Here is a 99,094-nt window from a genome sequence, read left to right as displayed (position 1 = left end):
CCGCGTCGACGGCGGAGAGATCGATCTTGACAGGGCGCTGCGGGAGGTCCTCCGGCCCGGCAAGCTCCGCATGAGCAAGGGTCAGGCGATGAAGATTCGCCTCAGCCTCGAAGAGTTCGGTGTCGAAAGCGAGCCGCTGCTGGAGCGACTCGACTCTGGCGCCGAGAACGTCCGGTTTTTTCGTAAGTGGCAGCCGCCCCGAACGGCTTGATTGCTTGTTGTGGAGGACGTGGGGCCAGCTCGCTGGAGCTGCGGAACCTCAACCACGATCGCCTTCAGTGCTGCAGTAGGGCTTCGGCGTTTTGCTTGATCAGAAGGCTGCGCGGTAAGTGCAGTGAGCTGTGCCCGTCAGGGGCGGTCTTCCTGGGACCGCCCCTCGATCGTGTGCAGCTGGCCCGGTGGGCGGACATCTGTGCGAGGTGTCCGCCCACCGGGTTGTCCGCCTACTCGTCTGCCTCGAAGGCAGAGTTCAGCCTGTAGGTACGGGGCTTGGCGGTCACTTGTTCAGCGATGCCCTGTGCGACCAGCCTGTCCAGAGCGTTGGCGATGGCTCCGGAGCTTTTGTCGATCCTTCGGCTGATGGCGGTTGCGGTGAAGGCCTGTCCGGGGTGGGCGCGCAGGTGGTCGGTGACCAGCTGGCGCAGGGAGCCGGGGGCGAGTCGCTTCTTTCCGCCCGCGACGGTGGTCAGGATCGGACGCTGCGGTTCGAGCGTGGTGGGTGGCCCCTCTACGGTCTCCGGCGAGGGTGTCTCGCTCGGTGACGTCGTCTTGGCAGTCACGTTGGCGGGGTGGTTCTCCGGCATGGGGACCGCCGGGTCGTCGCTCGGCGCTGTCCCCGCCGGGGGTTCGTTGGCCGTGTCGGGGTCAGTGAGCGTCGTGGCGGCACTGGCGGGTGCGGGCGGGGCGGGGTGCCAACGGTCGGGAGTTCGGTGGCCGTTGACGGTTTCGCCGGGGTCGCGGCGGGTGAGGCCGTCTTGTTCGAGGGTGACGAGGGCCTTTCCTGCGGTCGAGCGGCCGATGGCGGCGGCCGCTGCGAGGGCGGCGACGGTTTCGCCGGGGTGGGTTTTCAGTGCGGTCCAGACGGCGGCGCGTGCGCCGGTCAGGGTCGCGGGATCGGCGGGTGTAGGCGTCTGGTTCATGGACATGGTGGGGCCTCCCATGAGTGGTGCGGATGCGTGATGGGGGTCCCCGGCCGGGGTGCGACGGGGTGGTCGCGGGTGCCCGTGGCGCGTGCGCTGCGCTGGTTCCGCGGGCGGACCACCATGGACGCTCTGTACGGGCGGTAAGTCAAGCGGGTCGGTGCTCCCGACCAGGAACGATGTCGGGTGCGGGTGCGGGTGCGGGTGCGGGTGCGGGTGCGTCGTGGTCGCGGGCGTGGTGGGCGTCCAGGCGCATGCGGAGATCACGAGCCCGAGGTTGGCCGAGGTGCAGGTGCTGGCGCAGTGCGCGGATGCTGAGGGGGCGTCCGGTGTGAGCCAGGTGCGCCGTGTCCAGGTCCAGTGCGCGGGAGAACAGGTCGGAGTCCGTGGGCCGGGGCGGTTCCGGTTCGGGTGCGGGGGCGGCTGGGCGCGGGTGCGGATCAGCCGCGGGTGCAGATGGGCGGGTGCGCGGTACGGCGCCGCGAGGTGCGCGCGTGGCGTGGTCCGCGAGGGCGCGGCGGTAGGCGGCGACCGTTTCGGTGAGCAGGATGAGGAGCACTGGTGGGACTGCGTGCAGGAGCACGCCGGCCGGGTCCGCGTGGCGGGGCCAGCCGACGTGGCCGTCGGGCCAGAGCGAGGTCCAGGTGTTCATCAGGGTGGCGGTGCACCCGGTGAACCATCGAAGTGCGGTGGACCAGCCGGGCGGGTGCAGTCCCCAGGTGGTGAGCCGGGCGTCGGCGAGGAGCACCGCGGCCAGCGCGAGCGCGACCATGGGGTCCAGGAGCAGTGCGATTGGCCAGGGAACGCCGTGGTCGGTGGCGAAGAGGGTGACGTTCACCGCGGTGAACAGCAGGGCGAGGACGGCGACGGCGGCAAGGGAGCGGGTGAGGAAGACGAGGACGCCGTCGGTGTCCGGGCCGCCGGGGGCGCTCACGGGCTGGCCGCCCGCTGCCTGTTGGCGCTTTCGGCGCTGGGGCGGGTGGCGTCCTGGTAGCGGCTGCCGGACAGGCGGTAGGGCTCTTCGCGGACGGTGGTGCCGGGGCGGGGTGCGTGGAGCATGCGGCCCGCGCCGGTGTAGATGCCGACGTGGGTGATGTGCCGGGGGTCGGTGCCGAAGAACACCAGGTCGCCCGGGAGGAGTGGCGCGCCCGGTGGGACGCGGGGTCCGGCGTTGTACTGGTCCTGGGCGACTCGGGGCAGGTGGACGCCGGCGGCGGCGTAGGCGGCTTTGGTGAGGCCGGAGCAGTCGAAGCCGCCCTCGGTGGGGCCGTCGCCGCCCCAGCGGTAGGGGGTGCCGAGTTGGGCGCGCGCGAACGCGACGGCTTTGCTCGCGGCGCCGGTCGGTGCCGGTTCGGCGGCTGAGTATCGGCGGGCGGTGGCGAGGACGTGGTCGACGTAGGTGTCGGAGTGGTTGTAGTGCCAGATGGAGCGGTGCAGGTTGCGTCCGTTCCGGGCACCGTTGGCGCACAGCAGGCGGGCGGCGGCGTGGACGGCGTCGACCGGGTCCCATGGGGTGGGCGGGTTGCGGCCGCCTGGCGGGACCGGGTGGGCGTAGGCGGCGAAGGTCGCCGGGAGGAACTGCATCGGTCCGACGGCGCCGGCGCTGGAGGTCATGGTGGGGTGGCGGCCGTGGTCGCTCTCGACCTTGCCGATGGCCGCGAGCACGGTCCAGGGCAGCCCGGGGCATTCGGGGGCGGCCTGCTGGTAGAGGGTGAGCATGCGCGCCGGGATGTCGGTGAGTGCGTGCCGGCTGGGAGCGGCCGAGGGGGATGCGCCGGTGAGGAGGCCGGCGAGGGCGGCGGTGCAGGCGAGGATGAGGACGAGCAGGCCGACCGCGATGCCGGCTGCCGCTGCTGCGGGGGATCCCATGACAGTCGGGTCAGCCCGGGTGGCCGGTGGGCGGCAGGGGTGGGACGGGCTGCCAGGGGAAGGCGGTTCGGCCCGCCGGGGCGAGTGTGGGGGTGAGGGCGTCGTCGGTGAGGGCCGGGGTGAGGTCGGGCCAGGTGTGGGCGAGTCGGGATAGGAGTTGGCGTCGGCCGCCGGTGGTGAGGGGGAGCCAGACGGGTCCTGCGGGGCCGGCGTCGGGGAGGTAGTCGGCGCAGGCTGTGGCGACGGGGAGGCCGAGGCGTGTGGCGGTGTCGGCGAGGCGGGCGCGCAGGGAGGCCTCGCGGCGGGCCGTCGAGGTGTGGATGAGGAGTGCGCTGCGGGTTCCGGTGGTGGTGGCCAGGGCGGCGTAGCCGGGGAGTTTGGCTTCGACGCGGGCCAGTGGTTCGGTGCCGGTGTCGTACTCGAGGAAGAACGGCACGGGGGCATCGCTGTCGCCGTCGCGGTAGTGGCCATAGGCGTCGGGCCGGATCCAGTCGCCCCACAGGCGCGCGGCTGAGCGTTCGGACAGCCATACGGGCAAGGCGTGTCCGGGCGGGCGGGCGGTGGCGAGGGCGGTCAGGAGGGTGTTGACGCCGAGGGTGTGGCCGAGGGTGGGGGAGAACGCGATGCGGGCGCAGGCGTCCTTGCGCCAGTCGAGGGCTTTGACGTCGCTGCCGCGGGAGGCGGCGAGGATCTCGGCGCCGGCGCGGCCGAGGGTGTAGTGCTCGGGGGCGGAACCGCTGTGCCGAAGGGGCCGGAAGGCGTCGAGGAGACCGAGGAAGTACAGGGTGCGCAGGCGCCGGTTCGCGGAGCGGTGGCTGGTGAAGGCGAGGGCGGCGATGTGGTGGGAGGTCAGGACGGTGTGCTCGTGGCACATCTCGGCCAGCCACAGGTCGCGTGCGGTGAGCCGGGCGGACAGGGCGGCCAGGTCGATGCGGGAGCGGGCGGGCAGGGCGGGGCGGCGGCGCCGGGTTGCGGCGCGTGGGGTGTAGGCCAGGTTGTCGGCTGTCACGAAGTCCTCACATGGGCAGGTGTGTGGAGTGGCTGGTGGTGCCGCCGACGCGGGCGGCGGCTGCGGCGCGCAGCGCGGTGGCGCGGCCGGGCACTGACGGGGGAAGGGGGCGGGTGGTGAGGGTGAAGGCGGCGGTTTCGGCGCCGCCGGCGAGAAGGTGTGCTGCTGCCTGGTAGGGGCCGAGGTGGGCGAGGTCGTGGGCCGCCAGGGTGGGCAGCGTGTGGCGCTCCAGGGCGCCGGCGTCTTCCGGGGATGCGTTGAAGAAGATCTTGTTGCGGGCGTTGGCGGAGATGCCTTCGCGCAGGTCGCGAGGGAGCTGGGCGAGGTGCTGGTGCGCCAGGTGGAGGGAGAGCCGGTAGCCGCGGGCCTCGGCGAGCATGTCCTCCAGTGGATACGGCAGGGTGAGGAAGTTGTGGCATTCGTCGACGTAGAGGGAGGCGTCGATGCGCTGCTGTTCGGGGGTGCGGGTGCGGGCGGAGGCGGCCTGCCAGGTTTTCGCGACGATGAACGAGCCCAGCAGCCGGGCCGTTTCCTCGCCGAGGGCGCCTTTGGGCAGGCGGGCCAGGAGGATGCCGCCGTCCAGGATGTCGGCGAGGTGGAAGGTGGACTCGCTGGAGGCGATGGCCTGCCGGGCGAAGGAGCGCAGCAGGAAGGCGCGGAGTTTGTTCATCACGGGGCCGACGACGGCGGCCCGGGATGGATCGGACAGTGACTCGTACCAGGTCCAGAAGCCGCGCAGGACGGGGTCCTTGACGGTGGGGACCATGCGCAGCCGGTAGGCGGGCTCGCCGAGGAGGCGGGGGACGTCCGCGAGTGTGACGATGCGGTTCGTGCGCTCCGCGTGGCGGAGCAGGGTCAGGCAGGCGGCGCGCATCACGTCGTCGGTGCGGGGACCCCAGAAGGCGGTGAAGATCCGCCGGAAGATGCCGGTGATGTTGTCGACGACGACGTCGATGTCCTGCCCTTCCAGGACGTTGAGGCAGGGCGGGGTGTGGTGGTCGTCCGGGTCGATCAGCACGAGGCGGTCGGCGCACGCGGCGGGGAGGCGGTGGAGGAGGTCGGTGACGAGGTCGCCCTTGGGGTCGATGACGATGGCGCCGCGGCCGGCGCGGACGTCGTCCAGGACGAGGTTGCCGATCAGGGTGGACTTGCCGGAGCCGGTGGCGCCCATCAGGTGCAGGTGATGCCGGGCGTCGGGGACGGCGAGGCCCACGGGTCGGCGGCTGCCGGTGTCGGCATGGCCGAGCGGTTTCACCCCCGGGCCGGGCTGAAGGATCGGGGGCGGGGGAAGGACGGAGCGGGCTCCCGCGCGGGCGAGGCCCGGGGCGTCCGGGTCGGTGGGCAGGTGGGCGAGCGCGGCGAGTTCGGGTACGGACAGCAGGTCGCCGCGACGAGGGAACCCGCGTCCGGCCAGGCGGGCGGCGGGGCGGTGCAGGCGGCGGCGGGCAAGCCAGTTCCGGGCCGCGTACAGGGCGAACGCGGATGCCAGCGCGTGGGCCCGGCCCCGCACCCGGTCCGTGGATCCTTCGGTCTCGGGGGCGACGGCGGTGCCGTAGCGGATGACGGTCTCCCACTGTGGGCCGGAGAGTTTGCCCACGCTCTGGCGGACCTCGGCTCCGTGCGCCGGATCGAGCACCGGGGCGGGACCGCGCTGCGGGCTATGGGTGAGCAGGTCGAACAGGGCGCCGAACCGGCCCGGCGCGGCACCGGATTTGAGGCGGCGAGCGGATCGCTTGGCCTTCCGCAGGCGGGAGCCGGTGGCGGGACGGACGAGGAGCTGCACGACAGCGGTCTCGGTCTCGCTCATACCGGTGGCGGCCTGCAGCAGGGCCCGCAGCGGATCGGCGTCGTGGTCGGTGCGCAGCGGCAGCACCTCGGGCCGGGCCAGACGCAGCACACCGCCGGTGCACTCGTGTCCGGCGGGAAGCGGCGGCTCGGCCGGGGCGAGGGTGGTGTGGGCGCCGGGCCAGGCGGCTTCGACCGCGCGGCGCACGAGGGCGGTGGGGACACTGCCGGGCAGCCACAACCGGACCGTCATCCCGGCGGAGGTCCACACGTACTCGAATCCCAGGTGCGGCTGCCCGGAGCCGAGGCGCCGCCACCAAGGGCGCAGCAGCCCGGCGAGCTGCGCCCACAGCACTTCGCCGCCCGCCGTGGGAACGGAGGGCGGGGCGAGGATCGTCACGCACTGCGCGCCGGCGGCGAACGCCCGGTTGCGGCGCATCCGCAGGCCGGCGCGTCCGAGCAGTAGCCCGCCGCCGGTCAGGGCGGCACCTGGGGCCAGAAGCGGCCAGGTCTGCAGCAGGAAACCGGCGGCGCTGCCTGTCAGGTCGGCCAGTACGTCCGCGGGGTTGGTGAGGTAGCGGGCGAGCGGTCCGCCGGGCTGCTCGCCGTTCACCGGGTGCTCCCAGTCGGCGTTGGGGGCGCGTACGGGTCCGGTGGATCCTCGGCGCCGGCGTGGTCAGTGGCGAGTTCGGCAGGGTCGGTGGTGACGAGCCGGTGTTCCTCGGGCGAGGCGACCGGGGTGAAGGCGATCTTCGTGCGTCCGGAAAGGAGCAGGGCGCAGCCGCGCGGCGCGGTCAGCAGGAACTGCTTCTCGCCGCGGGAGAGGTGGAAGGCTTCGGCGACCTGGTCCAGGGCCTGCGGGGCCTGCCGCATGAGGATCTGGGTGGCGGAGTTCGCGATGATGGCGCGTCCGAGGTCCCCGGCCAGCACGTCTTCGGCGTCCTGGGTGACGACGGCGAGACCGGCCCAGTGCTTGCGGGCCGCCTTCGCCATCCGGAACAGGAACCTGGCCCCGTGGCTCTCCCGCATCAGCAGCCAGGCCTCGTCCACCACGACCAGGCGCCGTCGGCGGTCGGCGCGGCTGTCGGTGACCCGGCGCCAGACGGCGTCCAGGGTGAGCAGCATCCCGGCGGTCCTGACCTCTTCCGGCAGGTCTCGGAGCGCGAAGACGACCAGGTGACCGACGGGGCGGGTCGTGGTGGGGCCGTCGAAGAGCTGCTTGTGAGTGCCGGTGGTGAAGGGCTCCAGGCGGGCCGCCAGCGCCGGCCCCTCGGCGGACTCGTCCTCGGACAGGGCCGCGGCCAGGTCGGCGAGCAGCGGGGCGGGGCGGGGCCAGGTCCGCGGGTCCGCCGTGATCCCGGCCGTCCGGTAGGCAGCGAGCACTGCGCGGTCCAGTGCGGCGCGCTCGGCCGGGGAGAAGTCGCCGCCGACCAGCACCGCCAGGAATGTGTGCAGGAACAACGCGCGCCGGGTCAGCGCATCCCCGGACTCCTCGGTGGGCAGGTCGAAGGGGTTGAGCCGCACGTGGGCGCCGCCGAGGCGGATGACCGTGCCGCCGACCGACTCGGCCAGACGTACGTACTCGTCCTCCGGGTCGATCACCGCCACGTCGGTGCCGGTGTAGAGCTGCCGCAGCATCTCCAGCTTTGTCAGATACGACTTGCCGGATCCCGAGCGGGCCAAGGTGACGGAGTTGTAGTTGTCCTGCGCGAACCGGTCCCACAGCAGCAGCGAGGAGCTGGCGTTGTTCACCCCGTACAGCACCCCGCCCGGAGCGGCCGCCTGCTCGGCGGGCAGGTCGGGGGAGGAGAACGGGAAGCACGCGGCCAGCGCGGTCGTGTCGAACGTCCGCCGCACTCGCAGCGTGTCCAGCCCGAATGGCGTGGTCGCCAACCATCCCGCAAGTGACCGGTAGGTGGCAGGAACGCTCGTGACCAGCAAGGACTCGGCGATCGCCCGCACGGCGGCGACCTCCTCGGCGAGCTGCTCCTCACTGTCGGCGTGGACGGTCAGGTACAGGCCGACGCGGAAGAGCCGGCCCTCGCCGCGGGCGACCCGGTAGGCGAGATCGGCGGCGTCGGCGGCCGCGGCCTCGGTGTCCGGGTCGTCGAGACGGCCCCGGTCGTAGCCGGCCCGGCGGGTGGACTCCAGCCGGGCTCGCTGCTTGCGCAGCGACGCAGCCGCGACCGGATTCGGGACCGGCTCGATGTGCAGGGCCACATCCAGCCGCCCTGGGTACGTCAGCAGCGGGTCCAGCCAGCCGGGCATGACCTCGGCCGGATACCCCGTGACGATGAGGGTGGTCGCCAGGTGACCGCCCACGGCCACGAACCGGGAGTGGACCTCCACGGCCTCCGGACCGGCACCGGTCAGCAACTCTCCTGCGGACACGACGTCACGGTTTTGGGAACGGGCCTGCCCGCGCAGGCGACGGGTGAACGTCATCGGGCTCCTCCCACGGTCGGCGATCGCGTGGCACCGGCGGCGTCGGTGGCGGTGATCGCCCGCACGACGCCGGCACCGTCGAGCGCCGTGACCGGGATCTCGGCGGCGCCGAGGGCCCGGGCGGCCTCGGCCAGCCGCTGCCGGGCACGGGGGCCGGCGCCGCCCGAGCGGCCAGGGCCGGGCATTGCCGGCTCACGGGCGACGAGCAGCACCTGCCGGGTGAGCAGGTCCCGCTTACCGGCCAGGGCGTGCAGGAAGCCGGCGTGCGCGAGCGCAGCCTGCTCCAGGGCGGGGTGCGGCAATGACCCGGCACTGGCAGAAAGGGCCGTGACCAGCGGATCCACATCCAGTCGATGGGCTCGGACCAGAATCTGTACGGGGCCGGTCAGCGAGTTCAGCCACCGGGCGAAGGAACCGGTCAGGGCCTGCTGCTCGGCCCCGGTGCGCAGGTCGAAGTTGACGGTCCCGCACACCGCCAGGGCCGCCTGCCCTTCCCGCCCGAGATCGAGCACCCCACCGTCCGACACCTCCCGGCACGGCAAGACCAGCGGTACAGGGGGCGCTCCGGCCGCGGAAGCCCAGGACGGCGGAAGCACGGCGGGCAGAGCCGGCACGCCTTCGGGAGCGTGGACCTGCCGCTTCGGCATCCGCCGGAAGGCGACCGCCGCGAGGAGGAAGCGGTCCATGCTCACGCCGTCGCGGCGCCCGAGCACGACGGCCGCGACCACCACGGCGACCGGCGCGACCAAGGCGACGTAGGCGAGTGGGGAGATCCACGACCGGCCCGCCACGTATCCGAGCCACAGCACCAGGGCGGCGACGGCCAGGATCGCGGCCTGCCGGGCGGTCAGCGGGCCAAGGACCTGGTCCTCGCGCTCGATGTCGGCCGGGATACGCGCAGCGGTCAGGCCCTCGTCATCCGCCTGGGACATGGCTCACCTCTCACGATCGCGACGGACGGGCGGCGTCTCCAACGGCAGCCGCAACTGGGCGGGACGCGGCGACCGTGCCGGTACGCGCCGTACGGGAATGGGGAGAACGGTCTGCCGGTGCCGCACCCGCGGCCCTTGCGGCTGCGGGCGCTCGACCCGTTGTACGGGCGGGCTGGAGCCGCCGCTTGAGGACGGCCCCGGCCCTGACGAAGGGCTGCCCGCGCCGCCCGACTCGGTTGGTCGGGGCCGAGGAGCGGGACCGGAGGGACCAGTTCCGGCCCCTGGATTCGCCGGACCGCCCTGTGGACCGCCTCCGCCTCCGAGAGGCGGAGAGTACCCGCCACCCGGGTCGGGACAGCCGCCTGGAGGCCGACCGCCCGGGGACGGCGGAGGCCCAGGCCGCGTTGCCGGTCCGGGTGACGGCCCCGGCCGGCCACCCGCCTGCGGGCGGCCGAGGCGCCCGGCGCCGCGGAACGCGCCGCGCATCACGTAGGCGATCGCGAGCGAGCGCAGCATGCGCAGCGGCATCGGCGTGCCCGGCAGACTGACCGGGGTGGAGCGGAAGACGACTCGCGCGGTCCAGCCGGGGATCTTCCACAGAATCCAGAACAAGCACAGCCCGGCCAGCAGGTTTCCCAGCCTCGACGTACGGGGCAAGCCCAAGCCGTCCATCGTGTTGCCGGGCGCGAAGAACAACCGCAGGCCCACGATGAACGTCGTGGACTGCGCCAACTGCATCGCAAGGCACCCGAGGAACGCCCGCCACCACAACCTCGCCACCCCATCGGCGGCCGGAAGGCTGTAACAGGCCAGCGCAGGCGGCGCGGCGACCGCGAGCACGTAGATCAGCGCGACCCGCAGCACGTAACCGATCAGCACCCCGAACATCAAGACGAGCAACAGCAACTGAAGCACCAGCAGATACGTCTGATCCCCGGTGACGAAGCGCCTCGTGACGGCATTCGCCAACTGCTGGGCGACACCCTTGCTGTCCACGCCCCGGCCCATGATGGCCACCGACCCCGCGTTCGCCAGCGCGATGGACTTGCTCATCACCATCAGCGAACCCGCCGACCCGACCATGCCGAGGAGCAGCCGCGGAGCGATCTGCTTGAGCGCGTACCGGGTCTGCACGCTCTCGTACCCCATGACCGTCACACCACCGGCCAGCACGAACAGCACATACGCCGCGCCCGTGGCCCCGAGCGCCGCAGTCCATAACTTCACCAACTCCGCATTGGCCGCCACATCCGGCGTGGACAACACCGTGCTGCCCAGCGCCTCCAGGACCGGCTTCTGCGCCTGCTCGATCAGCACACCGAGGAACGCGGTCAGCGCCTTGGCGATCAAGCCGGGGATGTTGAGGAACCCCAGCCATCCCGACGACCCGTCGCCGTCCGAGTCGGCCGGCGGCAGCACGCCCCCGCCCGGCTGCTCACCGACCGCCGGCCCCGGATCGACCGGCGGCGGCTCGGCAGGGCTGGGCTCCGGGACGGGCCGCGGCCCCGGGCTCGGAGCGGGCACCGGATCAGCCGGAGCCGCCACCCGCGACGACACCACGGCCGAAGCCGCACCCGCCCCGGCGGGAACGAGCAGTACCGCCAACAGCACCACCCCGCCCCACCCGACCGTGCGGGACCGGGCTCGCGGGCCGGTCATCCGGCGCCCACGATCGACTGGACGACCGCGGAGATGATCGGCGCCATCGCGGTGATGCCATAGCCGAGGGCGGCCGACCGCAGCGCGCGCTTGGCCGCCTCGACCTCGCCGGGATCGCCACCGGCCATCACATAGCGCAGGCCGCCCACCGTCAGGAACAGCGTGGCCGTGCCACCGGCGATTCCCATGATCCAGTTGCGGCAGTTGTTGATCACCTGCGGGAAGGTGGCCACCGCCCACGCCGGACACGCCGGCACGAGCACGAAGAGGGCAAAGCAGCAGCCGATGGCCACGGCCCGCAACACGTGGCGGACCAAGGGACGCGACAGACAGCGGCGAACAGGCACCTGGGCACCTCCGAAGCCGGGCCGAACCAGGCCGCGACACCACGAGGCGGCCCGCACCACGAGACGGACATGAGCTGAAGGGCTCCGGTCCCGGGCCGGCCCGCCACAACGCGTCACCTCCTCAGGGCGGCAGCGCGCGGTGGCGCCAGGCGGCTCGGGTGTCAGCACGAGACGACGTGCCCGGGCCCGGAGCACCTTCAGCGAGAAGCACCTCGAGCAGCGCCCGAGGTGCCCTCATCCGGTTAAGGAGAATCCGGACGGCGCACGCGACACCGCGGACGCTCCCGGCCACTCACAGGAGACGGTTGCGCAGCGCATTCAGCAAACGCCGCTCGGCATCAGCGCGCCTGCGATACAGCTGACGGGCGCTGACGCCCGCCTCTTGCGCACACACCGGCATGCGCACTCCGTCCAGGCGGGTGCGGGCGATCAACTCCACCTCGTCCTCGTCGAGCACACCGGCATCCACCGCCCGCCGAAGCTTGGCGTAGGCATGGGCGATCCCACCCGTCGGCGGCAGGCACGGCGTACCTTCCGTCGACTCCTCCAGCGGCACCACGGGGCTCCGGCGCGACTGACGCGCGGCATACACCAGCCGGTGCGCCACCCGGTCACCGGCGCGCACCAGCTGCAGCGCGATCTGCGGGTCGTCCACCTCCACGACGGCAAGCTCACCGGCGACAGCCACCAGCACCTCCTGCTCCAGCTCCGCCCAGTCGACCTCCGGCAACCGCGGCAGCCGAGACAAAGACCTCCGCAACCCCGGCACGATCAACCCGACCGCCACCGTCGACCACGGCTCCCCATCCCGACGCGCCCGCCGCACAACCTCCCCCCACACCCGCGCCCGAACCTGCGGCGGCGTACTCGGGTGCGCCAGCCGCGCCCGGGCCTGATCCACGGGCAGATCCAGCGCGTCGGACCGGTCGGTGAACAGGTGGGCAGGCAGGCGCACGGGCCAGGGAGCGGAAGCCAACTTCAGGAAGGCGGCATCCACATCCTCCAGCGGAGACGGGGAAGTCATACGAACGGAACGGACAGTGCGGCGCATTGCGGCTCCTCGCCGTCGGCGTCGAATCGGACGCCGCCATCGCGCCAAACACCCCTGCCACCCACCGCCCATCCCGAGGGCACCTACCGACCGCCCCCCTGCCAGCCACCGACCATGGCCGCCGGCCCTCGGCTGTCGGACCCGCCACCTACCTGCAGCATCGGTATGGCTAATCTGATCCCGATTTGGCCAGAAAAAACTCGCAGATTTATGGGTCGTGTCCCCCGCCGTGGTGTAGCCGATCACGCAATGGCGCTTCCGCTTCGGAGCGGTCCGATGCGTGCTGCCGCAGGCCGTCTGACGATCGCCGCTGGTCCCGGCTCACAGAGCCCCAACAGGGCCTTTTTCCGGGGAAATTCGGGCCGCGACCTGGGAATTCCGCCAGCTTGATCGGCTACACCACGAGAAGGGACGCCATCGATTTATGTGCGGCCGACTCGTATCCGAGCTGTCCGAGACCTGTTGCCCCCAGAGCACATACAGCGCTGACCAAGGCTGCGTCGCATGCGCCTGCCCGTCCGGCCAGGTGCAGTCGGATCCCGCCCACTGAGCTTCCCCCGTTGTGCGGGAGGTCCTGATCAGCTGATCACCTCCCGCACAACAGGTGTGGTGCGATCACCCGTGCGAGTGGCTTTCTGGCAAGGCAAAGCGGCGGGTCCCCAAAAATCGGGAACCCGCCGTTTTCGTTCGGCCCGTCAGGAGAGGAGGGCGTTGAGCCTGCTGAACAGCTGCTCGGCGCGCGAGGCGGTTGCAGGATCGATCTTGGAAAGTAGGGTTGCTTGCTCGCGCAGCAGGTAGGCGGCGGGCTTGTAATGGTTGAACTTGCCGTTCGCGATGCCGTTCTTCTTAAAGAACGCTTCGATCTGACGGACGATCCGCGGGTCCCTGACGTTAAGGTCCGGCGTTGTGATCGGTTGGGGCAGTTGCTGGCTGTAGGACGCGTTCACAAGTTCGAGGTAAAAGCTTTGATCGAAGAGGTCCTCGATGTCAGCGTCGGCGGACCCCGTGAACTCGCTCACCTGGACCAGGCCGTTCTTGCTGAGTTGGCCATTGTCGCGAAGCCGATGGATGGCCCCGACGTCCTTCGTGCTCGAGTCGATGAGGACCGCGACGTTGAGCTTGTTCGCGCCTAGGAGCGTGACGAACGTGGACAGCTTGCCGGCCCCGCCGATGGGCGTCTTCACCCAGCGCGGGTCAAGGCCGGTCGAGCCCTGGGACTCCAGCAGGTCGGTCAGGACGTCCAGATAGATCAGGTCGCTGGGTCCCTCTAGCAGGAGGGTGTCCTCGCCGATGAACAGGGTCTGAGTCATCTCGATACCCATGGCAGTGAGCAACGGAAACGCGGTGTCCTCGTCCGCTTTGAAGATCTCCCCAGAAACCTTCGTGCCGACCTTGTCCTGGTCGATGACGGTGCGAACGCGGTGGAACTGATCGGATGAGACCATGAACGGTGAGTGCGTGGTGTAGAGGATTTGATGATCGGGTGCCAGCCGCTCGTCGATGAGTCGCAGCAGATCCTCCTGGGCGCGGCCGTGGAGGGATAGGCCGGGTTCGTCGAGCAGCAGGACCAGGTTGTTGTCCTCGGCCTCCTCCAACTCGTCGAAGAAGGCGAGGAACGAGAAGAACCAGACGAAGCCGCGGGAGCGATCGTCGAAGGGGACCGAAGCGCGGTGCCGCAAGTTCTTGACCCGGACCTGCAGGATCGGCGCCTCGTTCAACGGTGGTTGCGCTCCCTCCTCAGGAGGCAACACTTCCAGCTCGACCGCCAGCTCCTGGTTCTGGGACCAGTAATCGAACACCTCGTCGGAGATGACGTTGCCCGTGTTCTCGAGTTCGCGGATCAGACGTTCGTGCCGATCGGTGTGCAGGAAGTCGTCAAGGGAGACGTTTGCCATCTTCAGGAGGCTCAGAAGCGCTTGCTCACCCCGCTTCAAGGTGTTCCCGTCCCTGCGCCGGATGAGATCCGGGATCGACACCTTGCCGGGCATGATGTCGTAGTCCGCGAAGTAGACGAACTTCGGCATGCGCGGCCAGGCGTACTCGTCGATCAAGTAGCAGTCCAGGCTGTGGTCGCGCCACCCGCGGATCCGGTTGGCGAGTTCCCGGGCTGCGGCCGGGGCATCCTCAAGAGAGTCGAGTGCCTCAAGGAGGTCCTTCACAGTGTCCGCGCCGTTCAGAATATCCGCCTGGGTAGCGCTCAGGTCGAGCGGACTGCGCAGGTGTTCGACAACCAACGCCTCGTCCTTGTCGAAGGCGATAGTGCGGCCGGCCGCTCGGTAGCCGATCGTGACGGTGAATTCGGGACTCCGCAGGACACCCTTGCCCAGATCGTCTTCGATCTCGGCGACCTCGTCCTCGTCGAGGCGGAAGGTGGCCGTGACCACCGGGATCCGCTCCCCCTCGGGGAGCCTCCGGCGCTCTCGGGTTAGCCGTGCGGGGAAGTCGATGACCTCATCCAACTGAGCCGACTCTTCGACGGGGTTCAGTCGGTAAAGCGCTTGCAGGATCGTGGTCTTGCCCGACTCGTTCTTGCCGACCAAGGCGGTGACGTCGGGTTCGATGTCGAACCGCTGCGAGTCCTCCACCGATCGATACTTCGTTATTTGAGCATTGGTGAGCTTCATGCGCGGACGAGATCCCCCTCTGGAAGGAGGCCTCGGGCAGGTGGGGACGATGACCGGGCCCCCGCGAAGGGGGGCCACATGCTGAAGATGTGGCCTGGACGCCATTCAGGACGAACCTCGGGCGCTCGTCGTCCCGGGCATGCCCGGGGCTGTGTTGAGCTGTGGCAGAAGCGTAGTCCTGAGCACTGACACTGGGGCCCGCCTTTCCGTTCGACCGCGTGCTCCTGGGGCCCGGTGCGTGTACTCCCACCGAGTCCTAAGCTGGCGACGATGTCGTTCAACATCCCGGCGGACGACGCCCGCAGCGAACGCATACGGACAGGCCACCGACCCGCGAGGCGAGATGGTATGGATCTCCCGCGCTCTATCGGGCCGCACCCACGACCTGACCGCGGCCCGCACCCGTCACATCGTGGCCACCTGCTTCCGCCTCGACTTCCCAGCTCTGGCCGACCTCGGCGCCGGCGGCACCTCCGGCAAGCCGACCCGACGCCCGCCCCGCAAGGAGCTCACCCCCGGCAAGATCGCTGAACCGGGCGCACGCCCGGCTCCGGTATCCCGCCGTACGCGGCATGGCCACCCCTCAGGCGCTGGCGCATCTTCCGTCACGCCCGCTGCAGCCCCAACCGCCTGTCGTGAGCAGTCAAAGTCATCCTCACCCTGGAGAAGCAACGCTGAAAGAGCTCATTGCCTGACAGGTGGGGGATGCGTCCGGTAAATCTGTTCGGGTGAACGCCGACGAGCCCCCCGAGGTCAATTGCCAGACCGTCCCCGAGGACGGCCAGAACGCCGCTCCCTTGGGCGGGAAGGTTAAGAACTTCCTCAAGAGGAACTGGCCGAAGGTGGTAGTCGTCGGCGGCGCGGTCGTCGTTGTCGTGGTCGCTTTGGCCCTCCAGCCCGACGAGGAACAGAGCGTCACTGGGTACGCCGAGGGTGCTGAGGGCACTGACTCGGCTGCCGACTCTGCGGTCGTGGACGAGCGACGGAAACCCCCCGTCAAACACGAGGTGGCCGGGCACACGAGGACGCTCGCTGACGGGCGGGTCATTCCTGTGTCGGGTTATGAGCGGGGCGGCTCCTTTGAGGACGACAACCCTAGCGAAGCCGCAGTCTAATCTGGGCGAGGGGCACCACGGCGTCTCATTCCTGTGCAGCGTCGGCGGACGCCCTGCAAAACATCTCTACAATTGAATCTGGCCCGGTTCGCGGGGCTGCTGATGGTGGGGCTCAGCAGTTGAAGAGCAGGTGTCGCAGACCCGGGTGGAATTCTCCTTATTGGGTGTCAGCACGATGACGGGCTCGCCGCAGCGCGCACGCGATGACCGCACCCCGTACCCCCCGCCGCGCCTCCATTCCCCGTCAGCGGATCCCTGCCAGCATCTGGCTTCCCAAGGGCCTCCAGTCTGCCCCGGTCACGGGGCAGCAGAACCCTTCCGCGGCGTTGCCGTTGTGGGCTCTGGACCGAATTCGCACGGAGTTCTGCATCCACCCTCACCGGCCCGAAGTCCCGCAGCGTCGGCTGCTGCATGCTGCCCTGGGTGACACTGCTCCCGGCATGGACGCCCGCGCCTGCTGCACCCAGATGCCCGCTAAATCCGCCTCCGCGTCGGCGAGGGGAGCGAAATTGGTCTTGCTTGCGGAACTCCTTACGCCAAGCCGCGACTTCCACGGTGCCGGCGTGACGGTGGACGACGACGCGGGTTGGCCGGGCTTCTTCCACCGGGCGCACCGCCTCCTGCGTGGCGGTGGCCTGCTGCTGACCGCATCCCGTCAGCACCACGGCAGCGGACGCCTCGCCGACCCCTGCGGTGCTCTGATCGCCTGCGCCCGCACGGCGGGCTTCACGTACCTGCAGCACATCATCGTCGTCCACGCGGCCATGGCCGGCGACTACCTGACCCCCGGCCCGGATGCTCCCGCCTCGGCCCCCGACGACTCGCAGGCCGTGCACCGTCTCCTCCACACCGACCTGCTCGTCTTCCACGCGCCTGAGATCCGCGACTGACCCGGCAGCGAAGGAGTACGCCCGTGCCCGACTCGGTATGGCTGACCGCGCAGACCTGCGCCCGCGTTCAGCGCTCCGGCCGGTACCTACCCGACACCGCCGCGCACCCCGCCAAGATGCTCCCCGCCATCGCCGCCCACGCCGTCACCCACTACACCCGCCCCGGTGACCTCGTCCTGGACCCGATGTGCGGCACCGGCACGACCCTCGTCGAAGCCGCCCACCTGGGTCGCATCGCCGTCGGCGTGGAGTACGAGCCTCGCTGGGCCCGTATCGCCCTTGGCAACCTCCAGCACGCCACCCGCCAAGGGGCCCCCGGCATGGGCCGGGTCTTCCAGGGCGACGCCCGCGATCTGCTCCGCCTCCTCCCCGCGGAGCAGCACGGCCAGGTCGCTCTTGTCGTCACATCACCGCCGTACGGGAACTCCGTCCACGGACAGGTCCGGTCCACCCGTGAAACCGGCCGCCCCAAGATCCAGAAGTTCGACCACCGCTACGGCACCGACCGGGCCAATCTCGCTCACGTTGGCACCGACCGACTCCTGGACGCCTTCACCGCCATCCTCACCCAGTGCCGCCACGCCCTCCGCCCCGGCGGCACCGCCGTGATCACCGCTCGACCCTGGCGCGAACGCGGCGAGCTCGTCGATCTTCCCACGGCCGTCCTGGCTGCCGGGGAAGCCGCAGGCCTCATCCCCACCGAACGCTGCGTCGCCCTTCTCGCCGGCATCCGCGACGGGCGCCTGATTACCCGCCCGTCCTTCTTCCAACTGAAGAACCTCCGCGACGCCCGCGCCCAGGGGCTGCCGCTTCACCTCATCGCCCACGAAGACACCCTGATCTTTCGCCGTCCCAACGCCGGCACCCACTGCACAGCAAAGACCGTCGGGGCAGCTACGCGGCGCTGCAAGGCCCGGTCGGCCACTACCTCAACTGCCGCAGCCTGCCGCACCCGCACGTGCGCCCAGGATGCCGGCCAATGAGGGTCCGCGATCCGCTGGCAGCGGTCCGCTCTCCGCTTTGCTTGATGCGTGCCGAGCAGCCGCAGATGCCCAAGCGTCACGCTCCGCAATCCGGTGCGTGGCGCCGCAACCCGAACGGAAGTGAGCGGCATCCCACCATGTCCGCCGTGGGGCGGCGCGCCGGGCCGCGCCCTTGACGACGTGCCCGAGCCGGAGCGTCCATGGAGCTCGGCCACCCGCATTCCCGGGAAATCGTCAGACCCAGGCCTGGGAGTGCAAGTGACCGTGGAGTACGTCGTCGTCGGTGGGGAGGAATCTCAGGCTCTGGCGCAGCGTCAAGCCGACGCCATCCGGGAGGTGCTGGAGTGGCTGTACGCCCATCGCGGCGCTACGGCCGGCACCGACAGGGCCTGAGCTCCTTCCCCAACTTGTGGAGGGACAACGCATGCCGGAACGCACCCCAAGTGAACCACCTTGGGCTACGTCGCTGCCCGACCGGCCCTGGTCCGCCGCAGCGGGTCTGGAGACCGCTGCTGTACCCGTCAGCGTGCCGGTGGCATGGCTGGGCCGTACGTCCACAGAGGACGCCCAGGACCCCACGTTGTCCCTCCCGCGCCAGCTTCGTAACGCGCGAGCCGCGCTTCCGCCGGGATGGGTGATCGTCGCTCACTTCTACGATGTGGAGTCCGGTCGGAAGGACCTGGACCAAAGGGGCCGTTCCCTGGCGCATCAGCAGTTCGCCATCCCCATCCCGCGTGATGGGGGCATCGCTGATCTCCTCGACGAATCCGAGCGCCCAGACCGCCGTTTTGCGGCCGTTATCTGCGAATCCATCGAACGCGTCGCCCGGCGCACATACTTCGGCACCAAGATCGAGTACGAGTTGGAGCAGGCAGGGGTGGCCCTCTGCGCCGCGGACGAGCCCATCGTCACCGGTCCGAGAGCCAAACGGGCCACCCCCACCCTCACCCGACGCGTCAAGCAGGCCGTTTCCGAGTGGTATGTGCTGCAGATGTTGGAGCTGTCCTGGGACGGCTTCATTGAGCACACACAGCAGGGTTGGAACACAGGGAAGCCGCCCTACGGCTACCTGGCGGAAAAAGTCCCACACCCGGTTCCGGCCCGTCGTGCCGAAGGCCGGACCAAGCACCGGCTCGTTCCGGACCCTGCCCGGGCTGCGGCGGTCACCGAGATCTTTCATCTTCGCGCGCTGGACAAGCTCGGCTATGACGGCATTGCGGATCGCCTCAACCTCGACCTGGTCGCATATCCGCCTCCAGAGCCCACCCGTACAGATGCCGCTCTCGGCCGATGGAGCGGGTCCGCGGTGTGCGAGATCCTCAAAAATCCGAAGTACACCGGCTATCAGGTGTGGAATCGACGAGCGACGAAGAAGGGCGGCCGCAACAACCACTCCTCGGAGTGGGTGTGGTCGCCCCTTCCGACCCACGAGCCCCTCGTGACCCGCGAGTTGTTCGACGCCGTCTGTGTCATGCGGACCGCGCGCCAGGGCTCGCGTTCGGGCGCGGGCAGGAACAGCCACCCGGCGACACGCCGGTCCTATGTGCTGCGATCCTATGTGCGATGCGATCTGTGCGGTCGGCGGATGTTCGGCAAGAGCCGTCACGAGATCCCGTACTACGCCTGCCAGCCCGACCCGAACGAGCACCGAAACCAACCCTGGTTTCCCGCCCACCCGAAGAGCCTATGGATCCGTGAAGAGATCCTTCTCACAGCTGTCGCCCGCTTCTTTGCCACCCGAGTCTTCGGTCCTGACCGCCGAGCCCACCTTCGTACAGCCTTGGAAGCCTCCCGGCGCACCGACGGCCCGGCCGAGCGGATCGCGAGGGAGCGCACCGCCTTGGAGCAGGGCATCGCCACCATCGAGGACCGCCAGGGCCGACTGATCCGGGCACTGGCCGACGCCGGCGCAGCGGCAGGTGGGGGTGGGCAGCCCAGTGAGGAGCCGGACCCGGAGACGGAGCGGGCCTACCGGGACGGCATCCGCAAGGAGCATGCGGCCCTGGGTGCGCAACGGAGAGCGCTGGCCGAGCAGCTCGCCCGGCTTGACGTGCCCGAGCCCGCGGCGCAGCCCGACTACTCCGCACTGGTGGACATGCTTCCGCTTCTTGACGTGGACCTGGCGCTGCTTCCCGAAGAGAAGCAGCGGCGTCTCTATGAAGCCTTCGGGCTGGAGATGCGCTACAACCGGCCGGAGAAGACGCTCACCCTGCAGGTGGCGATCCCGGCGCACCTGGTTGACGAACTGGCGTCCATCACCCGCGAGCTGGACAGCGGGAACAAAAAATCGGGTACCCCTGCCAAGGCAGCGGTACCCGATCATGGCACCCAGATTCCGAAATCGGGACATAATGTCCAGCTTCGGTCCCATGTTCTGGGTGCCCCCGGCAGGATTCGAACCTGCGCACACGGCTCCGGAGGCCGTTGCTCTATCCCCTGAGCTACGGGGGCGTGTCGGCCGCTGTGGCGGCGACGGGTGAAACCTTACCAGCCCAGGAGGGGTGCCCGTGTACACGGTTTCCGGCGGCGGCTGTTGTGGCGCGAGGGACAGAGAAGGGGACCAGAGAAGGGGCAGGGAAGGGGGAGGGAACCGGTGAGCAGGGTCCGCACAGCCCACCCCACCGCCCGCGTCGCCCGCGCCCCCGCCCCCGTCCCCCGGTCGGGGAGGGAATGGGGAAAACGCGGACGCATCCGATCCGGCGCGCCTAGCATCTTCCTGTGCCGGGCGAGTCCGGCCGGGTGCTTGTCGTCGACGACAACAAGGTCATCCGGCAGCTGATCAGGGTCAACCTCGAGCTGGAGGGCTTCGAGGTCGTGACCGCGGCCGATGGTGCCGAGTGCCTGGACGTCGTGCAGCAGGTGCGCCCCGACGTCGTGACCCTCGACGTCGTCATGCCCCGCCTGGACGGCATAAGGACCGCCGCCCGTCTCCGCACCGACCCCCGCACCCATGACGTGCGGATCGTCGTGGTCAGCGCCTGCACCCCGGCCGAGGTCGAGCGTGCCGTCGCCGCCGGGGCCGACGCCTTCCTCGGCAAGCCCTTCGAGCCCGGCGAGCTGCTGAGCGTCGTGCGCCGGCTCGTCGAGAACGCCCCCCGCAGGGGCGCTCCCGCGGCCGCCCCGGGCACCGCGTGACCAGGGATGACCAAAGGGTGAAACCCGTTCGCGCCGCCACCCCCCTCCTCGCCTACCCTTGCGCTCATGACCCCCGCTGAGCTCTCCCGCACCGTGCTCGCCACGGTCCGTCGCGCCGTCGAGGCCGACGAGCTCAGCCTGGCGGGCCCGGTGCCCGAGCGGGTCGTCGTGCGCCGCCCCCCGCGTCCCGGCTGCGGGGACTACGCCACCAACGTGGCCCTGCAACTGGCCCCCCTGACCGGCGTCGCCCCCCTCACCGTCGCCGACGTCATCAGCCGCCGGCTGGCCGCCGCCCCCGGCATCGCCCGGGTGGACGTCGCCGCCCCCGGCTTCCTCAACATCACCCTCCAGGGGGATTCGCACGGCGCCCTCGTCGATCTCGTACGGGCCCAGGGCAGCCGGTACGGCATCGGCGAGCACCCCGTGGCACTCGCGCCCCCGCCCACCGGCGAGCCCCGCGCCGACGCCTACGCCGCCGCCCTGCGCCGTCTCCACGCCGCCACCGGCGTCGAGCCGCCCGCCCGCCGCCCCCACCCCGTACGGCAGACCCGGGACGAGCTGCTGCGCACCCTCGGCGCCGACGCCACCGCCTGGGCCCTGCTGCGCCCGCCCGCCGAGGACGCCCCCCGCACCGACCCCGCGGCGCACCTGCCGCAGCGCGAGGCCAACCCCCTGTTCCTGGTCCGCTACGCCCACGCCCGCAGCCGGGCCCTGCTGCGCGGCGCCCGCGACCTGGGCCTGGCACCCGGCCCCGCCGCGGGTTCCCCGGAGCCCGCGGAGGCCGAACTGCTGGGCCTGATCGCCGACTTCCCCCGCACCGTGGAGGCCGCCGCCCGGCACGGCGCGCCCGACCGGGTGGCGCGGCTGCTGGAGCACACGGCCGACGCCTCCCTCCGTTGCCACGACGCGTGCCCGGCGCTGCCCAAGGGCGAGGAGAAACCCTCGGCCGTTCACGGGGCCCGCCTGGCGCTCGCCGACGCCGCCGGGACCGTGCTCGCCAACGGCCTGACCCTGCTCGGCATCAGCGCCCCCCGCCACCTGTGAGAGTGAAGAGCACGAGACGATGAGCCGTTCCGCACACCCCGCCGGACCCCGTCACGCCGACGTCCTCCCCGAGGGCCACTACGCGGCGCCGCCCGCCGACCTCAACGCCCTCGACCCCCGGGTCTGGGCCCGCACCGTCACCCGGGACGCCGAGGGCGTCGCCACCGTGGGCGGTCTGGACGTGCGCGCCCTCGCCGAGGAGTTCGGCACCCCCGCCTACATCCTGGACGAGGCCGACTTCCGGGCCCGCTGCCGTGCCTGGCGCGAGGCCTTCGGGGAGGACGCCGACGTCTTCTACGCGGGCAAGGCGTTCCTGTCCCGCGCCGTGGTGCGCTGGCTGTACGAGGAGGGCCTCAACCTCGACGTGTGCTCCGGCGGCGAGCTGGCCGTGGCGCTGTCCGCGGGGATGCCGGCCGAGCGGATCGCGCTGCACGGCAACAACAAGACGGGCGCGGAGATCCGCCAGGCGGTCGAGGCCGGGGTGGGGCGGATCGTGCTCGACTCCTTCCAGGAGATCGTCCGGGTGGCGGAGGCCGCCCGGCAGGCGGGCCGCCGGCAGCGGGTTCAGGTCCGCGTCACCGTCGGCGTCGAGGCGCACACCCACGAGTTCATCGCCACCGCGCACGAGGACCAGAAGTTCGGCTTCTCCCTCACCGGCGGGGACGCGGCCGAGGCGGTGCGCCGTGTGCTGCGCCTGGACTCGCTGGAACTGGTCGGCATCCACTCGCACATCGGCTCGCAGATCTTCGACACCTCCGGCTTCGAGGTGGCGGCGCACCGGGTGATCGGCCTGCTGCGGCAGATCCGCGACGAGCACGGGGTGGAGCTGCCCGAGATCGACCTCGGCGGCGGCCTCGGCATCGCCTACACCCCGGACGACGACCCGCGCGAGCCGCAGGAGATCGCCAAGTCGCTGGGGGAGATCGTCACCCGCGAGTGCCGGGGGGCGGAGCTGACCGTGCCGCGGCTGTCGGTCGAGCCGGGCCGGGCGATCGTGGGCCCGACGGCGTTCACCCTGTACGAGGTGGGAACGATCAAGCCCTTGGAGGGGCTGCGGACGTATGTGAGCGTGGACGGCGGGATGTCGGACAACATCCGCACCGCGCTCTACGACGCCGAGTACAGCGTGGCGCTGGTGTCGCGCTCCAGCGACGCCGAGCCGATGCTGACCCGGGTCGTCGGCAAGCACTGCGAGTCGGGCGACATCGTGGTGCGCGACGCCTTCCTCCCCGCCGATCTGGCGCCCGGCGACCTGCTGGCGGTGCCGGCGACGGGGGCGTACTGCCGCTCGATGGCCAGCAACTACAACCACGCCCTGCGCCCGCCGGTGGTCGCCGTCAAGGACGGTGAGGCCCGGGTGATCGTCCGGCGCGAGACGGAGGACGACCTCCTGCGTCTCGACGTCGGCTGACCGGGGGATCTCACATGTAAGAAGACTGGTCTCGCGATCCGGACAGTGCGGGGAAACTCCCGTCCGGTGCGTGAGACTGGGACGGTCCAAAGGCTCGGTAGGAGCCGAAACGCGAAGCGAGGTCGGATGATGCGTACGCGTCCGCTGAAGGTGGCGCTGCTGGGCTGTGGTGTGGTGGGCTCAGAGGTCGCGCGCATCATGACGACGCACGCCGACGACCTCGCCGCGCGGATCGGCGCGCCGGTGGAGCTCGCCGGCATCGCCGTACGGCGGCCCAACCGGGTGCGCGCGGGCGTGCCCGTGGAGCTGCTCACCACGGACGCGACCGCCCTGGTCAAACGCGGGGACATCGACGTGGTCGTCGAGGTGATCGGCGGCGTCGAGCCCGCCCGCTCGCTGATCACCACCGCCTTCGAGCACGGCGCCAGCGTGGTGTCCGCCAACAAGGCGCTGCTGGCCGCGGACGGCGCCGCGCTGCACGCCGCCGCCGTCGAGCACGGGGTGGACCTCTACTACGAGGCCGCGGTCGCCGGCGCCATCCCGCTGATCCGCCCGCTGCGCGAGTCGCTGGCCGGCGACAAGGTCAACCGGGTGCTGGGCATCGTCAACGGCACGACCAACTTCATCCTCGACAAGATGGACACCACCGGCGCCGGCTACTCCGAGGCGCTGGACGAGGCCACCGCCCTTGGGTACGCGGAGGCGGACCCGACGGCCGACGTGGAGGGCTTCGACGCCGCCGCCAAGGCCGCGATCCTGGCGGGCATCGCCTTCCACACCCGGGTGACCATCGGCGACGTCCACCGTGAGGGGATCACCGAGGTCACCGCGGCCGACATCGCCTCGGCCCGGCGGATGGGCTGCACGGTCAAGCTGCTGGCGATCTGCGAGCGCGGCGCCGACGGGCGTTCGGTCTCCGCCCGCGTCCACCCGGCGATGATCCCGCTGACGCATCCGCTGGCCAGTGTGCGCGAGGCGTACAACGCGGTCTTCGTGGAGGCCGCGGCGGCCGGCAGGCTGATGTTCTACGGCCCCGGCGCGGGCGGCTCGCCGACGGCCTCGGCGGTGCTGGGCGACCTGGTGGCGACGTGCCGCAACAAGCTGGCGAACAGCACGGGACCGGGGGAGTCCGCGTACGCGCGGCTCACCGTGAGCCCGATGGGCGACGTCGTGACCCGCTACCACATCAGCCTGGACGTGGCGGACAAACCGGGCGTCCTGGCGCAGGTCGCCACGGTTTTCGCGGAGCACCAGGTGTCGATCGACACGGTGCGGCAGCAGGGGCGGAACCCGGGCGGCGGCGACCAGGCCGCCGCCGAGCAGGGGGACGGCGCGGGAGCGGAGGGCGGGGAGGCCTCGCTGGTGGTCGTCACCCACCGGGCTCCCGACTCGGCGCTGTCGGCGACCGTCGAGGCGCTGCGGGGGCTCGACACCGTCCGGGGCGTGGCCAGCATCATGCGTGTGGAAGGGGAGTGACCAGCATGAACGCAGTGTCCGCCGGCCGGGTTCCGGCCACCCACCAGTGGCGCGGCCTCATCGAGGAGTACCGGGACCGGCTCCCGGTCGGCGCGGCGACCCCGGTGGTCACGCTGCTGGAGGGGGGCACCCCGCTCGTCCCCGCCCAGGTGCTGTCCGAGCGCACGGGGTGCGAGGTGTTCCTGAAGGTGGAGGGCGCCAACCCCACCGGCTCCTTCAAGGACCGCGGCATGACGATGGCGATCTCCAAGGCCAAGGAGGCGGGCGCGCAGGCGGTCATCTGCGCCTCCACCGGCAACACCTCCGCCTCGGCCGCCGCCTACGCGGTGCGGGCCGGGATGGTGTGCGCCGTCCTGGTGCCGCAGGGCAAGATCGCGCTGGGCAAGATGGGCCAGGCGCTGGTGCACGGGGCGCGGATCCTGCAGGTCGACGGCAACTTCGACGACTGCCTGGAGCTCGCCCGCGGCCTGTCCGACAAGTACCCGGTGGCGCTGGTCAATTCGGTGAACCCGGACCGTATCGAGGGTCAGAAGACCGCCGCCTTCGAGATCGTGGACGCGCTCGGCGACGCGCCGGACGTCCATGTGCTGCCGGTCGGCAACGCCGGGAACATCACCGCGTACTGGAGGGGCTACCGCGAATACGCGGCGGACGGCGTGTCGACGCGCCGTCCGCGCATGTGGGGCTTCCAGGCCTCCGGCGCCGCGCCGATCGTGCTGGGCCGGCCGGTGCGCAGTCCGCAGACGATCGCCACCGCGATCCGGATCGGCAACCCGGCCTCCTGGCAGTACGCCGAGGAGGCCCGGGACGAATCCGGCGGCCTGATCGACTCGGTGACCGACCGTCAGATCCTCTCGGCGTACCGGCTGCTCGCCGCGCAGGAGGGCGTCTTCGTCGAGCCGGCCTCCGCCGCGAGCGTCGCCGGGCTGCTGAAGGCCGCCGAGCAGGGCGAGGTCGACCCGGGACAGCGGATCGTCTGCACGGTCACGGGCAACGGCCTCAAGGACCCCGACTGGGCGGTGGCCGGCGCACCGCCGCCCATCACCGTTCCGGTGGACGCCGACGCGGCCGCGGAGCGGCTCGGGCTGCGCTGACCTCGGGGTGGCGGGGTGGGCGCGGCCCGTGCCGCGCCCGCCCCCCCGTGCGACGGCAGGGGCGCACGGTTCACGCGCGACACGCATCACGCGCTGTTTGTGCGCCCTATGTCGCAGGAGAACCTTCCTTCGATAGGCTGACCTCACACCGGCGCCGCCGCACGCCGTTTTGGCCCATGCCATGGGCGTCCCCGTCGCGGGATCCCCTTGGTACGGTCCCCAAGTCCTCGCCGCCGTACGGCAAGCATGCCGCGGCGCCGCGAGGCAGAAACGCCCTTGAAGCAAGGAGAGTCGTCGAACGATGGCCGGACCAGCCTTCCGCGCCGCCGCCGTCCGAGTGCGCGTCCCCGCGACGAGCGCCAACCTCGGACCGGGCTTCGACGCCTTCGGCCTGGCGCTCGGACTCTACGACGACGTCGTGGTGCGGGTGGCCGATTCCGGTCTGCACGTCGACATCGCCGGCGAAGGCGCCGACTCCCTCTCCCGCGACGAGAACCACCTGGTCGTACGGTCCCTGCGGACCGCCTTCGACGCGCTCGGCGGACAGCCGCGCGGCCTGGAGGTGGTGTGCGCCAACCGCATCCCGCACGGCCGCGGCCTCGGCTCCTCCTCCGCCGCCATCTGCGCCGGCATCATGGCCGCCCGCGCCGTGACGATAGGCGGGCAGGACAGGCTCGACGACGCCGCGCTGCTGGAGCTGGCCAACGAGATCGAGGGCCACCCGGACAATGTCGCCGCCTGTCTGCTCGGCGGCTTCACACTGGCCTGGACTGAGGGCGGGGCGGCCCACGCGGTCCGGATGGATCCCTGCGCGTCAGTCGTTCCGGTGGTCTTCGTACCCGACCGTCCGGTGCTGACCGAGACCGCGCGGGGCCTGCTGCCGCGCAGCGTCCCGCATGTGGACGCCGCGGCCAACGCGGGTCGCGCCGCACTTCTCGTCGAGGCCCTCACCCGGCGCCCCGACCTGCTGCTCCCCGCCACCGAGGACCGGTTGCACCAGGAGTATCGGGCGACCGCGATGCCGGAGAGCACGGCACTGGTCAACCGGCTGCGCGGCGAGGGCGTGCCCGCCGTCATCTCGGGTGCGGGGCCCACGGTGCTGGCGCTCGCGGACGAGGGTACCGCCGACAAGGTCTCCCGGCTGGCGGGTGAGGGGTGGGCGGCGAACCGTCTGGCCCTCGACGCGGCAGGGGCGAGTGTGCTGCCGCTGGCTGTGGGGCAGTGACACGATTGCAGGTCGTAGAGAGGGGGAATGTTTGTTGGATCCGGTAGTGTTAATCTCATTGCTGCACCCGTGGACTCAGGCGCCCGTTTGTTGTTCCTGTTGTCCCGGTGCCCTGTGTCCCGCATCGGGACCGCCCATTCTTCCGGGAGCCTCCCACACCGCATAGGCAGCCTGCCTGGCAGTGTCGAGCACGCTCCGGAGACGGCGCGGGTGACATTTCACCCGAGAGTGAACTCTCACCTCGCCGGTAACTGTGTTTTTGTTCCACATCATCTCCTCCGCCGTCAGGCGGACCACCGCCCCGGGTCCGGCGCAAGCGCTAAGGACCGGATCCGGACAGCACGACCGGTCGCCGAGCCAGACAGGCCGACGTCCGCTCCAGGGAAGGACCCTTCGTGAGCGACACCACCGATCTGATGGGCGTACGCGCAGACAGCCCTGTCGCCGCGTCCGATGCTGCCGCGCCTGCCACCGGTGCTGCCACCGCCCCCGCCGCGCGGCGCCGCCGCACGGGTACCGGACTCGAGGGCATGGTCCTGGCCGAGCTGCAGCAGCTCGCGTCCGGTCTGGGCATCAAGGGCACCGCGCGGATGCGCAAGAGCCAGCTCATCGAGACCATCAAGGCCGCGCAGTCCGGCGGCGGCGCCAAGGCCTCCGCCGACGGCGCGCCCGTTGCCGAGAAGCCGAAGCGCCGCGCCACCTCCCGCGCCCGTACGGGTGAATCGGCCGAGGCCGGGAACCAGGGCGGCGAGCAGCAGCCGAAGCAGATCGAGATCCCCGGCCAGCCGGCCGGCGAGAAGGCCGCACCCGCGGTCAAGGCCAAGGCGGAGCCCGCCAAGGCCGAGCAGTCCGCCGACGGCCGCGCCGACGGTCGTGGCGAGGCCCGCGCCGAGGCCGCCGTGGACACCGCCGAGGGCAAGTCCGGCGAGGGCAGGGGCGGCGACGACCGCCGCGAGAGCCGCCGCGACCGTCAGCGGGACCGTCAGCGCGACCGCCGCAAGGGCGGCGAGGACGGCGGCCAGCAGCGTCAGCAGCAGGGCGGGGGCCAGGGCCAGCAGCAGGGCGGTGGCGCCCAGGGCGGCGGCCAGCAGGACGACGACGAGTTCGACGGCGGCGGCCGCCGCCGCCGGGGCCGCTACCGCGACCGCCGCGGCCGCGGCGGCAACCGCCGCGACGACTTCGCGGGCGAGCCGCAGGTCGGCGAGGACGACGTCCTGATCCCGGTCGCCGGCATCCTGGACATCCTGGACAACTACGCGTTCATCCGGACCTCCGGTTACCTGCCGGGCCCGAACGACGTGTACGTCTCGCTCGCCCAGGTGCGCAAGAACGGCCTGCGCAAGGGCGACCACGTCACGGGCGCCGTGCGCCAGCCCAAGGACGGCGAGCGCCGCGAGAAGTTCAACGCGCTGGTGCGCCTGGACTCCGTCAACGGCATGGCCCCGGAGAGCGGCCGCGGCCGCCCGGAGTTCAACAAGCTCACCCCGCTGTACCCGCAGGAGCGGCTGCGGCTGGAGAACGAGCCCGGCCAGCTGATCACCCGGATCATCGACCTGGTCGCCCCGATCGGAAAGGGCCAGCGCGGCCTGATCGTGGCCCCGCCGAAGACCGGCAAGACGATCATCATGCAGGCCATCGCCAACGCGATCACCCGCAACAACCCCGAGTGCCACCTGATGGTCGTCCTCGTCGACGAGCGTCCGGAAGAGGTCACCGACATGCAGCGGTCGGTCAAGGGCGAGGTCATCTCCTCGACCTTCGACCGCCCCGCCGAGGACCACACCACCGTCGCCGAGCTCGCCATCGAGCGGGCCAAGCGGCTGGTGGAGCTGGGCCACGACGTCGTCGTCCTGCTCGACTCCATCACCCGTCTGGGCCGCGCGTACAACCTCGCGGCGCCCGCCTCCGGCCGCATCCTGTCCGGTGGTGTCGACTCGACCGCGCTCTACCCGCCGAAGCGCTTCTTCGGCGCCGCGCGCAACATCGAGGACGGCGGCTCGCTGACCATCCTGGCCACCGCGCTGGTCGAGACCGGCTCGCGCATGGACGAGGTGATCTTCGAGGAGTTCAAGGGCACCGGCAACATGGAGCTCAAGCTCGACCGCAAGCTCGCCGACAAGCGGATCTTCCCCGCGGTGGACGTCGACCCGTCCGGTACCCGCAAGGAGGAGATCCTGCTGGCTCCGGACGAGCTGAACATCGTCTGGAAGCTGCGCCGGGTGCTGCACGCGCTCGACTCGCAGCAGGCGATCGAGCTGCTGCTGGACAAGATGAAGCAGACCAAGTCCAACGCCGAGTTCCTGATGCAGATCGCCAAGACCACCCCGGGTGGCAACAACGACTGACGCTCCGGCGTCGGCCCGGTGAAGGAGGCCGGCCCCGTCACTTCGGTGACGGGGCCGGCCTTCGGTCGTTGATCGCCCCCGGCCGTCCTTGGCCTCCGGCTGTTCGCTGCCCGCGGCCGTCGGCTGTCTCCGGCGCCTTGGCCTGCGGCCGTCCGCTGTTGGCGTCACCCCCGGCCGCCTCCGGCTGTCTGCCGGCACTGGTCGTCGGCTGTCCGCGGCCGCTGCCTCCGGCGCCTCGGCCTGCGGCCATCCGCTACAGCCCTCGCCCCAGGCTGCCCCCGGCCGTCCTTGGCCTCCGGCAGTTCGCTGCCTCCGGTTCCCCGGCCTCCGGCCGTCCGCCGCCCCCTCGCCCACGGCCGCCCGCGGTCTCCCCGGCACCGACCGGATGGCTCTCACCTGCGGCGTATCCGGCGCGTCCGCGGGCGGGGCGGCCCCCGGCGCGCTGTCATTGCCCTGTGCGCGGATCCCTCCCATGGCTGATCAGATGCGGAACGGGGTATTCCTGCGACAAGGAGCAGATCAGGACAGAGGAGCCGATGCCCGAGCACGCGGAGGACGGACGAGCCCACCGGGGACGCCCGCGCAGCCCACGCCGCCGGGCCCTGCGGATCACCGCCTGGGTCGTGGCGTCGTTCCTGGTGCTGACCACCACCGCCGCCGGGTGCCTGTACCTCAAGCTCAACGGCAACATCCGGGGCATCGACATCAACGCCCTTCTCGGGCGCGACCGCCCGGCCGACGTCGACAACGGCTCGATGGACATCCTCGTCCTCGGCTCCGACTCCCGCTCGGGCGGCAACCAGAGGGCCGGCGGCGGCCAGGACGACGGGACCGCCCGCTCCGACACCGCGATGATCGTCCACGTCTACCAGGGGCACCAGCGGGCGAGCGTGGTCAGCATCCCCCGCGACACCCTCGTCGACCGGCCCGCCTGCGCCCGGCCCGGCGGCGGCACCGCCCCCGCCCGGCAGGGCGAGATGTTCAACGAGGCGTATGCGATCGGCGGCCCCGCCTGCGCGGTCAAGACGGCCGAGACGATGACCGGCATCCGCATGGACCACTACATCGAGATCGACTTCGTCGGCTTCCAGCACCTCATCGACGCCCTCGGCGGGGTCACCGTCACCACCAGCCAGGCCATCGACGACAGCCGCAGCCATCTGCACCTGCCGGCCGGCACCCACCACCTGGACGGCAAGCAGGCCCTCGGCCTGGTCCGCACCCGCCACGGGGTCGGGGACGGCAGCGACCTGGGCCGGATAAGGCTGCAGCAGGCCTTTCTGAAGGCCCTGGTGGACCGGGTCGACGGGATCGGGCTGCTGAGCTCGCCGACCCGGCTCTACGAGATCGCCGACACCGCCACCGGCGCCATCACCACCGACTCGGAGCTGGCGTCGGTCAAGAAGCTGGTCTCCCTCGGGGAGAGCCTGAAGGGCCTGGGCTCGCAGGACATCGGCATGGTCACCATGCCGGTGCGCTACGACCCCGCCGACCCCAACCGCGTCCTGCCGATCACCGACCAGGCGGAGCGGATCTGGGCCGCCCTGCGGGCCGACAAGCCGATTCCCGCCTCCGCCACCAAGGGCTCGGCCGGTGACGACGTCGACACGGGCGGTGTGGTGCGCAGCGCCGTGCGGCAGCCCGCCGAGCGCGCGGAATAGATCACCACGGCCCCCGGTTTGGGCAGATGCGGCCAGTGCTGGCAGACTGGTCCGTCGGCCCCGGTTCACGTGACGCAAGCCCGCTGCACGACCCGGGACCCTCCCGAACACTAGGAGAATCCCTTGAAGCGCGAAATCCACCCGGAGTACGTGGAGACGCAGGTCAGCTGCACCTGCGGCAACTCCTTCACCACCCGTAGCACCGTCACCGGCGGCGTCATCCGCGCCGACGTGTGCTCCGCGTGCCACCCGTTCTACACGGGCAAGCAGAAGATCCTCGACACCGGTGGCCGCGTGGCCCGCTTCGAGGCCCGCTTCGGCAAGGCGGCCGGGTCCGCCAAGAAGTAGCGACCCGAGAGCGCCGGTCCGCGGCCGCCCGGATATCCTCCGGCGGCCGGACCGGCGCTTTGTCGTCCCAGGCTGGTACACCGGCGTTCACCCCTTTCAAAAGCAGGGATCCTGATGTTCGAGGCGGTCGAGGAACTGATCGGCGAGTACGCCGACCTCGAGAAGAAGCTTGCCGACCCGGCGGTCTTCGCCGACCAGGCCAACGCACGCAGGCTCAACAAGCGCTACGCCGAACTGACCCCCATCATCGGCACCTACCGCGGCTGGAAGCAGGCCGGCGAGGACATCGAGACCGCCCGGGAACTGGCCGCGGACGACCCCGAGTTCGCCTCCGAGGTCAAGGACCTGGAGCGGCACCGCGAGGAGCTCACCGACAAGCTGCGGCTGCTGCTCGTCCCGCGCGACCCCAGCGACGACAAGGACGTGATCCTCGAGGTCAAGGCCGGCGAGGGCGGCGAGGAGTCGGCGCTGTTCGCGGGCGACCTGCTGCGGATGTACCTGCGCTACGCCGAGCGCCTGGGCTGGAAGACCGAGATCATCGACGCCAACGCCTCCGACCTCGGCGGTTACAAGGACGTCCAGGTCGCGGTGAAGACCAAGGGCACCGCGGAACCCGGCCAGGGCGTCTGGGCCCGGCTGAAGTACGAGGGCGGCGTGCACCGCGTCCAGCGCGTGCCGGCCACCGAGTCGCAGGGCCGCATCCACACCTCCGCCGCCGGCGTGCTGGTCACCCCGGAGGCCGAGGAGGTCGAGGTCGAGATCGGCCCCAACGACCTGCGCATCGACGTCTACCGCTCCTCCGGCCCCGGCGGCCAGTCGGTCAACACCACCGACTCCGCTGTCCGCATCACCCACCTGCCCACCGGCATCGTCGTCTCCTGCCAGAACGAGAAGAGCCAGCTGCAGAACAAGGAGCAGGCGATGCGCATCCTGCGCTCCCGGCTGCTGGCCGCCGCGCAGGAGGAGGCCGAGCGCGAGGCCTCCGACGCCCGCCGCAGCCAGGTGCGCACCGTGGACCGCAGCGAGCGCATCCGCACGTACAACTTCCCGGAGAACCGCATCTCCGACCACCGCGTCGGCTTCAAGGCGTACAACTTGGACCAGGTCCTCGACGGAGACCTGGACGCGGTGATCCAGGCCTGCGTCGACGCCGATTCGGCGGCCAAGCTGGCGGCCGCGGGCGACGGAAGCTGAACCGGAGGCGGAGAACGTGAACCTGCTGCTCGCCGAGGTCGCCCAGGCGACCCAGCGGCTGGCCGACGCCGGCGTCCCCTCGCCGCGGTTCGACGCGGAGGAGCTCGCGGCGTATGTGCACGGGGTGAAGCGGGGTGCGCTGCACACCGTCGCCGACGCCGACTTCGACGCGCGCTACTGGGAGGCCGTGGCCCGCCGCGAGGCCCGTGAGCCGCTGCAGCACATTACGGGCCGCGCGTTCTTCCGCTATCTGGAACTCCAGGTCGGCCCCGGGGTGTTCGTGCCCCGCCCGGAGACCGAGTCGGTCGTCGGGTGGGCCATAGACGCCGTGCGCGCCATGGACGTCGCCGAGCCGCTCATCGTCGACCTGTGCACCGGGTCGGGCGCCATCGCGCTCGCCCTGGCGCAGGAGGTGCCGCGCAGCCGGGTGCACGCGGTGGAGCTGTCCGACGAGGCGCTGGTGTGGGCCCGCAAGAACGTCGAGGGCAGCAAGGTCGACCTGCGGCAGGGGGACGCCCTGGAGGCCTTCCAGGACCTCAACGGCCAGGTGGACCTGGTGATCTCCAATCCGCCCTACATCCCGCTCACCGAATGGGAGTACGTGGCGCCGGAGGCCCGCGACCACGACCCCGAGATGGCGCTGTTCTCCGGTGAGGACGGCCTGGACACCATCCGCGGCATCGAGCGCACCGCGCACCGGCTGCTGCGGCCCGGCGGGGTCGTCGTCATCGAGCACGCCGACACCCAGGGCGGCCAGGTGCCCTGGATCTTCACCGAGGAGGCCGGCTGGGCGGACGCCGCCGACCACCCCGACCTCAACAACCGCCCCCGGTTCACCACCGCCCGCAAGGCGACGCCGTGACAACGGCGCCACACGTCATGGAGGTCTGCTGATGGCACGGCGTTACGACTGCTCGGACGTGACGGACCGGGCTGCCGGACTGCGCGAGGCCGCGTCCGCCGTACGCCGCGGCGAGCTCGTGGTGCTGCCCACCGACACCGTCTACGGGATCGGCGCGGACGCGTTCAACGCCGAGGCCGTCGGCGACCTGCTGGAGGCCAAGGGCCGGGGCCGGGGTATGCCCTCGCCCGTGCTGGTCGGCTCCCCGAACACCCTGCACGGCCTGGTCACCGACTTCAGCGAGCACGCCTGGGAGCTGGTCGACGCCTTCTGGCCGGGTGCGCTCACCCTCGTCGCCCGGCACCAGCCGTCGCTGCAGTGGGACCTGGGGGACACCCGGGGCACCGTCGCCGTCCGCATGCCGCTGCACCCGGTCGCCATCGAACTGCTGACCGAGACCGGTCCGATGGCGGTCTCCAGCGCCAACCTGACCGGCCACCCCTCGCCGCAGGACTGCGACGCGGCGCAGGAGATGCTGGGCGACTCCGTCGCGATCTACCTCGACGGCGGTCCGACGCCCGCGGCCGTGCCGTCCTCCATCGTGGACGTCACCGGCAAGGTGCCCGTCCTGCTGCGGGCGGGCGCGATCAGCGCGGAGCAGCTCCGCGAGGTCGTACCCGACCTGGAGGCCGGCAATTGACACCGCCCATACCCGGGCAGTGGGATCACGGTGAGCGCCCGTTCCGCATCCTCCACGTCTGCACCGGCAACGTCTGCCGCTCGCCGATGGCCGAGCGGCTGACCCGGCACGAGCTGGCGCTGCGCCTCGGTGACGGCGCCGCGGGCATCGTGGTGGAGAGCGCCGGCACCTGGGGGCACGAGGGCGCGCCCATGGAGGCGCACGCCGCGACGGTGCTCGCGGAGTACGCCGCCGACCCGACGGGGTTCCTCGGGCGTGAACTCCTCGACGACCATGTGATCGACGCCGACCTCGTGCTGACCGCGACCCGCGACCACCGCGCCCAGGTGATCTCCATGGGGCACGCGGCGGGGCTGCGCACCTTCACGCTCAAGGAATTCACCCGGCTGGTGAAGGCGATAGACCCGGCGACGCTGCCGGAGGGCAGTGTGACCGAGCGGGCGCGCTCCCTGGTGCGCGCCGCCGCGGCGTTGCGCGGGTGGCTGCTGGCGCCCACCGCCGACGCGGACGAGGTGCACGACCCCTACGGCGCCCCGCTGACGTTCTTCCGCAGCATCGGCGAGGAGATCCACGACGCGCTGGACCCCGTCCTGACCGCGCTCACCGGGGTCCCGGCGCCGACCGCCTGACGCCGACCGCCCGACGCACACCGCACACCGCCCGACGCACACCGCGCGGCGGCTCGGGCGGAAGGTCCGGCCGTGCCGCGGCGGCATCCCGTCGCACCCGTCTCCTGTCGTACCCGCACCCCGTCCCACCCCTCCTCCGTCGCACCCCTCCTCCGTCGCACACGGCCGCGACCGCGCGTCCGGAACCCGAGCGGCCGCCCGCGGAGTGCGCCCGGCGGCCCCCGGTGGAGCACAACGCGACGCGAAATGCCGGCAAGGGTGCGACAGTGGCAGGTGAGAGCCTTCCCCGCCGCCCCCGGAGCGCCGCCATGCCCACCGCGGAAGCGTCTTCACCTCGAATAGTCACCCCCGCGCTCCCGGCCGCGGGCCCCGGCTTCGACGAGCTGCGCGCCCACGACCCCGAGCTCGCCGACATCCTCCTCGGCGAGGCCCAGCGGCAGGCGTCCTGCCTGCAGTTGATCGCGGGCGAGAACTTCACGTCCCCGGCCGTCCTGGCGGCCCTCGGGTCGCCGCTCGCCAACAAGTACGCCGAGGGCTACCCCGGCCACCGGCACCACGCCGGGTGCGAGCTGGTGGACCTGGCCGAGCGGCTGGCCGTGGAACGGGCCACACGGCTGTTCGGAGCCGCGCACGCGAACGTGCAGCCCTACTCCGGCTCCTCGGCCGTACTGGCCGCCTACGCGGCCCTCCTGGTGCCAGGGGACACCGTCCTGGCGATGTCGCTGGCGCACGGCGGCCACCTCACCCACGGGTCCGAGTCGAACTTCTCCGGCCGCTGGTTCCACATCGCCGGATACGGGGTGACGCGGAGCGAGACCTTCGAGGAGGGCGGCCTGATCGACTACGAGCAGCTGCGGGAGCTGGCGTACCGGCACCGCCCGAAGGCGATCGTCTGCGGCGGGATCGCCTACCCCCGCCACATCGACTACGCCGCGTTCCGGGAGATCGCGGACGAGGTCGGCGCCTATCTGATCGTGGACGCCGCGCACACGCTCGGCCTGGTCGCCGGGGGCGCCGCCCCCAACCCCGTGCCCTACGCGGACGTCGTGTGCGCCACCACGCACAAGACCCTGCGCGGCCCCCGCGGCGGGATGATCCTGTGCGGCGCCGGCCTGGCCCGGCGCATCGACCGGGCGGTGTTCCCCTTCTCGCAGGGGGGTCCGCACATGCACGCCGTCGCGGCGAAGGCGGTGGCGCTCGGCGAGGCGGCGCGGCCGGAGTTCGCGCTCTACGCGCACCAGGTCGTCGCCAACGCCCGCGCCCTCGCCGACGCGCTCGCCGGGCACGGGCTGCGCATCGCCACCGGCGGCACGGACACCCACCTGATCGCCGCCGACGTGTCGGCCCTCGGCGTGACCGGGATGCACGCCCGCGGGCTGTGCGCGGCCGCCGGGATCGTGCTCGACAAGTACACGCTGCCCTACGACACGGAGCCCTGCGCGGCCGGTTCGGGCATCCGCCTGGGGACCGCGTCGGTGACCACCCAGGGGATGCGCGAGGAGCAGATGCCGCAGGTCGCGGACCTGATCGTGCGGGCGCTGCGGGAGGAGCGGGGGCTGGCCGCCGAGGTCGCGGAGCTGGTCGGGGCATTCCCGCCGTACCCCGGCTGAGACGCGCCTCACAGGGGCCGGACCGCTCATCGCGGCGGGCGTGTGCAACCCTGGGGACCCGCTGTGAGTCTTCACCTGTGTTCACAGTCGCCACCCGGACGCGAATAGGGTGTGCCCGTGCGCGAGTACCTTCTGACCCTGTGCGTGGCAGCAGCCGTGACCTACCTCCTCACGGGGCCGGTGCGGAAGTTCGCCATCGCGGCAGGCGCCATGCCCGAGATCCGTGACCGTGACGTCCACCGCGAACCCACGCCACGCCTCGGCGGCATCGCCATGTTCGGCGGCCTGTGCGCGGGTCTGCTGGTGGCGGCCCACCTGACCAACCTCAAGAGCGTCTTCGAGCTCTCCAACGAGCCGCGGGCGCTGCTGTCGGGCGCCGGACTGATCTGGCTGCTGGGTGTGCTGGACGACAAGTGGGGCGTGGACGCACTGATCAAGCTGGGCGCGCAGATGATCGCGGCCGGCGTGATGGTGCTGCAGGGCCTGACCGTCCTGTGGCTGCCGATCCCGGGCAAGGGCATCGTCGCGCTCACACCGGTGCAGTCGACGCTGCTGACCGTGGCACTGGTTGTGATCACGATCAACGCGGTGAACTTCGTCGACGGACTCGACGGACTCGCGTCCGGGATGGTGTGCATCGCCGCGATCGCGTTCTTCATGTACGCGTACCGGATCTGGTACGGCTACGGCATCGAGGCCGCCGCCCCGGCGACGCTGTTCAGCGCCATCCTCATCGGGATGTGCGTGGGCTTCCTGCCGCACAACCTGCACCCCGCGCGGATCTTCATGGGCGACTCGGGCTCGATGCTGATCGGCCTGGTGCTGGCCTCCGGCGCCATCTCGATCACCGGTCAGACCGATCCGGACGCCATCACCAACCTCACCGGCTCGACCCGGGACACCACGCACTTCATGGTGCCGGTCTACATGCCGCTGCTGCTGCCGCTGACGCTCATCGCGATCCCCGCGGCCGACCTGGTGCTGGCCATCGTGCGCCGGACGTGGAACGGGCAGTCGCCGTTCGCCGCCGACCGCGGCCATCTCCACCACCGACTGCTGGACATCGGGCACTCGCACAGCCGGGCCGTGTGGATCATGTACTTCTGGTCCGCGCTGATCTCCTTCGGCGCGGTCGCCTTCTCGGTCAACTCCTCGAGCCTGTGGATCGTGCTGAGCATCGTGGTGCTGAGCGCGATGGGGCTGATCGCCCTGCTGCTGCCGCGCTTCCAGCCGCGGGCGCCGCGCTGGGCGGAGTCGTTCGTTCCGCCGCGCTACCGCCGCAACCGGGCGGAGGCCGCGCACGCGGCCCACAGCGCCGCCGCGGCCGCCATCGCCGCCGGGGAGGCGCCCGGCGTCAACGGAGCGACCGCGCTCAGTGCCCGCTCGCTGGTGGAAGCCGGCCGGGGGTCGGACCGCCGGTCGTAGCCTCGGCCGCCCGATAGCACACTCGACTCGCGGAGTCAGGTTGACGCTGCGATGATTACTCCGTCCGTGTGACAGGGCACACACGAACCGGGTAAAGGACTCATCAAATAGTTTGTGATACCGTTCACGAGAACCCGGAGTCAAGCCGAAAGACCCTAGAGCGATGGTCTTCCGGCATGAGGCATGCCCCCGCAGCCGGGCTACCCTCGTCCTCGACGATCCCTGTACCCGACCTCGCCGGAGGAGCTGCCGCCATGCAGTCCAACGACGTCCGAACGCTCCTGCTCTGCGCCGTGCCCGCGGCCGCGGCGGGGGTGGCAGCGGCCGCTGTCTCCGGTGTGCTCGCGGGCGGCAAGGGGGCGATCGGAGCGGGCTTCGGCGCGCTGGTGGTGATCGTCTTCATGGGAATCGGCCTGACGGTGCTTCAGCGCACCGCCCGCTCCTACCCCTCGCTGTTCCAGGCGATGGGCCTGATGCTCTACACCGTGCAGCTGCTGCTGCTCGCCATCGTGCTGGCCGTCTTCAAGCACACGACGCTGTTCGACACCCAGGTGTTCGCCTTCACACTGCTCGGCACGACCCTGGTGTGGATCGCGGCCCAGGCCCGTGCTCACATGAAGACCAAGATGCTGTACGTGGAGCCCGGATCCGCCGGAACTTCACCGTGAAAGGCAGGGCCGGTGCAAGCGGCGTTCCGCTCGTTTGCTATCGTCCGGTCTCAACTGCGGCAGAGCTGGCGCGGGTGGCAGTCATGCCTTCGCAACAGCCCCTCGGCCAAGCGCCCACCCGCCGCCCCCACATCCGCAAGACCAGTCCAGTGCCGTTCCGTGGCCGTGTGCCGCGCCGACACGTAGAGGTTGCCGTACCTATGCGCCACGCTGAAGGAGCTCTCGGTGAGTGATGTAACGACGCTCGCCTTCGAGACGAACTGCCACATCTTCGACGGGTGCGGCTTCCCGGCCCCCGGCCTGCACTCCTTCCTCTTCAAGCCGCTGATCGGCGACGGGGACAGCAGCGTCTACTTCAACAAGACGATGCTGCTGGCGCTGATCGGCAGCATCGTGATCGTCGGCTTCTTCTGGGCTGCCTTCGCCAAGCCGAAGATCGTCCCCGGCAAGCTGCAGATGGTCGCCGAGGCCGGCTACGACTTCGTCCGGCGCGGCATCGTCTACGAGACGATCGGCAAGCGGGACGGCGAGAAGTACGTGCCCTTCATGGTCGCGCTGTTCTTCTTCGTCTGGATCATGAACCTGTGGTCGATCGTGCCGATCGCCCAGTTCCCCGTGACGGCGATCATCAGCTACCCGGCCGCGCTCGCCGCGATCGTGTACGTCACCTGGATCTCGCTGACCTTCAAGAAGCACGGCTTCGTCGGCGGCTGGAAGAACATCACCGGCTACGACAAGTCCCTCGGCGCGGTGCTGCCGATGGTCGTCGGCCTGGAGTTCCTCTCCAACGTCATCGTGCGGCCCTTCACGCACGCCGTGCGACTGTTCGCGAACATGTTCGCCGGGCACGTCCTGCTGCTGCTGTTCACCATCGCCAGCTGGTACCTGCTCAACGGCATCGGCATCGCCTACGCCGGCGTCTCGTTCGTGATGGTCATCGTCATGACCGCCTTCGAGCTCTTCATCCAGGCCGTCCAGGCGTACGTCTTCGTGCTCCTGGCCTGCTCCTACATCCAGGGCGCGCTCGCCGAGCACCACTGAGCAGCCTGACCGCTCCGCACCCCCCGATTGTCCGGTGGCCAACCCCCACCGGTCCGTGAAAGAGAAGGAAGAACCGGCATGTCCGTTCTGCAGACCCTCGCTGCTGGTGTCGAAATCAAGGGCAACCTCGGCTCCATCGGCTACGGCCTCGCGGCCATCGGCCCCGGCGTCGGCATCGGCATCATCTTCGGCAACGGCACGCAGGCGCTCGCCCGCCAGCCCGAGGCCGCCGGCCTGATCCGTGCCAACCAGATCCTCGGCTTCGCCTTCTGTGAGGCGCTCGCCCTGATCGGTCTGGTCATGCCGTTCGTCTACCCGACCTCCTGAGTCCGGGCTGACGAGACCAACCCCTTTCGACGGAAGGCACTGATGTGAACGCCCTGGCACAGCTGGCGGCCGAGGAGGCGGAGAACCCCCTCATCCCGCCGATCCCAGAGCTCGTCATCGGTCTCATCGCCTTCGCCATCGTCTTCTTCTTCCTCGCCAAGAAGCTGCTCCCGAACATCAACAAGGTTCTGGACGAGCGCCGCGAGGCCATCGAGGGCGGCATGGAGAAGGCCGAGGCCGCACAGGCCGAGGCTCAGCGGACCCTCGAGGAGTACAAGCACTCGCTCTCCGAGGCCCGCCACGAGGCCGCGCGTCTGCGCCAGGAGGCGCAGGAGCAGGGCGCCGCGCTCATCGCCGAGATGCGCGCGGAAGGCCAGCGGCAGCGTGAGGAGATCATCGCCGCCGGTCACGCCCAGATCGAGGCCGACCGGCGGTCCGCCGCGCACGCCCTGCGCCAGGACGTCGGCAAGCTCGCCACCGACCTGGCCGGCAAGATCGTCGGCGAGTCCCTCGAGGACTCCGCCCGGCAGAGCCGCGTGATCGACCGCTTCCTCGACGAGCTCGAGGAGAAGGCCGAGGCCGCGCGATGAACGGAGCGAGCCGCGAGGCACTGGCCACCGCGCGCGAGCGTCTCGACGCGCTGGCGGACAACACGTCCGTCGACGCGGCGAAGCTCGCCGAGGAGCTGGCCGCCGTCACGGGGCTGCTCGACCGCGAGGGTTCGCTGCGCCGCGCCTTGACCGACCCGGCCCAGCCGGGTGAGGCCAAGGCGGGCCTTGCGCAGGCGGTCCTCGGCGGGCAGATCGGCGGCGAGACGTCCGACCTGGTCTCGGGCATGGTCCGCAGCCGCTGGTCGCAGCCGCGTGATCTGACCGACGCGCTGGAGGAGCTGTCCTACAGCGCCGACCTGATCGCCGCGGAGCGGGCGGGCCGCCTCGACGACGTCGAGGACGAGCTGTTCCGCTTCGGCCGGATCGTCTCCGGCAGCAGCGAGCTGCGGGCGGCGCTGACCGACCGCGCCGCGGGGTCCCGGGCCAAGGCGACCCTGCTGCACTCGCTGCTGGGCGGCCGCGCCGACCAGGTCACGGAGCGGATCGTGGTCCGTCTCGTGACCTACCCGCGAGGCCGTAGCCTTGAGGCAGGGATCGACGCCCTGTCCAAGCTGGCGGCGGCGCGCCGCAACCGCACGGTCGCGGTCGTCGTCTCGGCGGTACCGCTGGACGACCGGCAGAAGCAGCGCCTCGGCGCCGCGCTGGCCAAGATCTACGGCCGGCAGGTGCACCTGAACCTGGACGTCGACCCCGCGGTCGCGGGCGGCATCTCGGTCCGGGTCGGCGACGAGGTCATCGACGGGACCATCGCGGACCGCCTCGAAGAGGCGAGTCGGCGGATGGCCGGCTGAACCAGCCACCAACTCAAAGAGCAGTATCAGCGGCCCGAGTTGGGCCGTAGCGAATACTTCGGGCCCAACAAGGAGAGCAGGGAACCCAGATGGCGGAGCTCACGATCCGGCCGGAGGAGATCCGGGACGCGCTGGAGAACTTCGTCCAGTCGTACAAGCCGGACGCGGCCTCGCGCGAGGAGGTCGGAACGGTCAGCCTGGCCGGCGACGGTATCGCCAAGGTCGAGGGTCTGCCCTCGGTCATGGCGAACGAGCTGCTGAAGTTCGAGGACGGCACCCTCGGTCTCGCCCTCAACCTCGAGGAGCGCGAGATCGGTGCGATCGTCCTCGGCGAGTTCAGCGGCATCGAGGAGGGCCAGCCGGTGCAGCGCACCGGTGAGGTGCTCTCGGTCGCGGTCGGCGAGGGATACCTGGGTCGCGTCGTCGACCCGCTCGGCAACCCGATCGACGGCCTCGGCGAGATCGAGACCGACGGCCGCCGCGCCCTGGAGCTCCAGGCTCCCGGCGTCATGGCCCGTAAGTCCGTGCACGAGCCGATGCAGACCGGCCTCAAGGCCGTCGACGCGATGACCCCGATCGGCCGCGGTCAGCGCCAGCTGATCATCGGCGACCGCCAGACCGGCAAGACCGCCCTGGCGATCGACACGATCATCAACCAGCGCGACAACTGGCGCTCCGGCGACCCCAAGAAGCAGGTCCGCTGCATCTACGTCGCCATCGGCCAGAAGGGCTCCACCATCGCCGGCGTGCGCGCCGCGCTGGAGGAGGCCGGCGCCCTGGAGTACACCACGATCGTGGCGGCCCCGGCGTCCGACCCGGCCGGCTTCAAGTACCTCGCCCCGTACACCGGCTCGGCCATCGGCCAGCACTGGATGTACGACGGCAAGCACGTCCTGATCGTCTTCGACGACCTGTCCAAGCAGGCCGACGCCTACCGCGCCGTCTCCCTCCTGCTGCGCCGCCCGCCGGGCCGTGAGGCCTACCCGGGTGACGTCTTCTACCTGCACTCCCGCCTGCTGGAGCGCTGCGCCAAGCTCTCCGACGAGCTGGGCGCCGGCTCGATGACCGGTCTGCCGGTCGTCGAGACCAAGGCCAACGACGTCTCGGCGTTCATCCCGACCAACGTCATCTCCATCACCGACGGCCAGTGCTTCCTGGAGTCCGACCTGTTCAACGCGGGCCAGCGCCCGGCGCTGAACGTCGGTATCTCGGTCTCCCGAGTCGGTGGCTCGGCGCAGATCAAGGCCATGAAGTCGGTCGCCGGCCGCCTGCGCGTGGACCTCGCCCAGTACCGCGAGCTCGAGGCGTTCGCCGCCTTCGGTTCCGACCTCGACGCGGCCTCCAAGGCGCAGCTGGAGCGCGGCAAGCGCATGGTCGAGCTCCTCAAGCAGGGCCAGTACGCGCCGTTCCCGATCGAGGACCAGGTCGTCTCCATCTGGGCCGGCACCACCGGCAAGCTGGACGACGTTCCGGTCGAGGACATCCGCCGCTTCGAGCGCGAGCTGCTGGACTACCTGCGCCGCGAGCGCAAGGACCTGCTGCTGGGCATCGCCGAGACCGGCAAGCTCGGCGACGACACCGTCGAGGCCCTGACCGACGCGGTCGCGGACTTCAAGAAGCAGTTCGAGACCTCGGACGGCAAGCTGCTGGGTGAGGGCTGAGCATGGGCGCCCAGCTTCGGGTATACAAGCGCCGCATCAAGTCCGTCACCGCGACCAAGAAGATCACGAAGGCGATGGAGATGATCTCCGCGTCCCGGATCGTCAAGGCCCAGCGCCAGGTCGCCGCCTCGTCCCCGTACGCCGACGAGCTCACCCGCGCGGTGGCCGCGGTCGCGACCGGTTCGAACACGAACCACCCGCTGACCACGGAGGCCGAGAACGCGACCCGAGCCGCGGTGCTGCTCGTCACGAGCGACCGCGGTCTGGCCGGCGGCTACTCGTCCAACGCGATCAAGGCTGCCGACCGGCTCACCGAGCGGCTGCGCGCGGAGGGCAAGGAGGTCGTGCACTACGTCGTCGGCCGCAAGGGCGTGGCGTACTACGGCTTCCGTGAGCGCCCCGTCGCGGACTCGTGGACCGGGTTCACCGACAAGCCGACCTACGCGGACGCCAAGTCGGTCGCCGACCCGCTGATCGAGGTGGTCCTGAAGGACATCGCGGACGGCGGCGTGGATGAGCTGCACATCGTCTTCACGGAGTTCGTGTCGATGCTGACGCAGGCGCCGGTGGAGAAGCGGCTGCTGCCGCTCTCGCTCGCCGACGCCACCGGCGGCGAGGCCCGCAAGGAGGGGGAGATCCTCCCCCTGTACGACTTCGAGCCGTCGGCTGAGGGCGTCCTGGACGCGCTGCTGCCGCGGTACGTCGAGAGCCGCATCTACAACGCGCTGCTGCAGGGCGCCGCTTCCGAGCACGCCGCCCGCCGCCGCGCGATGAAGTCGGCGACCGACAACGCCGAGGAGCTCATCAGGACGCTCACGCGGCTTGCCAACCAGGCCCGCCAGGCCGAAATCACCCAGGAAATCAGCGAGATCGTCGGTGGCTCCAGCGCCCTGGCCGACGCGTCTGCGGGGAGTGACTAAATTCATGACTGCCACTGTTGAGACGACCCCTGAAGTTGGGGGTGCCACGGGCCGCGTCGCCCGGGTCATCGGCCCGGTCGTCGACGTGGAGTTCCCCGTCGACGCGATGCCGGAGATCTACAACGCCCTCACCGTCGAGGTCTCCGACCCGGCCGAGGCCGGCAAGAAGAAGACGCTGACCCTCGAGGTCGCCCAGCACCTGGGCGACGGCCTGGTCCGCGCCATCTCCATGCAGCCCACCGACGGCCTGGTCCGCCAGGCCCCGGTGACCGACACCGGCGACGGCATCACCGTCCCGGTCGGCGACTTCACCAAGGGCAAGGTGTTCAACACCCTCGGCGAGGTGCTGAACGTCCCCGAGGAGAACGCGAACGTCGGTGAGCGCTGGGCGATCCACCGCAAGGCCCCGAAGTTCGAGGACCTCGAGTCCAAGACCGAGATGTTCGAGACCGGCCTGAAGGTCGTCGACCTGCTGACCCCGTACGTCAAGGGCGGCAAGATCGGTCTGTTCGGTGGCGCCGGCGTCGGCAAGACCGTCCTCATCCAGGAAATGATCATGCGTGTGGCGAAGCTGCACGAGGGCGTTTCCGTGTTCGCCGGCGTCGGCGAGCGCACCCGTGAGGGCAACGACCTGATCCAGGAGATGGAGGAGTCCGGCGTTCTGGACAAGACCGCCCTGGTCTTCGGCCAGATGGACGAGCCCCCGGGCACCCGTCTGCGCGTGGCGCTCGCCGGTCTGACCATGGCGGAGTACTTCCGCGATGTGCAGAAGCAGGACGTGCTGTTCTTCATCGACAACATCTTCCGCTTCACCCAGGCCGGTTCCGAGGTCTCCACGCTGCTCGGCCGCATGCCCTCCGCGGTGGGTTACCAGCCGAACCTCGCGGACGAGATGGGCCTCCTCCAGGAGCGCATCACCTCGACCCGCGGTCACTCGATCACCTCGATGCAGGCGATCTACGTCCCCGCGGACGACCTGACCGACCCGGCGCCGGCGACCACCTTCGCCCACCTGGACGCGACGACCGTTCTGTCCCGTCCGATCTCGGAGAAGGGCATCTACCCGGCGGTGGACCCGCTGGACTCGACGTCCCGCATCCTGGACCCCCGCTACATCGCGGAGGACCACTACGCGTGCGCCATGCGCGTCAAGGGGATCCTGCAGAAGTACAAGGACCTCCAGGACATCATCGCGATCCTCGGTATCGACGAGCTCGGCGAGGAGGACAAGCTCACCGTCCACCGCGCCCGCCGCATCGAGCGCTTCCTGTCGCAGAACACCCACGCGGCGAAGCAGTTCACCGGCATCGACGGCTCCGACGTCCCGCTGGACGAGTCGATCGCCGCCTTCAACGCCATCGCCGACGGTAAGTACGACCACTTCCCTGAGCAGGCGTTCTTCATGTGCGGTGGCATCGAGGACCTCGAGCGCAACGCCCGCGAGCTCGGCGTCAGCTGACGCCCGTCGCCCGACGGCTCACCGTGGCAGGGGGGCGGACCCTGTGTCCGCCCCCTTGCCGCACCCCCGTTATCCTTTGTTTTATGCACCCGCCGGACGGCGGTGGGTGCCGACCCGAGGAGCCATCTTGGCTGAGCTGCACGTCGAGCTGGTCGCAGCGGACCGCAGTGTCTGGTCCGGCGAGGCCACTCTTGTCGTCGCACGCACCGAGTCCGGCGACATCGGCGTCATGCCGAACCACGAGCCGCTGCTGGGCGTTCTCCGGTCCGGTCCGGTGACGATCCGCACCAGCGAGGGCGGCACCGTCGTCGCGGCGGTGCACGGCGGCTTCGTCTCCTTCGCCGACAACAAGCTCTCGGTGCTGGCGGAGATCGCCGAGCTCGCCGAGGAGATCGACGTCCAGCGTGCGGAGCGGGCTCTGGAGCGCGCGAAGGCCGAGGCCGACGCCGCCGGTGAGCGCCGGGCCGAGGTCCGGCTGATCGCCGCGACCAGCGGGTCGCGCTGAGCAGCCGGCCCACTGGGCCATGAGCCGCGGGAGGCCCGGGAGGGTGTCCCGCGGCTGCAGTATTCCTATTCGTGACACGGAGCGAGGAGGTCGGTGGGCGTGATCCTCGCTTTTCAGGTGTGCGGAGCCCTGGTGGCCGTGGCGCTGCTGGGGCTGTTCGTCTTCGGACTGCGGCGCCGGCTCATCCAGCGGCCCGGCGGCACGTTCGACTGCAGCCTGCGGATGCCGCCCCCCGGCACCGGCGAACCCTCCGGCAAGGGCTGGGCGTACGGCGTGGCCCGCTACAGCGGTGACCGGATCGAGTGGTTCCGGGTCTTCTCCTATGCGCCCCGGCCGCGCCGGGTGCTGGAGCGCTCCGCCATCGAGGTGCTGCACCGCCGCCTCCCGCAGGGCCAGGAGGAGCTGGCGCTCCTGTCCGACGCCGTGATCCTGGTCTGCGAGCACCGCGGCACCCAGCTGGAACTCGCCATGAGCGACGACGCCCTCACCGGCTTCCTCGCATGGCTCGAGGCCGCCCCTCCCGGCCAGCGCGTCAACGTGGCCTGATCTTCCGTTTGCCCTTTGCGCTGGGTGGGGGTCCCCCCGGACGGAGTCTGGGGGAGCCTGAACGTGGCCTGATCTTCCGTTTGGCCTTCGCGCTGGGTGGCGGTCCCCCCGGACGGAGTCCGAGGAGAGCCGACGCCGCCTGAGGCCTCGCCCGCTTCCGCCGGCCCTACGGCCGGCCCATCAGACCCAACTCCTGCGCCAGTACCGCGGCCTGCACGCGGCTGCGCAGCTCCAGTTTGGCCAGCATGCGGCTGACGTGGGTCTTCGCCGTGGCCTCTGCCATCTCCAGCCGCGCCGCGATCTCCGCGTTGGACAAGCCCTGGCCCACGCAGGCCAGCACCTCCCGCTCCCGCGGCGTCAGCGTTCCCAGCGCCGCGTGATCGGAGGCGGGACGAGGCCGGGGGCGGGCGAACTCGCCGATCAGCCGGCGGGTCACGGCGGGCGCGATCATCCCCTCGCCGCGGGCCACCAGCCGGACGCCCTCGATCAGCCGGTCCGCCTCGGTGTCCTTGAGCAGGAAACCGGCGGCGCCCGCGCGCAGCGCCCCGAAGACGTACTCGTCCAGGTCGAAGGTGGTGAGGACGAGGACGTCGGCCAGCCCCTGCCCGACGATCTCCCGGGTCGCGGACACCGCGTCCATCCGCGGCATCTGCAGGTCCATGAGGATCACGTCGGGCCGCAGCTCGAGGGCGGCGCGGATCGCGGCCTCGCCGTCCGCCGCCTCGCCCACCACCTCGATGTCGGGCACCGACCTCAGGATGAGCACCAGCCCGGCCCGTACCGCGGACTGGTCCTCGGCGACCACCACCCGGATCATGCGCTCCCCTTCATGGGCAGTACCGTCGCCGATCTGCGGCACGGTGGCACGGCCGGCGCCCGGCACGGCCTCGCGGCCGCGTACATCGGCTTCTCGGCGGGCTACGGACACTCCGTGATCCGCTGGGCCGACGCCCACTTCGCGCACCGCTTCGCCGGCGGTCCCGAGCCGAGCCCGTCACCCGTGTACGGCAGGGCGCGGGCCGTGCACGAGTGGCGGCTCCTCGGCCGTACGGCGGTGTCCGCCGTGGTCGCCGTCGTCCTGCTGCAACTGGCGATCCGGCTCGCCGGCGACACGCGCCGGACCGGGGCCCTGCAGGCCTGGCAGGTGCGGATGGCCTGGATCACCGGGATCCACGCGGTCATCGCCGCGAGCTACACGCTGTGGCCCAAGCGGGAGCCGGCCGCGCGGCCGCGCGCCTGAGCGGGCGGGGTCAGCGGTTCTCGCCGGGCACCCACAGCACGTCGCCGACCTCCTTGTTGGCCGTACGGGCCAGGATGAACAGCAGGTCGGAGAGCCGGTTGAGATAGGTGGCGGTGAGGGGGTTCATCGTCTCGCCGTGTTCCCCGAGCGCGGCCCATGTGGAGCGCTCGGCGCGGCGCACCACCGTGCACGCCTGGTGGAGCAGCGCGGCGCCGGGGGTGCCGCCGGGCAGGATGAAGCTGCGCAGCTTCTCCAGTTCCTCCAGGAAGCGGTCGCAGTCAGCCTCCAGCCGGTCCACATAGGACTGCTCCACGCGCAGCGGCGGGTACGTGGGGTCCGGGACGACGGGCGTCGCGAGGTCGGCGCCGACGTCGAAGAGGTCGTTCTGGACCCGGACGAGGACGGCCGCGACCTCCTGCGGGAGCGCGCCGAGCGCCAGCGCCACGCCGATGACCGCGTTCGCCTCATTGGCGTCCGCGTAGGCCGCGATGCGGCTGTCGGTCTTGGCCGTGCGGCTCATGTCGCCGAGGGCGGTCGTGCCGTCGTCCCCGGTCCGCGTGTAGATGCGCGTCAGATTGACCATGTGTCGAGCGTAGTCAGCGCATTCTCCGGGCGCGCCCCGTGGCGGGCGCGCCGCCGGCCCGCCGCATGTCCGCCGCGGCGAGCGGTGGCGGTCTTAGCGGGGCGGTCCCGGTCAAACTGGACGCGCTGCGGCACCAACTGGGCGCCGGGGGTCTCAACTGTGCGACGAACGACACAGGGTGACCCGCCTAACTTCCTGCTGCGCTCCGCTGTGAACCGACGTTAAGGTCCCGGCAACAGCATCGAGAAGATTGGTGTGTGCCGTGGCGAAGAAGCTCGCCGTCATCGGAGCCGGCCTGATGGGCTCCGGCATCGCGCAGGTGTCCGCACAGGCGGGTTACGACGTCGTCCTGCGTGACATCACGGACGAGGCGCTGGCCCGGGGCAAGAGCGGGATCGAGGCCTCCTTCGGGAAGTTCGTCGCCAAGGGCAAGCTCAGCGCCGAGGACGCGGCTGCCGCGCTCGCCCGCATCACCACCACCACCGACCTGGACGCCGCCGCCGACGCCGACATCGTCGTCGAGGCCGCCTTCGAGAAGATCGAGGTCAAGCAGGAGATCTTCCGCGCGCTCGACAAGATCGCCAAGGCGGACGCGGTGCTCGCCTCCAACACCTCCGCCATCCCGATCACCAAGATCGCGGCGGTCACGGAGCGCCCGGAGAGCGTGGTCGGCACCCACTTCTTCTCGCCGGTGCCGCTCATGCAGCTGTGCGAACTGGTCCGCGGCTACAAGACCGGTGACGACACGCTGGCGCGCGCCAAGGCCTTCGCCGAGGAGATCGGCAAGACGACCATCGTCGTCAACCGGGACGTGGCCGGCTTCGTCACCACACGGCTGATCGCGGCGCTGGTCGTGGAGGCCGCCAAGCTCTACGAGTCGGGCGTCGCCTCGGCCGAGGACATCGACGTCGCCTGCAAGCTCGGCTTCGGCCACGCGATGGGCCCGCTGGCGACCGCCGACCTCACAGGCGTCGACATCCTGCTGCACGCCGCCGACAACATCTACACCGAGTCCCAGGACGAGAAGTTCGCCGCGCCGGAGCTCATGCGGCGCATGGTGGACGCCGGCGCGCTCGGCCGCAAGAGCGGCGAGGGCTTCTACCGCTACTGACGGGGCGTCGCTCCAGGGGCCCTGCCCTGCACGGACCGGCCCGGTCCGGCGCGGACCGTCGGCGGGCAGGGCCCCTCGGACCCCTGCTGTCACTCGCGGGGGTGAATTCGGTATCGGTTCGCTCACAGACGGCAACCTCTTCGTACGACGAACCGTCAGTTACATAGAGCCATGGCACTACCATCCATTCACTTCACGGGGAGGCGGCATGCACATCAGGGGCGATCACGCCGAGCTGGTCGTCGGGGGCCGCCTCGACGTCCGCACCGCGGCGGACGCCCGCAAGGTCCTGCACAGCGCGGTGGACGGCGGCCGCGGCGACCTCGTGCTCGACCTGACCGGACTCGACTCGTGGGACGCGACGGGCCTGGGAGTCATCATGGGGGCGCACCGCCGCTGCGGCCGGGCGGACCGGCGCCTCGTCCTGCGGGGGGTGCCCGCGCAGATGCAGCGGCTGCTGGTCGCCACGAGGCTGCACCGCATCCTGGTCATCGAGGGGGGAATCGCGGCGGAAGCGCTGCCGCGCACCTAGCCTTCGAGAGTCCCGCCCGGCCCTCGGCGGCGGGCACGGCGCCTGGCTGCGGTGCCGAATCGTCCGAGCGGCCCGCTCCGAGGACGACTCTCCGATGTGCGCTGCAACGCGTCCGGGGCGCCTTGCAGCGGAGTTCGGGAACCGCGGGCCCCGCGGGTGGCCAGCAGTCCCTGGCCGTACCGCCTGGTGAGGCCGGGGCGCGCCGCCGGGGAGGCAAGCCCGGACAGATACGGACGCAAGGGCGGCAGGGCAGCCCTGGGCTTCGCACCTACCGGGGGAAGGTTTAGGGTTCGGTTCCGGCGTGCCGCAACCCCGTACGCCGAGGAGGGGAGCCGGACCGGTCCGACGGCGCAACCGCGGTCCCGGTGGGGCCCCGCTGCGACGCACCTGGGGGCGGAGATCAATGGACCCACACGGACCCGACATGACCGGTGACGAGTACGGCGCTCGACAGGACTCCACGAGCTTCCCCGAAGCGGCGCCCTCCGGCGGCCCCGAGGACCGCACCGCGCCGATCCCGCGCGTCGGCCGGCCGGCGCGCGATCCGCTCGCCCTCGAGATCGCGGCGGGCACGGCGGACGGCGACGCGCCACGCGTCGTCGAACTCGTCGTGGGCGACTGCAGGCTGACCCTCAACTCCGTCGACGGCAGCGAGGTCAGCGCCCTCGCTCCCGGCGACCTGCCCGCGCCCGTACGGCGCACGGCCTGGGCGCGCGCCGCGCTGACCGCCGCCGGACGGCCGGCGGTGCCGCCGGGCCCCCGCGCCCCCGAGCTCCCGCTGCTGGAGCGCCAGGAGGAGCGCGAGCGCCTGGTGCGACTGCTCACCCGGGGCCGCTCGGTGCGCGTCACCGGGCCCTCCGGCGCCGGCCGCAGCGTGCTGCTCGACGCGGTCGCCGAGGCTTGCGCGGACCTCGCCCCCGACGGCGTGATCCGGCTCTCCGGCTACCGGCGGACTTCCGGCGATCTGCTGCAGGAGATGTTCGCCACCGTCTACGACGCCGAGGACTACCGACCCGACCGCCGCCGTCTGCTGGAGCTGCTGCGCGACGTCGGCGCTGTCGTCGTCCTGGACGACCTGGAGTTCGGCGGCGCCGCTCTGGAGGAACTGCTCGCTGCGGCGCCCGAGTGCGCCTTCCTGATGTCGGCCACGCCCGACGTGCCGGCCCCGGCCGCCGACTCCGCGGTCGAGGAGGTCTTCCTGCCGGGACTGACCCGGGTCGCCTGCCTGGAGTTGCTGGAACTCGCCGTCGGCCGCCCGCCGACGGAGGAGGAGACGGCCTGGGCGGCCGACCTGTGGTTCGAGTCGGAGGGCCTGCCGCTGCGCTTCGTCCAGGCCGGTGCGCTGCTGCGGCAGCGCGACGCCCTCGGCGCGGAGTTGTCTGCGGCCGACGAGTCGGTGTGGGGCGACGCGGAAGCCGTGGACGGGTTCGCCGCCGGCGCTTCCTCCGACGACGCCGGGCCGGGCGCGTCGGCCGCGCATCTGCCGCTGCCCTCACTCGCCGAGAGCGCCGCCCCCGCCGCCTTGCTCGCCTCCCGCCTCGGCGCCTCCGCCCAGGAGGCACTGCGCTTCGCCGTGGCCCTGGGCGGCGAGTTGCCGCACCAGGCGCACCTGCCGGCGCTCGTCGGCGACACTCGCGGCGACTCCGCTCTCGGCGAGATCGTGGCCGTCGGACTCGCCGCTCCGGTCGCCGGGCACCACCGCCTCGCGGCGGGCGTGGCCCGGCAACTGGCCCTCGCGGACGGACTGGCCGCCGAGGCCGCCGCCGAGGGTTCCCCGCAGGCGCTGGCCGCCGCCCAGCACTACGCCTGGTGGGCCGGGCACCCCTCGGTGACCCCGCGACGCGTCGCCGCCGAGGCGGAGGCGATCCTGGCCGCCCTGGGGGCCGCCCGCGACGGCGGGCACACCAGCGCCGCGGTGCTCCTGGCCCGTACGGTCGCGCCGGTCCTCGCCGCCGCCATGCACTGGAGCGCGTGGGAACGCGCGCTGCGCCTCGGCCAGGAGGCCGCCCGGCACGCCGGGGAGGTGGCGGAGGAGGCGTACTTCCTCCACGAACTCGGCGTGCTGGCGCTGTGCCAGGGGAATCTGGACCGCGCCCGCAGCGAACTGGAGGCCTCCATAGCCCTGCGCGGCGCCCTCGCGGACCGCCAGGGCAGCACGGTGGGGCGCCGCACCCTCGCGCTCGCCGTGGACCGGGAGGGCGGTCTCATAGCCGGCTCGGGAGCCGGGGGCGCCGGGGCCGCGGCGGCGGGCGTCGACCTGTCCGAGGCGCCTACGACGATCATCGCCAAGAGCCTGCCCGGGGCGGTCGCCTCCCCGAGCCGGGTCGCCCTCACCGGCTCCCGGCGCCGCAATCTCGTCGCCGCGGGCGCGGGCACCCTCCTGGCGGCCGTGCTCGGCACCGTCGTGGCCCTCGGCACGACGGCCTCCGGCGGCGGCCAGAACACCCCGATGAACGTGAAGCCGGTCGAGTCCGCCCAGGAGGACGACCCGGACGAGGGTCTCCCGTCCGAGGAGACACCGAGCGCCGGCTCCGGCAGGCGGACCGAACCCCCCGCGAGCGGAAGCGGCACCGCGACGCCTGGCGCACCGTCCGGTGGAACCACCCCCGGCGACACCACGCGTCCCGGCGGCGCGGGATCGGTGTCCGGCGGCGCCACCGCCGGCACAGGCGACGGCGGCACAGGCGACGGCGGCACAGGCGACGGCGGCACAGGCGACGGCGGCAGCGGCACAGGGGGCGGTTCGTCGACCGGCGGCACGGGAGGCGGTTCGTCGACCGGCGGCTCCGGCGCAGGCTCCTCGACCGGCGGTTCCGGCGGTGGTTCGCACGGCGGGTCGGGCGGCACGTCGGGCGGCACCACCGGCGGGGGAGGCACCACCTCCGGCGGCGACTCCGGGGGGACGGGCACCCCGACCGGCGGCGGCACGTCCGGATCACCGACGACCACTCCGAGCGACCCGACCAGCCCCCCGCCCACCACGGGCGAGCCCGGTGGCGACGGCGGCGCGGAGGACGGAGGTACGACCGAGGGCGGCGCGGACGGCGGCGGCACCACCGGAGCGAGTGCTCCCGTGAGTTCCGCCACCGGCACCGAGCTGCCCGGCGGCACCACCGGCACGATCGCGTGAGCGCGCCAGGCCCGGCATGGCCGGCACCGCGCCGGCCACCGGGCCGCGCCGTACACCCTCGGGTCGTTCTCGGCCCGCCGAGCACGACCGGCCGGTGATCCTCGGGAAGGCCACAGCCGACTCCGCCGGCTGTCTCACCGTGGGCATGCCCAGCGGGTTCCAGCTCGCCGGCCGGCGCAGGTGCTCGGGCGGTGCAGGAGCTGAAGCCCGCGTCGGCCGCGCCGTGTTGTCCCCGCCGCCGGTCCCCTGGAGTCGTCCGAGGAGCCGCCGGGGGACTGGCCGGGGCGGCCACGCCGTCACCGCCCGCGCGGATCACGGGAGCGCCGGCCCTGGCCGCAGCGGTGGTCGGCGTCGCGGTGCGCCTGCCGGAGCACGGCGCGTCGAAGGCTCCTTCAGAAGAGGCGGAGCTTGTCGTCCTCGATGCCGCGCAGCGCGTCGTAGTCGAGGACGACGCAGTCGATGCCGCGGTCCGTGGCGAGGACCCGCGCCTGCGGCTTGATCTCCTGTGCCGCGAAAACACCCTTCACGGGTGCCAGCAAGGGGTCGCGGTTGAGGAGTTCGAGATAGCGGGTGAGCTGCTCGACGCCGTCGATCTCGCCGCGGCGCTTGATCTCGACCGCGACGGTCGCGCCGGACGCGTCCCGGCACAGGATGTCCACTGGGCCGATGGCGGTCGGGTACTCGCGGCGGACGAGACTCCAGCCCTCGCCGAGCACCTCCATGCGGTCGGCCAGCAGCTCCTGCAGGTGGGCCTCGACACCGTCCTTGATCAGCCCGGGGTCGACACCGAGCTCGTGCGTGGAGTCGTGCAGCACGTCCTCGATGGTGATGATCAGCTGCTCGCCGGCCTTGTTGGTGACCGTCCAGACCCCGTCCTCGCTCTCCTTGAGCGTGCAGGGGGGCGACATCCAGTTCAGCGGCTTGTAGGCACGGTCGTCGGCATGGACGGAGACACTGCCGTCGGCCTTGACCAGGAGCAGCCTGGTCGCCGACGGCAGATGGGCGGAGAGCCGGCCCGCGTAGTCCACGGAGCAGCGGGCGATGACGAGACGCATGGTCGGCTACGTTACTCGCTACCGGGCGCGGTCGGAAAATGGCCTGTAGTGAGTGCTCCCGCCTAGTGCCACGGGACCTCTCCGCCTACGGTTGTGCCTGGAGGCCGTCATGCGGGAGAACGCCGGGCGGCTTCTGCCCGTAGTCCGTCTGACTCCTCGGACAGGGGGGTCACGAGAGGAGTACTCATGTCGCTCGACGTCTCACCGGCCCTCCTCGAACAGGCCGAGCGAGGCGAGGTCGACGAACGGGAGTTCGTCGACTGCGTCCGGACCTCCCTGCCTTACGCATGGGACATGATCAGCTCTCTGGCGGCACAACTCAAGGTGGACGGCGGTCCGTTCGCCGACAACCAGGTGCCCCCGCCGGACGAGAACGCGCGTGGCCAGCTGCTCCGCGCCCTGGCGAGTGACGCGATACGGGGGGCCCTGCAGCGCCACTTCGGGGTCCGGCTGGCGTTCCAGAACTGCCACCGGGTCGCGGTGTTCCCGCTGGACCCGGCGGTCGACGAGCGGTACGCCACCTTCACCTCCGTCCGCGCGCAGCTGCTGAACCAGTCCCCGGAACTCCGGGACTGCTGAACCGGGCGCGGTGCTCCCGCCATTGGTCGCAATAGGTCGCACCACTGCTCTTTGAGGTTTCAATCAGGCCAATTGCGGGAGCACTTCACCGCCGAGCCGTGCCACGTTCTCCTCGGTGGCGGCGAGATCACCGGAGCCCTCCACGAGGAGGGCGAAGCGGCGGATGCCCGTCCGCTCGGCGGTGGCGGTGAGACGGTCGGCGCACAGCGCCGGCGGGCCCACGGGGTGGAGCCCGCAGAGGAGTTCGGTGTAGGCGAGGGGGTCGCGCATCGTCCGCGGCCGGCCGTCGACCGTACGGTGTGCGGCCAGGCCCTGCTGGAGCCAGCCGGGCATCGCCTTGGTGAGGGTCTCCACGGCGTCCGCGCGGCGGTCCGCGATCTGTACGACGCCCGCGGAGACGTGTTCCGCCGCGGCCACCGATTCGGGTGAAAGCCCTGCGTCGCGGGCCTCCGCCTGCCACATTGCGACCATGGCGGCTTTGTCCTCGTCCCCGCAGTGCATGCCCAGCAGCATGGGCAGACCCCTGCGCGCCGCGAGACGGACGCTGCCCGGCGAGGTGCAGGCGACGACGACCGGCGGACCACCGGGCGCCTCGAACGCGTCGGGACGCGGGACGACCTCGACCTCTCGGAAGGCGAATCGTTCCCCCGAGGCCCCCACCCGGGGCTCGCGCAGCCACCGCAGCAGCAGATCCAGCGACTCGGGGAAGCCGCTCTCGAAAGCGGCGAGTCCGGCGCCGAAGACCTCCAGATCCACCCAGGGGCCGCCGCGGCCCACGCCCAGCGTGAACCGGCCGCCCGAGGTGATGTGCAGCAGCGCCGCCTGCTCGCCGACCGCCACCGGGTGCGCGGTCGGCAGGACGCTCACGGCCGTGCCGACCCCGATCCGGCGCGTCCTGCCCAGCAGCAGCGCGGCGAGCGTCACGGCCGACGGGCACACGCCGTACGGCACGAAGTGGTGCTCCGCCAGCCACACGGTGTCCAGCCCCGCCCGCTCCGCCGCCTCGGCCGACCGCACCGCGCGGTGCAGCGCCTCCTCCGGTCCCTGCCCAGGGAACTGGGCGGCGAGGACGAAAGTACCGACACGCATCGTGCTTCACACCTTCCTCGGTGGCCGACACGGCTCCCCTAGCGGCATTAACGTCTGACACGTGCCAAAGGCACGGCACGGCCACCTCGATTTCATGATTTTTCAGGCGGCGGCCGGATGGGAGGGTTGCCCGACCGGGTATTCGGCGCGGCGGACGGTGCGCGTAGGCTGGGTGGCGGCCGAGTCCCCCGACCGCGTGAGGTGTGTGCCCGTGTCCCCGCGCCGAAACCGCCCGCGAGGCGCCGCCGGCCGACCCGAGGAGCGACCCGAGGCCGGACCGGCCCGGGGCCCGGAGCGCGTGGAGACCTGGCAGGGCCAGCAGTGGACGGTCCGCCAGCTGTCCGGGAGCACGGGCGGCAAGTTCTACCGCTGCCCCGGCTGCGACCAGGAGATCCCGCCGGGGGTCGGCCACTTGGTGGCCTGGCCGGAGTACGGCGGCGTGGAGGACCGGCGCCACTGGCACACCGCCTGCTGGAACGCGAGGGACCGCCGGGGCGCACGACTCCAGCGGTCCCGCAACGCCCCCCGGTACTGAGCGGGGGGCAGGAGGCCCGGTGTCCGGGCCGGGTCAGACGTCGCGCTTGGCGAGCGCCGCGTAGGCCGCGCCCAGGGCGGCGGCCGTGACGATCGCCAGGAGCACCAACTGGCGCACGCCGTCGGCGTCGCCGTCGCCCAGCATCGGCATCTGGTGGAGCGACGCGATGGCGTTGGGGGAGGAGTACTCGATCAGTTTCTCCTGCACCGTCCGGAGGTTCTCCGACTGCATGAAGATCGCGATGATCAGCGGCAGCAGGACCAGGCCCATCATCGTGGTGATCGCGCCCGCGGAGTGCCGCAGCAGCGCGCCCACGGCCAGGGAGAGCAGACCGAGCAGGGCCACGTACAGGCCGACGCCGACGGTGGCGCCGAGCCACTGGCCGCCCTCGGCGGCGCTGAGGCCGTCCTCGACGACGAGCCGCGCGCTCACGAAGTCCGGTTCCCCCACCGGCTTGCCGCCGAAGGCGGCGTCGTTCATCAGCGCGGTGAGCGCGCAGGCCACGGTGGTGACGGTGAACGTCAGCGCGAAGAAGACGATCGCCTTCGCGGTGAGCACCCGGCCGCGCCGGGGGCACACGGTGAGGGTCGTGCGGATCATGCCCGTGCCGTACTCCGAGCTGATCACCAGCACCCCGAGCGTCATGACGCAGAGCTGGCCGAGGAGCACCCCGAACAGGCCGAAGGCGAGCACCGGTTCGGTGACGCGCTCGGGCGAGGACAGGCCGACGACGAGCAGGTTGATGCCGAGGATCAGCACCAGCATGACGCCGAGCGTCCAGAGGGTGGAGCGCACCGTACGGATCTTGGTCCACTCGGACTTCAGCGCGTGGCCGAGGTGGGTGCCGGCCGTCGGGAGGGTGGAGGAGAACTGCGGGGCCGGGAGGGGGACGGGGGCGGTCATCGGGCGTCCTCGGCGGGCTGGGTCGGCTGGGTCGGCTGCGCGCCGGGCGGGGCGGACGGCGCGGCCGGCGGCGGGGGAAAGGCCGGCGCGGCCGGCGGCACGGGCCGGGCGGGGGGAGCCGGCAGCTGCGCGTAGGGGGTGAAGGACGCCGCGGCCGGCGCCGCCCCGGGGCCCGGCTGCACCGGCGGGGCGTACGGCTGCTGCGGATACCCGTGGCCGTGCCCGTACGGCGACTGCTGCGGATACCCGTGCCCGTACGGCGACTGCTGCGGGACGGGATGCGGCCACGGTCCCTGCGGCGGCGCGCCCCACCCGCCCGGCGCAGGCGCGGTGGCGGGCTGCCGCAGGCCCTGCCGCGGGTCGGCCGAGGAGCGGTAGTCCACCGCGCCGTTGGTCAGGCGCATGTAGGCCTCCTCGAGCGAGGCCTGGTGCGGGGAGAGCTCCCACAGCCGTACCCCGGCCTCGTGGGCGAGGTCGCTGATCCGCGGCAGCTCCAGACCGGTCACGCGCAGGGCGCCGTCCTGCTCCTGCTGCACCTGCGCGCCCGCTTCGGTGAGCGCCTTCGTCAGCTTCTCGCGGTCCGCGGCGACCTCCGGGGTGCGCACCATCGCGAAGCCGGCGGAGTGGTGGGCGATGAAGTCCTTGACGCTCATGTCGGCCAGCAGCTGCCCGCGGCCGATCACGATCAGGTGGTCGGCGGTCAGCGCCATCTCGCTCATCAGGTGCGAGGAGACGAAGACGGTACGGCCCTCCGCGGCCAGTCCGCGCATCAGATGCCGTACCCAGTGGATGCCCTCCGGGTCCAGTCCGTTGACCGGCTCGTCGAACAGCAGCACCTCGGGGTCGCCCAGCAGCGCCGCCGCGATGCCGAGGCGCTGCCCCATGCCGAGCGAGAAGCCCCGCGAGCGCCGGTGCGCGACCTCCCGCAGGCCCACCGCCGCCAGCACCTCGTCCACCCGGCGGTCCGGTATCCCGGACAGCTGCGCCAGGCACAGCAGGTGCTGGCGCGCGCTGCGTCCGCCGTGCACGGCCTTGGCGTCCAGCAGCGCACCCACCCGGCGGGCGGCGTTGGGCAGGTGCCGGTACGGCAGCCCGCCGACGGTCACCCGCCCCGCCGTCGGGGTGTCCAGGCCCAGGATCATCCGCATCGTGGTCGACTTGCCGGAGCCGTTGGGCCCCAGGAAGCCGGTCACGGCGCCGGGCCGCACCTGGAAGGACAGGTTGGCGACGGCGGTCTTGCTGCCGTAGGTCTTGGTGAGGCCGCTTGCCTCGATCATGCTTCGCCCCCCAGGCGGACGGTCCGCGTCGCCCCCGAGAGGTGAGGAGGCCCGCAGGGGCGGGGTCGGTTCCCGCCCCTGCGGGCCCGGATCACCAGGCGGCGGTCAGGCGTCCCGCTTCTTCAGCAGCACGTAGCCGCCGATCAGCGCGGCGACCACCCACAGCGCCATGATGCCGAGGCCGCTCCACGGGCCGTACGGCGCGGGGTCGTTCGGCGGGATCGTCGCCCGCATGATCGTGCTGCCGGCCTGGTCCGGGAAGTACCGGGCCACGCTCTTGGCTCCCGGCACGGCCGAGAGGATGCCGGAGACCAGGAAGAAGAAGGGGATGAGGATGCCCAGCGAGACCAGCGGGCTGCGCAGCATCGCCGCGACGCCGACCGCGAAGAGCACCATCAGCGTCATGTAGAGGCCGGCCCCGAAGACCGCGCGCAGCACTCCCGGATCGCTGATCGAGGTGGCGAGGTCACCGCCGAGGATGGCCTGCCCGACGAAGAAGGAGACGAAGCTGACGATCAGCCCGAGGACGAAGGTGATGCCGGCCGCGACGGCGACCTTGGAGAAGTAGAAGGCCGCGCGCTGCGGCACCGCCGAGAGCGAGGCCCGGATCATGCCCGTGCTGTACTCGCTGGAGATGATCAGCACGCCGAAGGTGATCAGCGCGAGCTGGCCGAGGAAGAGACCGGACAGGCTCTGGGCCGTGGGGTCGAACTGGGCGCGGGCGCCCTCTTCGATGGTGTCCCACTGGGTGCGGAAGAGCAGGCAGAACAGACCGCTGATGACGATGGTGGAGACGGCGGCCGACGCCAGCGTCCACACGGTCGACCGGACGGTCCTGACCTTGGTCCACTCCGACTGCAGAACAGCGGTGGTCGCTGCCATGTCAGGCTTCCTTTCCGGCGCGCGTGTTCCAGGCGGCACCCCACTGGGGCGCGGGGGCGGCGGCCTCGCCGCTCTCCGCTGCGGGGCCGCCGGCGTGGTACTCCACCGATTGCGCGGTGAGTTGCATGAATGCCTGCTCCAAAGAGGCCTGCTGGGAGCTGAGCTCGTGCAGCACCAGCTGGTGGCTGGCGGCGAGTTCGCCGATCGTGGCCGGCTCCACGTCCTCGATCTCGAAGGCGCCTTCGCCGTCGAGCACCGGGGTGATCGACGCGGCCGCCAGCGCGTCCTTCAGCTTCTCCGGCTCGGGCGTGCGGACGCGCACATAGGAGCGGGAGTTCGCGGTGATGAAGTCCGCCATCGTCGTGTCCGCCATCAGCTTCCCGCGGCCGATCACGATCAGGTGGTCCGCTGTCAGCGCCATCTCGCTCATGAGATGGCTGGAGACGAAGACCGTCCGGCCCTGGGCGGCCAGTCCCTTCATCAGGTTGCGGATCCAGTGGATGCCCTCCGGGTCCAGTCCGTTGACCGGCTCGTCGAACATCAGGATCTCGGGGTCGCCGAGCAGCGCCACGGCGATGCCGAGGCGCTGTCCCATACCGAGGGAGAAGCCCTTGGAGCGCTTCTTGGCGACGGGTGCGAGACCGACGACCTCCAGCACCTCGTCGACCCGGCGGCGCGGGATGCGGTTGGACTGGGCCAGGCACAGCAGATGGTTGTACGCCGTGCGGCCGCCGTGCACGGCCTTGGCCTCCAGCAACGCCCCGATGTGCTTGAGCGGTTCGTGGAGTTCGCGGTAGTGCTTCCCGTCGATGCGGATGCTGCCGCTGGTCGGCCTGTCCAGGTCCAGCATCATGCGCATCGTCGTGGACTTCCCCGCCCCGTTGGGACCGAGGAAGCCGGTGACCACCCCCGGCCGCACCGTGAAGGTGAGGTCGTCCACCGCGGTCTTGTCGCCGTACCGCTTGGTCAGCCCCTGCAACTCGATCATGCGGTATACACTATGCGGCCGCGAGGGGCCATGCACCCGGAATTCAGGCACCCGTTTGTGTTCCCGGAATCATCGAGCCCCTCGCCGAGGAGGCGGGGGGCTCGATCCGTTCCGGCGCCGTCCGGAGCGTCAGCGCTGGGCCGGGACGCTGCGCGAGACGGGCTCGTCGTCGGAGGGGGCGCCGGCCGCGGCGACCGCCGCGCCGGTCAGCGTGGCCAGCATCTCGCGGACGTTGGTCAGCTGGGCGTTGATGCTGTCGCGGCGGTTGGTGAGCGCCGCCAGCTCGCGCTCGGACTCGCTGCGGATACGGTCCGCCTTGGCGTTCGCGTCGGCCACGATGTCCTCGGCCTGGCGCTGCGCGGTCTCCACCGTCTGGCGGGCGCGGCGCTCGGCGTCGGTGCGCAGCTTCTCGGCCTCCAGGCGGAGCTGCTCGGCGCGGTGCTCGATCTCGGCGAGGCGCTTCTCGGCCTTGGCCTGACGGGACGCCAGGTCGCGCTCGGACTGCTCGCGGCGCTTGGCCAGGTTGGTCTCGAAGTCGGCGGCGGCCTGGGCCGCCTTGGCGCGGGTCTCCTCGAAGAGGGCGTCCGCCTCCTCGCGCTTGGCCTGCGCGTCCTTCTGCGCGTCGGTGCGCAGCTGACCGGCCTCACCCTTGGCCTTCTCGACGATGCGCTCGCCCTCGTCCTCGGCCTTCGCCTTGCGCTCGGCGGCGTAGGACTCCGCGTCGTTGCGCACCTGGGCGGCGGCGGACTCGGCCAGCTCCCTGTGCTGCTCGGCGGCACGGCGGGCCTCGTCGCGCAGGTCCTTCGCCTCCTCCTCGGCGAGGCGAAGGATCTTCTCGACGCGGGCGCCGAGACCGGCGTAGGACGGTTCGGCGTCGTTGACCTGCGCCTGCGCGTTCTGCGTCTCGAGGTGGAGCTCCTCGATGCGCTTCTCCAGCGCGTTGATCCGGGCCAGTGCGCTGTCACGGTCGGCGACCAGCTTGGTGATGCGGTCGTCCACCTGCCCGCGGTCGTATCCACGCCGCACGAGCTCGAAGCCGAAGGGGGAGGAAGTGTCGCTCATGAGGATCCTGTCAACTCAGACCGGGTGGGGTGATGGGGGGAATCCTAGGGGCCCAGGCGGCGTGCCTCACAGTCACTGTCCAGTAACTGTGCACAATGACCGCTCAATCGAGTGGCGCATCGTCGGACCGCTTGCTCCCTGTCCGTGTCGTACCGGCTGCTGCACCAGCAGTGACCGCGTTCTTGCCGTTCGGTGTGGCGTTCTGACCGTTGCCCTTACCTCCGTCGTTCGGTTGCTGGAATGACTCCAGCGCCTCGAGGACATCCTGCACCCGGGTGATCTCGGCGTTGATGTCCTGGCGGCGCCGGCTGAGCACCTCGAGTTCCTTCTTGCCCTCGGCCACGATGCGCTCGGCCTCGGCGCGGGCCTCGCCGCGCACCCGCTCCGCCTCGCGCTCGGCCTCGTTCTTCTTCTGCTCGGCCCCCTTGAGCAGTTCCTCGGCCTTCTTCACCGCGGCGATGCGGACCTTGCTGGCCTCGGCGCTCGCGGTGGACCGCGTCTCCTCGGCCTTGGCCTCGGCGTCCGCGACCAGTTCGCGGGCCTTGGCCTCCGCCTTCTCCAGCTGCTCCGTGGCGGCCGCGACCAGCTTGTCCACCCGCTCGCCCGCCGACTTCATCGTGGCGGCCGACTCGGTACGTGCCCGCTCGTGGAGCTCCTCGACCTCGGCCTCGACGCGCTGCCGCAGCTCCTGGGCGCGCTCGCGGATGGCGGTCGCGTCCCTGCGCGCCTCTCCCAGCAGGGTGTCGGCGTCCGTACGGGCGCGCTCCACCATGGTGTTGCTCTCCGCCGTGCCCTCGGCGACGATCCGCTCGGCCTCCGTGCGGGCGGCGCCGACCATGGTGTCGGCCTGCTCCTCCGCGGCGGCGCCGATCTTCAGCGCCTCGCCCTGCGCCCGGGAGACGAGTTCGTCCGCCTGCTCCGCGGCCTCGGCGCGGCGCTTGTTGGCGTCCTCGCGCGCCTCGTCGCGGATCCGGTCGGACTCCGCCCGGGCCGCCTCGGCGTCCCGTTCGGCGGACTCCAGGGAGTCCTTGGCGAGGATGCCCAGCCGCTCCGCCTCCGCGCGGGCCTTGGTGATCAGCTGGTCGGCCTGCTGGGCCGCGTCCGTGCGGCGCCTGTTGGCCTCGTCGCGCGCCTCGTCCAGGATGCGGCGGCCCTCCGCCTCGGCGGCGACCAGCGATTCCTCGGCCGCGCGGCGGCGCTCCTCGGCGTCGCGCTCCGCGGCGTCGAGGGCGTCCTTGGCCAGGATGCCCAGCCGCTCGGCGTCGCGCTGCGCCTTGGCCACGGTCTCCTCGGCCCGTGCGTCGGCGTCGGCGCGCAGCCGGTCCGCCTCCTCGATGGCCTCGGTGAGCAGTCGGTCGGCCTGCTCCGCGGCCTCCGCACGCTGCCGGTCGGCGTCCGCACGGGTCTCCGCCCGCAGCCGGTCGGCCTCCTCGATCGCCTCGCCGACCGTGCGGTCGGCCAGCCGGCGGGCCTCGGCGGCCTCCTCCTGCGCCTCGCGGCGCATCCGCTGGGCGTCCTCGGTGGCGCGCTCGCGCTCGGCGTTGGCGTCCGCGTGCAGCCGGTCCGCGGCCTCCTGGGCCTCGGACCGCAGGCGCTCCGCGGCGTGCTCGGCCGCCGAGCGCAGGCCCGCGATCTCCTCCTCGGCCTGCTCGTGCAGCCCGTGCACCGAGTCCCGCACCTGCTGGGCGGTCTGCTCGGCCGCGCCGACCAGCTCGGCCGCGTGCCGCTCGGCCTCGCCGACCAGCCGCTCCGCCTCGGCGCCGGCCTCCTCCACCCGCTTGCGAGCGGCCGCCAGCAGCTCCTCGCCCTCGCGGCCGGCCTGCGCGCGCTCCTGCTCGGCCTCGCCGCGCGCCGCGCTCAGCAGCTCCTCGGCCTCCCGGCGGCGCCGCGCGGCCTCCTCCTGGGCGGCGGACAGCGCCTCGGCCGCCTCGGCCCGCAGCCGTGCCGCCGTCTCCTGCGCCTCGGCCCGCAGCCGGTCGGCGGTCTCCTGGGCCTCGGTGCGCAGCTGCTCCGCCTCGGCGGCGGCCTCGCCCCGCAGCCGCACGGCGAGCTGCTCGGCCTCGGCCCGGGTCTTGGACGCGTCGGCGGCGGCCTCGTCGCGCAGCCGCGCCGTCTCCTGCTCGGCCTGCTCCTGCAGCCCGCGGACCCGCTCGGCGACCTCCGTGCGCAGCGCGGCCGCCTCCTCGGCGGTCTCGCGGCGCAGCCGCTCCGCCTCCGCGCGGGCCTCGCGCAGCGCCTCCTCGGCGGCGGTGATGCGGCGTTCGGCCTCCTCGCGCAGCCGGACCAGATCGGCCTCGGCCTCCTCGCGCAGCCGCTGGGCGGCCCGCTCGGCCTCCTCACGCAGCGTCCGGCCGGCGCCCTCGGCGTCCTCCCGTACCTGCTCCGCCTGCTGCTCGGCCTCGGTGCGGATCTGCTCGGCCTCACCCCTGGCGCGCTCCAGCAGCTCGTCTGCCTGCTTGCGCAGGCTCGCGGCGCGCTCGATCGCCTCGGTGCGGGCCTTCTCCGAGTCGGCGGTGGCCTTCTGGCGGTGCTCCGCGGCGTCGGCCTTCGCCTTGGTCAGCAGCTCCTCGGCGGACCGGGCCGCCCCCTCGATCTGCTGCACCGCCTCGCGCCGCGCCTCGCCGCGGATGCGCTCGCCCTCGGCGACCGCCTCGGCGCGCAGCTGCTCGGCCTCGCCGCGCAGCCTGCGGGCCTCCTCCTGAAGCTCGACCGTCTTGGCGCGGTACTCCTTGGTGTCGTCCTTGGCGGTGCCGAGCAGCTCCTCGGCGGACTCCTCGGCCTGGCTGCGCAGCCGGTCCGCCTCGGTCTCCGCCTCGCGGCGGATGCGCTCGGCCTCCTCGCTCGCGGCGCGGGTGGTGGCGCGGGCGTCCTCGGTGGCCTTGGTGAGGACCTCCTCGGCGGTACGGGCCGCCTTGGCGAGAGCGGCCGCCGCGTCCTCGGCCGCCTCGGACCTCGCGGTCTCCTGCGCCTGGTCGCGCAGCCGCTCCGCCTCGGCCTTGGCGTCGGCGAGGATCTGCTCGGCCTCGGCCTTGGCGGCCTCCGCCTCCTTGGTCGCCTCGGCGACCAGCCGCGCGACCTCCGCCTTGGCCGTACGGGTGCGCTGCTCGTTGTCGGCGTCGACCGTGGCCAGCCGCTTGGCGGCGCTCGCCGCGGCCTCCTCGCGGAGCCGGTCGGCCTCGCTCTGCGCCTCGCGCAGCTTCTCCTCGGCCGCGCGCAGCTTCTCCTCGGCGGAACGCGAGAGTTCGCCGGCCTGGGCGCGCGCCTGGTCGGCGTCGCTCTGGGTGGAGGCACGCAGCTGCTCGGCCTGGGCGGTGGCCTCCTGGGCCTGGGTGGCCGCGGCGTTCAGCAGCCGCTCGGCGTCCGCGCGGGCCCGGCGCAGCAGTTGCTCGGCCTCGGCCCGGGCGGCCGCCGCATCGGCCTCCAGCCGGTCCCGGGCGCCCTCGGCGATCCGCTGGGCCTCGGCGCGGGCGGCGGCCAGCGCGGCCTCCGACTCGGCGCGGGTCTCCTCCATGAGCCGGCGGGCCTGCGACTCGGCGCGGGCGCGCAACTGCTCGGCCCAGGCCACGTTCTCGTTGACGTGGCTCTCGACGTTGCTGCGGCGCTCGGCCAGCTCCTCGTCCAGCCGGCGGCGCCTGGCGACGGCCTCGGCGTGCCACTCGGCCTCCACGCGGGCCTGGTGCTCGGCCTGCTCCTGCAGCAGCCGCTGGGTGGCCGCGCGGGCCTCGCGCAGCTCCCGCTCGGCGTCGGCGCGCAACTGGTCCGCCTGGATCTGGGCGTTGCGCAGCAACTGGTCGGCCTGGTGGCCGAGGTTGTCGTAGGCAGGGCGGCTCGCGAGGTTGCGGCGCGCCTCGTGCAACTTGGCGCGCAGCACCTCGACCTGGTAGCCGAGGTCTTCGGCATGCTGGACGACCTTGTCCCGCTCCTTGCGAAGCCGCTCCATCTCGGCCTCGAACTGCGAGAGGTGGTCGTCCTCAACCTCGTAGCGGTCGTAGCCCCGCACTGCGCGGTCCCATCCGTCTCCTGGTGTACCCACCCGCCAACCGAGTGAGATTCCCCGGGGCCCCGTTCACCGCGGAGCCTTCGGAGAATTGTGTCCGATCCCACGCCGAGGCGCGGGCAGGTACCCCAGCCCACCCCGGGGTCGCCAGGCCACTCTACCGGGGCGAGTCGCCTCCGGTCAGTGGTCTTCGGCCGAGGTGACCAGCTCGGTGAGCACTCCGTGGCAGTCCTTGGGATGCAGGAAGGTGATCCGCGACCCCATGGAGCCCCTGCGCGGGCTGTCGTACAGGACCCGCACCCCCTTGTCGCGGACGGCCGCCGCTTCCGCGTCGACGTCCTCGGTTCCGAAGGCGATGTGATGCACCCCCTCGCCGTTCTTGGCCAGCCACTTGGCGACGGGGGAGTCGTCGCGGACGGGCTCCAGCAGCTGGAGGTAGGAGGCTCCGCCGTCGGAGGTCTCGTTGATCTTGAGCATCGCCTCGCGCACGCCCTGCTCCTCGTTGACCTCGGTGTGGAACACCTCGAAGCCGTAGGTGGCACGGTAGAACTCGACGGTCGTGTCGAGATCGAAGCAGGCGATGCCGATGTGGTCGATTCGCGTCAGCATGACTCCAGTGGACGCCCGGTCCATGTGGTCACGCAACGTGCGCGCGATCACACTGTCCGCCGGGTGACCGCCGGCTCCACCCCTCAGTACATTGACAGCACCCTTGAGAACCGTCGTTAACCTTCCCTCCGTGCAAAGGGGCCGCGTCATGACCAGCCAGGCACGAACGTCCGTGATCGTCGCAGGTGCGCGCACCCCCATGGGGCGGCTGCTCGGCTCGCTGCGCTCCTTCTCCGCCGCGGAACTGGGCGCCGCCGCCATCAAGGCCGCCCTGGACCGGGCCGGCGTCGACGGCGAGCAGGTGCAGTACGTGATCATGGGGCAGGTACTCCAGGCGGGTGCCGGGCAGATCCCCGCCCGCCAGGCCGCGGTCAAGGCCGGCATCCCGATGGACGTGCCGGCGCTGACGATCAACAAGGTCTGCCTGTCCGGGCTGGACGCCATCGCGCTGGCCGACCAATTGATCCGGGCGGGTGAGTTCGACGTCGTCGTCGCCGGCGGCCAGGAGTCGATGACCAACGCCCCGCACCTGCTGCCCAAGTCCCGCGAGGGCTTCAAGTACGGCGCCATCCAGATGCTGGACGCCATGGCGCACGACGGCCTCACCGACGCCTTCGAGGACATCGCCATGGGCGAGTCGACCGAGAAGCACAACACACGCCTGGGCATCGGGCGTGCCGAGCAGGACGAGATCGCCGCGCTGTCCCACCAGCGGGCGGCCGCCGCGCAGAAGAACGGCCTGTTCGAGGCCGAGATCACCCCGGTGCAGATCCCGCAGCGCAAGGGCGAGCCGGTGCTCTTCGCCCAGGACGAGGGCATCCGCCCCGAGACCACGGCCGAGTCGCTGGCCAGGCTGCGCCCCGCCTTCAGCAAGGAGGGCACGATCACCGCGGGCACCTCCTCGCAGATCTCCGACGGCGCCGCCGCGGTCGTCGTGATGAGCAGGGCCAAGGCCGAGGAACTGGGCCTGGAGTGGATCGCCGAGATCGGCGCCCACGGCAACGTGGCGGGCCCGGACAACTCGCTGCAGTCGCAGCCGTCCAACGCGATCGCGCACGCCCTCAAGAAGGAGGGGCTGTCCGTGGGCGACCTGGACCTCATCGAGATCAACGAGGCCTTCGCGGCGGTCTCCGTGCAGTCCATGAAGGACCTGGGCGTGACACCTGAAAAGGTGAACGTCAACGGCGGCGCCATCGCCCTCGGTCACCCGATCGGCATGTCGGGCGCCCGCATCGTCCTGCACCTCGCCCTGGAGCTCAGGCGGCGCGGCGGCGGCGTGGGCGCGGCGGCCCTCTGCGGCGGCGGCGGTCAGGGCGACGCCCTGATCATCCGCGTACCGGGCGAGTAGCGGAGCGCCGGAGCGTAACGGCAGGAACCGGCAGGAAACGGCGAGGGGGCCGAAGGGGAGCGGTCGTTGCCCCGAAGGACGGGGCCCTTCCCGGCTACCGCCGGGAGGGCCCCCGGCGACGACTGAGCGAACCGGAGGCGAACCGAGCCCCTGAGGGGCAACAGGCAGCAAGGAGCGCAGCGATGGACGTCCCCACCCTGGTGGAGCAGGCACGGCAGGGCCGCCCGAGGGCGGTGGCCCGGCTGATCTCGCTGGTGGAGGGGGCGTCCCCGCAGCTGCGCGAGGTGATGGCCGCGCTCGCGCCGCTGACCGGCGGCGCGTACGTGGTCGGCCTGACCGGCTCGCCGGGCGTCGGCAAGTCCACGTCGACCTCCGCGCTGGTCTCGGCGTACCGCAGGGCCGGCAAGCGGGTCGGGGTGCTGGCCGTGGACCCCTCCTCGCCGTTCAGCGGCGGCGCCCTGCTCGGTGACCGGGTGCGGATGAGCGACCACGCGTCCGACCCCGGTGTCTACATCCGCTCGATGGCCACCCGCGGCCACCTGGGCGGACTGGCCTGGGCCGCGCCGCAGGCGATCCGCGTGCTCGACGCGGCGGGCTGCGACGTGGTCCTGGTGGAGACCGTCGGCGTCGGCCAGTCCGAGGTGGAGATCGCCGCCCAGGCCGACACCTCCGTGGTGCTGCTCGCCCCGGGGATGGGCGACGGCATCCAGGCGGCCAAGGCGGGCATCCTCGAGATCGGCGACGTGTACGTCGTCAACAAGGCCGACCGGGACGGCGCCGACGCGACCGCCCGCGAGCTCAACCACATGCTGGGGCTGGGGGAAGCCCGGCTGCCGGGCGACTGGCGCCCCCCGATCGTCAAGACCGTCGCGGCCCGCGGTGAGGGCGTCGACGAGGTGGTCGAGGCCCTGGAGAAGCACCGTGCCTGGATGGAGGAGCACGGCGTCCTCGCGGAGCGCCGGCTGCGCCGTGCGGCCCTGGAGGTCGAGCACATCGCCGTCACCGCGCTGCGCGAGCGCATCGGCGACCTCCACGGCGACCGCCGGCTGGGCGCGCTGGCCGAGCGCATCGTCGCCGGCGAACTCGACCCGTACGCGGCGGCCGACGAGCTCGTCGCGAGCCTCACCGAACAGGCCTGAGGCTCCGCGGCGCGGATGTCCGCCGTTCGCGGGCGCGGCCCGCGTGGGGGACCGGCCCCGCGCGCGGGCGGCGCGCAGGCCCGTGCCGAGGGGGGCGGGGCGCCGGCGCGAGCCGATCGGCCGCCGCGGGGTCAGATCTTGCCGCGCACCGCGCGCAGGCGCTCGGCGACCGGGGCGAGGGCCGCGCGCAGGGCCGCCAGGTCCTCTTCGGGGAGCAGGTCGATGAAGTGCTCGCGGACGGCGGCGACGTGGTGCGGGGCGACCTTGCTCATGGTCTCCCAGCCGTCCTCGGTGAGGACGGCGAACAGCCCGCGCCGGTCGGACTCGCAGTTCTCGCGGCGGACCAGGCCCGCCCTCTCCATGCGGCTGATCTGGTGGGACAGCCGGCTCTTGGACTGCAGGGTGGCGCGGGCCAGGTCGCTCATCCGCATGCGGCGCTCGGGCGACTCCGAGAGGTTCACCAGGATCTCGTAGTCGTTGAACGTCAGGCCGAACGGCTGCAGGTCCCGTTCGAGCTGGTAGGTCAGCAGCTTGCTGACCTCCAGGTGGATGCGCCAGGTGCGCTGCTCGTCGGCGGACAGCCACGGGGTGCCGGTCGGTGTCTCCATGCTGAAATCATACCCAGGAAGTTGAAATACGGATCAATCGAGTCGCGGCGCGTGCCGGTGCGGTCACAGACCGAAGCGGCGCTGGAGGTCCCCGAGCTGCCCCGGAAGTCTCGGCGCGCCCTGCCCCGCGCCGGGGACGCCCCCGCCGCCGCCCGGTACGCCGGCCTCGTGCGGGACCGCGCCCGTGGCCTGCTCGGGCATCAGGACCTCGCTCGACTGGAGCAGCACCTGCCCCGCGCCGACGAACTCGAACTGGTGCTCCTCGCCCGAGGTTCCGCCGACGCCGGTCAGCGCCCGCAGTCCGCCCAGGACGCCGCGCAGGTACCCGTGGTCGTAATGGTGGCAGGGGGAGGGGCAGTCCGCCCAACCCACCAGGGCCTGGGGGTCGACGCGGACCGGGGGCTCGACGAAGTGCACGGCGCCGTTGGAGGCCGCCACGAACTTCCCCGTGCCGATCAGGGTGAGGAAGCCCGGGATGATGGACTGCTTGAGCGACAGACCGGGCTGGAAGGCCAGCAGGTTGCCCGACCGGATGGTCAGGTTGCCGTCCTTTAGGTCGTAGGAGTTCACGTCGAACGCCCGGTCGGCGAGGATCATCTTGCCCTGGCCCTCGGCGACCACCCAGTCGGCGGCGTGCAGCGGGGAGTGGAAGTTGCTGCGGACCAGCCCGTCGAGGGGGCCGTGTCCGATGCCGTGGAAGGCGATCTGCCCGTAGTAGGCGATCATCTTCCCCTTCTGCAGGAACCACTGGCCCTTCAGGTCGACGCTGAAGGCGTAGGGGTTGACGTTGTCGTCGGCCGGCAGGGTGTACGGGTCGTGGACGACCGGTCCGGTGCTCACAGCTTCTCCTCACTCGCCTGGACGTAGACCGTGCCCTGACCCGACAGCTCCAGTTGGAAGGCCTCGCCGGAGCCGCGGCCCACCATGTCCCGCCAGCCGAGCGCCGTGGACAGCTTGTTGCGTACGTCGCCGCGGTGGGCGACGTACGCCTGGGGGTCGACGTGCACCGGTCGCTGCGGGGTGATCGGCAGCTCGATGACGCCGCCGTGCGCCATCACCGCGACCGCGCCGTGCCCTTGCAGGGTCGTGGTGAACAGCCCCTGGCCGGTGACCTGCCCGCGGATGACGCCCATGACGCCGCCCTGGGACCCCATGAACATCGTGCCCTGGCGCAGCGAGCCGTCGAAGGCCAGCAGCCGGTCCGCCTCGACGTACAGGGTGTCGCCGGTCAGGTCGACGCAGTGGACGTCATGGCCGCCGTGGCCGAACATCACTGAACCGTGGCCCTCGACGGTCATCAGGGGAGCGGCCTCGCCCGCGAGCCTGCGGCCGATCATCGAGCCGATTCCGCCCCGGCCGCCCTGCACATTGGGGGTGAAGGCGACCTGGCCGCGGTAGGCCAGCATGGCGCCGCGCTGGCTGAACAGCCGCTGGCCCGGCACCACCTGGGCCTCGACCATCTTCGAGTTGATGCGGGTGAACGGCATCAGACCTGCCCCCCGGTGGTGTTGCGCTCGCTCGGCTGCACATAGACCAGGCCGTCGCCCTCGAAGCGGATCTGGAAGGACTCGCCGCCGGACTCGCCGATCACCGTCCGCCAGCTGACGCCGGTCTGGAAGTGCTGCTGGAGGTTGCCGGTGTGCGCCACATAGGCGCCGGGGTCCACCTGCAGCGGCATCCCCGGGGCGACCCGGAGCACCACCGCCGGGCCGTCGGAGATGATCGCGGCCTGGCCGACGCCCTCCACCGTGGTGGTGAACAGGCCGTTGCCCTGCGAGGCGCCGCGCAGTCCGGTGAAGGTGGTGCCGGTGCGCAGCGCCGCCTCGGTGGCGAGCAGGTTGCCGGCCTCGACGTACAGCTTCTCGCCGTTCAGCCGCACGAGGTTGATCTCGCTGGCGCGGTCGGCGAAGTAGCAGGTGCCCTGGCCGCGTACCTCCATGACCTCCATGGACTCTCCGGTCAGCCGCCGGGTGACCATGCCGCGCAGTCCCTCGCCGCCCCCGGTCATCTTCTTGAAGCTCATCTGGCCCTCGTACGCGACCATCGAGCCGTTCCTCGCCTTGACGGCGTCGCCGGCCATGTCCACGGCGAGCACTTTGCTGCCCTGCAATCGAAACTGAGCCACGGGTCAGACCGTATCCGTCCGGGAGGAACCCGTCACGAGGTCGCACATGATGTCCTCCGGTTCCCTGCGGCGCTCCACCGGCGTTCCTCCTCCAAAGGCGGCTGCTTCGTCCGTCGGCGAAGAGGACGCGCCGGCGCCCTTCGGCGGTTCACCCTCTTCCGGCCGCCCTTCCCCCGGGGCCCCGGGGGAAGGGCGGCAGGCGGGCCGGGTCATAATGGGGGAAAGCGCTTGTGATCACATTCACAACGTCCTGGTCGCAGCGTGCCGCGTCCGCCGCAGCCCTGTCCCGATAGCGAGGTCCCGTGGACATCAAGACCGCCTCCGCCCTCAACCGGCTCCGCCTGGTCTCCGCCCCCGAGGCGGTGTCCTTCCTGATCCTGCTGGTCTGCTCGGTGCTCAAGCGCACCACGGACTTCAACGCCGTCCGGGTCATGGGGGCGATCCACGGCATCCTCTTCGTCCTCTACGTCCTGTTCTGGCTGGACGCCTGGAACCGCGCCAAGTGGCCGCTCGGCCGCGCCGCGCTGTACTTCGTGCTCTCCGTCCTGCCGACCGGCGGCTTCTTCGCCGAGCGCAGGCTGCGCCGCGAGGCGGAGGACAGCGTCATCGCCGCCCGCGCGCGCAAGGAGCTCAAGGAAGGCATGGTCGAGGCATGATCGTCGCCTTCTCCGTCACCCCGCTCGGCGTCGGCGAGGACGTCGGCTCCTATGTGGCCGACGCCGTCCGGGTGGTCCGCGAGTCCGGGCTGCCCCACCGCACCGACGCGATGTTCACCTCTGTCGAAGGCGCCGACTGGGACGAGGTCATGGACGTCGTCAAGCGCGCCGTGGCCGCCGTCGAGGCCCGGGCGCCGCGCGTCTCGGTGGTCCTCAAGGCCGATATCCGGCCCGGCGTCACCGACGGGCTCACCTCCAAGGTGGAGACCGTCGAGCGCTACCTGGCGCAGTAACCCATCGCACCCCGCCCGGGTGCGCGCTCCGCCGGTCAGTCGCCGGCGAGCGCGCTGCCCAGCGGGGTGCGCTCGTACAGCACCTGGTGGCCGTAGCGGCGCGAGGTGAGCAGGCCCGCCTCCCGCAGCACCGCCAGGTGCGCGGACACCGACGACAGGGCGAGACCGTGCCGGTGGGCGAGCGCGGTCGTGGTCGCGGGCTCGCCCAGGCCGCCGAGGAGAGCGGCGCGGTTGGCGCCGAGCAGACGCGCCAGGGCGTCGGAGGCGGCCTGCGGCGCCTGCCACAGGCCCCCGATGCCGCGCGCGGGATACGCGACGGTGCCCTGCCAGGGCGGGTCGAAGCCCGCCGCGACATCCGGCCAGACGAAGACGCTGGGCGCCAGGACCAGGCCGTCGCCACCCAGGTCGCGGTCGTGCTCCCGTGGCCTGTGCAGGGTGAGAGTGTCGTTCGCCCAGCTCAACGACGCGACGCCCGGGTCGCCGTCGGGGCCGAGAGGGGCCCAGGACGGGCTGCCCCCGTCAAATCGCTTGCCAGGAAACCGCGGGGCGTCGATATTCGCGCTGTGCTCTCTCGAATCCGCAGCCGCCGTCCACACACCACCACGCCTGCAGAGGACCACAACCGTGAGCTACACCGTCCGCGCGTTCACCCCCACTGACGAGACCTCCTGGCTCCACTGCCGGGTACTGGCCTTCCTGCGCACCGCGTACTTCGACGACGTCTCACGCGCCAAGCCCACGACGGCGGCGCCCGGCCTGGACCTGGTCGCCGCCGACGCAGCCGGCCGCGTCGTCGGGATCATGGACACCAGTGTCGAGGGAGACGTGGCGACGATCGACACCGTCGCCGTTCATCCGGACCACCAGCGCCGCGGCCTGGGCCGTGAACTCCTGGAGCAGACCCGCGACCGGGCACACGAGCTCGGCGCGGCCACCCTGGACGCCTGGACCCGGGACGACCCGGACACCTTGAGCTGGTACCGAGCGATGGGTTTCACGGAGAGCGATCACTACCTGCACGTCTACGCCAACCACTACCGCGACCCCGCGGAGCCCGGCCGAGCTGTCGCCGAGGCCCGGCCCGGGCTGCGAGCTCTCATGGTTTTCGCGCACGCCGGGCTCGCCGATGAGGAACGAATGCGACGGCAGTTCACCCGCGTCCACGTCTGCCGCCGCTTCGCCATGTCGCTCTGACCTGGTCCGCTTGCCGCCTTCCCGCCGGAAGGCGGCGAGCACGAGGCGGAGCGACCCGTACGTCGTGACGGCGGTGGCGGGTGGCACGGGGACGGCGGTGTGTGTGCTGCTGGTGCCGGCACGGGTGCGGCGGACCGCCTCCGGCGCGGTGTGAGCCGCCCGGCGCCGAGCGTGCGCCCGGGGCGCCGCGGACCGAAGGGGGTTGCGCGGCGCCACACGGCTCCGGGACCGGCACGCGGCGGCGGTGGGGACCCCCGGGCGAGCGGGTGCGCGGCCGGGGCGGTGCGGGCGCGGTACGGCTGGTGTGCGGCAGGGCGCGCACGGGCGGTGGGCCGGGGGCGGGTGCGCGGTGCGAGGCGGCCCCCTGGCCTCGTCGTGAGCGTCCCTGCGCCCGTGGGGCGACGCCCCTCGCCCGCCCGTAGTCGCAGACCGCCTTCACCGGTACGCCTCCGCCCGACCGTGCCGGCCGGCGGTGACTGCGCGTGGTGCGGTCGCGTGAGCGCACGCCCGCCGCGGTGCGGTGGGGCACCCCGCCGTGACGGCTCCTCGCATGGCAGCCCTCCCCAGGATGGCGGCTTACCAGGAGCGGGGTCCACTTGCCGGTGGCCGGCACACCTGTGGCCCTTCGGTGCCCGGAGCCCCGCGGTCGTGCCGTGGCGCCGGTGGGCAGTCCCGTCTTGCTCCGCAAGACGCGGCTGCCCAGCATATGACCGACGGGTAGGCTCGGGCCTGTGCCCAAGCCGCTGAGCCTGCCCTTCGACCCCATCGCCCGTGCCGACGAGATCTGGACCCGGCGCTGGGGGCGCGTGCCCTCGATGGTCGCGATCACGTCGATCATGCGTGCCCAGCAGATCCTGCTCGCCCAGGTGGACTCGGTCGTCAAGCCCTACGGTCTGACCTTCGCCCGCTACGAGGCCCTGGTGCTGCTGGCCTTCAGCAAGGAGGGCGAGCTGCCGATGTCCAAGATCGGCGAACGGCTCATGGTGCACCCCACCTCGGTCACCAACACCGTCGACCGCCTGGTGGCCGCCGGATTCGTCGCCAAGCGGCCCAACCCGAACGACGGCCGCGGCACACTCGCCTCCATCACCGCCAAGGGCCGGGAGGTGTGCGAGGCCGCCACCGAGGAGCTCATGGGGATGAAGTTCGGGCTCGGCGCGTACGACGACGAGGACTGCGCGGAGATCTTCGAGCTGCTGCGACCGCTGCGCATAGCCGCGGGGGACTTCCAGGAGTGACCCGCGCCACGGCACGCGGGGCCGGGGCAGGAGCCCCGACCGCACCGGTTACGCTCGTCCGCATGAAGCAGAGTGTTCTGACCCGGTACCGCGCCCTCGCCTATGTGACGGGTGTGCTGCTGGTGCTGCTGACCATCGGCGTCATCGCCAAGTACGTGCTGGAGATCGACGGCGCCGCGGGCTTCACCAAGGTCGTCAGCATCGCCCACGGCTGGCTGTACGTCGTGTACCTGGTCTTCGCCTTCGACCTGGGCTCCAAGGCGAAGTGGCCGCTCGGCAAGCTGGCCTGGGTGCTGCTGGCCGGGACGATCCCCACCGCCGCGTTCTTCGTCGAGCGCAAGGTGAGCCGCGAGGTCGCCCCGCTGGTGGTCCCCTCGGGTGAACCCGTCAAGGTCTGAGCCCCTTGACCTGCGCCTTTCTCCCTTCCCCCCGGGGGAGGGAGATTCGCCGTCGACAAGTACTAGGACGTCCAAGTATTTTTGCCCTGTAGGGGCCGTCCTCGTGCTGCGGGGGTGCGCCCGGTCGGCGAGAGAGGCGGAGACAGGGCATGGACGCTGCAGCCATCGAGGAGGGGCGCAGCCGCTGGCAGGCGCGCTATGACGCCGCCCGCAAGCGCGTGGCCGACTTCAGCACGCTGTCCGGCGACCCGGTCGAGCCGGTCTACGGCCCGCCCGCGGGTGCCGGCGTGCCCGGCTTCGAGCGCATCGGCTGGCCGGGTGAGTATCCCTTCACGCGCGGTCTGCACCCGACCGGTTACCGGGGCCGTACGTGGACGATCCGCCAGTTCGCGGGCTTCGGCAACGCCGAGCAGACCAACGAGCGCTACAAGATGATCCTGGAGGCGGGCGGCGGCGGCCTGTCCGTCGCCTTCGACATGCCCACCCTGATGGGCCGCGACTCCGACGACCCCCGCTCGCTCGGCGAGGTCGGCCACTGCGGTGTCGCCATCGACTCGGCCGCCGACATGGAGGTCCTCTTCAAGGACATCCCGCTCGGCGAGGTCACCACCTCCATGACGATCTCCGGACCCGCGGTGCCGGTCTTCTGCATGTACCTGGTGGCCGCCGAGCGCCAGGGCGTCGACCCCTCGGTGCTCAACGGCACCCTGCAGACCGACATCTTCAAGGAGTACATCGCGCAGAAGGAGTGGCTCTTCGCCCCGGAGCCGCACCTGCGCCTGATCGGCGACCTGATGGAGCACTGCGCGGCGGGCATCCCCGCGTACAAGCCGCTGTCGGTCTCCGGTTACCACATCCGCGAGGCCGGCTCCACGGCCGCGCAGGAGCTCGCCTACACCCTCGCCGACGGCTTCGGCTACGTGGAGCTGGGGCTGTCGCGCGGGCTGGACGTCGACACCTTCGCACCGGGGCTGTCCTTCTTCTTCGACGCGCACCTCGACTTCTTCGAGGAGATCGCCAAGTTCCGCGCGGCGCGCCGGATCTGGGCCCGCTGGATGCGCGACGTCTACGGCGCGAAGACCGACAAGGCGCAGTGGCTGCGCTTCCACACCCAGACCGCGGGCGTCTCGCTGACCGCCCAGCAGCCGTACAACAACGTCGTGCGCACCGCTGTGGAGGCCCTGGCCGCGGTGCTCGGCGGCACCAACTCGCTGCACACCAACGCGCTGGACGAGACATTGGCGCTGCCCAGCGCCCAGGCGGCGGAGATCGCGTTGCGGACGCAGCAGGTGCTGATGGAGGAGACGGGTGTCGCCAACGTGGCCGACCCGCTGGGCGGCTCCTGGTACGTCGAGGCGCTGACCGACCGCATCGAGGCGGACGCGGAGAAGATCTTCGACAAGATCAAGGAGCTCGGCGCCCGCGCGGTCCCGGACGGCAGGCACCCGGTCGGCCCGATGACCTCCGGCATCCTGCGCGGCATCGAGGACGGCTACTTCACCGGCCAGATCGCCGAGGCCGCCTTCGAGTACCAGCGCGCCTTGGAGAAGGGCGACAAGAAGGTCGTCGGCGTCAACTGCCACACGGGGTCAGTGACGGGTGACCTGGAGATCCTCCGGGTCAGCCACGAGGTCGAGCGCGAGCAGGTGCGCGTGCTCGCCGGCCGCAGGGCCGAGCGCGACGACGCGGCCGTCCGCAAGGCGCTGGACGCGATGCTGACGGCCGCCCGGGACGGCGGCAACATGATCGAGCCGATGCTGGAGGCGGTCCGCGCCGAGGCCACCCTCGGCGAGATCTGCGGCGCCCTGCGCGAGGAGTGGGGCAGCTACACCGAGCCCGCACGCTTCTGACGACGGACGCGGGGCCCGGGGGAATCAGGTGCTGTTCCCACCGGGCCCCGCGGTGCGCCGGGGGTGCCCTCCGGGCACCCCCGGGTCAGAACTGCTCGACGAAGTAAGGCTGCAGGGTCATCCAGCCGTTGCCGCGGGCGCCGTAGCGGGTGCCGTTGTCGCTCCGCGCCAGCGTGTACCAGGAGTCGACGTAGTCCGGGTCGTCGGTCCACCAGTCGTCCGGGACGGCGTCCAGGACGGCGTTCACCAGCGGGACGTAGACGCCCTGGTCGGCGATGGTCAGCAGGACCCCGGCGATGGCCTTGGCCAGTTCGCGGTAGTTGGTGCTGCCGTCGTCCTCCATCATCACGGCGTCGGCGAGGTCGTACTTGTACAGCGACCAGTTGACCAGGATCTGGTTCGGGCTGTAGGTCGTTCCGTCGTTGTCCAGGTACGGCATGTCGACGGGATCGACCCGCACGAGGCCGTCCTGGCCGAAGCCCGTGACGAGGGTGTAGATCTCCGCGTCCCCCTTGACCCACGGCTCCTCGTCGTCGGAGAGCCGGACCTGGGTGACGCGCGTGGTCCAGAAGCCGGCCGCGGCGGCAGCCATCGACGACGGGGCAGCGGAGCGCGGGGCGGACGGAGCGGAGGAGGCCAGGCCCTGGCGGTCGAGCTCTCCGCGGAGCACGTCCAGACCCGCGGCCAGCGCCTTGGAGCCGTCGATGTCGACGACGTACACCGGACGGGTGGGCGCGGTACGCGCGTCGAGGCGGTGGGCCCGGCCCAGGCTGTCGTAGGCGGTGACGGCGCTTGCGTCCTCGTCGGAAGCGGCCGCGGCCACCCACGGGGTGACGCCGGAGGCCAGCGCGCCGCGCATCGATTCGTCGCCGAGGCGCAGCCGCAGCAGGGAGCCGACGTCGGCGCCCAGGCCCTTGGCGGCGGCGATCCGCCGGTCGGCGTCGGCGAGCACCGGCCGCAGCCCGGGGCCGGCGAGGTCGGTGACGGCCACCTCGTCCGAGGCGAGCGCCGCGTCGCGGACGCGGGCGCTCCAGGATGCGTCGGAAAGGGAGCCGGCGATGGCGCGCGCCGCCTGGTCCTCGGCCACGGTGACGGCGGAGGACGGGGCATGGGCGCGCGGGGCGGCGGGCGCCGGGAGCGCGGTGGCGCTCTGGGCGGCCGTCAGGCAGATCAACGAGGCGGCGACGGTGGCGATGACGCCGCGCCGGGCGGGGTGAGGGTGTCTCACGGGGATCGATCCTCCTGGGGGCGAGCGTTCAACCGGTGCGCATACAGGGTGGAACGAGGGGAAGACCGGGCAACGGCCATGCGTGGCCGCCGGGTTGTCTATGCGAGTAGATGACCCGTCGGTAAGCATGACGGTGACATGCCATGCGGGCAAGGGGTGGAGCGGCTTTCCCCGGTGAGGACCGGGCGGACGCCCGGCGACCCCTGGGTCGGCGCGCCCGCCCTGGGACTAGGTAGGCGCGCCCGCCCCGAGGCCGCCCAGCAGCAGGCCGGTGAAGCGCGCCGCCCAGTCGCCGTCCACCGGTTCGCAACTGACGAGCGCGCGGTGCACCACGGCCCCCGCGATGACGTCGAAGACCAGGTCGACCTGCGGTGCGGGGTCGCCGTCGTCCGGCGGGATCTCCCCGCGCGCCTGGGCCCGCCGGCGGCCCTCGGCGACCAGCCGCTTCTGCCGGTCGACGACCGCCTGCCGGATCCTGCGCCGCAGCGCCTCGTCGCGGGTGGCCTCGGCGACCACCGCCATGAGCGCCGTCCTGGCGGCGGGCTGCTCCAGCAGGGCCGCGAACCGCAGGACCATGCCCTCGACGTCGGAGCGCAGGCTGCCGCGGTCGGGCAGGTCGAGTTCGTCGAAGAGCACGGCGACAGCGTCCACGACGAGTTCGCTCTTGTTCGCCCAGCGCCGGTAGAGGGTGGTCTTGGCGACGCCCGCGCGGGCCGCGACGTCGCCCATGGTGAGCCGGCCCCAGCCGAGCTCGACCAGCGACTGCCGCGCGGCGTCCAGGATCGCCCGGTCGGCCTCCGCACTGCGGGGGCGGCCGGTCCTTCTGCCCGTGGGGCGCGCGCACATGGCTGGGCACCCTATCCCCGTTGCGCCGGGCGCGACCCCCCGGTTACGCTACGCGTCGTATCGAAACTCGTGGGCCACCGAGCGCGGAAGAGGGCAGGCCTCGCGCCGGGGGCCGCGTCAGCGTTCCGCACCGTAGGTGGTGCTTTCGGGGGGCGATTCCCCGGGAACCGCGACGAGGGGGGAGGATTGGTCTCATGCAGCCACGGAACATGTCCATGAGCGGCGTGGTCGACCTCGCCGCGGTGAAGGCGGCCGCGGAGGCCAAGGCGAAGGCCGACCAGGCCCGCGCGGAAGCCGCCCGCCACGGGGGAGCGCCCGCCAGCCCCGTCGCCCTGGTGACCGAGGTCACCGAGGCCACCTTCGAGAACGATGTCCTGCAGCGTTCCGCCGAGGTCCCGGTCGTCGTCCACTTCTGGACCGACCGCGCGGACGCGAGCGTGCAGTTGCAGGAGACGCTGGAGCGGCTCGCCGGCTCCTACGCGGGCCGGGTCGTCGTAGCGAAGATCGACGTCTACGCGAACCAGCTGCTGGTGCAGCAGTTCGGGGTGCAGGGCATTCCGGCGGTGTTCGCGGTGCTGGCCGGCCAGGCCATGCCGCTCTTCCAGGGCGCCGCTCCCGAGGAGCAGATCCGCGAGGTGCTGGACCAGCTGGTCGCCGTGGCGGAGCAGCGGTTCGGCATCACGGGTGTGCCGGTCGAGGAGGGCGCGGAGGCGCCGGTCGCCGAGGAGCGGCCGCCCACCCCGCGCGAGATCGCGCTGTCTGCGGCGCACGACGCGCTGGACCGGGGCGACCTCGGCGGTGCGATCCAGGCGTACCGCAACGTCCTGTCGGACGATCCGGCCAACGCCGAGGCCAAGCTGGGCCTGGCGCAGGCCGAGTTGCTGCGCCGGGTGGAGGGCGTCGACGGGCAGGCCGTCCGCAAGGCCGCGGCCGACGCCCCGGCGGACGTGGCGGCGCAGCTTGCCGTGGCCGACCTCGACCTGGTCGGCGGGCATGTCGAGGACGCCTTCGGCCGCCTCGTGGACACCGTGCGGCGCACCGCGGGCGAGGACCGGGACACCGCTCGGCTGCGGCTGCTGGAGCTGTTCGAGGTGATCGGGGCAGACGACCCGCGGGTGGCGGCCGCGCGCGCGGCCCTCGCGCGCGTGTTGTTCTGACAAGGTCGCGTAAGCTGACCGCGCCTCGAAAGCCGTTTCGAGCCGATTGAACGACCGGCCGCGCTTTACCAAATCTTGATGAAGCGCGGCCGCTGTTACTTGCGGTAAGTGCGGGATGGGGGTCTGTCCCGGTCTGGCATTCAATGGGCGAATTTCACAGCCCTATCGCAACTACGCAGGGTGACGGCCATGGTCTAGACCATGCCGTCCGGGTGATCGTGCCGTTACCCGCTAGTAACGACGCCCCTTGTGCAGCGGCCCCGAATGCACCACGATCGGCCAAGCCCGGTCCGCCGTCGAGCAGTCGGCATCCAGTCGTCCGATCGTGAGCGGGTCCCCACCGGGCCGGGACGCCGAAGCTGTGCCAGCAGTGGCCGCGGCCCGGGGACAGGGGGGTCTCTGCCAGCCGGCAGGGCCTGTCCAGCAGGTTGCGCGAGAGCGTGGCCGTTGTGGTTGTCGCTCGGGGGTGATCGCCGATGTCTCGGACAGTGTCGTCCGCTCTTTCCCGCGTGACGGCCGCCGATACGGCGCTCTCCTTCCCGAGGACGTAGCACTTCTCCCATCCCGCCGCTATCCCCACGATTCCGGCCGGAGATGTACGTCCGAGAAGGAGGAAAGTCATGGAGTCGCTCATCCGCGGCGGTACCAGATGGAGGCGGTTCGCCGTCGTCATGGTGCCCAGCGTCGCGGCCGCCGCGGCGATAGGCGTGGCCCTGGGACAGGGTGCGCTCGCCGCGTCGTTCAGCGTGTCGGGCCAGCAGTTCAAGGTCAAGGCCGAGGACCTGGACGGCCACGGCTTCGTCCAGTACGGAGCCCTCGACATCCAGCACGGCGGCAAGCCGATCCCGGTCGCGGTGTCCGCGTTCGACAGGGCCACGATCACCGGTCTGTGCCAGTCCGTGGTCGTGCCGACGCCGATCGGCGACGTCACGCTGAAGCTCGGTGCCGGCAACGGCGGCAAGAAGGTCGAGGCGAAGAACCTCTACATCGACCTCGACCAGCTGAACGCCGACGCGGAGTTCAAGGACATCAACATCGGTGTCGCGGCCGGTGACACCACATACGGCCCCGGGGTCGCGGCCGGTGACAAGGAGAGGACCGATCTCGGTTCCTTCGCGCAGGAGGCCCGATCGGCCCACCTCACCGGTGTGGAGCAGACCGCGTGGGCCACCAGCGCGGGCACCTTCAAGCTCAGCGGGCTGAGCATGTCGGTGAAGATGGGCTCGGGCAAGAAGTACGAGTGCTTCTAGCCTGACCGGAGGGGGTGGGGGGCACGGGATGCCCCTCACCTTTCCTCCTCCTCGACTCTTTTCAGAACGCCAGTCCCAGGGAGCTGTTTTCCATGAGCGCCGAGACATACGGACTGAGGGGCCGGTTCGGCTCGTGGCGGTACCGCTTCCGCGTATGGCGCGGGCAGCGGCCGTTCTGGGCGGGCCTGCTGACGCTGCTGGCCGGACTGCCCATCGCGTACTTCCCGTACGCCCATCTCTCACTCGGCGCGCTGAGCCTGACCATGGCCACCACGGCCGGGTCCGGCTCGCTGATCATCGGCGTGCTGCTGGTCGTGCTCGGCCTGACCATGTGGTTCCAGGCGGCGGTGCGGTTCTTCGCGGGCGTCGCGTCGATCCTGCTGGCGCTGGTGTCGCTGGTCGTCTCCAACTTCGGCGGCTTCGTGATGGGTTTCCTGCTGGGTCTTATCGGCGGTGCCCTCGCCCTCTCCTGGGCCCCAGGCGTACCGCCCGCCGACGGCGGCGCGGACCCGGCGGAACTGCCCGGCAGCGGCAAGGGCGACGACGGCGGCACCGGCCAGGCGCCGCCGCCCGGTTCCCCGTACGCGGCGGCCCACGGCGCGTACCCGGCGGCCGCCGCCGACCCGGCCGAGGGTCAGGAGGGGACCGCCCCGCGGCGTCCGGCGGACGCCGCCGAGACCGTAGACGCGAACGGGAGGCACAGTGCGGGGTGATGAGGTCGAGCCGGCTTCCGGGGCCGCCGCGGGCAGCGGCGCCCGTGGCAGGACGGGCCCGCGGCACGCGGCGCCGAGGAAGTCGCTGCTGACCAAGTTGCAGATGCCCGCGGGCAAGGCGATAGCCCTGGCCGCGATGCCGACGGCGGTCCTGATGGGCATGGGCCTGACCCCGCGGCTGGCCTCCGCCGACGAACTGCCGAGGAACCCGTTCTCGGGCACGAAGTGCGTCGAGCAGCCCGACGAGCCGTCGCACGCCGCGACGCCGACCACGCCGCCGGTCGGTACACCGTCGAGCGGCGGCGCCACGACCCCGACGCCGACCGGGGGAGCCTCGTCGCACGGCCCCTCCTCGGGCTCCGCCGATGGAGGGAGCGGCGGCAAGGGCGAGGCCGGCGGAGGCGGTTCTTCCGGCGGTGGCGGTTCCTCCGGCGGCCCGGGGGCGACGGCGCCGTCCCCGTCCGCCTCGCCGTCGGCGGCCGACCAGCACGACCTGCTGGACCCGTTGGGGATCGACGACGCGCTCGGCGACCTGCTGGGCCTCGGCAAGAGGAGCACGGGGTCCGACGAGGCCCCCTCGCCGGCCACGACGCCCGCCCCGGACGCGGTGTCGGCCGCCTCCTCGCCGGGCGCCGCAACGGGCACCGTCCTTGAGGAGGCGGGGAACACCACCGCCGCAGCGGGGAAGCCGGTGCCGGAGACGGGCGGGAAACTCGCTTCGACCGCCGGGAAGGCCGCGCAGGACGCCGGAGAAGTCGCGCAGACCGCCGGGAAGGCCGCGCAGCCCCTGCGCCCTGCGCGGAACCCCGCGGACGCGCCGGAGGACGGCAGGAGCCCGTTCCCGTGCCCGACCCACGACGCGCAGGCCCTGGCGGACGCCGCCTTCCAGGAGACGCCGTCGCTGCTGCCGGACGAGCCGTGGATCCTGCGCAGCAGCCTGCTGACCCTGACCGGGCTCCGCTACCACGGCATCGTCGAGGTCAAGACCTGGAGCGGGAAGGTCAAGAAGGTCCTGAAGTTCACCGCCACCGGCGTGGACATCAAGGACCTGCGGCAGGAGGTCATCGGCCCGAACGGCACCGTCGGCCACGTGGACGCCCGCAAGGGCAGCACCTCGACGATCCGGGACGGCACGGTGACGATGTACACCGAGTCGCTGGAGGGCAACCTCTTCGGGCTCATCCCGATCCTGTTCACCCCGGACACCCCGCCCCCGGTCGACGTGCCGGCCGCGTTCTTCAGCAACGTCACGGTGCGGCAGGCCGGGCAGTTCGGCGGCACGCTGACGATCCCCGGCATGCACGTGTACAACACCGCGGACTGAGCGGGGACCGCCCCGCCCTGCCTGAGCCCTTGACCTTACCCGCACCCGCACCCGCGAAACGGCGGAGGGCGCCGTCCCCGTGAGGGGAGGCGCCCTCCGCCGTCTCGCGTGCGCCGGGCGGTCCGGCGGCCGGTCAGACCGCGCGGTGACCGAGGTGGTGGACCCGCACCAGGTTGGTGGTGCCGGTGACACCGGGCGGGGAGCCGGCCGTGATGATCACGGTGTCGCCCTCGGTGTAGTCGCTGAGCTTCAGCATCTCCTGGTTGACGATCTCCACCATCTCGTCGGTGGTGTTCACGTGCGGGACGACGGTGGTCTGCACGCCCCAGGTGAGCGCCAGCATGTTGCGGGTCGACTCGTCGGGCGTGTACGCCACCACCGGCTGCGGCACGCGGTAGCGGGCCAGCCGGCGGGCGGTGTCGCCGGACTTGGTGAAGGCGACCAGGGTCTTGGCGTCCAGGTAGTCCGCGAGCTCGGCGGCGGCCCGGGCGACGGCGCCGCCCTGAGTGCGCGGCTTGCGGCCGTTGAGCGGCCACAGGCCCTGCTTGAGCAGCTCGACCTCGGCCGCCTCGATGATCCGCGACATCGTCTTCACGGTCTCGATCGGGTACTTGCCGACGCTGGACTCGGCGGAGAGCATGACCGCGTCCGTGCCGTCCAGGATCGCGTTGGCGACGTCGGAGGCCTCGGCGCGGGTCGGACGGGAGTTGGTGATCATCGACTCCATCATCTGGGTCGCGACGATCACCGGCTTGGCGTTGCGGCGGCAGAGCTCGATCAGCCGCTTCTGCACCATCGGGACCTTCTCCAGCGGGTACTCCACCGCCAGGTCGCCGCGGGCCACCATGACGCCGTCGAAGGCGGCGACGACGTCCTCCATGTTGTCGACCGCCTGCGGCTTCTCGACCTTGGCGATGACCGGCACGCGCCGGCCGACCTCGTCCATGACGCGGTGGACGTCACGGACGTCCTTGGCGTCGCGGACGAAGGAGAGCGCCACCATGTCGACGCCCATGCGCAGCGCGAAGCGCAGGTCCTCGATGTCCTTCTCGGACAGGGCGGGCACGTTGACCGCGGCACCGGGCAGGTTGATGCCCTTGTGGTCGGAGATGACGCCGCCCTCGACGACCAGGCAGCGGACCCGCTGGCCCTCGACCTCGATCACGCGCAGCGCGACGTTGCCGTCGTTGATCAGGACGGGGTCCCCGGCGCGGACGTCGGAGGGCAGGCCCTTGTAGGTGGTGCCGCAGATGGTCTTGTCACCGGGGACGTCCTCGGTGGTGATGACGAACTCGTCACCGGCGACCAGCTCCACGGGACCGTCCGCGAAGGTCTCCAGGCGGATCTTGGGGCCCTGGAGGTCGGCCAGCACGCCGATGGCACGTCCGGTCTCCTCGGAGACCTTGCGCACCCGCCGGTAGCGCTCCTCGTGCTCGGCGTGGCTGCCGTGGCTGAAGTTGAAACGGGCCACGTTCATACCGGCCTCGGCCAGCGTCTTCAGCTGGTCGTAGGAGTCGACGGCGGGACCCAGGGTGCAGACGATTTTCGCTCGGCGCATGAGGACGATCCTATCGGGTTTGTTCCGCTCCGGAATTTTCCCGTGCGGGGGAGGCATGGACGGTGCGGACGGCGGGCATAGAGTAGAGCCTTCGGGTGGCTCCCATGTGTCACCGGCCGGTCACCAGCGCGTACGCCTGCTGTGCGATCTCCCACTCCTCGTCGGTGGGGACGACCGCCACCGTGACCCGGCTGCCCGCGGCCGACACCACACGGGCCGCGCTGCCGCGCACCGCGTTGCGCACCGGGTCCAGCTCGACGCCCAGGCCCTCCAGGCCGCTCATGGCGGCGGCCCGCACCGCGGCGGAGTTCTCGCCGACGCCGGCCGTGAAGGCGATCGCGTCGACCCGGCCCAGCACGGCCGTGTAGGCGCCGACGTACTTGCGCAGCCGGTGGACGTAGACGTCGAAGGCGAGCTGCGCGGCGGCGTCGCCCTCGGCCATCCTGCGGGCGATCTCCCGCATGTCGTTGTCACCGCACAGGCCCAGCAGGCCCGAGCGCTTGTTGAGCAGGGCGTCGATCTCGTCGACCGCCATCCCGCCGACACGGGCCAGGTGGAAGACCACCGCGGGGTCCAGGTCCCCCGAACGAGTTCCCATCACCAGCCCCTCCAGCGGGGTGAGCCCCATCGAGGTCTCCACGCACTGCCCGCCGCGCACGGCGGAGGCCGAGGCGCCGTTGCCCAGGTGCAGGACGATGACGTTGACCTCGGCGGGGTCCTTGCCGAGCAGCCGCGCGGTGGCGCGGGAGACGTAGGCGTGCGAGGTGCCGTGGAAGCCGTAGCGGCGCACCTGGTGGGCGTCGGCGGTCTCCCGGTCGATCGCGTAGCGGTAGGCGTGTTCGGGGACGGTGGAGTGGAAGGCGGTGTCGAAGACGGCGACCTGGGGCAGGTCCGGGCGCAGGTCGCGGGCGACCCGGATGCCGGTGATGTTCGCGGGGTTGTGGAGCGGGGCCAGCGGCACCAGCGCCTCGACGGCGGCGAGCACCTCGTCGTCGATCAGCGTCGGCTCGGTGAAGCGCGTGCCGCCGTGCACGACCCGGTGGCCCACCGCGGCCAGTTCGGGGGAGTCCAGGCCGAGGCCGCGGTCGGCGAGTTCGGCCGCGACGGCCTTCAGCGCCTCGGCGTGGTCCGCGACCCCGCCCGGCTCGCCGATCCGCTCGACGGTCCCGGCCGCCGGCCGACTGCCGTCGGCCATGTCCAGGAGCTGGTACTTCACCGACGAGGAGCCGGAGTTGAGGACGAGGACGCGGGTAGCGGTCACGGTGCCTTCCCTGGTGTGGCCGGTCACCGCTCGCCCTGGGCCTGGATGGCGGTGATGGCGACGGTGTTGACGATGTCCTGGACCAGCGCGCCGCGCGACAGGTCGTTGACGGGCTTGCGCAGGCCCTGCAGCACGGGGCCGACGGCCACCGCGCCCGCCGAACGCTGCACCGCCTTGTAGGTGTTGTTGCCGGTGTTGAGGTCCGGGAAGATCAGCACGGTGGCGTTCCCGGCGACCTCCGAGTCCGGCAGCTTGGTGGCCGCGACCTTCGCGTCGACCGCCGCGTCGTACTGGATCGGGCCCTCCACCAGCAGGTCCGGGCGCCGCTGCCGGACGAGTTCGGTGGCCCGGCGCACCTTGTCCACGTCGGCGCCCGAGCCGGAGGTGCCGGTGGAGTACGACAGCATCGCCACCCGCGGCTGCACCCCGAACTGGGCGGCGGTCTCGGCGGACTGGATCGCGATGTCGGCCAGCTGCTCGGCGTCCGGGTCCGGGTTGACCGCGCAGTCGCCGTACACCAGCACCCGGTCGGCCAGGCACATGAAGAAGACCGAGCTGACGATGGAGGCGCCCGGGGAGGTCTTGATGATCTCGAAGGCCGGCCGGATCGTCGCCGCGGTGGAGTGGACGGCGCCGGAGACCATGCCGTCGGCCAGTCCCTGCTCCACCATCAGCGTCCCGAAGTAGGAGACGTCGGCCACGACGTCGTACGCCAGCTCGTAGCTGACGCCCCGGTGGGCGCGCAACCGCGCGTAGAGCTCGGCGAAGCTCTCGCGCAGCGGCGAGGTCTGGGGATCGGTCAGGGTGCAGCCGGGCACGTCGAGGTTGACGCCGAGCTCGCCGGCCCGCTTGCGGATGGCGTCCTCGTCGCCGAGCAGGACGATGTCGCAGACGTCCCGGCGCAGCAGGACCTCGGCCGCGTGCAGGATGCGCTCCTCCGCCCCCTCGGGGAGGACGACCCGGCGGCGGGCCGAGCGGGCGCGTTCGATCAGCTCGTGCTCGAACATCATCGGGGTGACGCGCTCGCCGCGGACCACCGACAGCCGCTCGGTCAGCTCACCGCCGTCCACGTGCTTCTCGAAGAGCCCGAGCGCGGTCTCCGCCTTGCGGGGGGTGGCCGCGCCCAGCCGGGCCTCCAGGGCGAAGAGCTCGGCGGCGGTCGGGAAGCTGCCGCCGGGCACCGACAGCACCGGCGTGCCGGGGGCCAGCCGGGCCGCCAGGGCCATGATCTCCGGGCCGGGCACCTCGTCCAGGGTGAGCAGGATGCCGGCGATGGGCGGTGCGCCGGCGGAGTGCGCGGCCAGCGAGCCGATGATCAGGTCCGCCCGGTCGCCGGGGGTGATCACCATGCAGCCCGGCGTCAGCGCCTGGATGAACCTCGGCAGCATCGCGCCGCCGAAGACGAAGTTCATCACGTCCCGGGACAGGCCGCCGTGGTCGCCGAGCAGCACCTCGGCGTGGAGCGCCTCGACGACCTGGGCGACCGTGGGAGCCGACAGGGCCGGCTCGTCGGGCAGCACGTACGCGGGCACCGGCAGCCGCCGGCGCAACCGCTGCGCGGTCTCCTCCAGCACCTGCGGGGGCACCCGGTTGGCGACCATGGCGACGATGTCGCAGCCCAGCCCGCTGTACGACAGGTGCGCGTTGCGGACCTCGTCCACGACCGACTCGGCGCTCTGGTCGCGGCCGCCGATCACCGGGATCACCGAGGCGCCGAACTCGTTCGCCAGCCGGGCGTTGATGCCGAGCTCGCCGGGGAGGTTGGTCTCGTGGAAGTCCGAGCCGAGGACGAGCACGGTGGGGAATTCCGCGGCCACCAGGTGGTAGCGGTCCACCAGGCCCGCGATGAGGGCGTCCCGGCCCTGCTCGGCCTGGAGCGCGGCCGCCTCCTCGTAGCTCAGCCCGTAGGCGGTCGCCGGGTCCTGGGTGAGCCGGTAGCGGCTGCGCAGCAGCTCGAACATCCGGTCGGGCGTGTCGTGGACGAGGGGCCGGAACACCCCGACCCGGTCCACCTGCCGGGACAGCAGTTCCATCACGCCCAGCTCGACGACCTGGCGGCCGTCCCCCCTGCCGATACCGGTTACGTACACGCTGCGCGTCACGCGCTCTCTCCGTTTCTGCCCGGCGTGATCCACCCCAGTCGGGTGGCGGACATCTCTTGACATTACCGTTCGGTGTGCGTATGACGCGCGGCGGGTCCGGTGCGGACCTACGATGCGAACAGGCGACCGTACACGCGACCGGAGGGAGCGTGGAGCGCCATGCGCATCGGAGTCCTCACCGCCGGCGGCGACTGCCCGGGACTCAACGCCGTGATCCGCTCGGTGACCCACCGCGCGGTGAGCTGCCACGGCGACGAGGTCATCGGCTTCGAGGACGGCTTCCGGGGTCTGCTGGAGGGCCACTACCGCGCGCTCGACCTCAACTCCGTCAGCGGCATCCTCGCCCGGGGCGGCACCATTCTGGGCTCCTCCCGCCTGGAACGCGCCCGCCTCCACGAGGCCGCCGACAACTGGCGCACCCTGTGCTCCGGCTACGGACTGGACGTGCTCATCCCCATCGGCGGCGAGGGCACGCTGACCGCGGCCCGACTGCTCGCCGACGCCGGCATGCCGGTGGTCGGCGTGCCCAAGACCATCGACAACGACATCTCCGCCACCGACCGCACCTTCGGCTTCGACACCGCCGTCACCGTCGCCACCGAGGCGATCGACCGCCTGAAGACCACCGCCGAGTCACACCAGCGGGTGATGGTCGTCGAGGTCATGGGCCGGCACGCCGGCTGGATCGCCCTGGAGTCCGGCATGGCCGGCGGCGCGCACGGCATCTGCCTGCCGGAGCGGCCCTTCGACCCCGCCGACCTCGTCGCCATGGTCGAGGAGCGCTTCGCCCGTGGCAAGAAGTTCGCCGTCATCTGCGTGGCCGAGGGCGCGCACCCCGCCGAGGGCACGATGCCGTACGCCCACGGCGAGATCGACGCCTACGGCCACGAGCGCTTCGCCGGCATCGGCGCGCGGCTCGCCGTCGAGCTGGAGCAGCGCCTGGGCAAGGAGGCCCGCCCGGTCATCCTCGGGCACGTCCAGCGCGGCGGGGTGCCCACGGCGTACGACCGCGTGCTGGCCACCCGCTTCGGGTGGCACGCCGTGGAGGCCGCGCACAAGGGCGCCTTCGGGTGCATGACGGCGCTGCGCGGCACCGCGGTGGAACTGGTGCCGCTCGCCGACGCGGTGATGGTGCTCAAGCGGGTGCCCGAGGACCGGATGGAGGAGGCGGCCGTGGTCTTCTGACGGGCCGTCGCCTCGACGGGGCCGTGTGCGCGGACGGTTCAGGCGCGGTGCTGCGGCGCCCAGCGGTAGGTGAGTTCGGGCCTGCCGACCTGGCCGTACTGCGGGGCGCGGACCGCGCGGCCGGTCTCCACCAGGTGCTCCAGGTAGCGGCGGGCCGTGATCCGGGAGACGCCGACGGCCTGGGCCGCCGCGTTCGCCGACAGGCCCCGCTCCGCCTCGCGCAGCGCCGCCGTCACCGCCTCCAGGGTGGGGGCGCTGAGGCCCTTGGGCAGCACCGAGCCCTCCGGGCCGCGCAGGGCCGCCAGGGCGCGGTCCACCTCGTCCTGCCCGGAGGCCTCGCCGCCGGCGAGCCCGTCGCGATAGCGCGCCCAGCGCTGCAGCCGGTCGCGAAGCGTGGGAAAGGTGAAGGGCTTCAGCAGGTACTGCACCACCCCGACCGAGACGGCCTGCCGCACCACGCCAAGATCCCGGGCCGAGGTCACCGCCACCACGTCGGCGGTGTGCCCGGCCGCCCGCAGCGTGCGCACGACCTGCAGCCCGTGCCCGTCGGGCAGGTTGAGATCGAGCAGGACCAGGTCCACCTGGTGCCGGTCCAGCGCGCGCAGGGCGGCGCTCCCGGAGTGGGCGACCGCCGCGACCGTGAACCCCGGCAGCCGCTCGACGTACAGCCGGTGGGCGTCCGCGGCCACCGGGTCGTCCTCGACGACCAGCACCTTGATCATGTCGGTACCTCCCTGTGCAGCGGCAACCGTACGGTGAAGGAGGCGCCGCCGCCCACCGCCCGGTCCAGGTCCACGGCGCCGCCCGCACGCCGGGCGGTCTGCGCGACGAGCGCGAGCCCGAGGCCGTGCCCGTGGCTCTTGGTCGTCCAGCCGCGCCGGAAGACCTCGCGCACCACCGCCGGGTCCACCCCGCGCCCGCTGTCGGTGACCCGCAGCAGCAACTCGCCGTCGTCGGCCCGGGCGGTGACCTCGACGTGCGGGCGCGCGGTCGTCAGCGCGGCCCCCTCGATGGCGGCGTCCAGGGCGTTGTCGATCAGGTTGCCCAGCAGGGTGACGAGATCCCGGGAGGTCAGTGCGGCAGGCAGCACGCCGTCGTCGATACGGCTGTCCTCGGTGACCGTCAGCTCCACGCCGCGCTCGTTCGCCTCGGCAGCCTTGCCCAGCAGCAGCGCGGCCAGCACCGGTTCCGCCACCGCCGCCACCACGCTGTCGGTCAGCGCCTGGGCGAGCTGCAGTTCGGCGGTGGCGAACTCCACCGCGTCCTCCACCCGGCCGAGTTCGATGAGCGAGACGACCGCGTGCAGCCGGTTGGAGGCCTCGTGGGCCTGAGAGCGCAGCGCCTCGGCGAAGCCGCGCACGGAGTCCAGCTCACCGGTGAGCGACTGCAGGTCCGTGTGGTCCCGCAGGGTCACCACGGTGCCGCGGCGCTCCCCGCCGCTCACCGGCGAGGTGTTGACGACCACCACCCGCTCCGCGGTCAGGTGCACCTCGTCCACCCGCGGCTCGGCCGCCAGCAGCGCGCCGGTCAGCGAGGCGGGCAGCCCGAGGCCGGCGACGTACGAGCCGACCACGTTGCCGGGCAGGCCCAGCAGTTCGCGGGCGGCGTCGTTGCACAGCGCGACCCTGCGGGCCGCGTCCAGCAGGATCAGGCCCTCGCGCACCGCGTGCAGGGTCGCCTGGTGGTAGTCGTACATACGGCTCAGCTCGTCCGCGGCCATGCCGTGCGTGTGCCGCCGCAGCCGGGCGTTGGCGAGGTAGGTGCCGAGGCCGCCGACCACCAGGGCCGCCGCGGCTATCCCGATGACCACCACCAGTTGGTCGCGCACCTGACCGGTGATGGTCTCCACCGTGATGCCGACGCTGACCAGGCCGACGATCCGGCCGTCGTCGAGGACGGGGGTGACCACGCGCACGGACGCGCCCAGCGTGCCGGTGTAGGTCTCGGTGAAGGTCTCGCCGTGCTGGGCGCGTTCTATGTGGCCGAGGAAGCGGTGGCCTATCTGGGCGGTCTCGGGGTGCGTCCAGCGGATGCCGTCCCGGCTCATGATGGTCACGAAGGACACCCCGGCGTCCCGCCGGACCTGCTCCGCGTACGGCTGGAGCGCGGCGGTGGGGTCAGCGCCGCGGATCGCCGCCGCGACCGAGGGCGCGTCGGCCACCGCCCGCGCCGCGGCCGTGACCCGGTCCCGCGCGGCGTCCCGCGCGCGGGCGGCGGTGCCCGCGTAGACGAGCGCCGCGATGCCCGCGACCACCATGGCCACGATGACCACCTGCATCGCGAACAACTGGCCGGCCAGGCTGTGCGCGCGGCGGCGCGGCCGGGGGCGGCGGAAGCGGGTCGGAAGCGGCATGCCCACCAGTGTGCACAGGTGCCGCGAACACAATGAACGCAAACGTGACCTGGCTCACGGCACGGCGCATAGTCACCGGGACCTATCCGATCGCGGGCGTCCTGGGACGGCGTCCGGATGGACCGAGGAGACGAAGGTGTCAGTGCCGGTACAGAGCCGTACCCAGGGTCGCAGAGACCGCACCCACTTCCTGTACATCGCGGTGCTCGTCGCCGCGATCGCCGGCGCCGTGCTCGGGATGGTGGCGCCCGACGCGGCCGTCGAACTGAAGCCCATCGGCACCGGCTTCGTGAACCTGATCAAGATGATGATCTCGCCGATCATCTTCTGCACGATCGTGCTCGGCGTGGGGTCGGTCCGCAAGGCCGCCAAGGTCGGCAGGGTCGGCGGCCTCGCCCTCGGCTACTTCGTGGTGATGTCCTTCGTCGCCCTCGCCATCGGCCTGGTGGTCGGCAACATCCTCCAACCCGGCGACGGACTGCACCTGACCGACGCGCTCAAGGACGTGGGGCAGGCGCAGGCCAAGGACGCCCCGGCCGAGACCCTGCCGGACTTCCTGCTGAGCATCATCCCGGTCACCCTTGTCTCCGCCTTCACCGAGGGCCAGGTGCTGCAGACCCTGCTGGTCGCGCTGCTGGTCGGCTTCGGCCTGCAGGCCCTGGGCACGGCGGGCGAGCCGGTCCTGCGCGGCATCGGCCACATCCAGAAGCTGGTTTTCCGCGTGCTGTCGATGATCATGTGGGCGGCTCCGATCGGCGCCTTCGGCGCGATCGCGGCGGTCGTCGGCTCGGCCGGCGTGGACGCCCTGAAGGCCCTCGCCACGATCATGCTGGGCTTCTACGTCACCTGCCTGATCTTCGTCGTGGTCGTCCTCGGCCTGATGCTCCGCTTCATCGCCGGGATCAGCCTCTTCCAGCTCCTGAAGTACCTCGGCCGGGAGTTCCTGCTGATCGTCTCCACCTCCTCCTCGGAGTCGGCGCTGCCCCGCCTCATCGCCAAGATGGAGCACCTGGGCGTCAGCCGCCCGGTCGTCGGCATCACCGTGCCGACCGGCTACTCCTTCAACCTCGACGGCACCATGATCTACCTGACCATGGCCTCGCTGTTCATCGCCGACGCGATGGGCCAGCCGCTCGCCATCGGCCAGCAGATCACCCTGCTGCTGTTCATGATGGTCGCCTCCAAGGGCGCCGCCGGCGTCACCGGCGCGGGCCTGGCGACCCTGGCCGGGGCGCTCCAGTCGCACAAGCCGGCCCTGGTCGACGGCGTCGGCCTCATCGTCGGCATCGACCGCTTCATGAGCGAGGCGCGCGCGGTCACCAACTTCGCGGGCAACGCCGTCGCCACGGTGCTGATCGGCACCTGGACCAAGGAGTTCGACCGCGAGCAGGCCCAGCGCGTCTTCGCCGGCGAGCTGCCCTTCGACGAGACCACGCTCATCGACCACGGCCACGGCGCCGCCACCGAGCCCGCCGCTCCGGCGGCATCCGGCAAGGAGCCGGTGGCGACGGCCTGACCATCCGTCACCATCCCGTCGGGCGGATCCCCTCCGCCCGGCGGGACCCTTGGTGTGCTCCCGCGCGCATCTCGCGCCGCGCCCGCCAGGTGGTGTGCTCCCATGACACCGCGTCCTCCGCGTCCCGGGTGAGCCGGGGCCGCAGGCCTCGGCATGCGGGTCGTCCAGGTCCAGCGACGCCGACCGCACCCGCACAAGCTCCGGTTCGTCCGCCGCCATCCGGTACGCGCGGCGGCCGTGGCGGGCTGTACCGGCGCAGCTGCGCCCAGGCCGCGACGGCCGGCGCGGACTGCACCTGGACGCGCTCCCGGAGGTACACGTCCTGCCGTACCCAGCCGGTACAGGGCGTCCGGCCGAACTCGCGCTCCCCGCGGGCGCCCTCGGTGGTCCGGCCGTCACGCCCTCGGTGGTCCGGCCGTCACGCCCTCGGCGAACGCCCGGCGCAACATGCCCCGGAGGCGGGCAGAGTGAGGGGTGTGCTGAGACGAGTCGCGGTCCTGTCCGACGTCCACGGCAATCTGCCCGCCCTGGAGGCCGTGCTCGCCGAGCCCGACGTCCGCGCCGCCGATCGGGTGGTCCTCACCGGGGACCACGCGGCAGGGCCGATGCCGGCGCCCACTCTCGACGCGCTGCGCGCCCTCGGCGGGCGCGCCCTGTGGATCCGCGGCAACGCGGACCGGGAACTGGTCGAGCACCGCCGTACGGGCGCCGCGACCGGGTACCCCGAGTCGGACTGGGCGGCGCGGCGGCTCAGCGAGGACCAGGCGGCGCTGCTGGCCGGGCTCCCGGACACCCTGGAGCTGGAGGTCGACGGCCCGGGCCGGACGCTGTTCTGCCACGCGACCCCGCGCGACGACGAGGAGATCGTGCTCGTCGACTCCCGTGCCGAACGCTGGGCCGAGGTGATGTCCGGCGTCGCCCCGGAGGTGGAGACCGTGGTCTGCGGGCACACGCACATGCCGTACGCGCGGATCGTCCACGGCCGGCTCGTCGTCAACCCAGGAAGCGTGGGCATGCCGTACGGCCGCGGCGGCGCCCACTGGGCACTCCTGGGCGCGGGCGGCGTCCAGTTGCGGCGCACGGTCTACGACCGTGAGGCGGCGGCCGCCCGGATCGTCGCGGAGTCGGGTTTCGACGGCGCCGCGCCGTGGGTGCGGGAGTACGTCCTCGGCTGCCATCCGGCGGAGGCCGTGATCGAGGCGTGGGGGCCGCGCGACGGGCGGCCCGCGCCGGAGCACGCGCGCGGCGGCGGCTGACGCCGACGCGGGGCGAGGTCTCGTCCCGCCGTGACACGGGCGGGCCCGCCCGCACCCGAGGGGCGCGGGCGGGCCGCACCCGGCGGCCCGGGACGGCGTCCGGTCAGGCGGGCCGCAGCCAGACGGTGGCCAGCGGCGGCAGGGTGAGCTGCACGCTCTGGCCGCGGCCGTTCCAGGGGACCGGCTCGGACTTCAGCGGCTCGGGGTTGGTGACGTCGCTCCCGCCGTAGCCCGCGGCGTCGGTGTTGAGCACCTCCCGCAGCGCCTCCACCCCGTCCGGCACGCCGATCCGGTAGCCGTGCCGGACGACCGGCGAGAAGTTGCTGACCGCGACCAGAGGGTCGCCCCCGGCGTCCATGCGGATTAAGGAGAAGACGTTGTCCTCGGCCGCGCCGCCGTCGAGCCAGGAGAAGCCGTCCGGGGTGGTGTCGCGCTGCCACAGCGGCGGCGTGGCCCGGTACAGGGTGTTGAGGTCCCGGACGAGGTCCCGTACGCCGCAGTGGTCGCCCGCCGCGGAGTACGTCTCGTCCAGCAGCCACCAGTCCGGCCCGTGTTCGTGGTGCCATTCGGCGCCCTGCGCGAACTCCTGCCCCATGAAGAGCAGTTGCTTGCCCGGATGTGCCCACATGAATCCGAGGTACGCGCGGTGGTTGGCGCGCTGCTGCCACCAGTCGCCGGGCATCTTGGCCACCAGCGCGTCCTTGCCGTGGACGACCTCGTCGTGCGAGATCGGCAGGACGTAGTTCTCGCTGTAGGCGTACACCATCGAGAAGGTCATCTCGTTGTGGTGGTACTTGCGGTGCACCGGCTCGTGCTTGATGTACTCCAGCGAGTCGTGCATCCAGCCCATGTTCCACTTCAGACCGAAGCCCAGCCCGCCGAAGCCGGTCGGGCCGACGTGGTGGGTGGGCCGGGTGACGCCGTCCCAGGCGGTGGACTCCTCGGCGATGGTGACGACGCCGGGGCAGCGCCGGTAGACCGTCGCGTTCATCTCCTGCAGGAAGGCGACGGCGTCGAGGTCCTCGCGGCCGCCGTGGACGTTCGGCGCCCACTCGCCGTCCTCGCGCGAGTAGTCGAGGTAGAGCATCGAGGCGACGGCGTCCACCCGCAGTCCGTCGATGTGGAACTCCTCGCACCAGTAGACCGCGTTGGCCACCAGGAAGTTGCGGACCTCCGTGCGGCCGAAGTCGAACTCCAGGGTTCCCCAGTCGGGATGTTCGCCGCGCCAGGGGTGTTCGTAGAGGTTGGTGCCGTCGAAGCCCGCCAGCGCCCAGTCGTCCTTGGGGAAGTGGGCCGGCACCCAGTCCATGATCACGCCGATGCCCGCCCGGTGCAGCGCGTCCACCAGGTACCGGAAGTCGTCCGGGGTGCCCATCCGGGCGGTCGGGGCGTAGTACGAGGTGACCTGGTAGCCCCAGGAGCCGCCGAAGGGGTGCTCGGCGACCGGCATCAGCTCCACATGCGTGAAGCCCAGATCGCGCACGTACGCGGGGAGCTGCTCGGCCAGTTCGCGGTAGGACAGCCCCGGCCGCCACGAGGCGAGGTGCACCTCGTACACCGAGAAGGGGGCCTCGTGCACCGGCAGCCGCCCGCGCGAGGCCATCCAGTCGGCGTCCCGCCACTCGTGGCGGGAGACGGTGACGATCGAGGCGGTGGCCGGCGGTTCCTCGGTGCGGCGGGCCATCGGATCGGCCTTGAGCCGCCGTCCGCCGTCCGCGCCGCAGACCTCGAACTTGTAGCGCTGCCCCTCGCCGACCTCGGGCAGGAACAGCTCCCAGACGCCGGACGAGCCCAGCGAGCGCATCGGGAAGGCGGTGCCGTCCCAGCAGGTGAAGTCGCCGACCACCCGCACCCCGCGGGCGTTGGGCGCCCACACGGTGAAGCGGGTGCCGGCGACCCCCTGGTGGGTCATCGGCTCGGCGCCCAGCGCCCGCCACAGCTGCTCGTGCCGTCCCTCGGCGATCAGGTGCAGGTCGAGCTCGCCGAGGGCGGGCAGGAAGCGGTAGGGGTCGTGCACCTCGCGCTCGTCGCCGTCGTAGGCGACGGCCAGCCGGTACTCGGGGACCTCCGTCAGCGGCAGCACGCCGCTGAACAGCCCGTCGCCCTCGTGGTGCAGCGCCGTGCGGGCCCCGTCGGCGGTGACGACGGCCACGCTGCGCGCGTAGGGCCGCAGCGCGCGGAAGGCCAGGCCGTCCGTCACGCGATGGACGCCGAGCAGGGCGTGCGGGTCGTGGTGGGAGCCGTCCAGCAGGCGCCGGCGCTCGCCCGGGTCGAGCCCGGGGGCCGGCGGAACATCGCCGGCCGCGGGGCCCGCGGCGACCGCGACCCCGGGCGCGGGCGGCGGTGCCTGCCGGCCGGCTTCCGGCGCGGGACGCGGAGCGGCGCCGGAAGCCGGCCGCCGTCCGCGCCCGGTGCTGTCGTAGCCGCGTGCGGCGGCCTCGGAGGAGCCGGTGGGGTCCGGCTGCGGGCGCTTCGCGGGCGGCCGGGCGCCCGTGGCCCCGGGCTTGGCGCCTTCGGACGTGCCCCCGCGTGCGCGCTTCGCGCCGGCGGCCCCGCGCGCCCCGGCGGCCGGGGCCGGGGGGATCAGCGGGTCGACGGGGGGCGGCGGGGGAGCCGAGCCCTCGGACCCGCTGCCGTGTTCGGAACGTGCGGCGCGGGCACTCCCCTTTCCGCCCGGGCCGGGGATGGCGTCGGGGAACGGCTGGCGATCGGTCACGATCAGGTCCTCCTCGGATGGGCGCGGGATGCCCGGTCAGGGGGTGCGGCCGTGCGGGGGCTGCGCGAGGCGGCGCACCGCGGCCATGGGGATGGAGAGCCAGGCGGGCCGGTGCCTGGCCTCGTAGAGCACTTCGTAGACGGCCTTGTCGGTCTCGAAGGCCCGTATCACGACGGGCTCGTCCCGTGGATCGGTCCCGGCGGCCTCCGCGTAGCCCGCGCAGAAGGCGGCGCGCTGCGTCCGCGCCCACTCGGGCGCTTCGGCGGCGGACGGGTCGTGGTGCCGGGCGGCGTAGTCGAAGGAGCGCAGCATCCCGGCGACGTCCTGCACCGGGGGAGCGGCACGGCGGCGTTCGGGCAGCGGCCGGGCCGGCTCGCCCTCGAAGTCGATCAGCACCCACCCCCCGGGACGGGTGCGCAGCGCCTGCCCGAGGTGGAGGTCGCCGTGCACGCGCTGCGCGGCCAGCACCGTGCCGCGCGCGCCGAGCGCGGCGAGGTCGTCGAAGGCGGCCCGCAGCGCCGCGCGGTACGGCCGCAGAGCGGGCACCGCCGCCGCGGCGGCGTCCAGGCGTGCGGCCATGGCGGCGGCGAGCAGTTCGATCTGCGGACGCCGCAGGGTGCTCGTCGGCAGGGCGCGCGCCAGCGCCAGATGGACCTCGGCGGTGGCGCGTCCCAGCGCGTGCGCCTCGCCGGAGAAGTCGCTGCCGTCCTCCACGGCCTGCAGGGCGAGTTCCCACGCGCCGGCAGAACCGGGCAGGAAGCGCTGCAGCACGCCGAGCGTGGCGGGTTCGTCGTACAGGCCGAGCGCCTCGAACCAGGCGGCGGGCGCCGCGACGCGCCGCGAGCCGGCCCGCGCCAGGGCCAGGGAGAGCTCCAGGTCGGGGTTGGGACCCGGGGCGACGCGCCGGAACAGCTTGAGGATGAAGGTGTCGCCGTAGATGACCGAGCTGTTGGACTGCTCGGCGGTGGACAGCCGTGGTGCCAGCCCCGCCGGGATCGCCGCGCCCGGCTCGGAGCCGAAACGCAGGTGCCCGGTGCGGCCGGGGGCGCGCAGCCGCTCCAGCAGCAGGGACGTCAGGCGCGGGTCGTGCAGGGCCTCGTAGATGGTCAGGCCGTCCAGGGGCCCGCCGACGGCGTGACCGACGAGGGCGGGCGCCAGCGCGGGTGGCAGCAGCGCCCGGGTGCCGAGCAGCAGCTGGTAGGTGTCGGTCGGCTGCCCCTGCCCGAGCCGGTGCCCGGCGCCGGACGCCCCCTCCCGCGCGTCGTGGTGGACGTCGAGCAGCAGATGAAGGAGACCGGGGGCGCCGAGCCGCCCGTCGGCCGGCAGCAGCTCGGTGGCCGAGACCAGCCCGAAGCCGCTGATCGGCCGTCCCTTCCCGGCGAACCACCGCTGCCGGGGCAGCCACTCGCGCAGCATCGGGACGAGCGCGGGGAGCAGACCAGGCGCGGGGGGCACGGTGGTCCCCGACCGGACTGCGGAGGTGCGAAGCCACGAGGTGTCCGACATGACGTCCTTTCCTCGGGTGCCGGGCCTGCTGGTTCCCTAAGTGAAGGGGCGCGCTGGGGCGATGGTCCGACGAGTGGGACGTGTCGGACGAATATCATCCGAGCCGGTGGAGCAATTGGCGTACGTGGCGTGCGAGGGACAAGGGCCCGTACAGCATCCGATATGACGCTGGATCCGGCAGGGGGAG

At 72.1% G+C, this 99,094-nt stretch carries 87 protein-coding genes, 1 tRNA gene and 2 pseudogenes; 52 read left to right on the top strand and 38 right to left on the bottom strand.

The features are described from left to right. The coding region (locus ACRWND_RS09295) for a hypothetical protein (protein WP_431947912.1) at window positions 1–211 on the top strand (211 nt) is incomplete at its 5' end. Between the two features lie 232 nt (window positions 212–443). Here the strand turns inward: ACRWND_RS09295 and ACRWND_RS09290 are convergent. The 11 genes from ACRWND_RS09290 to ACRWND_RS09240 all read right to left on the bottom strand — a co-directional run bounded on the left by ACRWND_RS09290 (window position 444) and on the right by ACRWND_RS09240 (window position 14,860). Further along, entirely contained in the window at window positions 444–1,145 is a 702-nt protein-coding gene (locus ACRWND_RS09290) for a helix-turn-helix domain-containing protein (protein WP_431947910.1), read from the bottom strand. A gap of 142 nt (window positions 1,146–1,287) precedes the next feature. Beyond that, a complete protein-coding gene (locus ACRWND_RS09285; protein WP_431947908.1) occupies window positions 1,288–2,073 on the bottom strand; it encodes a hypothetical protein in 786 nt (261 codons plus the stop codon). Then, window positions 2,070–3,008, bottom strand: coding sequence for an NlpC/P60 family protein (locus tag ACRWND_RS09280; RefSeq protein ID WP_431947906.1), 939 nt, complete (start codon window positions 3,006–3,008; stop codon window positions 2,070–2,072). The genes ACRWND_RS09285 and ACRWND_RS09280 overlap by 4 nt, the downstream gene beginning before the upstream one ends. A gap of 10 nt (window positions 3,009–3,018) precedes the next feature. Beyond that, window positions 3,019–4,017, bottom strand: a complete 999-nt coding sequence (locus ACRWND_RS09275) for a replication-relaxation family protein (protein ID WP_431947904.1) — start codon at window positions 4,015–4,017, stop codon at window positions 3,019–3,021. Window positions 4,018–4,024: 7 nt separating this feature from the next. Continuing rightward, the gene (locus tag ACRWND_RS09270; RefSeq protein WP_431947902.1) at window positions 4,025–6,415 is read right to left on the bottom strand and encodes a type IV secretory system conjugative DNA transfer family protein; all 2,391 of its coding nucleotides are present in this window, start codon (window positions 6,413–6,415) and stop codon (window positions 4,025–4,027) included. After that, the gene (locus ACRWND_RS09265; RefSeq protein WP_431947900.1) at window positions 6,412–8,247 is read right to left on the bottom strand and encodes a VirB4 family type IV secretion system protein; all 1,836 of its coding nucleotides are present in this window, start codon (window positions 8,245–8,247) and stop codon (window positions 6,412–6,414) included. Before ACRWND_RS09265 ends, ACRWND_RS09270 begins: the two co-directional genes overlap by 4 nt. Beyond that, complete coding sequence (locus tag ACRWND_RS09260) at window positions 8,244–9,179, bottom strand: PrgI family protein (RefSeq protein WP_431947898.1); 936 nt, start codon at window positions 9,177–9,179, stop codon at window positions 8,244–8,246. Before ACRWND_RS09260 ends, ACRWND_RS09265 begins: the two co-directional genes overlap by 4 nt. Window positions 9,180–9,182: 3 nt before the next feature. Beyond that, window positions 9,183–10,529 carry a hypothetical protein gene (locus ACRWND_RS09255; RefSeq protein ID WP_431947896.1) on the bottom strand — a complete coding sequence of 449 codons (1,347 nt, stop codon included), beginning with the start codon at window positions 10,527–10,529 and terminating at the stop codon, window positions 9,183–9,185. A gap of 305 nt (window positions 10,530–10,834) precedes the next feature. Then, window positions 10,835–11,185: a pilin gene (locus ACRWND_RS09250; RefSeq protein WP_431947894.1), complete on the bottom strand. Its 351-nt coding sequence runs from the start codon at window positions 11,183–11,185 to the stop codon at window positions 10,835–10,837. A 292-nt stretch (window positions 11,186–11,477) separates the two neighbouring features. Beyond that, window positions 11,478–12,236 (bottom strand): hypothetical protein, encoded by a 759-nt coding sequence (locus ACRWND_RS09245; RefSeq protein WP_431947892.1) that lies wholly within the window; start codon window positions 12,234–12,236, stop codon window positions 11,478–11,480. Between the two features lie 695 nt (window positions 12,237–12,931). Next, the gene (locus tag ACRWND_RS09240) at window positions 12,932–14,860 is read right to left on the bottom strand and encodes an ATP-dependent nuclease (protein WP_431947890.1); all 1,929 of its coding nucleotides are present in this window, start codon (window positions 14,858–14,860) and stop codon (window positions 12,932–12,934) included. A gap of 728 nt (window positions 14,861–15,588) precedes the next feature. Here ACRWND_RS09240 and ACRWND_RS09235 point away from each other — a divergent pair. The 5 genes and pseudogenes from ACRWND_RS09235 to ACRWND_RS09215 all read left to right on the top strand — a co-directional run. Then, window positions 15,589–15,975: a hypothetical protein gene (locus ACRWND_RS09235; RefSeq protein ID WP_431947888.1), complete on the top strand. Its 387-nt coding sequence runs from the start codon at window positions 15,589–15,591 to the stop codon at window positions 15,973–15,975. A gap of 563 nt (window positions 15,976–16,538) precedes the next feature. Further along, complete coding sequence (locus ACRWND_RS09230) at window positions 16,539–16,865, top strand: hypothetical protein (protein ID WP_431947886.1); 327 nt, start codon at window positions 16,539–16,541, stop codon at window positions 16,863–16,865. A 23-nt stretch (window positions 16,866–16,888) separates the two neighbouring features. Further along, window positions 16,889–17,848 (top strand): TRM11 family SAM-dependent methyltransferase, encoded by a 960-nt coding sequence (locus ACRWND_RS09225; RefSeq protein ID WP_431947884.1) that lies wholly within the window; start codon window positions 16,889–16,891, stop codon window positions 17,846–17,848. Window positions 17,849–18,106: 258 nt separating this feature from the next. Beyond that, window positions 18,107–18,241, top strand: a complete 135-nt coding sequence (locus tag ACRWND_RS09220; RefSeq protein ID WP_431947882.1) for a hypothetical protein — start codon at window positions 18,107–18,109, stop codon at window positions 18,239–18,241. Window positions 18,242–18,272: 31 nt separating this feature from the next. Continuing rightward, window positions 18,273–19,268 (top strand): annotated as a pseudogene (locus ACRWND_RS09215) (recombinase family protein); the annotation flags it as partial. A 264-nt stretch (window positions 19,269–19,532) separates the two neighbouring features. Here the strand turns inward: ACRWND_RS09215 and ACRWND_RS09210 are convergent. After that, window positions 19,533–20,171: a hypothetical protein gene (locus ACRWND_RS09210; protein WP_431947880.1), complete on the bottom strand. Its 639-nt coding sequence runs from the start codon at window positions 20,169–20,171 to the stop codon at window positions 19,533–19,535. A gap of 56 nt (window positions 20,172–20,227) precedes the next feature. Beyond that, window positions 20,228–20,299, bottom strand: a tRNA-Arg gene (locus tag ACRWND_RS09205). A gap of 267 nt (window positions 20,300–20,566) precedes the next feature. Here ACRWND_RS09205 and ACRWND_RS09200 point away from each other — a divergent pair. From ACRWND_RS09200 to ACRWND_RS09080, 25 genes are all read left to right on the top strand, one after another. After that, complete coding sequence (locus tag ACRWND_RS09200) at window positions 20,567–20,983, top strand: response regulator (RefSeq protein ID WP_431947878.1); 417 nt, start codon at window positions 20,567–20,569, stop codon at window positions 20,981–20,983. Between the two features lie 66 nt (window positions 20,984–21,049). After that, on the top strand, window positions 21,050–22,027 hold the full coding sequence (gene nrtL, locus ACRWND_RS09195; RefSeq protein ID WP_431947876.1) for an ArgS-related anticodon-binding protein NrtL: 978 nt from the start codon (window positions 21,050–21,052) through the stop codon (window positions 22,025–22,027). A 19-nt stretch (window positions 22,028–22,046) separates the two neighbouring features. After that, a complete protein-coding gene (gene lysA / locus ACRWND_RS09190) occupies window positions 22,047–23,438 on the top strand; it encodes a diaminopimelate decarboxylase (RefSeq protein WP_431947874.1) in 1,392 nt (463 codons plus the stop codon). Between the two features lie 126 nt (window positions 23,439–23,564). Beyond that, window positions 23,565–24,914 carry a homoserine dehydrogenase gene (locus tag ACRWND_RS09185; RefSeq protein WP_431947872.1) on the top strand — a complete coding sequence of 450 codons (1,350 nt, stop codon included), beginning with the start codon at window positions 23,565–23,567 and terminating at the stop codon, window positions 24,912–24,914. Window positions 24,915–24,919: 5 nt separating this feature from the next. Further along, complete coding sequence (thrC, locus tag ACRWND_RS09180) at window positions 24,920–26,008, top strand: threonine synthase (RefSeq protein ID WP_431947870.1); 1,089 nt, start codon at window positions 24,920–24,922, stop codon at window positions 26,006–26,008. Window positions 26,009–26,309: 301 nt separating this feature from the next. After that, window positions 26,310–27,233: a homoserine kinase gene (gene thrB / locus ACRWND_RS09175; RefSeq protein WP_431947868.1), complete on the top strand. Its 924-nt coding sequence runs from the start codon at window positions 26,310–26,312 to the stop codon at window positions 27,231–27,233. 395 nt (window positions 27,234–27,628) lie between these two features. Beyond that, window positions 27,629–29,578 (top strand): transcription termination factor Rho, encoded by a 1,950-nt coding sequence (rho, locus tag ACRWND_RS09170; RefSeq protein WP_431947867.1) that lies wholly within the window; start codon window positions 27,629–27,631, stop codon window positions 29,576–29,578. Between the two features lie 536 nt (window positions 29,579–30,114). Further along, a complete protein-coding gene (locus ACRWND_RS09165; RefSeq protein WP_431947865.1) occupies window positions 30,115–31,239 on the top strand; it encodes an LCP family protein in 1,125 nt (374 codons plus the stop codon). A 123-nt stretch (window positions 31,240–31,362) separates the two neighbouring features. After that, on the top strand, window positions 31,363–31,587 hold the full coding sequence (gene rpmE / locus ACRWND_RS09160; RefSeq protein WP_431947863.1) for a 50S ribosomal protein L31: 225 nt from the start codon (window positions 31,363–31,365) through the stop codon (window positions 31,585–31,587). A gap of 114 nt (window positions 31,588–31,701) precedes the next feature. Then, complete coding sequence (gene prfA / locus ACRWND_RS09155; protein WP_431947861.1) at window positions 31,702–32,781, top strand: peptide chain release factor 1; 1,080 nt, start codon at window positions 31,702–31,704, stop codon at window positions 32,779–32,781. 16 nt (window positions 32,782–32,797) lie between these two features. Next, window positions 32,798–33,643, top strand: a complete 846-nt coding sequence (gene prmC, locus ACRWND_RS09150; RefSeq protein WP_431947859.1) for a peptide chain release factor N(5)-glutamine methyltransferase — start codon at window positions 32,798–32,800, stop codon at window positions 33,641–33,643. 31 nt (window positions 33,644–33,674) lie between these two features. Then, the gene (locus tag ACRWND_RS09145) at window positions 33,675–34,322 is read left to right on the top strand and encodes an L-threonylcarbamoyladenylate synthase (RefSeq protein WP_431947857.1); all 648 of its coding nucleotides are present in this window, start codon (window positions 33,675–33,677) and stop codon (window positions 34,320–34,322) included. Continuing rightward, window positions 34,319–34,951, top strand: a complete 633-nt coding sequence (locus ACRWND_RS09140; protein WP_431947855.1) for a protein-tyrosine-phosphatase — start codon at window positions 34,319–34,321, stop codon at window positions 34,949–34,951. The genes ACRWND_RS09145 and ACRWND_RS09140 overlap by 4 nt, the downstream gene beginning before the upstream one ends. A 308-nt stretch (window positions 34,952–35,259) precedes the next feature. Further along, entirely contained in the window at window positions 35,260–36,561 is a 1,302-nt protein-coding gene (gene glyA / locus ACRWND_RS09135; protein WP_431947853.1) for a serine hydroxymethyltransferase, read from the top strand. A gap of 117 nt (window positions 36,562–36,678) precedes the next feature. Further along, entirely contained in the window at window positions 36,679–37,986 is a 1,308-nt protein-coding gene (locus ACRWND_RS09130) for an MraY family glycosyltransferase (protein ID WP_431947851.1), read from the top strand. Between the two features lie 254 nt (window positions 37,987–38,240). After that, on the top strand, window positions 38,241–38,654 hold the full coding sequence (locus ACRWND_RS09125; protein ID WP_431947849.1) for a hypothetical protein: 414 nt from the start codon (window positions 38,241–38,243) through the stop codon (window positions 38,652–38,654). 210 nt (window positions 38,655–38,864) lie between these two features. Next, entirely contained in the window at window positions 38,865–39,695 is an 831-nt protein-coding gene (atpB, locus tag ACRWND_RS09120; protein ID WP_431947920.1) for a F0F1 ATP synthase subunit A, read from the top strand. Window positions 39,696–39,773: 78 nt separating this feature from the next. Beyond that, entirely contained in the window at window positions 39,774–40,022 is a 249-nt protein-coding gene (gene atpE / locus ACRWND_RS09115) for an ATP synthase F0 subunit C (RefSeq protein WP_361800962.1), read from the top strand. A gap of 44 nt (window positions 40,023–40,066) precedes the next feature. Then, window positions 40,067–40,612 carry a F0F1 ATP synthase subunit B gene (locus ACRWND_RS09110; protein WP_431947846.1) on the top strand — a complete coding sequence of 182 codons (546 nt, stop codon included), beginning with the start codon at window positions 40,067–40,069 and terminating at the stop codon, window positions 40,610–40,612. Then, the gene (locus tag ACRWND_RS09105; RefSeq protein WP_431947844.1) at window positions 40,609–41,424 is read left to right on the top strand and encodes a F0F1 ATP synthase subunit delta; all 816 of its coding nucleotides are present in this window, start codon (window positions 40,609–40,611) and stop codon (window positions 41,422–41,424) included. The genes ACRWND_RS09110 and ACRWND_RS09105 overlap by 4 nt, the downstream gene beginning before the upstream one ends. An 89-nt stretch (window positions 41,425–41,513) precedes the next feature. After that, the gene (gene atpA, locus ACRWND_RS09100; RefSeq protein WP_431947842.1) at window positions 41,514–43,085 is read left to right on the top strand and encodes a F0F1 ATP synthase subunit alpha; all 1,572 of its coding nucleotides are present in this window, start codon (window positions 41,514–41,516) and stop codon (window positions 43,083–43,085) included. A gap of 2 nt (window positions 43,086–43,087) precedes the next feature. Next, entirely contained in the window at window positions 43,088–44,005 is a 918-nt protein-coding gene (locus ACRWND_RS09095; RefSeq protein WP_431947840.1) for a F0F1 ATP synthase subunit gamma, read from the top strand. Window positions 44,006–44,009: 4 nt separating this feature from the next. Then, entirely contained in the window at window positions 44,010–45,464 is a 1,455-nt protein-coding gene (atpD, locus tag ACRWND_RS09090) for a F0F1 ATP synthase subunit beta (protein WP_431947838.1), read from the top strand. Between the two features lie 124 nt (window positions 45,465–45,588). After that, window positions 45,589–45,969 (top strand): F0F1 ATP synthase subunit epsilon, encoded by a 381-nt coding sequence (locus ACRWND_RS09085; RefSeq protein WP_431947918.1) that lies wholly within the window; start codon window positions 45,589–45,591, stop codon window positions 45,967–45,969. Window positions 45,970–46,068: 99 nt separating this feature from the next. After that, window positions 46,069–46,515 (top strand): DUF2550 domain-containing protein, encoded by a 447-nt coding sequence (locus tag ACRWND_RS09080; protein WP_431947836.1) that lies wholly within the window; start codon window positions 46,069–46,071, stop codon window positions 46,513–46,515. 166 nt (window positions 46,516–46,681) lie between these two features. Here ACRWND_RS09080 and ACRWND_RS09075 read toward each other — a convergent pair whose 3' ends face one another. Further along, the gene (locus tag ACRWND_RS09075) at window positions 46,682–47,332 is read right to left on the bottom strand and encodes a response regulator (protein ID WP_431947835.1); all 651 of its coding nucleotides are present in this window, start codon (window positions 47,330–47,332) and stop codon (window positions 46,682–46,684) included. A 12-nt stretch (window positions 47,333–47,344) separates the two neighbouring features. Between ACRWND_RS09075 and ACRWND_RS09070 the strand changes: the two genes are divergently transcribed. Further along, window positions 47,345–47,755, top strand: a complete 411-nt coding sequence (locus tag ACRWND_RS09070) for a hypothetical protein (protein ID WP_431947833.1) — start codon at window positions 47,345–47,347, stop codon at window positions 47,753–47,755. Window positions 47,756–47,765: 10 nt separating this feature from the next. Here the strand turns inward: ACRWND_RS09070 and ACRWND_RS09065 are convergent, their stop codons facing one another. Continuing rightward, the gene (locus ACRWND_RS09065; RefSeq protein ID WP_431947831.1) at window positions 47,766–48,338 is read right to left on the bottom strand and encodes a cob(I)yrinic acid a,c-diamide adenosyltransferase; all 573 of its coding nucleotides are present in this window, start codon (window positions 48,336–48,338) and stop codon (window positions 47,766–47,768) included. 262 nt (window positions 48,339–48,600) lie between these two features. Here ACRWND_RS09065 and ACRWND_RS09060 point away from each other — a divergent pair, with 262 nt between their 5' ends. The 3 genes from ACRWND_RS09060 to ACRWND_RS09050 all read left to right on the top strand — a co-directional run bounded on the left by ACRWND_RS09060 (window position 48,601) and on the right by ACRWND_RS09050 (window position 53,111). Further along, window positions 48,601–49,449: a 3-hydroxyacyl-CoA dehydrogenase family protein gene (locus ACRWND_RS09060; RefSeq protein WP_431947829.1), complete on the top strand. Its 849-nt coding sequence runs from the start codon at window positions 48,601–48,603 to the stop codon at window positions 49,447–49,449. 208 nt (window positions 49,450–49,657) lie between these two features. Further along, the gene (locus ACRWND_RS09055) at window positions 49,658–49,981 is read left to right on the top strand and encodes an STAS domain-containing protein (protein ID WP_431947828.1); all 324 of its coding nucleotides are present in this window, start codon (window positions 49,658–49,660) and stop codon (window positions 49,979–49,981) included. A 424-nt stretch (window positions 49,982–50,405) separates the two neighbouring features. After that, window positions 50,406–53,111, top strand: coding sequence for an ATP-binding protein (locus tag ACRWND_RS09050; protein WP_431947826.1), 2,706 nt, complete (start codon window positions 50,406–50,408; stop codon window positions 53,109–53,111). Between the two features lie 392 nt (window positions 53,112–53,503). On the opposite strand, the gene nucS is transcribed toward ACRWND_RS09050, so the two are convergent. Then, window positions 53,504–54,166: an endonuclease NucS gene (gene nucS / locus ACRWND_RS09045; protein WP_431947824.1), complete on the bottom strand. Its 663-nt coding sequence runs from the start codon at window positions 54,164–54,166 to the stop codon at window positions 53,504–53,506. Between the two features lie 186 nt (window positions 54,167–54,352). Between nucS and ACRWND_RS09040 the strand changes: the two genes are divergently transcribed. Beyond that, the gene (locus ACRWND_RS09040) at window positions 54,353–54,745 is read left to right on the top strand and encodes an SCO5389 family protein (protein ID WP_431947823.1); all 393 of its coding nucleotides are present in this window, start codon (window positions 54,353–54,355) and stop codon (window positions 54,743–54,745) included. 63 nt (window positions 54,746–54,808) lie between these two features. On the opposite strand, the gene ACRWND_RS09035 is transcribed toward ACRWND_RS09040, so the two are convergent. Next, a complete protein-coding gene (locus ACRWND_RS09035) occupies window positions 54,809–55,834 on the bottom strand; it encodes an LLM class flavin-dependent oxidoreductase (protein ID WP_431947821.1) in 1,026 nt (341 codons plus the stop codon). A gap of 211 nt (window positions 55,835–56,045) precedes the next feature. On the opposite strand from ACRWND_RS09035, the gene ACRWND_RS09030 reads away from it, so the two are divergent. Next, complete coding sequence (locus tag ACRWND_RS09030; RefSeq protein ID WP_431947819.1) at window positions 56,046–56,369, top strand: ATP/GTP-binding protein; 324 nt, start codon at window positions 56,046–56,048, stop codon at window positions 56,367–56,369. A gap of 33 nt (window positions 56,370–56,402) precedes the next feature. Here ACRWND_RS09030 and ACRWND_RS09025 read toward each other — a convergent pair whose 3' ends face one another. From ACRWND_RS09025 to mce, 7 genes are all read right to left on the bottom strand, one after another. Continuing rightward, a complete protein-coding gene (locus ACRWND_RS09025; protein WP_431947817.1) occupies window positions 56,403–57,272 on the bottom strand; it encodes an ABC transporter permease subunit in 870 nt (289 codons plus the stop codon). After that, window positions 57,269–58,549 carry an ABC transporter ATP-binding protein gene (locus ACRWND_RS09020; protein WP_431947815.1) on the bottom strand — a complete coding sequence of 427 codons (1,281 nt, stop codon included), beginning with the start codon at window positions 58,547–58,549 and terminating at the stop codon, window positions 57,269–57,271. Before ACRWND_RS09020 ends, ACRWND_RS09025 begins: the two co-directional genes overlap by 4 nt. 105 nt (window positions 58,550–58,654) lie before the next feature. Beyond that, on the bottom strand, window positions 58,655–59,431 hold the full coding sequence (locus ACRWND_RS09015) for an ABC transporter permease subunit (RefSeq protein WP_431947813.1): 777 nt from the start codon (window positions 59,429–59,431) through the stop codon (window positions 58,655–58,657). A gap of 1 nt (window position 59,432) precedes the next feature. Beyond that, entirely contained in the window at window positions 59,433–60,419 is a 987-nt protein-coding gene (locus tag ACRWND_RS09010; protein ID WP_431947811.1) for an ABC transporter ATP-binding protein, read from the bottom strand. Window positions 60,420–60,548: 129 nt separating this feature from the next. Continuing rightward, window positions 60,549–61,481 (bottom strand): cellulose-binding protein, encoded by a 933-nt coding sequence (locus ACRWND_RS09005; protein WP_431947809.1) that lies wholly within the window; start codon window positions 61,479–61,481, stop codon window positions 60,549–60,551. A 103-nt stretch (window positions 61,482–61,584) separates the two neighbouring features. Further along, complete coding sequence (gene scy / locus ACRWND_RS09000) at window positions 61,585–65,481, bottom strand: polarized growth protein Scy (protein ID WP_431947807.1); 3,897 nt, start codon at window positions 65,479–65,481, stop codon at window positions 61,585–61,587. 177 nt (window positions 65,482–65,658) lie between these two features. After that, window positions 65,659–66,087, bottom strand: coding sequence for a methylmalonyl-CoA epimerase (gene mce / locus ACRWND_RS08995; RefSeq protein WP_431947805.1), 429 nt, complete (start codon window positions 66,085–66,087; stop codon window positions 65,659–65,661). Window positions 66,088–66,259: 172 nt separating this feature from the next. Here mce and ACRWND_RS08990 point away from each other — a divergent pair, with 172 nt between their 5' ends. Both ACRWND_RS08990 and meaB read left to right on the top strand, forming a co-directional pair. Next, window positions 66,260–67,435 (top strand): acetyl-CoA C-acetyltransferase, encoded by a 1,176-nt coding sequence (locus tag ACRWND_RS08990; RefSeq protein ID WP_431947916.1) that lies wholly within the window; start codon window positions 66,260–66,262, stop codon window positions 67,433–67,435. 182 nt (window positions 67,436–67,617) lie between these two features. After that, complete coding sequence (meaB, locus tag ACRWND_RS08985; protein ID WP_431947803.1) at window positions 67,618–68,574, top strand: methylmalonyl Co-A mutase-associated GTPase MeaB; 957 nt, start codon at window positions 67,618–67,620, stop codon at window positions 68,572–68,574. Between the two features lie 131 nt (window positions 68,575–68,705). Here meaB and ACRWND_RS08980 read toward each other — a convergent pair whose 3' ends face one another. The 4 genes from ACRWND_RS08980 to ACRWND_RS08965 all read right to left on the bottom strand — a co-directional run bounded on the left by ACRWND_RS08980 (window position 68,706) and on the right by ACRWND_RS08965 (window position 71,307). Continuing rightward, on the bottom strand, window positions 68,706–69,182 hold the full coding sequence (locus tag ACRWND_RS08980) for a MarR family winged helix-turn-helix transcriptional regulator (RefSeq protein WP_431947801.1): 477 nt from the start codon (window positions 69,180–69,182) through the stop codon (window positions 68,706–68,708). A gap of 63 nt (window positions 69,183–69,245) precedes the next feature. Next, complete coding sequence (locus ACRWND_RS08975) at window positions 69,246–70,022, bottom strand: AIM24 family protein (protein ID WP_431947799.1); 777 nt, start codon at window positions 70,020–70,022, stop codon at window positions 69,246–69,248. Further along, window positions 70,019–70,669, bottom strand: coding sequence for an AIM24 family protein (locus ACRWND_RS08970; protein WP_431947797.1), 651 nt, complete (start codon window positions 70,667–70,669; stop codon window positions 70,019–70,021). Before ACRWND_RS08970 ends, ACRWND_RS08975 begins: the two co-directional genes overlap by 4 nt. Continuing rightward, entirely contained in the window at window positions 70,669–71,307 is a 639-nt protein-coding gene (locus ACRWND_RS08965; RefSeq protein WP_431947795.1) for an AIM24 family protein, read from the bottom strand. Before ACRWND_RS08965 ends, ACRWND_RS08970 begins: the two co-directional genes overlap by 1 nt. 302 nt (window positions 71,308–71,609) lie before the next feature. On the opposite strand from ACRWND_RS08965, the gene ACRWND_RS08960 reads away from it, so the two are divergent. Together ACRWND_RS08960 and ACRWND_RS08955 are read left to right on the top strand one after the other, a co-directional pair. Beyond that, entirely contained in the window at window positions 71,610–71,963 is a 354-nt protein-coding gene (locus tag ACRWND_RS08960) for a DUF3817 domain-containing protein (RefSeq protein WP_431947793.1), read from the top strand. Further along, window positions 71,960–72,256: an MTH1187 family thiamine-binding protein gene (locus ACRWND_RS08955; RefSeq protein ID WP_431947791.1), complete on the top strand. Its 297-nt coding sequence runs from the start codon at window positions 71,960–71,962 to the stop codon at window positions 72,254–72,256. The genes ACRWND_RS08960 and ACRWND_RS08955 overlap by 4 nt, the downstream gene beginning before the upstream one ends. A gap of 35 nt (window positions 72,257–72,291) precedes the next feature. Here ACRWND_RS08955 and ACRWND_RS08950 read toward each other — a convergent pair. Continuing rightward, window positions 72,292–72,717 (bottom strand): annotated as a pseudogene (locus tag ACRWND_RS08950) (ArsR/SmtB family transcription factor); the annotation flags it as partial. Between the two features lie 163 nt (window positions 72,718–72,880). Here ACRWND_RS08950 and ACRWND_RS08945 point away from each other — a divergent pair. The 4 genes from ACRWND_RS08945 to ACRWND_RS08930 all read left to right on the top strand — a co-directional run bounded on the left by ACRWND_RS08945 (window position 72,881) and on the right by ACRWND_RS08930 (window position 76,936). Next, window positions 72,881–73,450, top strand: coding sequence for a GNAT family N-acetyltransferase (locus ACRWND_RS08945; protein WP_431947789.1), 570 nt, complete (start codon window positions 72,881–72,883; stop codon window positions 73,448–73,450). Window positions 73,451–74,181: 731 nt separating this feature from the next. Continuing rightward, on the top strand, window positions 74,182–74,688 hold the full coding sequence (locus tag ACRWND_RS08940) for a MarR family winged helix-turn-helix transcriptional regulator (protein ID WP_431947787.1): 507 nt from the start codon (window positions 74,182–74,184) through the stop codon (window positions 74,686–74,688). A 62-nt stretch (window positions 74,689–74,750) separates the two neighbouring features. Then, window positions 74,751–75,086, top strand: a complete 336-nt coding sequence (locus ACRWND_RS08935; protein ID WP_431947785.1) for a DUF3817 domain-containing protein — start codon at window positions 74,751–74,753, stop codon at window positions 75,084–75,086. A 149-nt stretch (window positions 75,087–75,235) separates the two neighbouring features. Next, the gene (locus ACRWND_RS08930) at window positions 75,236–76,936 is read left to right on the top strand and encodes an acyl-CoA mutase large subunit family protein (RefSeq protein WP_431947783.1); all 1,701 of its coding nucleotides are present in this window, start codon (window positions 75,236–75,238) and stop codon (window positions 76,934–76,936) included. An 85-nt stretch (window positions 76,937–77,021) separates the two neighbouring features. On the opposite strand, the gene ACRWND_RS08925 is transcribed toward ACRWND_RS08930, so the two are convergent. Beyond that, window positions 77,022–78,164: a DUF3103 family protein gene (locus ACRWND_RS08925; protein ID WP_431947781.1), complete on the bottom strand. Its 1,143-nt coding sequence runs from the start codon at window positions 78,162–78,164 to the stop codon at window positions 77,022–77,024. Window positions 78,165–78,392: 228 nt separating this feature from the next. Next, window positions 78,393–79,010: a TetR/AcrR family transcriptional regulator gene (locus tag ACRWND_RS08920; RefSeq protein WP_431947779.1), complete on the bottom strand. Its 618-nt coding sequence runs from the start codon at window positions 79,008–79,010 to the stop codon at window positions 78,393–78,395. Between the two features lie 194 nt (window positions 79,011–79,204). Here ACRWND_RS08920 and ACRWND_RS08915 point away from each other — a divergent pair, with 194 nt between their 5' ends. From ACRWND_RS08915 to ACRWND_RS08900, 4 genes are all read left to right on the top strand, one after another. After that, the gene (locus tag ACRWND_RS08915) at window positions 79,205–80,167 is read left to right on the top strand and encodes a tetratricopeptide repeat protein (protein WP_431947777.1); all 963 of its coding nucleotides are present in this window, start codon (window positions 79,205–79,207) and stop codon (window positions 80,165–80,167) included. A gap of 620 nt (window positions 80,168–80,787) precedes the next feature. Then, complete coding sequence (locus tag ACRWND_RS08910; RefSeq protein ID WP_431947775.1) at window positions 80,788–81,417, top strand: DUF6230 family protein; 630 nt, start codon at window positions 80,788–80,790, stop codon at window positions 81,415–81,417. 92 nt (window positions 81,418–81,509) lie between these two features. Next, entirely contained in the window at window positions 81,510–82,130 is a 621-nt protein-coding gene (locus ACRWND_RS08905; RefSeq protein ID WP_431947773.1) for a DUF6114 domain-containing protein, read from the top strand. After that, entirely contained in the window at window positions 82,120–83,454 is a 1,335-nt protein-coding gene (locus ACRWND_RS08900) for a hydrogenase expression protein HypF (protein WP_431947771.1), read from the top strand. Before ACRWND_RS08905 ends, ACRWND_RS08900 begins: the two co-directional genes overlap by 11 nt. A 133-nt stretch (window positions 83,455–83,587) precedes the next feature. On the opposite strand, the gene pyk is transcribed toward ACRWND_RS08900, so the two are convergent. The 3 genes from pyk to pta all read right to left on the bottom strand — a co-directional run bounded on the left by pyk (window position 83,588) and on the right by pta (window position 88,375). Further along, entirely contained in the window at window positions 83,588–85,012 is a 1,425-nt protein-coding gene (pyk, locus tag ACRWND_RS08895; protein ID WP_431947769.1) for a pyruvate kinase, read from the bottom strand. Window positions 85,013–85,121: 109 nt separating this feature from the next. After that, window positions 85,122–86,273 (bottom strand): acetate kinase, encoded by a 1,152-nt coding sequence (locus tag ACRWND_RS08890; protein WP_431947767.1) that lies wholly within the window; start codon window positions 86,271–86,273, stop codon window positions 85,122–85,124. Between the two features lie 23 nt (window positions 86,274–86,296). Beyond that, window positions 86,297–88,375, bottom strand: a complete 2,079-nt coding sequence (gene pta, locus ACRWND_RS08885; protein WP_431947765.1) for a phosphate acetyltransferase — start codon at window positions 88,373–88,375, stop codon at window positions 86,297–86,299. Between the two features lie 159 nt (window positions 88,376–88,534). Between pta and ACRWND_RS08880 the strand changes: the two genes are divergently transcribed. After that, window positions 88,535–89,560, top strand: a complete 1,026-nt coding sequence (locus tag ACRWND_RS08880; protein ID WP_431947763.1) for an ATP-dependent 6-phosphofructokinase — start codon at window positions 88,535–88,537, stop codon at window positions 89,558–89,560. Window positions 89,561–89,598: 38 nt separating this feature from the next. Here ACRWND_RS08880 and ACRWND_RS08875 read toward each other — a convergent pair whose 3' ends face one another. Both ACRWND_RS08875 and ACRWND_RS08870 read right to left on the bottom strand, forming a co-directional pair. Next, a complete protein-coding gene (locus ACRWND_RS08875) occupies window positions 89,599–90,282 on the bottom strand; it encodes a response regulator (RefSeq protein WP_431947761.1) in 684 nt (227 codons plus the stop codon). Continuing rightward, on the bottom strand, window positions 90,279–91,913 hold the full coding sequence (locus ACRWND_RS08870) for a sensor histidine kinase (RefSeq protein ID WP_431947759.1): 1,635 nt from the start codon (window positions 91,911–91,913) through the stop codon (window positions 90,279–90,281). Before ACRWND_RS08870 ends, ACRWND_RS08875 begins: the two co-directional genes overlap by 4 nt. 142 nt (window positions 91,914–92,055) lie before the next feature. On the opposite strand from ACRWND_RS08870, the gene ACRWND_RS08865 reads away from it, so the two are divergent. Next, complete coding sequence (locus ACRWND_RS08865; RefSeq protein WP_431947914.1) at window positions 92,056–93,429, top strand: cation:dicarboxylate symporter family transporter; 1,374 nt, start codon at window positions 92,056–92,058, stop codon at window positions 93,427–93,429. A gap of 476 nt (window positions 93,430–93,905) precedes the next feature. Continuing rightward, on the top strand, window positions 93,906–94,685 hold the full coding sequence (locus tag ACRWND_RS08860) for a metallophosphoesterase family protein (RefSeq protein ID WP_431947757.1): 780 nt from the start codon (window positions 93,906–93,908) through the stop codon (window positions 94,683–94,685). Window positions 94,686–94,788: 103 nt separating this feature from the next. On the opposite strand, the gene glgB is transcribed toward ACRWND_RS08860, so the two are convergent. Together glgB and ACRWND_RS08850 are read right to left on the bottom strand one after the other, a co-directional pair. After that, a complete protein-coding gene (glgB, locus tag ACRWND_RS08855) occupies window positions 94,789–97,401 on the bottom strand; it encodes a 1,4-alpha-glucan branching enzyme (protein WP_431947755.1) in 2,613 nt (870 codons plus the stop codon). Window positions 97,402–97,437: 36 nt separating this feature from the next. Then, window positions 97,438–98,907, bottom strand: coding sequence for a maltokinase N-terminal cap-like domain-containing protein (locus ACRWND_RS08850; protein WP_431947753.1), 1,470 nt, complete (start codon window positions 98,905–98,907; stop codon window positions 97,438–97,440). Window positions 98,908–99,094 lie beyond the last annotated feature (187 nt).

It is taken from the genome of Actinacidiphila sp. bgisy167, from assembly GCF_965342175.1.
Classification (GTDB): Bacteria; Actinomycetota; Actinomycetes; order Streptomycetales; family Streptomycetaceae; genus Actinacidiphila.
Note: the sequence above shows the minus strand (reverse complement) of the source record. Positions and strands in the feature narration are given on the sequence as shown.

What these genes read in the sequence shown, in the direction of transcription:
- ACRWND_RS08905 (WP_431947773.1), top strand. Translation starts at nt 81,510, where the DNA reads ATGAGCGCCGAGACATACGGACTGAGGGGCCGGTTCGGCTCGTGGCGG.
- ACRWND_RS09245 (WP_431947892.1), bottom strand. Translation starts at nt 12,236, where the DNA reads ATGCGCCGCACTGTCCGTTCCGTTCGTATGACTTCCCCGTCTCCGCTG.
- ACRWND_RS09005 (WP_431947809.1), bottom strand. Translation starts at nt 61,481, where the DNA reads ATGAGCGACACTTCCTCCCCCTTCGGCTTCGAGCTCGTGCGGCGTGGA.
- atpA (WP_431947842.1), top strand. Translation starts at nt 41,514, where the DNA reads ATGGCGGAGCTCACGATCCGGCCGGAGGAGATCCGGGACGCGCTGGAG.
- ACRWND_RS09010 (WP_431947811.1), bottom strand. Translation starts at nt 60,419, where the DNA reads ATGATCGAGTTGCAGGGGCTGACCAAGCGGTACGGCGACAAGACCGCG.
- ACRWND_RS08980 (WP_431947801.1), bottom strand. Translation starts at nt 69,182, where the DNA reads ATGGAGACACCGACCGGCACCCCGTGGCTGTCCGCCGACGAGCAGCGC.
- ACRWND_RS08870 (WP_431947759.1), bottom strand. Translation starts at nt 91,913, where the DNA reads ATGCCGCTTCCGACCCGCTTCCGCCGCCCCCGGCCGCGCCGCCGCGCG.
- ACRWND_RS09065 (WP_431947831.1), bottom strand. Translation starts at nt 48,338, where the DNA reads ATGGTCAATCTGACGCGCATCTACACGCGGACCGGGGACGACGGCACG.
- ACRWND_RS09290 (WP_431947910.1), bottom strand. Translation starts at nt 1,145, where the DNA reads ATGTCCATGAACCAGACGCCTACACCCGCCGATCCCGCGACCCTGACC.
- ACRWND_RS09125 (WP_431947849.1), top strand. Translation starts at nt 38,241, where the DNA reads ATGCAGTCCAACGACGTCCGAACGCTCCTGCTCTGCGCCGTGCCCGCG.
- ACRWND_RS08880 (WP_431947763.1), top strand. Translation starts at nt 88,535, where the DNA reads ATGCGCATCGGAGTCCTCACCGCCGGCGGCGACTGCCCGGGACTCAAC.
- ACRWND_RS09265 (WP_431947900.1), bottom strand. Translation starts at nt 8,247, where the DNA reads ATGACGTTCACCCGTCGCCTGCGCGGGCAGGCCCGTTCCCAAAACCGT.
- ACRWND_RS09105 (WP_431947844.1), top strand. Translation starts at nt 40,609, where the DNA reads ATGAACGGAGCGAGCCGCGAGGCACTGGCCACCGCGCGCGAGCGTCTC.
- ACRWND_RS09240 (WP_431947890.1), bottom strand. Translation starts at nt 14,860, where the DNA reads ATGAAGCTCACCAATGCTCAAATAACGAAGTATCGATCGGTGGAGGAC.
- nrtL (WP_431947876.1), top strand. Translation starts at nt 21,050, where the DNA reads ATGACCCCCGCTGAGCTCTCCCGCACCGTGCTCGCCACGGTCCGTCGC.
- ACRWND_RS09095 (WP_431947840.1), top strand. Translation starts at nt 43,088, where the DNA reads ATGGGCGCCCAGCTTCGGGTATACAAGCGCCGCATCAAGTCCGTCACC.
- ACRWND_RS08875 (WP_431947761.1), bottom strand. Translation starts at nt 90,282, where the DNA reads ATGATCAAGGTGCTGGTCGTCGAGGACGACCCGGTGGCCGCGGACGCC.
- ACRWND_RS08935 (WP_431947785.1), top strand. Translation starts at nt 74,751, where the DNA reads ATGAAGCAGAGTGTTCTGACCCGGTACCGCGCCCTCGCCTATGTGACG.
- ACRWND_RS09070 (WP_431947833.1), top strand. Translation starts at nt 47,345, where the DNA reads ATGGGCAGTACCGTCGCCGATCTGCGGCACGGTGGCACGGCCGGCGCC.
- lysA (WP_431947874.1), top strand. Translation starts at nt 22,047, where the DNA reads ATGAGCCGTTCCGCACACCCCGCCGGACCCCGTCACGCCGACGTCCTC.
- ACRWND_RS08915 (WP_431947777.1), top strand. Translation starts at nt 79,205, where the DNA reads ATGCAGCCACGGAACATGTCCATGAGCGGCGTGGTCGACCTCGCCGCG.
- ACRWND_RS09020 (WP_431947815.1), bottom strand. Translation starts at nt 58,549, where the DNA reads ATGATCGAGGCAAGCGGCCTCACCAAGACCTACGGCAGCAAGACCGCC.
- ACRWND_RS08920 (WP_431947779.1), bottom strand. Translation starts at nt 79,010, where the DNA reads ATGTGCGCGCGCCCCACGGGCAGAAGGACCGGCCGCCCCCGCAGTGCG.
- mce (WP_431947805.1), bottom strand. Translation starts at nt 66,087, where the DNA reads ATGCTGACGCGAATCGACCACATCGGCATCGCCTGCTTCGATCTCGAC.
- ACRWND_RS09280 (WP_431947906.1), bottom strand. Translation starts at nt 3,008, where the DNA reads ATGGGATCCCCCGCAGCAGCGGCAGCCGGCATCGCGGTCGGCCTGCTC.
- atpE (WP_361800962.1), top strand. Translation starts at nt 39,774, where the DNA reads ATGTCCGTTCTGCAGACCCTCGCTGCTGGTGTCGAAATCAAGGGCAAC.
- ACRWND_RS09050 (WP_431947826.1), top strand. Translation starts at nt 50,406, where the DNA reads ATGACCGGTGACGAGTACGGCGCTCGACAGGACTCCACGAGCTTCCCC.
- ACRWND_RS08930 (WP_431947783.1), top strand. Translation starts at nt 75,236, where the DNA reads ATGGACGCTGCAGCCATCGAGGAGGGGCGCAGCCGCTGGCAGGCGCGC.
- ACRWND_RS09025 (WP_431947817.1), bottom strand. Translation starts at nt 57,272, where the DNA reads ATGACCGCCCCCGTCCCCCTCCCGGCCCCGCAGTTCTCCTCCACCCTC.
- ACRWND_RS08955 (WP_431947791.1), top strand. Translation starts at nt 71,960, where the DNA reads ATGATCGTCGCCTTCTCCGTCACCCCGCTCGGCGTCGGCGAGGACGTC.
- ACRWND_RS08850 (WP_431947753.1), bottom strand. Translation starts at nt 98,907, where the DNA reads ATGTCGGACACCTCGTGGCTTCGCACCTCCGCAGTCCGGTCGGGGACC.
- ACRWND_RS09075 (WP_431947835.1), bottom strand. Translation starts at nt 47,332, where the DNA reads ATGATCCGGGTGGTGGTCGCCGAGGACCAGTCCGCGGTACGGGCCGGG.
- ACRWND_RS09040 (WP_431947823.1), top strand. Translation starts at nt 54,353, where the DNA reads ATGTCGCTCGACGTCTCACCGGCCCTCCTCGAACAGGCCGAGCGAGGC.
- pyk (WP_431947769.1), bottom strand. Translation starts at nt 85,012, where the DNA reads ATGCGCCGAGCGAAAATCGTCTGCACCCTGGGTCCCGCCGTCGACTCC.
- ACRWND_RS09055 (WP_431947828.1), top strand. Translation starts at nt 49,658, where the DNA reads ATGCACATCAGGGGCGATCACGCCGAGCTGGTCGTCGGGGGCCGCCTC.
- ACRWND_RS08910 (WP_431947775.1), top strand. Translation starts at nt 80,788, where the DNA reads ATGGAGTCGCTCATCCGCGGCGGTACCAGATGGAGGCGGTTCGCCGTC.
- thrB (WP_431947868.1), top strand. Translation starts at nt 26,310, where the DNA reads ATGGCCGGACCAGCCTTCCGCGCCGCCGCCGTCCGAGTGCGCGTCCCC.
- ACRWND_RS09035 (WP_431947821.1), bottom strand. Translation starts at nt 55,834, where the DNA reads ATGCGTGTCGGTACTTTCGTCCTCGCCGCCCAGTTCCCTGGGCAGGGA.
- atpD (WP_431947838.1), top strand. Translation starts at nt 44,010, where the DNA reads ATGACTGCCACTGTTGAGACGACCCCTGAAGTTGGGGGTGCCACGGGC.
- prfA (WP_431947861.1), top strand. Translation starts at nt 31,702, where the DNA reads ATGTTCGAGGCGGTCGAGGAACTGATCGGCGAGTACGCCGACCTCGAG.
- glyA (WP_431947853.1), top strand. Translation starts at nt 35,260, where the DNA reads ATGCCCACCGCGGAAGCGTCTTCACCTCGAATAGTCACCCCCGCGCTC.
- ACRWND_RS08970 (WP_431947797.1), bottom strand. Translation starts at nt 70,669, where the DNA reads ATGCCGTTCACCCGCATCAACTCGAAGATGGTCGAGGCCCAGGTGGTG.
- ACRWND_RS09210 (WP_431947880.1), bottom strand. Translation starts at nt 20,171, where the DNA reads ATGATCGGGTACCGCTGCCTTGGCAGGGGTACCCGATTTTTTGTTCCC.
- ACRWND_RS09015 (WP_431947813.1), bottom strand. Translation starts at nt 59,431, where the DNA reads ATGGCAGCGACCACCGCTGTTCTGCAGTCGGAGTGGACCAAGGTCAGG.
- nucS (WP_431947824.1), bottom strand. Translation starts at nt 54,166, where the DNA reads ATGCGTCTCGTCATCGCCCGCTGCTCCGTGGACTACGCGGGCCGGCTC.
- ACRWND_RS09145 (WP_431947857.1), top strand. Translation starts at nt 33,675, where the DNA reads ATGGCACGGCGTTACGACTGCTCGGACGTGACGGACCGGGCTGCCGGA.
- meaB (WP_431947803.1), top strand. Translation starts at nt 67,618, where the DNA reads ATGGACGTCCCCACCCTGGTGGAGCAGGCACGGCAGGGCCGCCCGAGG.
- ACRWND_RS09185 (WP_431947872.1), top strand. Translation starts at nt 23,565, where the DNA reads ATGATGCGTACGCGTCCGCTGAAGGTGGCGCTGCTGGGCTGTGGTGTG.
- ACRWND_RS09260 (WP_431947898.1), bottom strand. Translation starts at nt 9,179, where the DNA reads ATGTCCCAGGCGGATGACGAGGGCCTGACCGCTGCGCGTATCCCGGCC.
- thrC (WP_431947870.1), top strand. Translation starts at nt 24,920, where the DNA reads ATGAACGCAGTGTCCGCCGGCCGGGTTCCGGCCACCCACCAGTGGCGC.
- ACRWND_RS09165 (WP_431947865.1), top strand. Translation starts at nt 30,115, where the DNA reads ATGCCCGAGCACGCGGAGGACGGACGAGCCCACCGGGGACGCCCGCGC.